Here is a 108,488-nt window from a genome sequence, read left to right on the forward strand (position 1 = left end):
ATGTTGACCAGGGTGATGCCGTGGCCATCGTTGGCGATCAGGTGGTAGGCCGGCATCTGGTAGCGGTGCCAGACCACAGCGTCGGCCACCGCCTGGGCATCTTCCTCGGACGTGCCGCGCTCGATGATCACGTTGCCCGGCAGCACCATGCGCTGGAAGCGCGGGTTGTCGCGCAGCTGCTCCAGGCCATGGCGGATGAACTGGTCGACGTAGCGGTGGTAGTTGGTCAGCAGGATCCACGGCTGCACATGGCGCCAGTCGCTGCCGGTGTAATGCTGGATACGCTTGAGCGAGAAGTCGGTGCGCGCGGCGTCGAACAAGGCCAGCGGCAGATCACTGCTGTCGCCCCAGCCGTACAGACCATCGGCCACCGAGTCGGTGGCTGCGGACAAATCGGTACTGGGGAATACCCTCGCCAGCTCGGCAGCACTGACCCCGGTGCCGGCCAGCTCGTCGCCCTGCTCGACCACGTAGGGATAAGGGATGTTCTGCTGGCTGAAACCAACCTCGACGGTGACCGAGAAGTCCTCCATCAGCGGCCGCAGCTGATCCAGCAGATAGCCACGGAAGGCCTCCGGCTGGGTCACGGTGGCGCGGTAGGTACCCGGCACCTGGACCTTGGCATAGGCGCGCACGGTACTCGGCACCTCGCCCTGGCAATGGTAGGTCAGGCGCAGCTCGGGATAACGGAACAGCGCCCGCTCGGCCTCACCGGGCTGGGCGCGCTCCTTGAGATACTGCTTGAGCGCCAGATTCAATGCACCCGTGGCCTGGCGGTGCAGGTCGGCGAGGCGGTCGACGGCCTCTTCGGCGGTGCGGGCAATGACGAAGTCGGTTTGCGGCATGGCAGTCACGGTGCAGCTTCCTGGCTTGAACAGCCACTATCTTGCGCCCTGCCAGGCTCCGCCCGCCACCCCGCAGGCAGGACCGCAAGAGCCGATCTAGGCTTACTTCATGCCTTCGCCGGGGAACCGCCATGCGCAACTCATCGATACTTCTGCTGCTGGTGCTGACCTTCCAGGCCGCCATCGCCGATGAACTGGACGGCCGCTACCAGGCCACCCTCGACAACCAGCCGGCGGAGCTGATACTGCGCAGCAGCGACGCACAGGTAGAGGGCGAATACATCGAGAACCAGCACCTGCGCTTCAAAGTGACGGGCCACTTCGACGGCCAGGCGCTGCAGGCGCAGATCAGCGACCCGGCCTCGGGCCAGGCACTGGCCAACATGAACGGCAACTACGCCAATGGCATGCTCGCCACCAGCCTGGCTGCGCGCAACCCGCAAACCGGCGAGACGCTGGTGCGCGAAGCCATGTTCCAGCGAGTCGGTCCGCCCCCTGCGCCCGCCGATCCCAACCAGGATGCGGCACTGGTCGGCACCTGGATCTACGAGCAGATGATCAATAGCAACGGCCTCGAATTCGCCTCGATGACCACCGTCACCACTCTGCGCATCCGCGCCGACGGCAGCATCGACCAGTGGCGACGCAGTGTCGCCGGCGGCAGCGAATGGAGCTACGACCGCCCCGGCGAGTTGCAATACAGCGGGCACTGGCGCAGCGACAATGGCCTGCTACTGGTACAGCTGAAAGGCGCACCGGATTACCAGCCCGCGGCGCGCTATCATTTCAGCGCACCCTACCTGGTCACCGAGAGCAACACCGGCAGGATGATCTGGCAACGCCGTTGAATGCGCTACGCCGCACGGCGGCAGCGCGTTGACCCAACATCTCCCCCCGGCCTAGACTGCGCGCCTCCCTGCCCCACCGAATCCGCCGTAATGCCGTCGCTCGCTCACCAGCCCTGCTCCGCCCAGCCCGATCCGCGGCTGCTGGCTCGCACGTGGCCGGCTGACGCGCTGCAGCGCCGCCGTCGCAGCGTACTGTTCGCCTTCACCTTCTCTCCTCCCGACGCCCTGCGCTGAGTCGGCGCTCGCCGGCTTTCCCCGCACTTGCACCCGATGCTGCGCCGTCCGCGCGCGCATCCCCCTTGTATTTGGCCGCGCCCGGACCGCAAACGGGCTGGAGAGAACAATGTCCCCTCGCTATCTGCTCGGCGTGCTGATCTTCGCCGTATCCGTGGTCGGCCTGAGCATGGGTGCCACCCTGCCTCTGGTGGCTCTGCGCCTGCATGAGGCCGGGGCTGGCAGCCTGACCATCGGAGCACTGTCCGCCTTGCCGGCAGCCGGAATGATACTGGCAGCGCTGCTGACCAACCGTCTGAGTCAGCGCTTCAGTGGCCGTCAGCTGTACCTGGCCTGCTTTACCCTGTGCCTGTTCGGCGTCGTCGCCTTGCTGCCAGAGCAACCACCGTTGCCGCTGCTGGCGATTGCTCGCCTGCTGCTCGGCGTTGGCATGGGCGTGCTGGTGATCCTCGGCGAGTCCTGGGTCAACGAGCTGTGCGACGAGCGCAAGCGTGGCCAGATCGTCGCGCTCTACGCGGCCTGCTTTACCGGCTGCCAGCTCGGCGGGCCGGCGATGATCAGCCTGTTCGGCGCGGCCAGCGCCTGGCCGGTGTGGTTGGTGCTGGCGACTAACCTGATCGCGCTCGCCCTGGTCTGGCGCAGCCTGCCGGCCGACCTCGCGGAGGACACCGAAAATGCACCTCGGCGCTTCTCCCTGCTCGGCTTCGTCCGGGTCGCCCCGGCACTGTGTCTGGGCGTGTTGTTCTTCGCCTTCTTCGACGCGGTCGTACTGTCACTCTTCCCGGTGTACGCGAGCGGCCACGGCTACGCAGTGGCTGTGGCCGCGCTGATGGCCAGCGTGATTCTGGCCGGCGACATGCTGTTCCAGGTGCCTCTGGGCTGGCTCTCAGACCGCCTGGACCGTCGCGCCCTGCATCTGGCTTGCGGCATGCTGACTCTCGGCCTGGGCGTGGCGCTGCCCTGGCTGATCGAGCAGCCCGACCTGCTGTGGCCTGCGCTGATGCTGCTCGGCGCGGCGGCCGGGGGCATCTATACCCTGGCCCTGGTACTGATCGGTCACCACTTCCGCGGCCCCGACCTGGTCACGGCCAACGCCTGCGTCGGCATGCTCTGGGGCGTCGGCAGCCTGCTAGGTCCATTGCTCAGTGGTGCGCTGATGGATATCGGCCCGCAGGGTCTGCCACTGGCCATGTGCCTGGCTGCCAGCCTGTTCGTGGTGGCTGCGCTGGGGGCTTTGCCAGCGGCGCGCCGGGCGTTCTCCTAACGGCGAATGGCCAGCCCGCTGCGAATCGTGCATAACAGGAGGGACGGCCGGGGGGACGTCACGCCATGATCAATCAACTGCCACGCTGGGTGGAAATCGGCGGCTTCTGCCTGGCCCTGATCGCCGGCAGCGTCAACGCCATCGCCCTGCTCGGGTTCAACCATCAGGGCGTATCGCATCTCTCCGGCAGCTCCAGCCAGCTCGGCGTCGAGCTGGCCCAGGGCGAACTGGCCGGCGCGCTGCACCTGCTGCTGATCCTGCTGAGCTTCGTGCTCGGCGCCGCCGTCAGCGGCTGCGTGATCGGCAACCAGTCGCTCAAGCTCGGTCGCCGCTACAGTGCCGCACTACTGGCCGAGAGCCTGACGCTGCTGCTGGCCATGCTGATGCTGGAACAGGGCAGCCACCTCGGCCATTACCTGGCCTCGGCAGCCTGCGGCCTGCAGAACGCCATGACCAGCACCTACAGTGGCGCGGTGGTACGCACCACGCACGTCACCGGGTTGTTCACCGATCTGGGCATCATGCTCGGCCTCAAGTTGCGCGGACAGCCGGCGGACCGCCGGCGCATCCTGCTCTACCTGATCCTGATCGCTGGCTTCATCGGCGGCGGCGTATTGGGAGGGCTCGGCTATGCCGGCTGGCACTACCGTGCGCTGCTCGGACCGAGCGTGCTGGCCGCAGTGTTGGCGCTGATCTATCTGGTCTACTGGCGACGCCAGCAGACCGGCTGAATCAGGCCGGCATCGGTACAACGGCCATGGTCACGCTGGCCTTGCTGTACAGGCGCCGCTCACCGCTCTCGTAGCCGAACACCTCGGACTCCACCACAGTGGCCTGACGCCCCGCCTTGAGCACCTCGGCGCGGCACAGCAGGCGCTCGCTGCGCGCCGGGCGCAACAGGTTGACCTTGAACTCCAGGGTCAGCACCGTCTGCCCCTCCGCCACCAGCGTGACGGCGGCGGCTCCAGCGGCATGGTCGGCCAGGGTGGTCTGCACCCCGGCATGGATGAAGCCGTTCTGCTGCAGATGGCGCGGCAGCACCTCCAGCTCGGCCTCGACCCAGCCCGGGCCGCAATCGACCAGGCGAATGCCCAGGTCCTGAATGAAGTTGGCGGCGGCAAAACCGTGTTCGACCAGCTCGCGGTAATGCGGATGGGCCTGCATAGCGATGTCCTTTTCTTGTTATTGGAATATCCCCCGCGGCCGGAAAGACCGCAGGGGCGGGCAGATCACACCAGATGCGGCGTGCTGCGAGCGACCAGTGCCTCGACATCGGCGCCACGCGGCAGCGTGCCGTAGACCCGGCCACGGCCAGTCAGGCGGCTGGCGATGAAGGCATCGCTCACCACGCTGTTGCCGGCCTCGAGCAGCAGCTTGGCCTGCAGGGCCACGGCCACGTCCTCGGTAAGCTGACGGGCGCGGTACTGGATATCGGCGGTGTCGCGGAAGTCAGCCTGCAGTTGCTGGATATGCGCCTTCAGGCGAACATCGCCGTGACCGTCACCCAGTTCGGCAAACAGCGCATCGAGCACACCGGCTTCCTTGGACAAGGCACGCAGCACGTCCAGGCACTGCACATTGCCCGAGCCTTCCCAGATCGAGTTGACCGGCGCCTCACGGTACAGCCGCGGCATGATGGTCTCCTCGACATAGCCGGCACCGCCCATGCACTCACTGGCCTCATAGACCATCTCCGGCGCGCGCTTGCAGATCCAGTACTTGCCGATGGCGGTAACCAGGCGGGCGAACTTGTCTTCCTGCTCGTCGTGCAGGTGGTCGATGGCACGCCCCATGCGCATGCACAGAGCCAGGGCGGCCTCGCTTTCCAGTGCCAGGTCGGCCAGCACGTTCTGCATCAGCGGCTGATCAGCCAGGACCTTGCCGCCAACCTTACGGTGCGCGCAGTGGTGTGCAGCCTGGCTCAGCGCCTGGCGCATCAGGCTGCTGGAGCCGACCATGCAGTCGAAGCGGGTCATCGCTACCATCTCGATGATGGTCGGCACGCCGCGACCTTCCTCGCCGAGCATCCAGGCGAAAGCGCCGCGGTATTCAACCTCGCTGGAGGCGTTGGCCCAGTTACCCAGCTTGTTCTTCAGGCGCTGCACGTAGAACTGGTTGCGCGTGCCATCCGGACGATGGCGCGGCAGCAGGAAGCAGGACAGGCCCTTGTCGGTGTAGGCCAGGGTCAGGAAGGCATCGCACATCGGTGCCGAGCAGAACCACTTGTGGCCGACCAGTTCGTAGGCCTCGCCCGGACCACCCATGCCGACCGGGTAGGCACGGGTAGTGTTGGCACGAACGTCTGTGCCGCCCTGCTTCTCGGTCATCGCCATGCCAATGGTGACGCCGGCCTTCTGCTCCATCGGCACGTTGCGCGGGTCGTACTCGGTGGCAAGGATCTTCGGCAGCCACTGCTCGGCCACGTTCGGCTGCAGACGCAGGGCCGGCACGGCGGCGAAGGTCATGGTCAGCGGGCAGCCGCTGGCGGCCTCGGCCTGGCTGTGCAGGTAGGTAAGGCCGGCGCGGGCGACGTGGGCACCGGTGCGCGGATCGGTCCAGGGCAGCGACGGCAGACCGTGCTCGACAGCCGTGCGCATCAGCTCGTGGTAGGCCGGGTGGAATTCCACCAGGTCGATGCGATTGCCGTAGCGGTCGTGAGTCTTGAACTGCGGTTTGTGCTCGTTGGCCAGGAAGCCGGCCTGCATCAGCGGGCCGCCGGCCAAGGCACCGTAGGTGTTCAGCTTGTCCTCGGCCCAGCCGCCACCATAGCGGCGAACCCACTCCTGCAGCGGCAGGTCGGTGCGATAGAGGTTGGTACCGTCCAGCGACGGCACCTGGTTGAACACTTCGTGGGTTTCGGCGAACTGGTGCAGGGACATTTCAGGACTCCGGGGCGCCGACGGCGCGCAGACAGAAGGTGATCAGGGTTTGGCTGACAGCCGCCAGGTCCACGGCCGGCAGACCGGCATCGCGGGCGGCACGAGCCGGCGGGGAAAGAGGGCCGACCAGGGCCTCGGCGATGGCGCCTACCAGGCAGGCCGCCACCAGGTTGACCTGCGCCACGCGAAACTCGCCGCTGCGCACGCCTTCTTCGAGCAGGTCGACGAACAGCTCGGCATAGGCCTCGCGAAACAACAGGCGCTGCTCGTCCACTTCCGGGTCTACCGGTTCGGCGATCAGTGCAAAGGCCAGACGCCGGCTGTGCCAGGCGCGGGCGGCGAACTGTTCGAGACCGGCGGTCATGCGCTGCACGGCACTGCCAGAACCTTCGAGAATCACGGCCAGCGCCTCGACCTCGATGCGGCTGGCGTTGCTGAATACCTCGGCGGCCAGCTCACCCTTTCCCGCAAAGTGACGGTACAAGCTGCCGGTGGCGATACCGACGTCTTCGGCCAGGGCCTGCATGCTCAGGCTGGCGAAGCCGCCTTCGGCGACCCGCGCATGGGCGCAGGCAAGAATGCGCTCGCGCAGCTCCTGGGCACGGTCGAGACGCGCAGCGGTGATGCGATAGGCCATGAACTGAATCCTGATTCATGAATTCAGATCAGTGAATCATGATTCACTTCTTGAACAAAACGACGATTCGGCCAAATTACGGCCGAATCATTGTCAGCGTCAGGGAATAATCAATTGGGTGCCTGGCACAGTACCCAGTCGTGCAGCAGTGCCTGCAGTTCGAGGAACTTCACCGGCTTGGCCAGGTAGTCGCTCATCCCGGCCGCCAGGCAGCGCTCACGGTCGCCACTGTGGCTATGGGCGGTAATCGCCAGTACTGGCGTGTCAGCGCAGCCGGGCAGATTGCGCAGCGCGCGGCAGGTGGCGAAGCCGTCCATGACCGGCATCTGGCAGTCCAGCAGCACTGCATCGATTGGCTCCCTGCGCAGCACTTCCAAGGCCTCGGCACCGTTGTCGGCGGTACGCACCTGGTAGCCCAGCTTGAGCAGCATGCCGCGAGTCACCAGTTGGTTGATGGCGTTGTCCTCGACGACCATCACCGTGCACTGCTCGGGACGCCGCAACGGGGCGCCCCCGGCACGCCGCAGCGGCGCGGCCACTTCCTGTGGGCGCTGGACCGGCAGATCGAGTTGGATACTGATGGTGAAGGTGCTGCCCTGTCCTGGCTGCGACTGGTGCTGCAGGCTGCCACCGAGCAACTCGACCAGCTGCCGGCAGATCGCCAGACCGATGCCCAGGCCACCATATTGGCGGGTCATGGAGCCGTCCAGCTGGCGGAAGCGCTGATAGAGGCTGCCCTCGGCCGGAGGGACAAAGCCGATGCCGGTGTCCATCACCTCGATGCGCAGTGGCATGCTACCGGCCAGCGGCCCGGCAGCGCCGATGCGTAGGGTGACCTGGCCCTGGTGGGTGAACTTGATCGCGTTTTCCAACAGGTAGCCAACAGCCTGTGCGAGCTTGCCAGCGTCGCCTTCCAGGGTATCGGGAAGGCTGTCCTCCAGTTCGATGACGAACTGCAGGCCACGCTCCGCAGCCTTGCCACCGTACTGGGCACGCAGGCCATCGACCAGGCCGCGCAGACTGAACGGCTGGCGACGCGGGTAGAGCTTGCCGGCCTGCAGCTCGGTGAGTGCGAGGATGTCGTTGACCATACGCATCATGTCCCGCGCCGAGCTGGCGGCAGTACGCTGGTACTGCTCCAACTCGACATCCATCTTCACCGTCTGCATCAGCTCGAGGGAGCCGATCACTCCGTTCATCGGCGTACGCAGCTCGTGGGTGACGGTGGCCAGGAATTCGTCCTTGAAGCGGCTGTTGTCCGCCAGCTCGCGGTTGAGCGCCTCAAGTTCGCGCCCGGCCTCCTGGAGGATGCGCGTGCGCTCTTCCTTCATCGCGTTGATACGGTCGGCCAGGGCCAGGGACAGCAACCCCACTTCCAGCGCCGAGCCGAACTGGCTGGCATACATGGTGGTGAACGTATATGGCAGGAAGCCCAACACCATCAGGGTATTGATCACCCCTCCCGCGAGGAAGGCGGTCCAGGCGATGATGAAATAACGCGCCACGCGCATACCACGCAGCCAGGCCAATGCGCCCGCGCTGAAGACCACCACCGTGAACGCCAGTGCCAGGACGGTGGCCAGGCGCAGCGCGATCGAATAGCTGCTGAACAGCGCGAGCGCCATCACAAGCCCTCCCACGGCCATCAGCACCAGTAGTGCGCGATCAATCCAGGGGCTGTGCTCACGCGTGTGCAGAAAGCTACGGGAGAACTGGCAGCCGAACAGCCCGGCAGAACCGATCAGGAACGGAGTGGCGGCATTGGCCCACCAAGGGTTGTCCGGCCAGAAATACTGTATTCCCGCTCCGTTGACCGACAGTTGATAGAGGCCGAACGAAGCAATGTAGAGGATGTAGTAGAGATAGCTGGTGTCGCGAACGCTGACGAAGATGAACAGGTTGTAGATCAGCATGGCCAGCAGCACGCCATAGATGATGCCCAAGGTGTAGATGCGCACTGGCTGCGCTTCTATAAAGGCATCGGCCGCCCACAGCCCCAGCGGCATCTGCATCGAGCCCTGGCTTTGCACACGCAGATACACCCGCTGGGTCTTGCCGGGAACCAGGTCGAGATTGAACAGGTAGTTGTTCTGCGCGATCTCCCGCCTGGAGAACGGCAGCGCATCCCCGGTGCGGACAGCGAGGCGATAGCCGCCAGCAGCGTCGGGCAGGTAGAGGTCGAGATGGTCCAGCGGAGGATAAGCCACCTCCAGCAACCAGGCCTTCGGCCCTGTGGGTCGGCTGGGGCGATAACGAAGGTCGATCCGCAGCCAGAATACCGAACGTGAGTATCCGGCGTTCAGAACCGGCTTGACGTTGTCCCGGAAGCTGCCGTCCAGAGCTGCCGAAGTGATTTCATCGATGCTGGCATCACCACGCACATCCTCGAACACCTGCATCTTCGAGCCGAGTGTGAGATAGCGGGTGTGCTCGTCGAAATCGACGGCATGCACCAGCCAGCTCCAGCCGAACAGGATCAGGAATATACAAACACGCATGCAGGCCCGCCCGGATCTCATGCGTAGCCGCCCGGAGCCCTCTTCTCCAATTGGGCGGCACACAGAACCCTTCTGATTGGTATACGAAAACTCTATCACAGCGTCTGGGGGAAAAATCCGCCTGCGCGGACAAGATGTCGCGCCTCGACGATTGGGCCACCCGCCGCCAGATGGTAAGCTCGCCGGCCATGAACAGACACAACTCCCGCCCCGTCGTCCTCTGCCTATCCGGCCACGACCCCTCTGGTGGTGCCGGCCTGCAGGCGGACATCGAAGCCCTGCTCGCCCAGGGCTGCCACGCCGCTCCGGCGGTCACCGCACTGACCGTGCAGGATACGGTCGACGTCTCCGACTTCCGCGTGCTCGACCGCGATTGGGTGCTGGCCCAGGCCCGTGCCATCATCGCCGACCTGCCGGTGGCCGCCGTCAAGCTGGGCATGCTCGGCTCGGTGCAGATGGTCGACACCGTGGTCGAGATCATGCAGCTGCTGCCCGGCGTGCCGCTGGTCTGCGACCCGGTGCTACGCGCCGGCGGCGGCGGCTCGCTGGGCAAGGATGACGTCGGCTACGCCATGCGCGAGCGTCTACTGCCGATCGCCGCAGCCGCCACGCCGAATCTGCCGGAAGCACGCATCCTCGCCGAACTGCCCGAGGGCACGGCGGACGAATGCGCAGAGAAGCTTTCCCCCTTCTGCCAAAACCTGCTGATCACCGGCGGCCACGGCGACGAGGCTGAAGTGCACAACCGTCTCTACATCCGCGGTGGCGAACACCACACCTTCACCTGCGCGCGCCTGCCAGGCAGCTACCACGGTTCCGGCTGCACCCTGGCCAGCACCCTGGCCGGCCGCCTGGCGCTGGGCGAAGAAGTGGTCAGCGCCGTACGCTCGGCGCTGGACTACACCTGGCGTACCCTGCGCGACGCCGAGCAGCCTGGTCGCGGCCAGTTCGTGCCTCGCCGCCTGCCGCTGGATTTCTCCCAGTGAAGGATCGTTCTGCCAAGCTGCGCGGCCTGTATGCCATCACCGACAGCCAACTGCTGGCCGACGGTCGCCTGCTGCCCTACGTGGAAGCAGCGCTGAAAGGCGGTGTGCGCCTATTGCAGTACCGCGACAAGTCCAGCGACCAGGCTCGCCGCCTGCGCGAGGCTGAAGCGTTGGCCGAACTGTGCGCGCGCCACGGTGCCAGCCTGATCATCAATGATGACGCCGAGCTGGCCGCTCGCCTGGGTGTCGGCCTGCACCTGGGCCAGGGCGACGGCTCGCTGGCCGCTGCCCGCGCCCTGCTCGGCGCCAAAGCCATCATCGGCGGCACCTGCCATGCCAGCCTGGAGCTGGCCGAGCAGGCTGCTCGCGAAGGCGTCAGCTACATCGCCTTCGGCCGCTTCTTCAATTCACAGACCAAGCCCGGCGCGCCAAGCGCTACGCCCGAACTGCTGGAGCAAGCCCGCGCCCGCTTCGCCCTGCCGATCACTGCCATCGGCGGTGTCAGCCTGGACAACGGCGCCGAGCTGATCGCCCGTGGTGCCGACCTGCTGGCGGTGATCCACGCCTTGTTCTCCGCGCCCTCTGCCATCGAGGTAGAGACCCGCGCCCGCGCTTTCAGCGCACTGTTCGCCACTTCCTGATTTAGAGAGGCCGCCATGTCCCGTTCCGAGATCCTGTTCGCCAACGCTCAGAAACACATCCCTGGTGGCGTCAACTCGCCGGTGCGCGCCTTCCGCAGCGTCGGCGGTACCCCGCTGTTCTTCAAGCATGCCGAAGGCGCCTATGTGATCGATGAGGACGACAAGCGCTACGTCGACTACGTCGGCTCCTGGGGCCCGATGATCCTCGGCCACGCCCACCCGCAGGTACTGGACGCGGTACGCAAGCAGCTGGAACACGGCCTGTCCTACGGCGCGCCGACCGCGCTGGAAGTGGAAATGGCCGAATTGGTCTGTTCCATTGTGCCGTCCATGGAACTGGTGCGCATGGTCAGCTCCGGCACCGAGGCGACCATGAGCGCCATTCGCCTGGCCCGTGGTCACACCGGCCGCGACGCGATCATCAAGTTCGAGGGCTGCTACCACGGCCACTCCGACAGCCTGCTGGTGAAGGCCGGCTCCGGCCTGCTGACCCAGGGCGTACCCAGCTCGGCCGGTGTACCGGCGGACTTCGCCAAGCACACCCTGACCCTGCCCTATAACGACTTGGCTGCCGTCGAGAAGACCCTGGCCGAGGTCGGCAAGACCGTGGCCTGCATCATCGTCGAGCCGGTGGCCGGCAACATGAACTGCGTACCGCCGGCGCCGGGCTTCCTCGAAGGCCTGCGCGAGCAGTGCGACAAGCACGGAGTGGTGCTGATCTTCGACGAAGTAATGACCGGCTTCCGCGTCGCCCTCGGCGGCGCCCAGGCCCATTACGGCGTGGTGCCGGACCTGTCGACCTTCGGCAAGATCGTCGGCGGCGGCATGCCGGTCGGCTGTTTCGGCGGCAAGCGCGCGATCATGGAATGCATCGCCCCGCTCGGCCCGGTCTACCAGGCCGGCACCCTGTCCGGCAACCCGCTGGCCATGGCCGCCGGCCTGACCACCCTCAAACTGATCAGCCGCCCGGGCTTCCACGCCGAGCTGTCCGAGTTCACCAGCCGCATGCTGGCCGGCCTGCAGGAGCGCGCCGATGCCGCCGGCATCCCCTTCGTCACCACCCAGGCGGGCGCCATGTTCGGCCTGTACTTCAGCGGCGCCGACGACATCGTCACCTTCGCTGACGTGATGGCCAGCGACGCGGCACGCTTCAACAAGTTCTTCCACCTGATGCTGGAAGGCGGCGTGTACCTGGCCCCGAGCGCCTTCGAAGCCGGCTTCACTTCGATCGCCCATGGTGACAAGGAGCTGGAAACCACCTTCACCGCCGCCGAGCGGGCCTTCGCCAAGCTCAAGTGATGCAATACAGCACCGCATTCAGCGACGCAGTCCTGGCATTGGCCTGCCTGGCCAGCCTGCTATGGCTGCGCCCGGCCTTCACCGGCCAACCGGTGTTGCGCGCCCTGCTGCTGGGTTTCGGCTTGACCGCCACCGCGGCGCTCTGTGGCGCGGTGCGTTACGGCCTGGACCCGAACTGGATCGACAAACACCGCTCCTTCACCCAGCTCAGCGCCGCCCTGGGGCTGCCGCTGCTAGGTCTGGCGGCGCTCGCCCTGTCTCGCGGCATGGCCTGGAGCCGCTCGATCTGGACGGTATGGCTACTGGCGCTGGTCGGGCTATTCATCGGCGCGCGCTTACTGGGCGTGGATCAGCACTATCGCCTGGCGCTCAGCCTGGTGACGCTGCTGCTGATTCTCTACGCCGGCCTGAACCAATGGCCGCAGCGTCAGCCTGGGCTAGCGGCAATAGGCGTCGTTGCTCTGTTCTTGGTCGCTGGCCTGGCCGTCGGCACCGAAGGCGTCATCGGGCCGTTACGTCGTGTCGACCTGTTCCATGCCCTGTTGACCCCGGCTTATCCCCTGCTGGCTTGGCTGCTGTTGAGGCTGCACAACGCTGCCAGCAAGGAAAACCCGGCAAAGACTTTGTAAGGACGGCCCGGCTTATCACATAATGTGATGGCCGGCGCGTTTCGCCGGCCGGGCATGAAGCCTGTCTGTTTCGCGAGGCGCTTGGATTTCCATGAATCGCACTGGCCGCACCCTGATCCTGGGCTGCCTGTCGCTCGTTGCTCCGCTGCTGGCCAGCGCGGGCGACAATTCCCTGCTGGTGCCCGCCATCGGGCGTTGCTCGCTGAACGCCTCCCCCGAAGAAATGCCCCAGGCATTGGCCGCCTGCCAGGAAATGGCCAACCAGGGCGATACCCAGGCGCAATACGAGCTCGGCGAATTCTTCTACGACGGCCAGCGCACCCAGCGCGACCTGCCGCAAGCCATGCACTGGTTCGAACAATCCTCGCTGCAGGGCAATGCCCAAGCTCAGCTGCGCCTGGGCACCATGTTCTTCCGCGGCGAAGGAGTTCAGGCCAACAACGTGCAGGCCTATATCGTACTGAAGATGGCGGCGGTCAATGGCTCCGACGAGGCCATGGACAGCGCCGACCAGGTGGCCGAACGCATGGGCCGTGAAGAGCTGCAGGCAGCCAGCCAAGTGTTGGGGCAGATTTTCCGCAGTTACTTGCTGGAACTGCAGAACATCGACAACGGCGGACCTTCTGGCTTCAATCCAAGCCCCGCCTCGCCGGTCCCTGGCATCTCCCCACAGGCGCCAGCCTTCGCTCCCAACTGAAACTCACTTCTCCGGCATCGGCACCGGGAAAGGCATCACGTTGCCGCCACCCTTGGCCTCGCTGATCTTCGGCGTGCCCAGGCGCTCTACCTCATCGATGCGCACGATGGAGTGCATCGGCACAAAGCTGCGCACCACGCCCTCGAACTGCGCCTTGAGCTTCTCTTCGCTGGGATCGACGACCACCTGGGTACGCTCGCCGAAGACGAACTCCTCCACTTCCAGGAAGCCCCACAGATCGCTCTGGTAGATCTGCTTGGCGTACATCTCGTACACCTGGCCCTGGTTGAGGAAAATCACCTTGTAGATGGGTTCGCGCTTGCTCATAGGAAGGAGGATAGAGGACGGCTGGAAATCGGGGGCGCGATCTTACAGCGGCCGGACAGCCAACGCTAGGAACGCCGCAGGTCGCCCCCTATAATGCGCGGTCCGATTCAGAACCACCGACCTAAGCAGATGGCCAAGAAGCTTTATATCGAGACCCACGGTTGCCAGATGAACGAGTACGACAGCTCGCGCATGGTCGACCTGCTGGGTGAACACCAGGCTCTTGAAGTCACGGAGAACCCGGCGGAAGCCGACGTGATCCTGCTCAATACCTGCTCGATTCGCGAAAAAGCCCAAGAGAAGGTGTTTTCCAAGCTGGGCGGCTGGCGCGCACTGAAGCAGGAGAACCCCAACCTGGTGATCGGCGTCGGCGGCTGCGTAGCCAGCCAGGAGGGTGCCGCCATCCGCGACCGCGCACCCTACGTCGACGTGGTGTTCGGCCCTCAGACCCTGCACCGCCTGCCCGAGATGATCGACGCCGCGCGCAGCACCAAGCAGGCGCAGATCGACATCAGCTTCCCCGAGATCGAGAAGTTCGACCGCCTGCCCGAGCCACGCGTCGACGGCCCCAGCGCCTTCGTCTCGGTGATGGAAGGCTGCAGCAAGTACTGCACCTTCTGCGTGGTGCCCTACACCCGCGGCGAAGAGGTCAGCCGCCCGCTCGGTGACGTGCTGCTGGAGATCACCCAGCTGGCCGAGAAAGGCGTCAAGGAAGTCACCCTGCTCGGGCAGAACGTCAACGGTTTCCGTGGCGCGACACCAGACGGTGACATCGCCGACTTCGCCGACCTGCTTTATGCGGTGGCGACCATCGACGGTATCGAGCGCATCCGCTACACCACCAGCCACCCGCTGGAGTTCTCCGACGCCATCATCCAGGCCCACGCCGATATCCCGCAGCTGGTGAAGTTCCTCCACCTGCCGGTGCAGTCCGGCTCGGACCGCGTGCTGGCGGCGATGAAGCGCAACCACACGGCGCTGGAATACAAGTCGCGCATCCGCAAGCTGAAGGCGGCGGTGCCAGACATCTGCATCAGCTCGGACTTCATCGTCGGCTTCCCCGGCGAGACCGAGAAGGACTTCGAGCAGACCATGAAGCTGATCGAGGACGTCGGCTTCGACTTCTCCTTCTCCTTCATTTACAGCTCGCGCCCGGGCACTCCCGCAGCGGACCTGGTCGACGACACCCCGGACGAGGTGAAGAAGCAGCGCCTGCTGATTCTCAACAGCCGCCTCAACCAGCAGGGCTTCGAGACCAGTCGACGGATGGTCGGCACCACTCAGCGCATCCTCGTCACCGACTACGCCAAGCGCGACCCGGGCCAACTGCAGGGCCGCACCGAGAACAACCGCGTGGTCAACTTCCGCTGCGACAACCCGAGCCTGATCGGCCAGTTCGTCGACGTGGAAATCTACGAGGCACTGCCCAACTCGCTGCGCGGCACCCTTATCGACTAACGGCTAGCTCTAAACCCGACGCCCGAACTTTCACCCTCGGGCGCGTGGGGTTATCCTTCGACCTCGACCCCCTGCCGAATGGCGGCTACAAGACCACATTGAACGCACCCATAGAACCGCACCGTTTCATCCTCGAACCCTTCGAAGCACGCCGCTTCGCCAACCTCTGCGGGCAATTCGACGAGCACCTGCGCTTGATCGAACAACGCCTGGCCATCGAGATCCGCAATCGCGGCAACCAGTTCGAACTGGTCGGCGCCCCCCAGCACACCCAGTCGGCCGAGAACCTGCTGCGCCGCCTGTATCGCGAGACCAAGAGCGCCGAGCTGTCACCAGACATGGTCCACCTGTATCTGCAGGAGTCCGGCCTCGAAGAGCTCGGCAGCGGCAAGGCAGATTCCGGCATCGCATTGCGCACCAAGAAGGGCGTGATCAAGCCGCGCGGCGCCAACCAGCAGCGCTACGTCAAGGCCATCCTCGACAACGACATCAACTTCGGCATCGGCCCGGCCGGCACCGGCAAGACCTACCTGGCCGTGGCCTGCGCGGTGGACGCGCTGGAGCGCGAGCAGGTACGACGCATCCTTTTGGTGCGTCCCGCGGTCGAGGCCGGCGAGAAGCTCGGCTTCCTCCCCGGCGACCTGGCGCAGAAGATCGACCCCTACCTGCGCCCGCTCTACGACGCACTGTACGAAATGCTCGGCTTCGAGACCGTAGCCAAGCTGATCGAGAAGCAGGTGATCGAGATTGCCCCGCTGGCCTACATGCGCGGCCGCACTCTTAACAACAGCTTCATCATTCTCGACGAGAGTCAGAACACCACCCTCGAGCAGATGAAGATGTTCCTTACCCGTATCGGCTTCGGCTCGACTGCAGTCATCACCGGCGATATCACCCAGGTCGACCTGCCACGCGGCACCAAGTCCGGCCTCAGCCATGTGATGGAAGTGCTGAAGGACGTACCGGGTATCAGCTTTACCCACTTCAAACCCAAGGACGTGGTACGCCACCCGCTGGTGCAACGGATCGTCGAGGCCTACGAGCGCTTCGAAGATCGCCAGTCAGGCAAGGCCTCGGACAATGCTTGAGCTCGACCTGCAGAACGCCTCCAGCGCCACCAACCTGCCCAGCGAAGCGCAGCTGCGCGCCTGGTGCGAGCTGGGCCTGCGCCAGCGCAAGGCCGACTCCGAGCTGACCATCCGGCTGGTCGACGAGATCGAAGGCCGCGAGCTAAATCACACCTGGCGACACAAGGACTACGCCACCAACGTGCTGTCCTTCCCCGCCGAGGTGCCGGAGGGCATCCTCGACATTCCGCTGCTTGGCGATCTGGTGATCTGCGTACCGGTGGTCGAGCGTGAAGCCCGTGAACAGAGCAAGACACCGGAGGCGCACTGGGCGCATCTGGTCATCCACGGCTGCCTGCATCTGCTCGGCTACGACCACCTTGAGGATGAGGAAGCCGAGGAAATGGAAGCACTGGAACGGGAATTGCTGGCCGAACTGGGCCACCCTGATCCATACGCTGCCGACGAATAACTGCCATAGAAGGCCCCGAGAAACACCATGAGCGAAGACCGATCGAGCAACGAGCAGAAGTCCTGGTTCAACAAATTGACCCAGGCTTTTGCTCATGAGCCGAGAAACCGCCAGGAACTGCTGGAAGTCCTGCGCGAAGCGCACCAGAACAAGCTGCTCGACAGCGAAGCCCTGACCATCGTCGAGGGTGCCATCCAGGTCGCCGACCTGCAGGTACGCGACATCATGGTGCCGCGCTCACAGATGGTCAGCATCAAGGCCAGCCAGAGCCCCGCCGAGTTCCTCCCCGCCATCGTGGACTCCGCGCACTCGCGCTACCCGGTGATTGGCGAGAGCCTCGATGAGGTGATAGGCATCCTCCTCGCCAAGGATCTGCTGCCGCTGATCATCAATAGCGACAAACCGTTCAACATCCAGGACCTGCTGCGCCCAGCCACCTTCGTACCAGAGTCCAAGCGCCTCAACGTGCTGCTGCGCGAATTCCGCGCCAACCACAACCACATGGCCGTGGTCATCGACGAGTACGGCGGCGTCGCCGGCCTGGTGACCATCGAAGACGTGCTGGAGCAGATCGTCGGCGACATCGAGGACGAGCATGACGTCGAGGAAGACAGCTACATCAAGCCGCTGCCGTCCGGCGACTTCCTGATCAAGGCACTGACGCCGATCGACAACTTCAACCAGACCTTCGACACCGAATTCCCCGACAGCGAATTCGACACCGTCGGCGGCCTGGTGATGAACGCCTTCGGCCACCTGCCCAAGCGGAACGAAGTGACCGAGATCGGCGAGTACCGCTTCCGCGTACTCAACGCCGACAGCCGCCGGGTGCATCTGCTGCGCCTGACTCCGCTAGAACGCTGATGAACCACCTGCCCCTCTCCCCACGGGAGAGGGGCCAGGGACGAGGGCCCTTCAGGCAACTCCACGCTATAGACTCGAAGGGAAACAGGCTGTCATGCCCCAGACTAAAGTCCGGGCTACGTTCTGGCCAACACCTCTCCTCAGGGGCGAGATGCCCGCCCAGCCCTCCCAAACCGCTCGACTTCCAGCCTCCCCGCCCTTCCAGTACCCTTGCCCGCCAGAATTCCCGATCAAGGACGCATGATGCGCTGGATCACCCAACCCGGCTGGCCGGGCAACCTGCTGGCTCTCGCCGGCGGCGCCTGCACCACCCTGGCCCTGGCCCCCTTCGATATCTGGCCACTGGCCCTACTGGCCATCGCCATCTTTTACCTCGGCCTGCGCGAGCTGAATCCACGGCAGGCCCTGCTGCGCGGCTGGCTCTACGGCCTCGGCCTGTTCCTTTCCGGCACCAGCTGGATCTACGTCAGCATCCACGACTACGGCGCGGCCTCGCCGGCCCTGGCCGGCTTCCTCACCTTCGGCTTCTGTGCCGGCATCGCCCTGTTCTTCGCCTTGCCTGCCTGGCTATGGGCGCGCTGGCTGCGCCGCCACGATGCGCCGATCAGCGATGCTCTAGCCTTCGCCTCTCTGTGGCTAGCCCAGGAAGCCTTCCGCGGCTGGCTCCTCACTGGTTTCCCCTGGCTCTTCTCCGGCTATAGCCAGTTGCGCGGCCCGCTGGCCGGCCTGGCGCCGATCGGTGGCATGTGGCTGCTGTCCCTGACCCTGGCCCTGAGCGCGGCGCTGCTGGTCAACCTGCCGCGCCTGCGCGCCAGCAAGGCGCAACTGGCAGCTGGCCTGGCCTTGCTACTGGCACCCTGGATCATCGGCCTGGCGATCAAGGACCATACCTGGACCGCGAACAAGGGCGCGCCGCTCAAGGTCGCCGCCGTACAGGGTAATGTCGAACAGAACATGAAGTGGGACCCGGCCCAGCTCGATGCCCAGCTGGCGCTGTACCGCGACATGACTCTGGCCAGTCGGCCCGCCGACCTGATCGTCTGGCCGGAGACTGCCGTACCGGTGCTCAAGGAATTCGCCGAGGGTTACCTGAAGGTAATGGGCCGGGTCGCCGTCGACCGCGATGCTGCGCTGATCACCGGGGTGCCGGTGCGCCAGACCAACGAGCGCGGCGAGAAGCGCTACTACAACGCGATCACCGTGACTGGCTGGGGCGAAGGCACCTACCTCAAGCAGAAGCTGGTGCCGTTCGGCGAATACGTGCCGTTGCAGGAAGTGCTGCGCGGGCTGATCGCCTTCTTCGACCTGCCCATGTCCGACTTCGCCCGCGGCCCTTCCGACCAGGGCCCGCTGCAGGCCAAAGGCCTGAAGATCGCACCATTCATCTGCTACGAGGTGGTCTATCCGGAGTTCGCCGCCGACCTGGCAGCACAGAGTGACCTACTGCTGACGGTGAGCAACGATACCTGGTTCGGCACATCGATCGGACCGTTACAGCACCTGCAGATGGCGCAGATGCGCGCCCTGGAGGCCGGCCGCTGGATGATCCGCGCCACCAACAACGGCGTCACCGCGCTGATCGACCCGCAAGGGCGCATCACCGACCAGATTCCACAGTTCGAGCAAGCCATCCTCTACGGCGAAGTACAACCCATGCAGGGCCTGACCCCCTATCTGCAGTGGCGCGCCTGGCCGCTGGTCGCTCTGTGCAGCGGGCTGCTGGGCTGGGCTCTGTGGAGCCGCCGTCGCCAGAGTCGGAGCTGACGACGCAATTGCGCGACCACCTGGGTCGCGCATCGACTCCGCTCGTACAGCTCAGCAGAATGCCCCTTACTCCCCACGATAGATCAGCGGGTAAACCAACAGGCCTGCAGCTTCGTTGAGCAGCCGTGTGTTCTGCCACAGCGCCTTGCCCTCCGGCAGCCAGCCGCCCAACGGACGTTCGTTGGGCACGCCAAGGAAACCCAACGGCGCCGCCACCACCTCCAAGCCAGCACGTTCGAAGCACCAGCGCGAGCGCGGCATGTGCGCCGCCTGAGTCACCAGCACCACGCGACTCACGCCCTGCGCCTTGAGCAGCTCCGCACTGAACTGGGCGTTCTCCCAGGTGGTACGGCTGCGCTCCTCCTGCCAACGGGTCGGCACGGCGAAATCGCGCCGCAGCACTTCGGCCATCATCGCCGCCTCGCTGGGCGGCTGACCGTAGTGCAGGCCACCGCTGATCAGCACCGGTAGACCGGAGGCCCGATGCAATCGCGCCGCGTAGCGCAGGCGTTCGATGGCGGCACCGCTCGGCTGGTCACTGCCCCAGGCCGGATCGGCCTCCTCGCGCCCCGAACCCAGCACGACGATCACCTCAGCCCGCTGCGCCAGCCCGGGCCACTGCCCCTCGGCCAGCGCCGGCTCGCGTTCGAGCAGGCGCGCCGACCACTCCATCACCACCGGCAGGCTGAGCAGCCACAGCCCGCCCAGGCCAGAAGTCAGGCACAGCGCCGCCAGGCGCGGCCGCCCCGCCCAGGCCCACAGCAGCCAGGCCAGGAGGATAAGCAGCATAAGGCCGCCAGGGGGAAGGATCAGTTGTTTGAGGATAAAGCGCAGTTCCATGGGCACCTCCAGTGCCCGCGGAGACTATCGCGGCTGGCCCGCGCGGAACAGCTTGGAGCCACATGAGCCGCAGGGTTGCACACCCTCGCCACGCTGAATCTGCGCCACGGCACCACAAAGGGCGCAGCACAGTTGCTGGCGCTTCTTGAGCACCGCCTTGCCACGCGACACGGGCTTGTTAACCACGCGTGACGGCAGCTTGCCGGCGGGCTTGCTCGCGGTGGCCGGTAGCTGCTCGATCACTGCCAGCTCTTCGGCAGCGGCATGCCAGCCACGTAGCCAGTGGAGATCACGATCCAGATAGGCGCGAATCAGCTCGATTTCGGCAGGCGTCAGGCCGCGCAATTCCAGCTCATCGGGAGGCAGATCGTGCAGGCGGGTCGCGGTATCCGCCTCCTGCAGGGCTAAAGCCAGGCGCTGCAGCAAACGCTCGTAGAGCCCGCCCCCCACCTCCGCACGCCGCGACTCAGCCATTCATCACCTCGACCGGGGTGCTGCTTGAGCGCCCTCAATGCCAAGCTTAGCGCCGGGCGCAGCCAAGGCCGGCCGCAGCGACAAACGGCGGCGCGGCCGGAAGTCGAGGCACAATCAGGGTTTCCCTGAATCGAGGGGGGTCATGTATGCTACGGCGTTTCTCGCAAGCCCTATTTTCCAGCGCCGAAGCCCATGCACGAACAGTATTCGCCCCGTGAAATCGAAGCCGCCGCCCAATCCCACTGGGACGAGCAGAAATCCTTTGTCGTAAGTGAACAGCCGGGCAAGGACACCTTCTATTGCCTGTCCATGTTCCCCTACCCGAGCGGCAAGCTACACATGGGGCACGTGCGCAACTACACCATCGGTGACGTGATCGCCCGCTACCAGCGTATGCAGGGCAAGAACGTGCTGCAGCCGATGGGCTGGGACGCCTTCGGCATGCCGGCCGAGAACGCGGCAATGAAGAACAACGTCGCCCCGGCCAAGTGGACCTACGAGAACATCGCCTACATGAAGTCCCAGCTGCAGAGCCTGGGCCTGGCCGTCGACTGGACTCGCGAAGTCACCACCTGCAAGCCGGACTACTACCGCTGGGAACAGTGGCTGTTCACCCAGCTGTTCACCAAGGGCGTGATCTATCGCAAGAACGGCACGGTCAACTGGGACCCGGTGGACCAGACCGTACTGGCCAACGAGCAGGTCATCGACGGCCGCGGCTGGCGCTCCGGCGCACTGGTCGAGAAGCGCGAAATCCCGATGTACTACTTCCGCATCACTGCCTATGCGGAAGAGCTGCTGTCCAGCCTGGACGAACTGCCGGGCTGGCCCGAGCAGGTCAAGACCATGCAGCGCAACTGGATCGGCAAGAGCTTCGGTGCCGACATCGCCTTCGACTATGACATCGCCAGCATCGGCATCGAAGGCCAGCTGAAGGTCTACTCGACCCGTCCCGACACCCTGATGGGCGCCACCTACGTGGCCGTGGCCGCCGAGCACCCGCTGGCCCAGCGCGCCGCCGAGAACAACGCCGAACTGGCCGCCTTCATCGCCGAGTGCAAGGCCGGCTCCGTGGCCGAGGCCGACATGGCCACCATGGAGAAGAAAGGCGTGGCCACCGGCCAGTTCGTCCTCCATCCGCTGACCGGCGACAAGCTGCCGGTGTTCGTCGCCAACTACGTGCTGTGGGGCTACGGCGAAGGCGCCGTGATGGCCGTGCCGGCCCATGACGAGCGTGACTTCGAATTCGCCAACAAGTACGGCCTGCCGATCAAGCAGGTCTACGCCGGCGAGGGCAAGGAATACGACGCCGCCACCTGGCAAGCCTGGTACGGCGACAAGGACGGCCTGCTCACCATCAATTCCGGCAAATACGACGGCAAGGGCTTCACCGAGTCCTTTGACGCCATCGTCGCCGACCTGGAAGCCAGCGCCCACGGCGCGCGCAAGACCCAGTTCCGCCTGCGCGACTGGGGCATCAGCCGCCAGCGCTACTGGGGCTGCCCGATCCCGATCATCCACTGCCCGACCTGCGGCGACGTGCCGGTGCCGGAAGACCAGCTGCCGGTCGTGCTGCCGGAAGACGTGGTGCCGGACGGCGCCGGTTCGCCGCTGGCCAAGATGCCCGAGTTCTACGCCTGCAGCTGCCCGAAATGCGGTACCGCGGCCAAACGCGAAACCGACACCATGGACACCTTCGTCGAGTCGTCCTGGTACTTCGCCCGTTACGCCAGCCCGAACTACGAAGGCGGCATGGTCGATCCGCAGGCCGCCAACCACTGGCTGCCGGTGGACCAGTACATCGGCGGTATCGAACACGCCATCCTGCACCTGCTGTACGCGCGCTTCTTCCACAAGCTGATGCGCGACGAAGGCCTGGTGTCCTCGAACGAGCCGTTCAAGAACCTGCTGACCCAGGGCATGGTGGTCGCCGAGACCTACTACCGCACCCTGGATAACGGCGGCAAGGACTGGTTCAACCCGGCCGACGTGGAAGTCGAGCGCGACGCCAAGGCCAAGGTCATCGGCGCCAAGCTGAAATCCGACGGCCTGCCGGTGGAAATCGGCGGCACCGAGAAGATGTCCAAGTCGAAGAACAACGGCGTGGACCCGCAGGCCATGATCGACGCCTACGGCGCCGACACCTGCCGCCTATTCATGATGTTCGCCTCGCCGCCCGACATGAGCTGCGAATGGTCCGACGCCGGCATCGAAGGAGCCAACCGCTTCCTGCGCCGCGTCTGGCGCCTGGCCCACGGCCATGTCAGCGCCGGCCTGCCGGGCGCGCTGGATATCGCCTCACTGTCTGACGAGCAGAAGGCCGTGCGCCGCGCCATCCACCTGGCCATCAAGCAGGCCAGCAATGACGTGGGTCAGAACCACAAGTTCAACACCGCCATCGCCCAGGTGATGACCCTGATGAACGTGCTGGAGAAAGCGCCGAGCACCGACGCCCAGAACCGCGCCCTGCTGCAGGAAGGTCTGGAAGCCGTGGCCCTGCTGCTGGCGCCGATCACTCCGCACATCTGCCACGAGCTGTGGCAGCAACTGGGCAAGGCCGGCGCCATCATCGATGCGCAGTGGCCGCAGGTCGACGAATCGGCACTGGTGCAGGACAGCCTGACCCTGGTCATCCAGGTCAACGGCAAGCTGCGCGGCCAGATCGAAGTACCAGCCTCCGCCTCCCGCGAGGAAGTCGAAGCCGCCGCCCGCGCCAACGAGAACGTGCTGCGCTTCACCGAGGGCGTGACCATCCGCAAGGTCATCGTCGTGCCGGGCAAGCTGGTCAACATCGTCGCCAACTGAACCGCTGCCAACTGATTCAGCCGGCGCTCAGGCGCCGGGTCTCTCAAGGGGAAAAAACAATGATGAAACGGAACATGCTGGTCATCGGCCTCGCCGTCCTGCTCAGCGCCTGTGGTTTCCAGCTGCGCGGCACCGGCAGCGCCGATTTCGCCCTCAAGGAAGTCGACCTGCAGGCGCGTAACGCCTATGGCGAGACCGTCAAGCAGCTGAAGCAACTGCTGGAAAGCAGCGGTGTGAAAGTACACAACGGTGCGCCCTATCGCCTGTACCTGGCCAACGAGCAGGAAACCCAGCGCACCGCCAGCTTCACCAGCAACGCTCGCAGCGCCGAGTACCAGCTGACGACCCGCGTCGATTACGAGATCCGCGGCGAGAAGAACCTGCTGCTGCTCAAGGACTGGCTGGCTGTGCAGAGCGTCTATGTACACGACGAGAACAACCTGATCGGCTCCAGCCAGGAATCCGACCAGCTACGCCAGGAAATGCGCCGCGAACTGATTCAGCAAATGTCACTGCGCCTCCAGCAACTGACTCCCGCCCAGCTGGAACAGCTGCAGCAGGAAGCCGAGGCTCGAGCCGCCGCAGAAGCTGAAGCGGCTGCTGCCGCACGCCGCGCCGAGCAGGAATCTGCGCCGCTGCAGTCGCCGATCCAGCTGCCAATCAAGCAGTAAAGCGAGAGGGCCGGGCAACCGGCCCTTTTCACAAGCGACCAAACCACATCCCGATGAAACTCAACAGCACCCAACTCGGCAAGCATCTGCAAGGCGGCCTGGCCCCGATCTATGTGGTCAGCGGTGACGAGCCCCTGCTGTGCCAGGAGGCAGAGGACGCCATCCGTGCCGCCACCCGCCAGCAGGGCTTCAGCGAACGCACGGTGTTCCACGCCGAGACCAGTTTCGATTGGGGCCTGCTCTATGAGGCGGGCGCCAGCCTCTCGCTATTCGCCGAGAAGCGTCTGATCGAGCTGCGCATCGCCAATGGCAAGCCTGGCGACAAGGGCACCGCCGCCATCCTCGAGTACCTGGAGCGGCCGCCGGAAGACACCGTCCTGCTAATCAGCCTGCCCAAGCTCGACGGCAGCACACAGAAGACCAAGTGGGCGAAGGCCCTGATCGAGGGGCCGAACAGCCAGTTCATACAGATATGGCCAATCGAGGTCGGGCAGTTGCCCAGCTGGATTCGTCAACGCCTGTCCCAGGCCGGTCTGGCCGCCAGCCAGGAAGCGGTGGAGCTGATCGCCGCCCGGGTGGAAGGCAACTTGCTGGCTGCAGCGCAAGAGATCGAGAAGCTCAAACTGCTCGCCGAAGGTAACCAGATCGACGCCAGCACCGTGCAGGCGGCGGTGGCCGACAGCGCCCGCTACGACGTATTCGGCCTGATCGATGCCGTACTGGGCGGCGAGGCTTCGCACGCCCTGCGCATGATCGAGGGCCTGCGCGGTGAGGGAGTTGAACCGCTGTTCATTGTCGTCATGCTGGCCCGCGAACTACGCCAGCTGGCCGGCATTGCCCTGCAGTTCAGCCAGGGCATTCCGCTGGAGAAAGCCTTCGCCAGCGCCCGCCCACCGATCTGGGACAAGCGCCGTCCACTGATCGGCAGAGCGGTGCAACGCCATACCGCAGCGCGCTGGAACCAACTGCTGATCGACGCCCAGCGCATCGATGCGCAGGTCAAGGGCCAGGCAGCAGGCGATCCCTGGAGCAGTCTGGCGCGCCTAGCCCTGCTGATGGCCGGCCAACGCCTGCCGATGAGCGAATAGCCGCTACTGGACATTTTTCGTACAGCGGCGCATAGTCCGCGCCGCCCGCACTGCCGCGGGCCAGGTGAGGACCAGACAGATGAGCAAGAAAGCCCCTAAGCGGCCGAACAAGGCCAAATCCATAGTCGCCCAACCCCTGTTCCGCAGCCGCCAGGAACAGCCGAAGAAGGGCAAAGGCAGTTACCGCCGCGAAGCCTCCCACTGGGAGGCTTCTTGCTTTCTGGCCCCGGCAAAACCCGCCGCCTGACTCTCCCCCGCATCACACCGGCATCCCACAAGGGTTTTGAAAGCTGCCGGGCATGATAAGGTCGCGGTCTGTTTGGCAAGACCGAGACACCGCACGATGTTCCACCTCTCCGCCAACGGTCGCCTGAGTTGCCTGCTCGCCGGCGCCGCCCTGCTCCTAGGCGCCTGCGCCGAAACCCCGAACCCCGCTCCTGAACTGATATCCAGCAAGCCTGGTGTTCAACCACAGCTCGTCGAGCCAAGCACCAGCCAAGCTCGGGTCGCCCCACCACCGGCGCCAGCACTGAATTTCGAGGACTGGCGAGACCGCTTCCGCACCAAGGCCCTGAGCTCTGGCATAAAGCCGCCGGTATTCGACCAGGCCTTCGCAGGCGTTGCACCGGACCTGAGCGTGGTCAAGGCCGATGGCGCCCAGCCCGAATTTACCCGGCCGGTGTGGGAATATCTGGACGGCGCCATCTCGCCGCTCCGAGTGCGCAGGGGCCAGGCGTTGCTCGAGCAGCATGCCAGCACCCTGGACACCATCGAGCAGCGCTACGGTGTCGACCGCGAGACGCTGGTCTCCATCTGGGGCATGGAGAGCAGCTTCGGCCAGTTCATGGGAGAACAATCGGTCATTCGCTCGCTGGCCACCCTGGCCTATGAGGGCCGCCGCCCCCAGTTCGCCGAAGACCAGCTACTGGCAGCCCTGCAGATACTGCAAAGCGGCGACATCAGCGCCACCGGCCTGCGCGGGTCCTGGGCCGGCGCCATGGGCCAGACCCAGTTTATTCCCACCACCTACCTGACCCACGCGGTGGACTTCGACGGCGACGGCCGCCGTGACATCTGGAACTCCAGCGCCGATGCCCTCGCCTCGGCCGCCCATTACCTGCAGGCTTCCGGCTGGCAGAAGGGCCGTGCCTGGGGCATCCAGGTGGCGCTACCCAGTGGTTTCGATTACGCGCTGGCCGACAGCGAGATCCGTAAGACCTACGCCCAATGGTACGAGCTCGGGGTGAAGGGCACGCCGACCAATGTCGCCCCGAACGATGCCGGCTACCTGCTGCTGCCGGCCGGCCATCGCGGCCCGGCCTTCCTGGTGTTCCGCAACTTCGGCGCCATCCTCAAGTACAACAACTCCTCATCCTATGCGCTGGCCGTGGGCCTGCTCGGCCAGCGCCTGAATGGCGGCGGGCCGCTGCTGGCCAACTGGCCGAAGGATGAACGGCCGCTGGGCCGCAGCGAGCGCATCGAGTTGCAGGAGGGGCTTACTGCCAAAGGCTACGAGCCAGGTGCGGCAGACGGCATCATCGGTGCCAACACCCGCCGCGCCGTGCGCGCCTTCCAGCAGAGCCTGGGGCTGCCGGCCGACGGCTATCCGACGCCGGCACTGCTGCAACAACTGCGCTGAGCAAAGGACTGCTGCGCGTCGGCCGGGGTTGCTGGAGAGAGGCCGACTCTAGCTCGCGAGCCTTTGCGAAGCTCTGGAATCGATCTACTGCATCGCCCACAGATGCGCCGCCACCAGCGCGCGCCAGGGGGCGAAGGGTAGCAGCCAGTCACGCACGAAACTCTGGCTAAGCTTCTCCTCCACTCCAAGCAGACGCTGTAGCTGGCGCCGCACTGCGGCGTCGCCATGCAGCGAGCCATCCAGTCGAGCGAAACCGCGCAGCAATGCGTAGTCCACCGTCCAGGGGCCGATGCCCTTCAACGCCAGCAGGCGCTCGCCGATGGCCTCCGCCGGCTCGCTCTCCAGCCACTGATCAAGCGGCAGACGCCCCGCCACCACCTCGCGGCTGAGCAACAGCAGTGTCTGCGTTTTGGCACGCGAGAAGCCGGACTGTCCCAGTGAGCCCTCGTCAAGGACCGCGACTGCCGCTGCATCCGGGTAACACAACATCCCGCTGGAATGACGCAGCCCAGCCAGCTGTATCAGCTTGCGCCGCAGGGAGATGGCTACCGGCAGACTGATCTGCTGGCCACTGATGGCCCAGCTCAGCGCTTCGAACGGTGAAGATGACTGCGGTACCCGCAGGCCCCGATTGGCGGCGATCAATCTGGCTAGCAGAGGATGCCCGGCATGGGCGGCCTCGAAAGCCTGCACCGACTGGGTCAGACCCAGCATGCGCTCGGCCAGCACGCGCAACGGGGTTGGGTCGATGTCCGCTTTACCGTCCACTGCAAGCGCCACCCGTGCAAGGCCCGGCGCGAAGCTAACGCTCAACAGCGCTGGATTTCCCATCCAGAGAATGCCCTTGTCCAGTCTATCGTTCACCACTCGCTCGGCCACGGCCTGCTGGTCCCGGCGATGGAAGGCCAACAGATCGGCAGGTCTGTAGTCAGCGGGCAGAGGCAATTCGAGTTCGGTAGGCGGCATCAGGCTCTCGTTAGGGCAATCGAGCTAGGTAATTGCGCGGAGACTACACTGGCGGGACTGTTGTTTTCTCGTTTGCGGTCGATCAATACAGACAACCACTTCATGCGATCGCGGATCGCAGGTCCTCGCCCCAAAGGTGCTTGCCGATGTTCAACAACAAACTGAAGGAAGAACTGGCCCTGCTGCGTCAGGAGCTGGCCAGCATGCGTCAGATCAGGGACTCCATCTACAGTGAGATGCTAGTACTGGAACTCGAGCCGGATGGGCGAGTCCGCCACGCCAACAGCAACTTCCTCGGCGAGATGCTCTATCAGCGCGACGCCCTGATTGGCCGCACGCTGGAGTCGATGCTTCCCGAGTCGTTCCGCAAGGAGGCCAATTACAGCAAGCTGCAACAGGGTATGCGCAACCGCGAGCACTTCAGCGGCGCCTTCCGCATGCTCCGCGGCAACGGCGACGAAGCCTGGCTGCGCTGTATCTGGCAGCCGGTGCTGAATGAGCGAGGCGAGCTGGAGTTCTTCGCCCTCTGCGCCAACGACCTGACCCGCACCATCGCCTCGTCCCGCGAGCACGAGGGGCTGATCGACGCACTGCTGCGCTCCACCGCGGTGATCGAGTTCAATCTCAACGGAGAGGTGCTCACCGCCAACGAGCGCTTCCTCGGCGGAATGGGGTATCGCCTTGATCAGATCGTCGGTAAGCACCACCGCGTGTTCTGCGAGCCCGAGGAGTACAACTCGCCGTCCTACAAGGAGTTCTGGGCTCGCCTCAACCGAGGTGAGTTCGTAGCCGGTCGCTTCAAGCGAGTGGACAGCTACGGACGGCCAGTGTGGCTGGAAGCCTCCTACAACCCGATCCTCGACCCACATGGCAAGCTGTACAAGGTGGTCAAGTTCGCCACCGTGATCACCGACCAGATCAATCAGGAACAGGCCGTGGCCGAAGCGGCGAACATCGCCTACAGCATCTCCCAGCAAACCGATGGCACCGCCGACAAGGGCGCCACCGTGGTACGGCAGACCGTGGAGGTGATGCAACGCATCGCCAACCAGGTGCAGGAGGCCAGCGATGGTATCGAGGCACTGGGCAAGCAGTCCCAGCTGATCAGCACCATCATGCAGACCATTCGCGGCATCGCCGATCAGACCAATCTGCTGGCGCTCAACGCGGCTATCGAGGCGGCACGCGCCGGCGAGCAGGGCCGCGGCTTCGCCGTGGTAGCCGATGAAGTGCGTCAGTTGGCCGGACGTACCAGTCAGGCAACCGAGGAGATCGTCGACGTGGTGCAGAAGAACCAGACCCTGGCCCAGGCGGCGGTTGCCAGTATGTCCAGCAGTCGGCAGAACGCCGAACAGGGGTTGGGCCTGGCTAACGAGGCCGGTGCAGTGATCGTCGAGATTCAGGAAGGCGCCAAGCAGGTGGTCAAGGCGGTGGAACAGTTCGCCAGCCAATTGAAGACCTGACGCAACAGACAGCGAGGCAGGCACGGCGGGCGAGAAAGACACGGGTGTGGCTTGGCGTACTCCCGCCGCAGTGTCTTTGTGACGCCAGGGCGCGTCCGACAAGGGTCGGCAGCCTCGGAAAGCGCATCCGTGGTAGACTGCGTGCCGGCCAAAAGCCCCGCTACCAAAGCCTCCTACCGGAGCCGAGATCTCGATGTCCGACACCGCCCCGTCCAAGCCCGTATCCAGCGGCGAAAAATTCCGCACCCCCCAAGGAATTACCGCGATCAAGGATGGCCAGAAGCGCCGCGCTTCGGCAGAACCCCAGGTCGTCGAGCCCAAGCCGAGCTGGTTGCGGGTCAAGGCACCGAGCGGCAGCCGCTTCGATGCGGTCAAGCGCAATGTCGGCGAGCATCGCCTCAGCACCGTCTGCCAGGAATCCCACTGCCCGAACATGGGCGAATGCTGGTCCAACGGCACCGCCACCATCATGCTGATGGGCTCGGTCTGCACCCGTGCCTGCCGCTTCTGCGCGGTCGACACCGGCAACCCGAATGGCTGGCTGGATCTGGAAGAGCCGCAGAACACCGCCAAGTCGGTGGAGCTGATGGCACTGCGTTACATCGTACTGACCTCGGTGGACCGAGATGATCTTGCCGACGGCGGCGCCGCCCACTACGCGGCCTGCGTACAGGCGATCAAAGCCAACACGCCGCAGGTGGTGGTGGAAGCCCTGACGCCCGACTTCGACGGCGACCACGAGGCTATCGCACGCGTGGTGGACTCCGGCCTGGAGGTCTTCGCGCAGAACGTCGAGACGGTCAAGCGCCTGACCTACGAGGTACGCGACCCCCGCGCCGGTTACGAGAAGACCCTGAAGGTGCTGGCGTACGCCAAGCAGCACCGCCCCTCCGTCATCACCAAGACCAGCCTGATGCTGGGACTGGGTGAGACCGACGAGGAAATCCTGGAAACCATGGATGACCTGCGCGCCATCGGCGTGGACATCCTCACTCTCGGCCAGTACCTGCAACCCACGCGCAACCACCTTAAGGTGCAGCGCTGGGTCAGCCCCGAGGAATTCAACCGTTTCCGTGACATCGGCCTGGAGAAGGGCTTCATGGAAGTCGCCGCCGGCCCGCTGGTGCGCTCCAGCTACCGCGCCGACCGCGTGTTCGAGAAGAACAACCTGGGCCTGGCTGCACCCGTTCCGGTACCGGGCCAGCAGCAGGACAACAGCCTGATTCCGGCGCTCAACCTGAACTGACCCTCAAGCTAGAAACAGAAAAGGCCCTGAGGTGTCCGCCCCTGGGCCTTTTGCTTGGTGTCTATCTCAACCTCAGAGGTAGCCCAGACGCTCGCGCAGGGCGCACTCCAGACGCTGCGCGACCTCACCGAGAGAGGGCGGCGTTTCCAGCAGATCCTTGAGCTGAACCATCTTCAGGCCGGCGTAGCCGCAAGGGTTGATGCGCTGGAATGGCGACATGTCCATGTCGACATTCAGCGCCAGGCCGTGGAACGAGCAGCCATTGCGCACCCGCAGGCCCAACGAGGCGATCTTGTCGCCGGCGACGTAGACGCCCGGGGCGTCAGCCTTGGGCGCCGCAGCGATGCCATAACCGGCCAGCACGTCGACCAGCGCATTCTCCATGGCGGTGACCAGCTCGCGCACGCCCAGCTTCTGGCGCCGCAGATTGAGCATCAGATAGGCCACCAACTGGCCGGGGCCGTGGTAGGTGACCTGGCCACCGCGCTCGACCTGGACCACCGGGATATCACCCGGTGCCAGCAGATGCTCCGGCTTGCCGGCCTGACCCTGGGTGAACACCCGGGGATGCTGCAGCAGCCAGATCTCGTCGGCAGTCTGCTCATCACGCTCGGCGGTGAAGCTGCGCATGGCTTCCAGGGTCGGCAGGTATTCCACCAGCCCCAGGTGACGCACGACGAGTTCTGCCACTAGAGCACCATGTGCACGCGGCCGGTGGCCTTGAGGTCGACGTGGATCGCCTGCAGCTGCTCCACACCGGTGGCGGTGATCAGCACCTGCACGGAGAGGAAGCGACCGTTGCGGCTGTCGCGCACCACCAGAGTGTCGACATCGAAGCCAGGAGCATGGCGCTGGATGATCTCGACCACCAGATCGGAGAAGCCTTCGCCGGCCTCACCGATCACCTTGATCGGATAACGCTCGCAGGGGAATTCGATTTTCGGGGCTTGTACTTCGGTATCTGTCATCGCGGTCGCTCCGGGTCGCTCACCCGTGAAATGCGAACGCCCCGATTCCGGGGCGTCCTTGTGAGTCTTCAGTTCAGCTCCCTATCTGGGGCTCGAACGGCGGTGTTTCAAGACCGCCAGATGACTCTTAGTTGAACAGTCCGTAGAAGAACAGACGGATGCTATCCCACAGGCGACGGAAGAAACCACCCTCCTCCGCCGGCTCCAGGGCGATCAGATCGGCGCTGTGTACCACCTCGTCACCCAGCTTGACCTCGACCTTGCCAATCACATCACCGACCTTGAGCGGGGCGACCAGCTGCGGCTCCAGCACCATGCTGGCCTTGAGCTGTTTCACCTGACCTTTCGGCAGGGTCAGGCTCAGATCCTGGGCCAGGCCGGCCTTGACCTGACGAGTGGTGCCCTTCCAGACCTGAGCCTGGGCCAGCTCCTGGCCAGCCTTGTAGAAGGTCTGGGTTTCGAAGAAGCGGAAACCGTAGGTCAGCAGCTTCTGGGTCTCGGCGGCACGGGTCTTCTCGCTGTCGGTACCAAATACCGAGGTGATCATGCGCGCGCCGTCACGTACGGCAGAGGCCACCAGGCAGAAGCCGGCTTCGGCGGTGTGGCCGGTCTTCAGGCCGTCGACGGTGCTGTCGCGCCACAGCAGCAGGTTGCGGTTGCCCTGTTTGATGTTGTTCCAGTGGAACTCCTTCTGCGAATAGATCGCATAGTGAGCCTGGTCTTCGTTGATGATGGCGCGAGCCAGGATGGCCATGTCGTGGGCGCTGGAGTAGTGCTCCGGGTGCGGCAGGCCGGTGGCGTTCATGAAGTGCGAATTCTTCATGCCGAGCTTCTCGGCAGTCTCGTTCATCATGTCGGCGAAGGCATCTTCGCTGCCGGCGATGTACTCGGCGATGGCGATGCTGGCGTCGTTGCCGGACTGGATGATGATGCCGTGCAGCAGGTCATCGACCTTCACCTGGCTGTTCAGCGGCAGGAACATGGTGGAACCGCCGGAGGCGGCACCGCCGGTACGCCAGGCGTGCTCGCTGACGGTGACCAGGTCCTGCTCGCCGATCTTGCCCTTACGGATTTCCAGGGTGGCGATATAGGCGGTCATCAGCTTGGTCAGGCTGGCCGGCGGCAGGCGCTGGTCGCCGTTGTTCTCCACCAGCACCTTGCCGCTGGCACCGTCCATCAGCACGTAGGATTTGGCAGCCAGTTGCGGCGGCGAAGGGATCGCCGAGTCGGCAGATGCGACGATCGGCGCGCTCAGCAGAGTGGCAAGCAGGGCAAGGCGTTTGGCAAAGCGGGAGATGTTCATCCGTCTCTCTGAATAGCTATTCAACAATGGCGCAGGCGGACTCGGATCCGCCTGCATTCACCGCCGCCCGTAGACAGCGAACGAAAGTGGCTAGTCCGGCTTGACCAGCGCGGGATCGCCGAGGTTGGCCAGGCGCACGCTGTCCTGCAGCTGCAGGGCCTCAGCCTGGGTTTCGACCGGCCCCAGGCGAACCCGGTGCAAGATCTGCTGGTTGCGCACCACCGAGCTGATAAACACCTTGGCAGGCACCGTTTGGCTCAACTTGGCCTTGAGGAGTTCCGCAGCGTCCGGATTGGCGAAGGCGGCCACTTGGAGATACAGGCCAGAGGCTGCGGGCGAAGCGTTTTTTTTTACGTCGATCTGGACCGGCAGCACGGCGGCTGCATGCTGGGCAGGAGGTGGTGTGTACTGCTCGATGGGCTGGCTGGGCGCCACCGCCACCGGGGCGGCGACAGACTGACTACCCTGCCCGGCCATCTTCGGCTGTGCCAATACCATCGGCACGGGGCGCCCCTGGGCAGCCCACCATTCGTGCGGGTCGATACCCTCGACCTTGACCCGCGCGGTGCCGCTCTCGGCATAGCCGAGTTTCTTCGCCGCAGCGAAGGACAGGTCGATAATACGATCAGAATAGAACGGGCCGCGGTCATTGACCCGCAGGATCACGGCCTTGCCGTTGTCCAGGTTGGTCACCCGCACGTAGCTCGGCAGCGGCAGGGTCTTGTGCGCGGCAGTCATGCCGTACAGATCGTAGGCCTCGCCGTTGGCGGTGGCCTGGCCGTGGAACTTGGTGCCGTACCAAGAGGCAGTGCCAGTGGCCAGGTAACGGCGGCTGTCATTGATCGGATAGTAGGTCTTGCCCATCACCGTGTAGGGATTGGCCTTGAAGTTGCCGTAGTGCGGCATCGGCACAGCATCGGGGATACGAGATACATCCACATCCCACCAAGGCGCGCCGTCGCGGTGCGGGCGACTGTAGTCCATCGGCCCGGAGATCGGCTGCGAGCCCGGCTCGACCGGCTGCGGCGCCCGGCTGCTGGAGCAACTGGCCAGCGCCAGGCCAATGGCAGTCGCGGTCAGAGTGCGCAGGACAAGCTTCACGGACGACCCCGCTTGGCGACCAGTTCGCCGGACAATTGGTGGACAGCCATGGCGTACATGGCACTGCGATTGTAGCGGGTGATCACGTAGAAGTTGGGCAAGCCCATCCAGTACTCCTGCCCCTCAGCACCGTCAAAGCGGAAGGCAGTGACCGGGATATCGTCACGCAGCACGTCGGCGCTGGTCCAGCCCAGCGCCCGCAATTCACCGACCTTCTTCACCGGATCGAGCCCCTGGGTCAGACCGCTGTCCGCCTGCTCCCCCTTGACCTGGGCACGACTCACCACCGGCTCGCCGGTCACCCAGCCGTGACGCTTGAAGTAGCTGGCTACGCTGCCGATGGCATCGACCGGGTTGGTCCAGATATCGATGTGACCGTCACCGTCGAAGTCCACGGCATAGGCGCGGAAGCTGCTCGGCATGAACTGCGGCAGCCCCATCGCTCCGGCGTAGGAGCCCTTGAGGGTGAGCGGGTCAACCTGCTGCTCTCGGGTCAGGATGAGGAATTCACGCAGCTGTTGGCAGAAGAATTCGGCACGCGGCGGGTAATCGAAGCACAGGGTTGACAGGGCATCGAGCACGCGCCAGCTGCCGGTATTACCACCGTAGAAGGTCTCTACACCGATGATCGAGACGATCACCTGGGCCGGTACACCGTATTCCTTCTCGGCACGGGCCAGGGCGTCGGCGTGCTTGTTCCAGAAATCCACGCCCTTGCTGATGCGCGCTTCGGTAATGAAGATCGGCCGGTAGTCCTTCCATGGCTTGACCTTCTCGGCCGGGCGGGAAATCGCATCGAGAATCGCCTGCTTGCGCTCCACCTGATCGAACAGCCCGGTCAGCTGCTCGGCGGCGAAACCGTAATCGCGAGTCATCTCGCCGACGAATTCGGCGACCTGGGGTGAGCCCTGGTATTCCCCGGCGGCCTGAACCTGAGCGGCCAAACCGAACACCGCCATGACGGGGACGCCCCAATTACGCATTGCTTGATTCAAATTCTGCACTCTTGTCATGCCTGGGCGATCCACTTGCGGTGCGTCTGGATCGCCATCAAAACCCCAAACCCAGACAGCAGCGTCACCAAGTGGGTTCCGCCGTAACTAATGAAGGGTAGGGGCACCCCCACCACCGGCAACAGGCCACTGACCATGCCGATGTTAACGAATACGTAGACGAAGAAGGTCATGGTCAGACTACCCGCCAGCAACTTGCCGAACAGGGTCTGTGCCTGCGCCGTGATCACCAGGCCACGCGCGATCAGCAACAGGTAGACGAACAGCAGGATACACACCCCGACCATGCCGAACTCTTCGCTCAGCACGGCAATGATAAAGTCCGTATGGCTTTCCGGCAAAAAATCCAGGTGTGACTGAGTACCCAGAAGCCAACCCTTGCCGAAGACTCCGCCGGAACCGATGGCCGCCTTGGACTGGATGATGTTCCAACCGGTGCCCAAAGGATCGCTCTCCGGATCGAGGAAGGTCAGCACCCGCTGCTTTTGGTACTCGCGCAACACAAAGAACCACATACCCACAGCAATCGGTGCCACTGCCGCCGCGGCACCGATGATCCAACGCCATTGCAAGCCAGCCATGAACAGCACGAAGGCCCCAGAGGCGAGAATCAGCAGGCCGGTGCCCAGATCGGGTTGTTTCAAGATGAGTACGAAGGGCACCAGGATCAGCACCAGACTGATGGCAATGTGCTTGAGCTTGGGCGGCAGATTATGCCGGGCCAGATACCAGGCGATGGTCGCCGGCATGATGATCTTCATGAACTCCGACGGCTGGAAGCGGATCACGCCCGGAATGTTGATCCAACGGGTGGCGCCCATGGCCGTGTGGCCCATGACCTCGACCACGGTCAGCAGGCCGACGCCGGCCAGGTAGGCCAGAGGCACCCAGCGCGCCATGAAGCGCGGTTCGAACTGGGCGATGACGATGGCGGCAACCAGGCCGATACCGAACGAAGATCCCTGCTTGATCACCAGATCCCAGTTCTTGCCGCTGGCCGAATAGAGAACGAACATGCTACCGGCGCACAGCACCAGCAGGATCAGCAACAACCAACCGTCTATATGCAGGCGCTGCAACAAGCTGGCGCGGCGTTTGAACACGTCCTCGTCGGAGATGTTGCGGTCGAAATCCTGGCGTTTCATCGCTGCACGCTGACCTCTTGCGTCGCCGGTGCCGGCGGACGGTACTCCGGCTTGAGCTGGCCGTCTTCGCCCAGCAGCCAGGCATCCATTACCTGCTTGGCCACCGGCGCGGCCACGCTGGAGCCACCCTCGCCGTTCTCGATCATCACCGATACCGCGATCTTCGGCGCCTCGGCCGGGGCAAAGGCGACGAACAGGGCGTGATCGCGATGGCGCTCGGCAACCTTGCTGCGGTCGTACTTCTCACCCTGCTTGATCGCCACCACCTGGGCCGTACCGCTCTTGCCGGCGATACGGTACACCGAGGTGGCGCCAACCTTGGCCGCGGTACCGCGCGGGCCGTGCATGACCATTTCCATGCCAATCCGCCCGTAGTCCCAGAATTTCGGATCACGCACGGTAATGTCCGGCGGCGTGGCCACGTGGGGAATCAGATCCTGCTCCATCAGTTCCTGCGGGCTGAGATCCTCGGCGCGCTTGAGCAAGTGCGGACGAATCCACTTGCCACGCGTGGCCATCAGGGTCACAGCCTGAGCCAGTTGCAGCGGCGTGGTCTGCATGTAGCCCTGGCCGATGCCGAGAATCAGCGTTTCCCCCGGATACCAGGCCTGGCGGTAACGGGAACGCTTCCACTCGCGCGAGGGCATCAGGCCCGAGGCCTCCTCGAACATGTCCAGAGACACCCGCTGCCCCAGGCCGAAGCGACTCATGTACTCGTGCATGCGGTCCACGCCCATCTTGTGGGCAAGGTCGTAAAAGTAAGTGTCGTTGGAGCGCATGATCGCGTACTCCATGTTCACCGAGCCGTCGCCCGAGCGGTTCCAGTTACGGTACTTGTGGCTATGACCGGGCAGTTGGTAGTAGCCGGGATCGAACACCCTAGTCTGTGGAGTGATCACACCAGCATCCAGGCCGGCCACCGCTACCATCGGTTTGATGGTCGAACCTGGCGGGTAGAGGCCTCGCAGCACACGGTTGTACAGCGGCCTGTCGATGGAGTCGCGCAGATCGGCATAGGCCTGGAAGCCGATACCGGTGACGAACGGGTTGGGGTCGAAGCTCGGCTGGCTGACCATGGCCAGCACGTCGCCACTGGACGGTTCGATCGCTACCACCGCACCACGCCGCCCGCCCAAGGCTTCTTCTGCGGCCTCCTGCAGACGCACGTCGAGGGTGAGGGTCAGATCCATGCCTGGCGCCGGATCGGTACGTTTGAGCACGCGCAACACACGACCACGGGCGTTGGTCTCGACTTCCTCGTAGCCCACCTGGCCGTGCAGCAGGTCCTCGTAGAAGCGCTCGATGCCGGTCTTGCCGATGTGGTGGGTGCCGGCGTAGTCGGTCGGATCGAGTTCCTTGAGCTCCTTCTCGTTGATCCGCCCAACGTAGCCGACCGAGTGGGCGAAGTGCCCCTTCTGCGGGTAATGCCGCACCAACTGGGCACTCACATCCACACCCGGCAGGCGGAACTGGTTAACCGAGATGCGGGCGATCTGCTCTTCGGAGAGTTCGAACAGCACCGGCACCGGCTCGAACGGTCGACGCCCCTGGCGCATGCGTTTCTCGAACAGCGCGCGGTCGTCCGGCGTCAGCTCCAGCACCTCGACAACCACGTCCAGTACCTGCTGCCAGTCTCCAGCACGCTCGCGGGTGACGGTCAGACTGAAGCTGGGTCGATTGTCCGCGATGATCACCCCGTTGCGGTCGAAGATCAGGCCGCGGGTAGGCGGGATCGGCTGCACATGAATGCGGTTGTTCTCCGCCAGCGTGGTGTGATGGTCGTACTGGATCACCTGCAGGTAATACATCCGCGCGATCAGCACGCAGGTCAGCAGCAGCACCGCGACACCACCCACGATGACCCGACGACGCACCAGGCGGGCGTCCTTCTCGTGGTCCTTCAGGCGGATCGGCTGCGGCATGACGACTACTTATTTGTGGTACGGGTGGCCGGACAGCACGGTCCAGGCCCGGTAGATCTGCTCGCCGACCAGAATGCGCACCAGCGGGTGCGGCAGAGTCAGCGGTGACAGCGACCAGCGCTGCTCGCTGCGCGCGCGCACTTCCGGCGCCAGCCCCTCGGGCCCGCCGACCATCAGGTTGACGTTACGCGCATCCAGACGCCAGCGCTCCAGCTCGGCGGCCAGCTGCTCGGTGCTCCACGGCTTGCCTGTGACCTCCAGGGTCACGATGCGTTCACCGGGCTGCACCTTGCTCAGCATCGCCTCGCCCTCCTGACGGATCAGGCGGGTGACGTCGGCGTTCTTGCCGCGAGTGGTCAGCGGAATCTCCACCAGCTCCAGCGGCAGCTCGGACGGCAGGCGCTTGACGTACTCCTGCCAGCCCTCTTCCACCCAGCGCGGCATGCGCGAGCCAACGGCGATCAGCTTGATACGCACGAGGCAGGCTTACTCAGCCGGATCCTGGTGCTGCGCGCGGCTCTGCTCGGCGCCCTGCCAGAGGCGCTCCAGGTCATAGAACTGGCGGGTGGCAACCTGCATCACGTGGACGACCACGTCGCCCAGGTCGAGCAGGGCCCACTCGCCGCCGTCCAGGCCTTCGTTGCCGATCGGGCGCACGCCCTGTTCCTTGACCTTGTCCAGCACCTCGTTGGCCATCGACTTGACGTGACGGCTGGAGGTACCGCTGGCGATCACCATGAAATCGGTGACGCTGGTCTTGCCGCGTACATCGATGGTGGTGATGTCCTGACCTTTCAGGTCTTCCAGGGCCGCGACGGCGACCTTGACCAGTTCTTCGTTTTGCATCGTTACCTCATGAATCGGTTTTCGCACGATACAGATCGTGCGCATGGATATAGGCCAGCACGGCGTCAGGCACCAGGAAACGCACCGAGCGCTGCTGTGCCAACAACTGGCGAACCAGGGTGGCAGACACCGCCAGGGGCGTCTGCCAGATGAAACTGATCTGCCCTCCCGGCCCCGAGAGGTCGAGCGGGTCAGTCACACTGCGCCCGGCCAGCAGGTCGCGCAGCGCCTCGGGCGGCTCGCTGTCGGCATCCGGCCGCTGCAGCACAAGGATATGGCAATGCACCAGCAGTTCCTGCCAGCGATGCCAGGTCGGTAACCCGCAGAAGGCATCCCAGCCCAGCAGGAGGAACAACTGGTCGTCCGCCGCCAGCTCACCTCGCACCGACTCCAGGGTGTCGTAGGTGAACGACGGCTTGTCACGTTTCAGCTCACGGTCATCGACCGTCAGCAGGGCCTCGCCGGCTACCGCCAGCTCGACCATGGCCAGGCGCTGCTCGGCCGTGGCCTGCGGTGCCTCACGGTGCGGTGGGCGGGCGCTGGGGATCAGCCGTAGCTCGTCCAACGCCATGAATTCGGCCACTTCCAGCGCACCACGCAGATGACCGATGTGCACCGGGTTGAAGGTGCCACCGAGCAGGCCGATACGGCGGGCCATCAGGTGCGGATGTGCCCGTCGCCGAACACAACGTACTTCTCGCTGGTCAGGCCCTCCAGGCCGACCGGGCCGCGCGCGTGCAGCTTGTCGGTGGAGATGCCGATCTCCGCGCCCAGGCCGTACTCGAAGCCGTCGGCGAAACGGGTCGAGGCGTTGACCATCACCGAGGAGGAATCCACCTCGGTGAGGAAGCGCCGCGCATCACTGAAGTTCTCGGTGATGATCGCGTCGGTGTGTTGCGAGCCGTACTGGTTGATGTGCTCAATGGCCGCCCCCAGCGAATCGACGATGCGAATGGCCAGGATCGGCGCGTTGTACTCGGCGTACCAGTCGTCCTCGCTCGCTTCCAGCACGTCACTACCGAGCAGCGCGCGGGTGGCGGCGTCGCCGCGCAGCTCCACGCCCTTGTCGCGGTAGATGGCAGCCAGCGGCGGCAGCACCTTGGCGGCCACGGTGCTGTGCACCAGCAGGGTTTCCATGGCGTTGCACGGCGAGTAGCGCTGGGTCTTGGCGTTGTCGGCGACGCGAATCGCCTTGTCGATATCGGCGGCGATGTCGATGTAGACGTGGCACACACCGTCCAGGTGCTTGATCACCGGCACCTTGGCGTCGCGACTGATGCGCTCGATCAGGCCCTTTCCACCACGCGGCACGATGACGTCGACGAACTCCGGCATGGTGATCAGTGCGCCGACGGCGGCGCGGTCGGTGGTTTCCACCACCTGCACGGCGCTGGCCGGCAGACCGGCTTCGGCCAGGCCGAGCTGGATGCAGCGGGCAATAGCCTGGTTGGAATGAATGGCCTCGGAGCCGCCGCGCAGGATGGTGGCGTTGCCGGACTTCAGGCACAGGCTGGCGGCGTCGATGGTCACGTTCGGACGCGACTCGTAGATGATGCCGATCACGCCCAGCGGCACACGCATCTTGCCGACTTGAATGCCCGACGGCAGGTAGCGCATGCCCTGGATCTCGCCGATCGGGTCCGGCAGGGTGGCGACCTGGCGCAGGCCTTCGATCATGCTGTCGATGACGTTCGGGGTCAGTGCCAGGCGGTCGACCATGGCCGGTTCCAGACCACTGGCGCGCGCAGCGGCCAGGTCCAGCTCGTTGGCGGCGGTCAGCTCGACACGGGCGGCGTCGAGGGCATTGGCGGCGGCCTGCAGCGCATGGTTCTTCTGCGCGGTGCTGGCTCGGGCGAGCACCCGCGAGGCATCGCGCGCGGCGCGGCCCAGGCGGGTCATGTAGTCGAGCACTGACTCGGTCATGGTCGGCGAAAGTCTGACAGTTGGAAAAAGTGGCTGATTATAGCGACCGCGCCCCGTCCCGCCCAGCACTGCCGGGCGGATGGTGCAAGCCATGCAACATCGCGGAACAAGATTCGCCGCCAGCGCGACCCGGCATTGTTAAGATCGCGCCGTTTTCCCCAGCCGGAGCGCCGATGACCAGCCCCCGCCAGCCCCTGCCCGACAGCTTCTTCGACCGCGACGCCCAGCTCGTCGCCCGTGCGCTGCTGGGCAAGATCATCCGCCACAACCACCAGGGCCACTGGCTGGCGGCGCGGATCATCGAGACCGAGGCCTACTACCTGGCCGAGAAGGGCAGCCACGCCTCGCTCGGCTATACCGAGAAACGCCGCGCGCTGTTCCTCGACGGCGGGCACATCTACATGTACTACGCCCGTGGCGGCGACTCGCTGAACTTCAGCGCCCAAGGCCCCGGCAATGCAGTGCTGATCAAGTCGGCCCTGCCCTGGCTGGACGAACACTGCGCCGACGACGCCCTGCAGCGCATGCAGGCCAACAACCCCTCGGCCACCGGCGACCAGCGCCACCCGGAACGCCTGTGCGCCGGCCAGACCCTGCTGTGCAAGGCCCTCGGCCTCAAGGTGCCGGACTGGGACGCGCAGCGCTTCGACCCACAGCGACTGTTCGTCGATGACGTCGGCCAGCACCCTGTAAAGGTCATCCAGACCACCCGCCTGGGCATTCCTCAAGGCCGTGACGAGCATCTGCTCTACCGCTTCGTCGACGCCACTTACGCCCGCCACTGCACACGCAACCCATTGCGCCGTGGGCAGGTCGAAGGTCGCGACTACATTCTGCTGCCCCCCAAGGAGTTGTAAGCATGAGCGAATGGTTCGCGACGCTGTCGCATTGGCTGGAAGCCAACCCGGAATGGCTCGGCCTGGCCATATTCCTGGCTGCCTGCCTGGAGTGCCTGGCAGTGGCCGGCATCCTGATCCCCGGCACGGTACTACTGTTCACCCTCGGGGTACTGGCCGGCAGCGGCGCATTGGGGTTGAGCGAAACCCTGCTGCTTGCCTATGCCGGCGGCCTGCTCGGCGACGCGATTTCCTACGGACTGGGCCGACGCTTTCATCAGGGCATCCGCGGCCTGCCGGTGCTGCGCGATCACCCCGAATGGTTAGGCGGCGCCGAGCACTATTTCAAACGCTATGGCGTGGTCAGCTTGCTGGTCGGCCGCTATATCGGCCCGCTACGGCCCATGCTGCCGCTAGTGGCCGGCATGCTCGACATGCCCTTCATCCGCTTCGTGCTGGTCAGCATGCTGGCCGCCGCCGGCTGGGCCGTGGCCTACATGCTGCCGGGCTGGGCCACTGGCGCGGCGCTGCGCCTGCCACTGCCGGATGGTTTCTGGACTGCCGCAGGCATCATCGCGGCCAGCGTCGGCCTGATGCTGGTGGTGCTGATTTTCAGCAGCCTGCGAGAGCAGCGTTGGACTGTGCCCGTGGCCGCCGTATCCTGCGCCACCCTGCTGCTGGCCCTGCTGATTGGCATCCCTCATCTCGACGCACTGGACCAGGGGCTGATTGCCCTGGTTCAAGAACATCGCAGCACCAACGTCGACAGCCTGGCCATGCTGATCACCGGTCTCGGTGATTTCCGCACCCAGGTAGCAGCTGGCGTATTGGTGACCCTACTCCTATTGTTCTGTCGCCGTATTCACGCAGCGATATTCGTGGCCAGCTGCACCCTGTTCACCGCCCTGGCCACCACTGGACTCAAGCAGCTGTTCGCACGCGCCAGACCGGATGTACTGCAACAACCACTAGAGACATTCAGCCTTCCGAGTGGCCACAGCTCCGCAGCCTTCGCCTTCTTTCTCTCGCTGGGCATTCTGGCGGGCCGAGGCGCATCCGCGCGCACCCGCCTCACCTGGCTGCTGCTGGCCGGGCTGCCCGCTTTGAGCATTGCAGCATCTCGGGTCTACCTCGGGGTGCACTGGCCGACAGACATCCTGGCCGGGTCTTTGCTCGCCGGTAGTGTCTGCGCGGCCAGCCTGGCCTGGCTGCAACGCCGCGAGCCAATGCGCCCGCTTGGCGCGCGGGTATGGTGGCTGGTTCTGCCGGCCACGCTGGCACTGCTCGGCGGAGTGAGCGCTTGGTCTCTGCCAGAGGCAATCCAGCTGTATCGCTACTGAGTGTTTACGCAGGGAATGAGTGCCTGCCCTAGGCAGTCATCTCGCCCTGCATCTGTTCTAGCAGCAACTGGATGAGTTCCAGTCTGCGCAGAGGTTCGCTTAACTGCAGCACTTGCAGCTTCTGTTCGAGCGAGAATGGCAGCAGGTAGGCCAACTGATTGGCCAATGCCAACTGACCACCCACCACACCGCCCATCCCCAGCGACGCGACCATCGGGTGCTCTGCCAGGGCGCCAAGCAGAGCAGCGAGGTCCGCATGCTCGGGAAGCAAGGGCCCATCCTCAGCATCCGCTAGCCAGCCCACCTCGGCCAGGGTCAACTGATCCGGCTGTACCTCGACGCTATCTACGCGAAAGCGCCGGCCACCCTCGACACGAATGCCGAGCAGGCCGTTGGAGCGCTGCTGAAAGTCGCGAATCAGTGCCTCGCAGCCCTGCGCAGAAAAACGACTCGCCGCCTCTCCGACCTCCTGGCCCTCGAGGATGGTGACCACGCCAAAGCCCTCGCCGCGCTTCATGCAGGCGCTGACCATGTCCAGATAGCGCGCCTCGAAGATCTGCAGGTCGAGCATGCAGCTGGGAAACAGCACGGTATTGAGGGGAAACAGCGGGTAGCTCATGGACGGCCCCTCATGCGACCACGGCCACGACCAGCGGTAGCACTACCGCCGTGAGCATCCCCATCAGGCTCATGGCGAGAGCGGCGAATGCGCCGCTCTCCTCGCTCTCCTGCAGCGCCCGCGACGTGCCTACCGCATGCGCCGTGATCCCCAGCGCCATCCCCTGGGCAGCCGGATGGTGCACACCTATGCGGCGCAGCAGCTCCGGCCCACACATGGCACCGAGAACCCCGGTGATCAGCACAAACACCGCGGCCAGAGCCGCCACGCCACCAATTTGCTCGGCCACCAACATGGCGATGGGCGAAGTCACCGACTTGGGCGCCATGGTCATCAACATCATCCGCTCGGCACCAAAGGCCCAGGCCAGAGCCACGCCCAGCGCGGTGGCAAAGATGCCGGCCACGACCAGAGTGATCAACGTCGGCCAGAACAGCTGGCGAATACGCCTGAGATTAAGGAACAACGGTACGGCCAAAGCCACGGTGGTCGGGCCGAGCAGGACGCTGAGCAGGAAGGTGCTGTCACGGTACTCCTCATAGGTCAGCCCGGCACTCAGCAGGATGCAGATCAGTACAGCCATGGACACCAGCACCGGCTGCAGGAACACCCAGCGGGTACGCTCGTACGCGGCCAGCGCCACCTGGTACACCGCCAAGGTGATGCCCACGCCGAATAGCGGATGATGCAATACCGCCGCCAGCGCGGCATTCCAGTCCTGGCTCATAGGCGATCCTCGCGCCGTGACTGGCGATCGATCAGTTTCTGCATCAGCCAGCCCGCGAACAGCAGGGAGATCAGCAGCGACAACCCCAGGGCACCGGCCAGTGCCCAGAAGTCGGCCGCGATCTGCTCGGCATAGGCCATCATGCCCACCGCGGGCGGCACCAGCAGCAACGGCAGGTAGCGCAACAGGCTGGCGGCGGCCTCGGTCATGGGCTCACCCACCTCACCACGCACCAACAGGAAGACGAACAGCAGCAGCATGCCGATGATCGGCCCCGGCAGCATTGGAAGGAAGAGAACATTGAGGGCGGTGCCGAGCAATTGGAACAGCACCAGCCAGGTCAGGCCGCGAAGCAGCATGCAGGAGACTCCGGCTAGGAAAAGGGCGCCATTATAGGCATGCCGATGGGTGCGCCATAAACCGCGACTTTCGGCTTGACCCGCCCACGCGGGCCATGCTGTTCTAGGGCAAGCCTGGTTCACCAAAAACAACAACTGACCTCGCATCCTCAAGGAGGATCTATGCCCTTGGTATCCGTTGCACAGCTGCAAGACTATGTAGGCAAGGAACTCGGACGTTCCGAATGGCTGACCATCGATCAGCAGCGCATCAACCAGTTCGCCGAATGCACCGGCGACCATCAGTTCATCCACGTCGACCCCGTAAAAGCCAAGCACACGCCATTTGGCACCACCATCGCTCACGGTTTCCTCAGCCTATCGTTGATCCCGGTGCTGATGGAGAAGCTCATGCTCGCTCCTGAAGGCCTGAAGATGGCCGTCAACTACGGTCTGGACAGCGTGCGCTTCATCCAGCCGGTCAAGGTGGACTCGCGCGTACGCCTGGCCGCCAAGGTGCTCGACATCACCGAGAAGCGCCCCGGCCAATGGCTATTCAAAGTCGAGGCCACCCTAGAGATCGAGGGTGAGGAAAAGCCTGCCTACATCGCCGAGTCGCTGTCGCTCTGCTTCGTCTGATTGCCCAGCGGTTCGCAACCAACGGGGCGCTCAGGCGCCCCGTTTGCATTCACCGCTGGCATACTCCCGTGCATGCCCCGACCAGGATGTCCGTCATGCCCTATCGCCCCACCGTCCTTTCATTTGCCCTGCTGCTCACCGCGTGCGGTGATGGGGAGCCGCTGCTGCCGGCAGATGCGGTACTGCCCGACGGCGGTCGTTATCGCGGTGACGTGGTCGACGGCCGGCTCCAGGGCGAGGGCCGGGTCGACTACGCCAACGGCGTTTACTACACAGGCCACTTCAAAGACGGTCAGTTCGACGGCCCTGGTGAATGGCACGGTGCCAGCGGCGAAAGCTACAAGGGCAGCTTCCACCTAGGCCTTTTCGACGGCCAGGGAGAGCTGGACTACGGCAATGGCACTCGCTACATCGGCGGTTTCAAACAGGGCCGCATGAACGGCGAGGGTCATCTGCAGCAGGGCCCCATGAGCTATCGCGGCGAATTCCGCGACGACCGCTATCACGGCCTCGGCAGACTGGAGATGCCGGATGGCAGCAGCTACCAGGGCCGTTTCGTACGTGGCGAGCCAGAGGGCGAAGGCCTACGCAGCAACGCCGAGGGCCAATTCAGCGGAACCTTCAAGAAGGGTATGCTGCAGGGCGAAGGCAGCTACAAGGGCACCGACGGCGACAGCTATAACGGCACCTTCCGCGACAATCTCTTTCATGGCAAAGGGCGCTATCAGAGCGGCGACGGCGACGGCGAGGTCTGGAGCGGCCGTTTCGAAGGGGGGGCGCTGAACGGCAAGGGCGAGTTTCGCGGGGCCGACGGCCGACACTACGAAGGTCAGTTCCGCTACTGGCAGTTCCACGGTCAGGGCAAACTGAGCCTGGTCGATGGCAGCGTCTACCAGGGTGAGTTCGTCAATGGCGAATACTCCGGGGAGGGTGCGCTCACCACCCTCGACGGCAGCCGCACCCAAGGCATCTGGCGTGGCGGTGAACTAATCCGTCAGGCGAGCGGCGAGGCCCGCCCGGATCCGCTGGAACTCGGCCTGTTGCGCCAGGGTCAACTGCTGCAGGAGGCGCTGGACGCCCTGCCCGCATCCACTCCGGCGGTGGAGCTGTACAGCCTGACCCTGGCCGGCGATGGCAAGCAGAGCGTGTTCCTTCGTGAGGCCGACTATGTCAGCAAGCTGCTGCGCGAGCGTTTCGGCGCGCGCGGCAACGTCACCCTGACCAACCATCGCGATCACCTGAGTGATCGCCCACTCGCCACCCGCGAGAGCCTGACTCGCGCCGTGCAGGCCCTCGCCGAACGCAGCGGCCCGGAGGATCTGGTGTTCATCTACCTGACCAGCCACGGCTCCAGCAATCACGAGCTGAACATCGACCAGCCGCGCCTGCAGCTGGCCGATCTCCCTGCTGCCGAACTAGCCGCCCTGCTCAAGCCATTGAATGACCGGCACAAGGTGGTGGTGATCTCGGCTTGCTACTCGGGCGGTTTCATCCCGCCACTGAAGAACGACAAAACCCTGGTGATGACCGCCGCGCGCGCCGACCGGGTGTCGTTCGGCTGCTCCGAGGAAAACGACTTCACCTACTTCGGCCGCGCGCTGTTCGCCGAGGCCCTCAACGAAACCGACGACCTCAGCCGCGCCTTCGAGCTGGCCAAGACCAAGGTCGCCGAGCGCGAACAGGCCGAGGAGTTCGAGCCTTCCGAGCCGCAACTGTGGGCACCGCAGGCGGTGCTGGAGCACTGGAAGAAACTACGCAAGCAACAGGCCGAGCAGGCCCTGACCGCGGCGACGAAAGCGCAGTAATCGGCGATCAACTTCCACCCGGATCTGCCGATTCGCTCTAAGCTGACAGCTAATAGTGGAGGAACAAGCATGTACTTGACGCCCCAGCACATCCTGCTCGCCGGAGCCACCGGCCTCACCGGCGAGCACCTGCTCGACCGTCTGCTCAACGAGCCGACCATCAGCCGCGTGCTGGCGCCCAGCCGCAGCCCGCTGGCCGAGCACCCGCACCTGGACAACCCGGTCGGCCAACTGAGCGACCTGTTGCCACAACTGGGCGGGCAGATCGATGCGGCCTTCTGCTGCTTGGGCACCACCATCCGCCAGGCCGGCTCGCAGGACGCCTTCCGCGCCGTCGACCAGGAACTGGTCCTGGCCTTCGCCCGCCGCGCTCGCGAACTGGGCACCCGCCACCTGCTGGTGATCAGTGCCCTGGGCGCCGACCCGCGCTCGACGGTGTTCTACAACCGGGTCAAGGGTGAGACCGAGGAGGCGCTCAAGGCGATGGATTGGCCACAGCTGACCATCGTCCGTCCGTCCCTGCTGCTCGGTCCGCGCCGCGAGTTCCGCCTCGGCGAGCGCCTGGCCGCGCCGCTGCTGCGCTGGATTCCCGGCAAGTACCGCGGCATCGAGGTCGCCGCCCTGGCCCGCGCGCTGTGGCGCCTGGCTCTGGAAGAGAGCGACGGCATCCGTATCGTCGAATCCGACGAACTGCGCCGCCTGGGTCGCTGATGGGCTTCTACGACGACAAGATCCTGCCCCACCTGATCGACTTCGCCTGTGGCATGGGCCACGTGATGAAGACCCGTGCCCAGGTGGTACCCATGGCAGAAGGCCGGGTGTTGGAGATCGGCATCGGCACCGGGCTCAACCTCAGTTTCTACGATGCGCAGAAGGTCAGCGCCATAGTCGGCGTCGACCCGGCCGCGCAAATGCAGACCCTGGCGCGCCAGCGCGCGGCCAACATCGGCATCCCGGTGGAGATGGTCGCCCTCGAGCTGGGGCAGATCCAGGCTGCCGACGCCAGCTTCGACAGCATCGTCTGCACCTTCACCCTGTGCACCATCCCCGATCCGCTGGCCGCGCTGCAGGAGATGCGCCGCGTGCTCAAGCCCGGCGGCAAATTCCTGTTCAGCGAGCACGGCCGCGCACCGGATGCCGGCGTACGCGCCTGGCAGAACCGCATCACCCCGTTGTGGAAACCACTGGCCGGCGGCTGCCATCTCAACCGCGACATCCCCGCCCTGCTCAGCGCCGGCGGCTTCCACATCCGCGAGGTGCAGAGCAGCTACCTGCCCGGCCCGCGACCGATGACCTGGGTGTGGCGCGGTTGGGCCGACTGATCCCTGCAGGTTGACTCGTCCGGGCCGGCCGGCAAGCATGGCGCTTTTGCCCAAGGAAACCGCCATGAGCCTGGAATCGGTCCGCGCCTTCTTCGCCGCCAAGGCCCCCGACATCGCCATCATCGAGCTGGAAACCAGCACCGCCACCGTGGCCCTGGCCGCCGAAGCCCATGGCGTGGAGCCAGGACAGATCGCCAAGACCCTGGCCTTCTGCATCGGCGAGCGCGAGCTGCTGGTGGTGGCGCGCGGCGATGCCCGCCTGGACAACCGCAAGCTCAAGGAAGCCTTCGGCGCCAAGGCCAAGATGCTCGACGCAGAGACGGTGGTGGCGCTGACCGGGCACCCGGTCGGCGGCGTCTGCCCGTTCGGCCTGGCCACTGACCTGGCGGTGTACTGCGACCGCTCGCTGCTCGACTACGAAGAAGTGCTGCCGGCGGCAGGCGCCATCCACAGCGCGGTGCGCATCTGCCCGAAGCGCATGGCCGAGCTGGTGCAAGGCGAGTGGGTAGACGTCTGCCAGGCCGTTGCCTGAAACAGAGCCTGTTCAAAAGCTAGCGAGCTAGAGCCAAACGGTGGCGGAAATGGCTGAGGAAGCGGAGTTTACAGGTGGTAAATGAGCATTCCGAAGCCGCTTCCAACGCCGTTTGGCCGACACGCAGCAGGTTTTGGACAGGCTCTCAGTTACCGCCGCTGACGCCGAGACCTATGCCCAGCTCGGCGGCCACGGCGAAGGGCAGCAAGAGCGTTTCCAGCAGCGCACTGAATGGCAGGTCGAGACCAGCATACTTGGGCGCCTCGGCGCCGAAGCGCTCCACCGGGCAACAACCGCCCTGCAGCGAATACCAGTCCAGACGGGTGCCGGAATAGATAATCGGCGCGCCGGGCTTGGCCGCATCCAAAGTACGTACGCTGGCGCAGCCAGGCAGCAGAACGCAGAGCAGCAGCACGCTGCCGTAGAGATAAGCCTTCATCAGTCGTCGCCGCTGATCAGGTGATGTTCGCCCCAGCGCGGCAGCATGTCCTGGGGGATGCCCAGGCAGTTGAGGATGCGCGCGACGACGAAGTCGACCAGGTCGTCCACCGTCTGCGGCTGGTGATAGAAGCCCGGCGAGGCCGGCAGGATGGTCACGCCGAGGTTGGACAGCTTTAGCATGTTCTCCAGGTGGATGCTGGAGTACGGCGCCTCGCGCGGCACCAGGATCAGCTGGCGGCGCTCCTTGAGCACCACATCGGCGGCGCGCTCGATCAGGTTGTTGCAGGCGCCGGTGGCGATGGCCGACAGGGTGCCGGTGCTGCATGGCACCACTACCATGGCGGCCGGGGCGCCGGAGCCCGAGGCCGGCGGCGCCATCCAGTCTTCCTTGCCATACACGCGGATCTGCCCGGACGCTGCACCGGTGTACTCGGAAAGGAACTGCTGCATGGCCTGCGGCTTGGCCGGCAGGGTGACGTCGGTCTCGGTGGCCATCACCAGCTGCGCCGCCTTAGAAATCAGGAAGTGCACCTCGCGGTCTTCCTGCACCAGGCAGTCGAGCAGGCGCAGGCCGTACTGGGCGCCGGAAGCGCCGGTCATGGCCAATGTGATGCGTTCCGGACCTGCCATAAATTCACTCTCACTGCTGTTGCGCTTGGTTATGCCGCGTTGGAAACCCGCTCAAAATGCTCATTTACGCGCAGTAAACTGCGCTTTTTCGCAGGTTTCCGCCTTGCCTAACCTGCGCTCACGACGCATTGAGAGCGAATTTTCCGTTTTCTATTCTTCCAACGCCTTGGCCAGCTTGCCATGCAGGCCGCCAAAACCGCCGTTGCTCATGATCACCACTTGGGTGCCAGGCGCAGCCACGGCCTTGACGCCGGCGATGATCGTCTCCAGCGAATCGCAAACCTGGGTCGGCACAGTGGAGCCCGCCACGGTGGCGGCCAGATCCCAGCCCAGGTTGGCCGGGGCGTACCAGAACACCTGGTCGGCCTGCACCACGGAATCCGGCAGGCCATCACGGTGGGCGCCGAGCTTCATCGAGTTGGAACGCGGCTCGATCACGGCCACGACCTGCGCATCACCGACGCGCTTGCGCAGGCCGTCGAGGGTGGTAGCGATGGCGGTCGGATGGTGGGCGAAGTCGTCGTAGATGGTCACGCCTTTCACTTCCGCGACCTTCTCCATGCGTCGTTTGACGCTCTTGAAGCTGGACAGGCCGGCGATGCCCAGCTCCGGCACCACGCCGACATGCCGCGCCGCAGCCAGGGTGGCCAAGGCGTTGGCCACGTTGTGCTGACCGGTCAGCTCCCACTCCACGATGCCCTCAACCTTGCCGTCGAACACCACTTCAAAGCGCGATCCGTCCTCGCTGAGCAGGCGTGCCTGCCACTGGCCGCCGGTGCCAGTGGTCTGCACCGGGGTCCAGCAGCCCATCTTGATCACTCGCGCCAAGGCCTCTTCGGCTTGCGGATGAATGATCAGCCCTTCACCAGGAACCGTACGCACCAGATGGTGGAACTGCCGCTCGATGGCCGCCAGGTCCGGGAAGATATCCGCGTGGTCGAACTCCAGGTTGTTGAGGATCGCCGTGCGCGGGCGGTAGTGAACGAACTTGCTGCGCTTGTCGAAGAAGGCGCTGTCGTACTCGTCGGCCTCGACCACGAAGAACGGCGTGCCGCCCAGGCGCGCGGACACGCCAAAGTTCTGCGGCACGCCGCCGATCAGGAAGCCTGGGCTCATGCCGGCATGCTCCAGCACCCAGGCCAGCATGCTGGTGGTGGTGGTCTTGCCGTGGGTGCCGGCTACGCCGAGTACCCAGCGGCCCTGCAGCACATGGTCGGCCAGCCACTGCGGGCCGCTGACATAGGGCAGACCCTGGTTGAGCACATATTCCACCGCGGGGTTGCCGCGGCTCAGGGCGTTGCCGATCACCACCAGGTCGGGGGCCGGCTGCAGGTGTTCGGGCAGGTAGCCCTGCATCAGCTCGATGCCCTGGGCTTCGAGCTGGGTGCTCATGGGCGGGTAGACGCTGGCGTCGGAGCCGGTGACGCGGTGCCCGAGTTCCTTGGCCAGCACCGCCAGGGAGCCCATGAAGGTACCGCAGATACCGAGAATATGAATGTGCATCGATGACCTCGAAACAGGCCGGGAGGCCCCGGCAGAACTGGCCGCAGGGTAGCACAGGGCGGCACCTGACAGGCTGCCGTACCACCCCGCGAAATCTCGACTAGAGTGTCAGGAGTCTCGGAACACCGAGACGGCATGAGGTTCCTCGTCGTCCATGCCCGCAAGCTGTCAGCGACCGGATGTCCGTCTGCGCTTCGATCTCGCTGGGAGAGTTTCCCGGCCCTCGGGGGAACACCATCCGCCATGCCGAGCATGGCTGCCGAGCCCGTCCGGGCTCTCCTCCGTACACATCCTCCTGCTGTCAGCCGCTGTGCTCCATCCCGTTTCAAGCAAGGCCGCAATTCCTACAAGAACCCGAGCCAACGCGAAATGCAGGAGAGGACCATGAAGCAGCAATCGGGAGTCAGCTATACAACGGTCGATCAGACCTACTTCGAGAAACGCGGCCTGCGCCGCTATGCCGGCGTCTGGTCGCTGTGGGCGCTGGGTGTCGGCGCGGTGATCTCCGGCCATTTTTCCGGCTGGAACTTCGGCCTGGCCAATGGCTGGGGCAGCATGCTGATCGCCGCCATCATCATCGCCATCATGTACCTGGGGCTGACCTTCTCCCTGGCGGAGATGTCGCCGGCCCTGCCCCACACCGGCGGCGCCTATTCCTTCGCCCGCAGCGCCATGGGCCCCTGGGGTGGCTTCCTCACCGGCCTGGCGGAGAACGTCGAGTACGTGCTCACCCCGGCGGTGATCGTGTTCTTCATCGGTAGCTACATGGGCAGCATCTTCGGTACGCCCAGCGAGTACCAGCCGCTGTGGTGGATCGGCTTCTACGTGGTGTTCATCTGGCTCAATGTGATCGGCGTGGAGCTCTCGTTCAAGGTCACCCTGGTGGTTACCCTGCTTGCGCTGTCGTGCCTGGTAGTGTTCTGGATCAGCGCCATCCCGCACATCGACTTCAACCGCTTTGCCATGAACGTCGGCCCGGGCGGCGTCGAACTGCCGGAAGGCAACGGCCCATTCCTGCCCAATGGCCTGCTCGGCGTGCTGGCGGCCATGCCCTTCGCGGTCTGGCTGTTCCTCGCCATCGAGCAGCTGCCGCTGGCGGCGGAGGAATCGGTCGACCCGAAGCGCGACATGCCCAAGGGCATCATCCTCGGCATGTTCACCCTGATCCTCTCGGCCTTCATGATCCTCTGGCTGAACCCGGCAGTGACCAGCGTCGGCGCCCACGCCCTGGGCTCGTCCGGCGAACCGCTGCTGGACGGCTTCAAGGCCATCTACGGTGATGACATCGCCAAGCTGCTGGCGCTGGTGGCAGTGCTCGGTCTGATCGCCAGTTTCCACACCATCATCTTCGCCATGGGCCGGCAGATCTACTCGCTGAGCCGCGCCGGCTACTTCCTGCCATGGCTGTCGATCACCCACGGCCAACGCAAGACGCCGTACATGGCCATGCTGATCGGCAGCCTGATGGCGCTGGCGGTGATGATGACCCTGTGGTTCATCTTCGGTGAGGAGAAAGGTGGCGCGGTGATCGGCGGCACCCTGCTCAACATGGCGGTGTTTGGCGCCATGTTCTCCTACTTCATGCAGGCCCTGTCGTTCATCCTGCTGCGCCGCAAGATGCCCGACATCGAGCGCCCCTACCGCAGCCCGCTGGGCGTGCCGGGTGCGGTGCTGACCATGCTGATCGCCGCCGTAACCCTGTACTTCCAGCTCACTGGCGATCCGGCCTACACCCTCGGCGTGTTCTGGGTGGCGGTCTGGTTCGGCATCGGCATCACCTACTTCGCCATCGTCGGCCGCCACCGCCTGATCCTCTCGCCAGAAGAGGAATTCGCCATGGAACAGCGCGAAAAGAACAAAACCAATAACTGATGAGCCCAGGCCGCACCCACGGGCGCGGCCGACCTTTTCCGGAGACCAACGGAATGACTGCCCACCTGACCCTGGCCGGCCTGCGCGAACTCGCCGTGGCCGGCAAGATCGATACCGTATTGGCCTGCATGGTCGACATGCAGGGCCGCCTGATCGGCAAGCGCTTCCAGGTCGAGTTCTTCCTCGACAGCGCCCATGAAGAAACCCACGGCTGCGACTACCTGCTGGCCGACGATATCGACATGGAGCCGGTACCCGGCTACGCCGCCGCCAGCTGGAAGCAGGGCTACGGCGATTTCGTGTTCAAGCCCGACCTCTCCACCATGCGCGTGGTGCCCTGGCTGGAAGGCACCGCCCTGGTGCTGTGCGACGTGCAGGACCATCACCACTACGACCTGCCACACAGCCCGCGCGGCATCCTCAAGCGGCAGATCGCCCGCCTCACTGAGCGCGGCTACAAGGGCATGTTCGCCTCGGAGCTGGAGTTCTATCTGTTCGACCAGAGCTACGAGAGCATCCACGAGCAGCACTACCAGAACCCGAAGACGGCCAACTACTACATCGAGGACTACAGCATCCTGCAGACCATCCGCGAGGAGCCGGTGATGCGGGCGATCCGCAAGCACCTGCAGGCCGCCGGCATCCCGGTGGAGAACTCCAAGGGCGAATGGGGACCCGGCCAGGAGGAGATCAACGTGCGCTACGCCGAGGCGCTGGTGATGGCCGACCGGCACAGCATCATCAAGCACGCCTGCAAGGAGATCGCCCTGCTGCAGGGTAAGGCCGTCACCTTCATGGCCAAGTGGAACTACAACCTGGCCGGCTCCAGCAGCCATATCCACAACTCGCTGTTCAGCCTCGATGGCGAGCAGGCGCTGTTCCATGACCCGGCCGGCGAATACGGCATGTCCAAGCTGATGCGCCAGTGGGTGGCCGGCCAGCTCAAGTACGCCAGCGACATCACCTATTTCCTCGCGCCCTACATCAACTCCTACAAGCGCTTCCAGGCCGGCACCTTTGCCCCCACCCGCTCGGTGTGGAGCTGCGACAACCGCACTGCCGGCTTCCGCCTGTGCGGCGCCGGCAGCAAGGGCATCCGCATCGAGTGCCGCATCGGCGGCGCTGACCTCAACCCCTACCTGGCCTACGCCGCGCTGATCGCCGCCGGCCTCGCCGGCATCGACGAGCAACTCGAACTTCCCGAGCCATTCTCCGGCGATGCCTACCAGGACGACGAACTGCCGGAAGTGGCCAAGACCCTGCGTGGCGCCGCCGACGCCCTCGACCGTTCACAACTGCTGCGCAAGGCCCTGGGCGACGACGTGGTCGAGCACTACCTGCACACCGCGCGCTGGGAGCAGCTGGAGTACGACCGCCGAGTGACCGACTGGGAACTGCGCCGCGGCTTCGAACGCTACTGACAGGGAGAGCAGCATGAACAGCATTCGCCTGATTTCACCGGTGGACGGCAGCCTCTACGCCGAGCGCGCCATCGCCAGCAGCAGCGCCCTGGAGCAGACCCTGGCCGCCGCCACCCAGGCCCAGCGCGCCTGGCGCGAGCTATCTATCGGCCAGCGCACCGTCTATTGCCTGAAGGCGGTGGACGCCATGCTGGCGATGAAGGACGAAATCGTCCCCGAGCTGGCTTGGCAGATGGGCCGCCCGGTGCGCTTCGGCGCTGGCGAGCTGCGCGGCTTCGAGGAGCGCGCCCGCCATATGATCGGCATAGCCGAAAGCGCCCTGGCCGACGTGGTGCCCGAGCCCAAGGAAGGCTTTCGCCGCTATATCCGCCGCGAGCCGCTGGGCACCGTGCTGGTGGTGGCGCCGTGGAACTACCCCTACCTGACCGCGGTGAACGCCATCATCCCGGCGCTGATGGCCGGCAATGCCGTGCTGCTCAAGCACGCCAGCCAGACCCTGCTGGTCGGCGAGCGCTTCGCCCAAGCCTTCGAGCGCGCCGGGCTGCCCGCAGGACTGTTCCACAACCTGGTGCTGGACCACGGCCAGACCGCCACCCTGATCGCCTCCGGCCAGGTGCAGCAGGTCAACTTCACCGGCTCGGTGGAAGGCGGCCGCCTAATGGAGAGCGCCGCCGCCGGCCACTTCATCGGCGTCGGCCTGGAGCTGGGTGGCAAAGACCCGGCCTACGTACGCGCCGATGCCGACCTCGCCCACGCGGTGGAGAACCTGGTCGACGGCAGCTTCTTCAACTCCGGGCAGAGCTGCTGTGGCATCGAGCGCATCTATGTGGATAAAGCCCTCTATCCAGCCTTCGTCGAGGGCTTCGTCGAGCTGACCAAGCAGTACGTGCTGGGCAGCCCGCTGGACGAGGCCACCACCCTGGGACCGCTGGTGCGCAACAGCGCCGCCGAGTTCGTTCGTGGGCAGATCGCCGAAGCCAAAGCCCGCGGCGCCAAGGCGCTGATCGCCCCCTCGCTGTTCGCCGCCGACGCCCCCGGCACTGCCTACATGGCGCCGCAGGTGCTGACCGGGGTGAATCACGAGATGGCGGTGATGCGCGACGAGAGCTTCGGCCCGGTGGTCGGCATCATGCCGGTGGACGGCGACGCCCACGCCATCGCCCTGATGAACGACAGCCCCTACGGCCTCAGCGCGGCAATCTGGACCGAAGACCTGGGCGCCGCCGAGCGCATCGGCCAGCAGCTGGAAACCGGCACGGTGTTCATGAACCGCTGCGACTACCTCGACCCGGCCCTGGCCTGGACCGGGGTCAAGCACACCGGGCGTGGCGCCACGCTGTCGCGCCTGGGCTACGAACACCTGACCCGGCCCAAGTCCTTCCACCTGCGCCAGCAGCTCTGACAGGAGCCCGCCATGAACAAGACCGCCAACTGGAACTACCCGACCTCGGTGCGCTTCGGCGCTGGCCGCATCAAGGAGCTGCCGGAGCTGTGCAAGAGTGTCGGCATGCTGCGCCCGCTGCTGGTCACCGACCGTGGCCTGGGCAGCGCACCGATCACCACCGCCGCCCTCGACTCGCTCAAGGCGGCCGGCCTCGGCGCCGCGCTGTTCAGCGACCTCAAGCCCAACCCGGTGGAGAGCAATCTCGACGCCGGCCTGGCCGCCTACCGCGCCGGCAAGCACGACGGCGTGGTCGCCTTCGGCGGCGGCAGCGGCCTGGATATGGGCAAGCTGATCGCCTTCATGAGTGGCCAGGCCAGGCCCGTGTGGGACTTCGAGGATATCGGCGACTGGTGGACCCGCGCCGACCCGCGCGGCATAGCGCCGGTGATCGCCGTACCGACCACCGCCGGTACCGGCTCGGAAGTCGGCCGTGCCGGCATCCTCACCGACGAGCGCAGCCACACCAAACGCATCATCTTCCACCCGCTGATGATGCCGAAGATCGTCATCAGCGACCCCGAGCTCTCCGTGGGCATGCCGGCCTTCATCACCGCCGGCACCGGCATGGATGCGTTTTCCCACTGCCTGGAGGCCTACTGCGCCCCCGGCTTCCACCCCCTGGCCGAAGGCATCGCCGTAGAGGGCATGCGCCTGGTCAAGGGTGCGCTGGTCAGAGCAGTCAAACAGCCGAACGACCTCGACGCCCGCGCCGACATGCTCGCCGCCGCCGCCATGGGCGCCACCGCCTTCCAGAAAGGGCTTGGCGGCATGCACGCTCTCGCCCACCCGATCGGCGCGCTGTACGACACCCACCACGGCATGACCAACGCCACGCTGATGCCCTATGTGCTGAAGTTCAACCGCGACGTCATCGAGGAGCGCATCACCCGTCTGGCGGCCTATCTGCAGCTGGCCAACCCCGGTTTCGACAGCTTCCTCGAACTGGTCCTGCAGCTGCGTAGCGACACCGGTGTGCCGCACAGCCTGGCCGAGCTGGGCGTCGACGACGGCAAGACCACGCTGATCGCGCAGATGGCAGTGGTCGACCCTTCCGCCGGCGGCAATCCACGGACTCTGACCGAGGCCAACGTGGCCCAACTGTTCAGCGATGCCGTACACGGTCGCCTCTGAGCACTGGACGAAAAACCGCCCGGTAGCTGAAGGACGCGCCGGGCGGCGCTCCCGGCGATGACCGAACAGCTTGTCCACAACTTTGCCCAAGGCTTCTGTGGACAAACTTTTCGTCACAGAAACGGGTTCGGGCTGCACAGAAAACGCCCAGCCCGCTGCAAGCCACGGCGGCCGTATGCCTGCCGCTGGAGCGCACAGCTTATCCACAGCAAAGCCCACAGTTACTGTGCCTAACCTGTGACGTAAGTCACTGATCAAGATCGAAATTCAACCAACCGCAGGCAAGCCGCGCGGGTTCTGCCCAGGCACCAGCTGCCGACAGCTTATCCACAGCATCACCCACAGCCTCTGGGGGTAAGTTGCAGCACTACGTCATTATCCCCAGCGAGATCAAACGCTCGCTTGGATTGCGCTTTCCAGCATCTTTGGGCAGCATCGGGCTGACCGTTGGCACAGCACCTGCAGCTGCCTACTCACCACTCCACAAACGCCGAGGCCCGCCATGCGCATTGTCCAAGCCACCCTGGAGCACCTGGACCTGCTGACCCCGTTGTTCATCAAGTACCGTGAGTTCTATGGCGAGCTGCCCTTCCCGGACTCGTCGCGCAAATTCCTCGAGACGCGCATCAAGCGCAAAGAATCAATCATCTACCTGGCCCTGGCCGACGACGAGGACAAGCTCCTCGGCTACTGCCAGCTGTTCCCCAGCTACTCCTCGCTGTCGCTCAAGCGCGTGTGGATCCTCAACGACATCTATGTCGCCGAAGACGCCCGCCGCATGCTGGTCGCCGACCGTCTGCTACAGACCGCCAAGCAGATGGCCAAGGAAACCAACGCCGTGCGCATGCGCGTCGCCACCAGCATCAGCAACGAAGTGGCGCAGAAGACCTACGAGTCAATCGGCTTCCGCGAAGACACCAAGTTCAAGAACTACACCCTCGAACTGGGCGATTGATCAGGCCGGCGAACGCCTGCGCGCTCGCCGCCCACCCCGAGACAGCTGCATGTGGTCATTCCGCGCCTGGCGCCGCCGGCGCATCCTCTCCCGCTCGCCCTATACCACTCGCCACTGGCATGAGGCCCGCGCGCGCCTGCCGATCCTCGATGGCCTGAGCGAGGCCGAGGAGCAGCGCCTGTTCCAGCGCGCCATCCTGTTCCTGCATCACAAGCGCCTCACCGCCTTGCCCGGCGTCGAGCTGGACGAGAGCGACCGCCTGACCCTGGCCGCCCAGGCCGAGCTGCCGCTGCTACACCTGGCCGAACTCGACTGGTACCAGGGCTTCCACGAGATCGTCCTGTACCCGGACGACTTCGTCAGCCCGCAGCGCCACCGTGACGCCAGCGGCATCGAGCACGAGTGGGACGACGAGCGCAGTGGCGAAGCCTGGCACCAGGGCCCGGTGATCATGGCCTGGCCCGGTGTGCAGAGCGGTGGCGGCTGGGATGCCTACAACCTGGTGATCCACGAGCTGTCGCACAAACTGGACATGCTCAACGGCGACGCCAACGGCCTGCCGCCGCTGCACCGCGACATGCGCATCGGCGACTGGGCCAGCGCCATGCAGGCCGCCTACGACGAGATGAATGCCGCGCTCGACGCCAATCCCGAGGCGCACACCGCCATCGATCCCTACGCGGCGGAAAACCCGGCCGAGTTCTTCGCCGTCACCAGCGAATACTTCTTCAGCGCCCCGGACCTGCTGCAGCAGGCCTTCCCCGCCGTCTACCAGCAGCTCGTCGGCTTCTACCGCCAGGACCCGCTGACGCGCCTGCAACGGCTCCTGGCCGAGCACCCGGACTATCGCGACACGACCAACGGATAAGTACGCAGGCGTAGTAACGCCCCGGGAATGTGCCTATAATCCGCGCACTTTTTTTGGCCCAACCTGGGGTGTCCACCATGAGCTACAGCAAAGTCCCGGCCGGCAAAGACGTGCCGAACGACATCTACGTCGCCATCGAGATTCCGGCCAACCACGCGCCGATCAAATACGAAATCGATCACGACACCGACTGCCTGTTCGTCGACCGCTTCATGGCCACCCCGATGTTCTACCCGGCCAACTACGGTTTCATCCCGCATACCCTGGCCGACGACGGCGACCCCCTCGACGTGCTGGTCGTGACCCCGTATCCGGTTGCCCCGGGCTCGGTCATCCGCTGCCGTCCGGTTGGCGTATTGAACATGACCGACGAAGCCGGTGGTGATGCCAAGCTGATCGCCGTGCCGCACGACAAACTGTCCGTAATCTACAAAGACGTACAGGAATACACCGACCTGCCAGCCCTGCTGCTGGAGCAAATCAAGCACTTCTTCGAGAACTACAAGGATCTCGAGAAGGGCAAGTGGGTCAAGGTCGAAGGCTGGGGCAACGCTGACGAAGCCCGCCAAGCAATTCTGAAGGCGGTAGCGGCTTACCAAAAATAAGCCAGTACCACCCCCTGAAGGCCGGCCACAAGCCGGCCTTTTTATTGCCCAGAGAAATCCAGTAAAATCCATAAATCCTAGATAAATAGGGCATCTGATCCTATTATCGATCCAAGAGCATCCAGCAACGACCAGCAGAATCCTGACCAAAAGTGTGGGTCAGAGTGTGGGTCCAAGGGTGTGGGTCAGATAGAGGTGATGTGTGGGCAAGCTGACGAGCAAGACCGTCGATTCTTTGGTTAAGGCTGCTGTGCCAGGCAAAACCAATGATGGCGATGGGCTCTACTTTCAGGTATCCAAAAGCGGCGGCTTGAGCTGGATCTTCCGATATAAGCTGGACGGCCGAAGTCGCGAAATGGGCCTTGGCCCCTTTCCAGCCGTGACGCTCGGAGGGGCCAGGCAGCTCGCAGCCGATCAAAGAAAAGTCCTTGCAGCAGGCTCAGATCCGCTAGCTACCCGCGATGCGGAGAAAGAGGCAAGGCGAGAGGCTGAGCGCGAAGCCGCTGCCCGCCGCACAACGTTCGAAGATCTCGCACGCGACTACCAAAAAGCCCATGGATCAGGTTGGTCTGATAAGTGGCGCAAAGGGTGGCTGAGCAAGCTCAATCGATACGCCTTTCCAATCATAGGAAAACTCTCTGCAGGCTCGATTCAAACCGAGCAGGTGCTTGCAGTTCTACGCCCCATATGGGGAACGAAAACCCGCACCGCGGACGAAGTTAGAGGGCAGATTGAGCAGATCTTGGATGCAGCTAAAACCCTCCGTTTGAGGGAAGGCGACAATCCAGCCCGGTGGCGTGGTCACCTGGACAATCTACTCAGCAAGGCAGAAAAGAAGAAGGCCCGACAACGCCAGCATCTCCCAGCAATCCAATGGCGCGACTTGCCGAAGTTGATGAGCGAACTCAGCAAGGACCCCAGCCGAGATGCGGCAGCCGCTCGACTTCTGATCCTTTCAGTGGCAAGAACACATATGGTCCAGTTCGCCCAATGGTCCGAGCTCGACCTTGAATCAGAGAAGTGGTCTCTGCCCGCTGACAGGATGAAGATGAGAAAACCGTTCGCGATTCCACTATCAACTCAGGCAACCGAACTACTGAAAGCCCTACCGCGGACCAGTTCTCCATACGTGTTCCCTGGGCAGGGTAGAAGCGGCGTCATGCATGCCAATGCCATTCGCAATCTGCTACATAAGCTGGGGCATGCGGACATAACCGCTCACGGCTTTCGCTCCACCTTCAGGGACTGGGCAAACGAATGCACTCATTACCCGAGAGAAGTATGCGAGCTTGCGCTAGCCCACGATGAACGCAGCCAGACAGAAGCGGCCTATTCGCGCTCCGACCTTCTTGAAAAACGAAGAGCTTTAATGACCGACTGGGCGGATTACTGCCTTAGTTCTAGTCAAAGGGGGGGTAACAGCCCCCTGACCGATAGCGGACTGTCCGGCAGATAGCAATCGTGTGCTAAAGGCAGCTACCGGCCAAAGGTGTCTGCTTCCGGCCGATTCTGTTGAAAAAGTCGGTTTCTGAGAGAGCTGCCTTTCGGTAGCTCAGAAATCGCCCGATTTCGGCGTTGCTACGTAAAATCCAAGACAGCTCCGTCTTCTGAGCGAACCAGATTTCAACGTCGCTAACGCTCTTTCATTAGCAAAAAAACCGACAGGACTTTTTCAACAGAATCGGCCATTAGCGGCCGTTCGTTACCGGCAGCTACCGGCCAATAGCGGACTGTCGGCATCGCTATCACTAGTTACTGAAGATCAGCACAAAGCAACTACCTGATACAGCATTGCAATCACTTGGCCGCAAGCGCCTCGGGCGCTTTCCAGCCACCGCCCAACGCTTTGAATGCCGCGACGCCAGCGAGGGCCGACTCGGTTTGCGCCTGGGCTCGGGCATCTGTAGCACGCAGCAGATTTTCATCGGCCTGCAACACTTCGATCAGGCTGACGACACCCTGCTGGTAAGCCTCGAACGATGCCTGCCGCGCGCGGCTGAGCGAGTCCACGCCCTGCTCCAGCACACGGGCCTGCTGCTCACGCTTGACCAGTGCCGAGAAGGCATTTTCCACGTCCTCGGTAGCGCGCAGCGCGGCGAGGCGGTAGGCCGCCAGTTGCTCGGCTTCCTGCCCTTTGGCCAGGTCGATCTGGGCATCGATACGGCCGAAGTCGAACAGGCGCCAACGCAGCCCCAGCACACCACTCATCTGGCTGGCGCCGCTACTGAACAGGTTGCCATCGGACACCGACGTGGCACTGCCGATCAGCCCACTCAGCGAAAACTTCGGGTAGTACTCGGCAATGGCCGCACCAATGCGGGCGTTCGAAGCAGCCAGGCGGCGCTCAGCGACGATCAGGTCGGGCCGGCGACGCAGCAGGTCGCCAGGCGTACCGCTCGCAGCGATCTGCGGTGTCACCGGAATGGCCTCACTCCCGGCCAGCTCGGCGCGATGCGTGCCAGGTTGCGCACCGAGTAGCACGTCGAGAGCGTTCATCGCAGCATCCAAGCCGGCCTCCAGCACCGGCACCGAGGCGCTTACCTGAGCCAGTGCGCCGCGGGCCTGATGCACCTGCAATTCGGCAGCCAGCCCCTGGCCTTGCAGTAACTCGATGGTGGCCACCAGCTCCTGTTGCGTCTTCACCTGCTGACGCGCCACGGCTATACGGGTTTGCAGGCCGCGAATGCTGATGTAGGTGTCGGCGGTCTGCGCTGCGATGGCGAGTCGCGTAGCAGTGGCTCCCGCTTGCGAGGCTTGGTATTGCGCAAGTGCCGCCTCGCGATCACGACGCAGACCACCGAAGACATCCAGTTCCCAACTGGCGCCGAGGTTGGTTTCGTAGCTGTTGCCATAGCGGTCGAACCCTGGCGTGGAATCGAGTACCTGGCCCAACGGCGTCTCCACCGATTGGTAGGCGCGCGCTGCCTGGCCGTTGACGGAGCCGGACGGCAACAGTGCCGCATTGGCCGCACCCAGGCCGGCGTGGGCTTGGGCGATACGTGCGGTGGCTTGGGCCAGATCCAGGTTCTGCTGCAGGGCGAGCGTTACCAAGCGAGTCAGTTGTGGGTCGCCGAAGCCTGCCCACCAATCGACCAAGTAGGCCGTAGAGCTCACAGGCCGTTGCTCGACCGTGTTCTGTCCCAGGAAGCGCTCGGACAGGGATATCTCCGGACGCTGGTAATCGGGGCCAACCGCGCAGCCTGCCACCAGGCCGGTGCTGATCAGTACAACGAGGAGTCGCTTCGACGGCATGGGATGTTCTTCCAGGGCAAGGGAGGAGACTGCAGAAACTGTGACCATAATACATTTTGGTCACTAATTGTCTATCACCCTGCCGCTCTGTAGGCTATCCCCCATGAACAAGACCCCCTCCCCCAAAGTTGCAGCACGTGGTCCGGTGGATCACGAGGTGCGTGATCAGATCGTGGCAGCGGCGACCGAGCACTTCCGCCTGTATGGCTACGAGAAGACCACGGTTTCCGACTTGGCCAAGGCCATCGGTTTTTCCAAGGCCTATATCTACAAGTTCTTCGAGTCCAAGCAGGCCATCGGCGAGATGATCTGCGCGAACTGCCTGCAGCAGATACAGACCGAGGTGAATGCTGCCATCGATGAGGTGGACAGCCCGCCGGAGAAGCTGCGGCGCATGCTCAAGGCATTGGTGGAAGCTTGCCTGCGGCTGTTCTTCCAGGATCGCAAACTCTACGAAATCGCCGCCTCCGCCGCCTCCGGGCGCTGGCCGGCAACCCTGCTCTACGAAGGCTTCATCGAGCAGACCCTTCGCGAGATCCTGCAGCAGGGCCGGCAGAGCGGCGACTTCGAGCGCAAGACGCCACTGGACGAAACCACCCGCGCGATCCACCTGATCATGCGCCCCTATTTCAACCCGCTGCTGCTCCAGTACGGGCTCGAAACCACCGATGAAGCGCCGGCCCTGCTGTCCAGCCTGGTGTTGCGCAGTCTGTCACCCTGATTAGTGACTATTGACTAAATTGGTCACGCGAATCAAAGTGAGGCTCCCTACGACTTCGCAACGGGTTCCTCATGCGCCGGCGCAACCTCCTTCTGTCCACTCTGGTCGGCGTGATGCCGTTCGTGCTGGTCGCCTGCAGCGACCAGACGCCCCCCGATCCCCGCACTGACGCGCCACTGGTCCGCGTCACCACCATCCAGTCGGCAACCGCTACATCGCGCGCCTTCACCGGCATCGTCGCGGCCAGGGTGCAGAGCGATCTGGGTTTCCGCGTGTCCGGCAAGGTGTTGCAACGCCTGGTCGATACCGGCCAGACCGTCAAGCGTGGCCAGGTTCTGCTGCGTCTCGATCCAGTCGATCTGCAACTCGCTGCCCATGCGCAGCGCGAGGCGGTGGCCGCAGCGCGGGCACAGGCTCAGCAGGCCAGCGATGACGAGGCTCGTTACCGTGCGCTACGCGGGACTGGTGCCGTTTCCGCGTCCGCTTACGACCAGTACAAGGCAGCGGCGGATGCGGCTCGCGCGCAACTGAGTGCAGCCGAGGCCCAAGCCAAGGTTGCCGGTAACGCCACCCGCTACGCCGAACTGCTCGCCGATGCCGACGGCATCGTCATGGAAACCCTGGCCGAGCCAGGCCAGGTAGTCAGCGCCGGCCAGGCCGTGGTACGGCTTGCACATGCCGGTCCACGCGAAGCGCTGGTGCAACTGCCGGAAACCCTGCGCCCGGCAGTCGGCTCCAGTGCTGAGGCCAGGCTCTTCGGTAGGCAAGACATCAGCGTCGCCACCCGGCTGCGCCAGTTGTCGGATGTCGCCGACCGCCAGACCCGCACCTTCGAGGCGCGCTACGTGCTCGAAGGCGAGCTGGCCAACGCGCCGCTGGGCACCACCATCACCGTGCAAATCAGCGAGTCGCAAACCGTTTCACCAAGCGCAGTGCAGGTGCCCATCGCCGCGCTGTACGACGCCGGCAACGGGCCTGGCATCTGGATGATTCGCGGAGAGCCGACGCAGGTTGCATGGACGCCCGTCAGCGTTCAGTCGCTGGACGATGAGAGCGCCCGCATCAGCGGCGCGATCAAGCTAGGCGACCAGATCGTCGCCCTGGGCGCGCACCTGCTGCGCGACGGCCAAGCCGTTCGCCTGGCCGAGCCGGCCACCGTGGCGGCAACCGAGGAAGGCCAGCCATGAGCGAAGGTCGTTTCAACCTCTCCGCACTCGCCGTGCGCGAGCGCTCCGTCACCCTGTTCCTGGTCTGCCTGATCTCCCTGGCGGGGCTGGTCGCCTTCTTCAAGCTCGGGCGGGCCGAAGACCCGGCCTTCACCATCAAGGTCATGACCATCGTCACCGCCTGGCCGGGCGCCACCGCCCAGGAAATGCAGGATCAGGTCGCCGAGAAGATCGAGAAGCGTCTGCAGGAGCTGCGCTGGTACGACCGCAGCGAAACCTATACCCGCCCGGGCCTGGCCTTCACCACCCTGTCGCTGCTCGACACCACACCGCCCTCGGAGGTGCCCGAGGAGTTCTACCAGGCGCGCAAGAAGATCAGTGACGAGGCCAAGACGCTGCCGGCCGGGGTGATCGGCCCGCTGGTCAACGATGAGTATTCGGACGTCACCTTCGCCCTGTTCGCACTCAAAGCCAGGGGCGAGCCGCAGCGCCACCTAGTGCGCGACGCCGAGACCCTGCGTCAGCGCCTGCTGCATGTACCCGGCGTGAAAAAGGTCAACATCATCGGCGAGCAAGCCGAGCGTATCTTCGTCGAGTTCTCCCACGAGCGCCTGGCCACCCTGGGCATCGGCCCTCAGGACGTGTTCGCCGCGCTCAACGGGCAGAACGCCCTGACCCCGGCCGGCTCCGTGGAAACCCGCGGCCCCGACGTGTTCCTGCGTCTGGACGGTGCCTTCGATGAGTTGCAGAAGATCCGCGACACTCCAATCATCGCCCAAGGCCGCACCCTGAAGCTTTCCGATGTCGCCACGGTCAAGCGCGGCTACGAAGACCCGGCCACTTTCCTGATTCGCAACGGCGGCGAACCGTCCCTGTTGCTCGGCATCATCATGCGTGAAGGCTGGAACGGGCTCGACCTGGGCAAGGCCTTGAACGACGAGGTGCAGCAGATCAATGCCGAACTGCCGCTGGGCATGAGCCTGAGCAAGGTCACCGACCAGGCCGTCAACATCAGCGCGTCCGTCGACGAGTTCATGATCAAGTTCTTCGTCGCGCTGCTGGTGGTCATGCTGGTGTGCTTCGTCAGCATGGGCTGGCGCGTCGGCGTGGTGGTCGCGGTGGCGGTGCCGCTGACCCTGGCGATGGTCTTCGTGGTGATGGCCGCCAGCGGCAAGAACTTCGACCGCATCACCCTGGGCTCGCTGATCCTCGCTCTCGGCCTGCTGGTGGACGATGCGATCATCGCCATCGAGATGATGGTGGTGAAGATGGAGGAAGGCTACGACCGCGTGCGAGCCTCCGCCTACGCCTGGAGCCACACAGCGGCGCCGATGCTCTCCGGCACCCTGGTCACTGCCGTCGGCTTCATGCCTAACGGCTTCGCCCGCTCCACGGCCGGCGAATACACCAGCAACATGTTCTGGATCGTCGGCATCGCGCTGATCGCTTCCTGGTTAGTCGCGGTGATCTTCACGCCATACTTCGGCGTCAAGCTGCTGCCCGCGATCAAGAAGGTCGAGGGCGGTCACGACGCCATCTACGACACCCCGCGCTACAACCGATTTCGGCGGATTCTGGGCAGGGTGATCGCCCACAAATGGCTGGTCGCAGGCTCCGTGGTCGGGCTGTTCGTGACGGCCGTACTCGGCATGGCGCTGGTCAAGAAACAGTTCTTTCCCATCTCCGACCGCCCCGAAGTGATGGTCGAAGTACAGATGCCTTATGGCACCTCGATCCTCCAGACCAGCGCTGCTGCGGAAAAAGTCGAAACCTGGCTGGCCCAACAGGCAGAGGCGAAGATCGTCACGGCCTACATCGGCCAGGGCGCACCGCGCTTCTTCATGGCCATGAGCCCGGAACTGCCGGATCCGTCGTTCGCCAAGATCGTCGTGCGTACCGACAACCCGGATGAGCGCGAGGCATTAAAGCATCGCCTGCGCAAGGCGATTGCCGAGGGGCTGGCCAGCGAGGCGCAGGTGCGTGTCAGTCAATTGGTGTTCGGACCCTACTCGCCGTATCCGGTGGCCTACCGGGTCACCGGCCCGGATCCACAGCGTCTGCGCGAAATAGCCGCCGAGGTACAGCAGGTGATGGATGCCAGCCCGCTGATGCGCACGGTCAATACCGACTGGGGCACCCGTGTCCCCACGCTGCACTTCAATCTGCAGCAGGATCGCCTGCAGGCGGTGGGGTTGACCTCCAGTACCGTCGCGCAGCAGCTGCAGTTTTTGCTTAGCGGCGTGCCCGTCACCGCCGTGCGCGAAGACATCCGCACGGTGCAGGTCATGGCCCGCGCTGCCGGCGATATCCGCTTCGACCCGGCGCGGGTGATGGACTTCACCCTGGCCGGTGCCAATGGCCAGCGCATTCCTCTGTCGCAGGTGGGTGAAGTGGAAGTGCGCATGGAAGAGCCGATCATGCGCTGGCGGGATCGTGTGCCGACTATAACCGTGCGTGGCGATATCGCCGAAGGCCTCCAACCGCCAGACGTGTCGGCCGCCATCAGCCAGCAGTTGCAACCTATCATCGACAGGCTGCCGAGCGGCTATCGCATCGAGCAAGCGGGCTCCATCGAAGAGTCGGGCAAAGCCAGCAAGGCCATGCTGCCGCTGTTCCCGATCATGCTGGCCGTCACGCTGGTCATCATCATCCTGCAGGTGCGCTCGATCGCCGCGATGATCATGGTCTTTCTCACCAGCCCGCTGGGGCTGATCGGTGTGGTGCCGACGCTGATCCTATTCCAGCAGCCGTTCGGCATCAACGCGCTGGTCGGGCTGATCGCGCTGTCCGGCATCCTCATGCGCAACACGCTGATCCTGATCGGGCAGATCCGCCAGAACGAGGCGGCGGGGCTCGATCCGTTCCGCGCCGTGGTCGAAGCCACCGTGCAACGTGCTCGGCCGGTGATCCTCACCGCGCTGGCGGCGATCCTGGCGTTCATCCCACTGACCCATTCGGTGTTCTGGGGCACGCTCGCCTACACCCTGATCGGCGGCACCTTCGCCGGCACCGTGCTGACCCTGGTGTTCCTGCCGGCCATGTACGCCATCTGGTTCGGCATCCGCCCTATCCCCCACGAACCACTCGCGCAGGCAAAACCTGCATGAACCGCCCCTTACTTGAGCGAGAGTAACTGCCATGTCCAATTCCCCAGTGGTCGTCATAACCGGCGTGTCATCAGGCATCGGTCGCACGGCGGCCGAACAGTTCGCCCGACGCGGCTGTCGCGTGTTCGGCAGCGTGCGCAACCCGGCCACCGCGCAGGCCATCCCCGGCGTCGAGCTGATTCAGCTGGATATCCGTGACGAAGACTCGATTCGCCACAGTATCGATCATGTGATCGCGGAGGCCGGGCGCATCGACGTACTGGTCAACAATGCCGGTACCACGTTGCTCGGAGCGACGGAGGAAACCGCCATCGACGAGGCCCAGGCGCTGTTCGACACCAATGTCTTCGGCACCCTGCGCGTCACCCAGGCGGTACTGCCACAGATGCGCAAGCAAGGCAGCGGGCGCATCGTCAACGTCAGTTCTGTGCTCGGCTTCCTACCGGCGCCCTACATGGGCCTGTACTCGGCCTCCAAACATGCCGTGGAAGGTTTGTCCGAGACCCTGGATCACGAGGTGCGGCGCTTCGGTATCCGCATCGCGCTGGTCGAACCTTCGTTCACCAAGACCAGCCTCGACCTCAACGCGCCACAGACCGCCCTGCACATCGCCGCCTACGACAGCGAGCGGGCAACCGTCTCCCAGGCCATCCAGATGAACGTGCAGAAGGCACCTTTGCCCGATGCGGTCGCCGCGACCATCGTCGAGGCTGCCCTGGGCGCGTGGAAAATGCGCCATACCCCCAAAGGCGAGGCCACCCTGCTCAGACGCCTGCGTCGCTTCATGCCGGCGGGCCCAGTCGATTCGGGCCTGCGCAAGACCTTCGGCCTCGGCTGATTAATGTCTTCACGTACGAGACCACACCATGCACAGAGAACACAGCACACGCATCGTCGTTACCGGCCTGGGCATCGTCAGCCCTCTGGGCTGTGGCAGCGAGACGGTATGGACACGCCTGCTGGCCGGCCACTCGGGCATCCGTACGTTACCGGTCGAGCTGAGCGAAGGCACCGGCAGCGCGGTTGGCGGGCAGGTGCCCGGCATTGCCGACGATCCAAAGGCCGGTTTCGATCCCGAGCGCTACATCCCCGCCAAGGAGCGCAAGAAGATGGATCGCTTCATCGAGTTCGCCCTGGTCGCTGCCGAGGAAGCCCTGACACAGGCCGGCTGGCGGCCGACGAACGAAGCGCAACGCCAGCGCACCGCGACAATTATTGCGTCAGGAGTCGGCGGCTTCGGCGCCATTGCAGAGGCCGTACGGATCACCGATCAACGCGGCCCACGGCGCCTTTCCCCTTTTACCGCACCATCGTTCCTGGCCAACATGGCGGCCGGCCAGGTCTCCATCCGGCATGGTTTCAAAGGGCCGCTCGGAGCACCGGTGACCGCTTGCGCCGCCGGCGCGCAGGCCATCGGCGACGCAGCCCGACTGATTCGTAGCGGTGAGGCCGATATCGCCTTGTGCGGCGGTACCGAAGCTGCCATCGATCGCGTCACGCTCGGCAGCTTCGCCGCGGCGCGGGCGCTGTCCAGCGGCTACAGTGATCGTCCTCACGAAGCATCACGCCCGTTCGATCGCGACCGCGACGGTTTCGTCATGGCCGAAGGCGCAGGGCTACTGGTGATCGAGTCGCTGGAACATGCCCTGGCAAGAGGCGCACAACCGCTGGCCGAGCTGATCGGCTACGGCACCAGTGCCGATGCCTATCACCTTACCGCCGGCCCTGAAGATGGCGACGGTGCCCGCCGCGCCATGCAACAGGCGTTACGCCAGGCCGGTATCGGCCCCAGTGAAGTGCAACATATCAATGCCCACGCCACCTCAACGCCAGTGGGCGACCGTGGAGAGTTGGCTGCCATCCGCGCGGTGTTCGGCAGTGGATCGGGCGTGGCGATCACCTCGACCAAATCCAGCACGGGACATCTGCTTGGCGCTGCCGGTGGCGTCGAGGCCATCTTCACCGTGCTGGCCCTGCGTGATCAGGTCGTACCGCCGACGCTCAACCTCACCGCTCCCGATGAGACCGCTGAAGGCCTCGATCTGGTCGCTCTGACTGCCCGGCAAATGCCCCTACATTATGCCCTGTCGAATGGCTTCGGCTTTGGCGGCGTCAATGCCAGCCTGTTGTTCCGGCGCTGGAAGGTCTGAATATGGACCAGCCAACCGCCAAGGACTTGCGCCGTGACAAGCGTCGACAAGCCATGCTGCAGGCCGCGAGCGAGGTGTTCATGGTGCTCGGCTTCGACCATGCGAACATGCAGGCCATAGCCGATTCGGCTGGTGTGACCAAGGCAACGCTCTACGCCCATTTTAGCGACAAGGCACAGCTCTACCGCGCAGTGATCGAATATTGGCTGGAGCAACTTCCAGAGCCGAGACTGCCAATCCAGGCCCGAGGCGGACTGCGCGTCTGCCTGGAGAGAGCCGCACATGAGCTGCTGCTACAGAACCAACACACTGCCTCTCACGCCCTTACTCAAATGGTGTTGCGTTCGAACCGGATTGCACATAAACGCTGGCGGCAGCGCTTTCTGCCGTATCAGCGCTACCTGGCAAAGGCCCTGTCCCGCTGGGCTCGCTGCCCAGAGCCCGAGCAAGCAGCTATACAATTCCTTCTGCTGGCGGTTGGCAGCCTAGACTGCAGCAGCCCCCTGGTAGTTAGCAAAGAGCGGCTAGATGCGGCTGTCGAAATGTTCGCTCAAGCCTACACAAAGGCCATTTAGACGTGCCTAAAGCACGGTCGCTATTAGTGCTCAGAGCGAAGACGAACTTCATTTTGTCGCTCTACTTGCGATATCAGCTCAGATTCTGACATTGGTTGGAGCGTCCGCTTATGGCCTATTCCGTTGAAAAACTCACCTCGTAACTGATTGGTGGTCGGTCAGGCACCAGGCTGCTCCGGGCGAGCAGTGATCTTTCGGGATATCGACCTGGGTTTCTGACGGCGAAAGCCCCTGTTTCGATCAAATCGCCAGGCCATTTACCCCTTTTGGCATCTTCGGCATCAGCCACAGGGCCATTCGCCTCAAATTCTGGGCAGTGGCGGCCAGCAAAAACTCATCCTGCGCACCACTCAGGCCACGAAGTCGAAGCCGGTCTAGGCGCAGGATGCGCTTGAGGTGGGCGAACAGCATTTCCACTTTCTTGCGATCCTTGCGCGACTGAAGGTACTCCGGTGTTGTGGCGACCTGGCGTGCGACATCTCGTGCCGCCTCGTTCAGATGGCGAGTGATTTTTCGAGTCGGTGTATTCGGGCAGCAGCGGGTCTTCAGTTCACAGCCCATGCAGTCGTAGATACTGCTGCGATATATCAGCGTGTCAGCCGCTGTGGCCCGTCCGGTAGTGCAGAGCGACTTGCCGTTGGGGCAGCGGTATTCATTAGCTTCGGCGTTCCACTCGAAGTCCCAGCGACTCAGCGTATCGTCCTGACGCTGGCTCTTGTCCCAGACAGGTACATGCGGCTCGATGGCCTTTTCCTCAACCATCCAGCCAAGCATCTCGCCGGTACCGTAGGCAGTGTCGCCAATCAGTCGCTCGGGCTTGAGACCAAAGCGCTCCTCGACCCGATCGACCATGGTTTTGGTCGAGCCCACTTCCTCAATCCGGTTCGCTCGGGTGGCCTCCACGTCCACGATGACGCCAGCTTCGATATCGATTAGATAGTTGGTTGAATAGGCATAGAACGCGGGGCCTCCTGGAGCTGCTGTCCACTGAGACCCTGGATCCGTCAGGGAAATATTCTTCGGGACTTTGCGCTCTGGATCAGCTTCATCAAGCGCATCCAGATACTCGCGGACTGGGCGGCTGATCGAGGTGTGCGACCAGTCTGCCTCGGCACCCGGTACTCCACGCTGCCGGTTGGCATCGGCCTTGATCACACTGGCGTCGACGGCAAAGCCTTCACCACCGACCAGGCGTTCGCTGATGCAGCGAGCCAGTACTTTCTCGAATACGAAACGCAGGGTGTCGTTGTCACGGAAGCGTCCATGACGGTTCTTCGAGAAGGTTGAGTGATCGGGTACTGGATCTTCCAGGCCAAGGCGGCAGAACCACCGGTAAGCCAGGTTCAGATGCACCTCTTCGCAGAGACGGCGCTCCGAGCGAATACCGAAACAGTAACCCACGACCAGCATGCGAATGATCAGGACTGGATCAATCGAGGGCCGGCCTGTGTGGCTGTAATGTGGAGCCAGGTGCTGATGTAGTTCGCTCAGGTCGAGGAACTGATCGATGCCACGCAACAGATGATTGGCTGAGACGTGATCGTCCAGATTGAATGTGTAGAACAGAGGGGCCTGAGCGGCCTGCTGACGTCCCATCATCGTGGAGAACCCCACTGTGCTGATGGAGGTTCAGTGAACCAGCTTCAGCCAGCTCACTCAACCGAGTTTTTCAACGGAATAGGCCGGTAGCTGTCTGTCACGAGCGTCGGCAACCGGCCGATTTTGTTGAAAAACTCCCTCGACGATTTCCTTCGTCAAAAGTGCGTGTCTGAGGCTGAATTCTGAGTCGATGCGCCGATCAAGCTGCTCTCTAGATTTCACGTAGAAGTGCTTGATGCGGACGCTTTTAGGTTACGGGCAAGCTGCTCTGTCACACACCGAGTTTTTCAACAGATTCGGCCGGTTGCTGCCTAACACTAGCCTACTCAATTAGGCTCCTAGGTTTGCTGAATCGCTGAGATTGAAAGACTGCCTGTGCCGGCTTGTCGGATGTGCTCGCTCCACCAAGACATCATTGGGCGTCGACGCTCAAGGTAGTCCGCTCGGTTGTAGGCGCCTCGTACCTCATCTTTGTCGACATGGGCCAGGGCCACCTCAATCAACTCTGCATCCCAGCCATGTTCGTTGAGGATTGTGCTCGCCATGGAGCGCATACCGTGGCTGACCAAACGACCTTCGAGCCCCATCCGTTTCAGCGCCATATTGGCGGTCTGACTGTTGGTGTAGGTGCGCGGGTTCCCTGGTCGATACCACCGAGTACAAACGCCACTACAAGACCGCCCGTGGCTTCTCCGGCAAGAACGTGGAGCTGTTCCTGGGAAACTTCGTCAGCCTGCTGGCTAGGGAGCGAGTGGGCGTAAAAAAGGCGTTCTCCACCCTAAAACAATGGGACTGTTGGCCCGTCATCCGGGAGCACTATGCCGCTAAGGAAATGAGCGAGCGGGACCTCTACAAGCACATCAAGTCATTACTGGAGGAGCGCCACGTCAGGTGGGGGCGAGCGGTCTAGATGGCTATCGAACAGCTACCGGATGGGCGTTGGAAGGTCGATGTCGAGCCCATCAAGGGCAAGCGCTTCCGCAAGACACTCAAGACCAAGGGCGAAGCTCAGCGCTTCGAAGCGACCTGTAGGGCCAGATTTGCGGAGAACCCTGATTGGGCACCCAAACGGAAGGACCTGCGGCGACTTAGCGAGCTGGTGACACTGTGGTTTGATCTGCATGGCCATTCGCTTCACGATGGAGAGCGTCGGCGTACCAAGCTAGGTGCCTTGGCCAAGCGCCTTCGAAACCCGCCAGCTATCAGGCTGGCCCCGCAGACCTATGCCCAGGATCGCCGGGTGAGGTTGGGGCAGGGTACATCGCCCAAGACGCTCAACAATGAGCTTGGGTATCTGCGTGCCGTTTACAACGAACTGCGTGGCCTGAGCGCTATCGATTACGAAAATCCACTGGCCCTGGTGAAGCCGTTGAAGATCCAGGAGAGAGAGTTGTCATGGCTGACGAACGACCAGATTGCCGAGTTGCTAGCCGAGATCCGTAGAGGCTGCGATAACCCGCACGTGGAGATCATCACGCGGATCTGTCTGGCCACCGGTGCGCGTTGGTCCGAGGCCGAGAAGCTGAAGCCGACCGGGTTACGTAATGGGGTGATCACCTTTAGCGGGACCAAGAGTGGCAAGGTCCGATCAGTGCCAATTTCGGCGGAGCTGGAGGCCCAGATCGTTCGACACTGGAAGCAATATGGCCAACCAAACTCTGCCATCACCTCGTTCCGCAGAGCCCTGGCCAGGACGACCATCGAGCTTCCGAAAGGGCAGGCCGCCCATGCTCTCCGGCATACCTTCGCCAGTCACTTTATCCAGAACGGTGGCAACGTCCTGACGCTGCAGAAGATCCTGGGTCATTCGAGTCTGGCCATGACCATGCGCTATGCGCACTTGGCTCCGGATCATCTTGCTGACGCGATAAGGCTAGGTCCGTTGGTCAGTAGGGGGAGAATGAAATCTGAACAGAGTTAGTTGATATCAGTCATGCTGCATATACCTGCGAGATATTCTCTCAGGTCTTGGAGCAGCAAATGACAATCAACGCATATCCCGCTTTCGAGGAAATGTTTCTCGAAACCTATAGCCTGCTCACAATGGACGACCGTAGTGCCCTGGATGCCAGCTTGGTCAATATTCAGCAGTTGAGAGCCCAGAAAACTCCATCCATTCGTCTGCTTACCGATAACGATGAGGCAGAGGCTGCTAGTGCCCTGGATTTACGAATCGACGCTTTAGAACAAAGGCTGTACGTACGTATCCGTCATGCCATGGAGCGTATGTAAGCTAGCTTGGCTCGGCGGTTGGCAATGGGGTTGTAGATTTTTCAGCGAATCCTCTATTCCAGTGAGGCTTCTTTTGGTGGTCCGGTACTCCAGTTTTCCCGGTGGGTACTGCAGTGATTTCACCGCCCTTGGAGAGATATATCTCTACCTGCCCGCTCAATTTGGCGCGTAGGTTTTCGTGTTCAGCGTTCATGTTCGGATCACCAGAAAGCAGGTAGGGTCAATGAACGCTTGATGACGGGATCGGGTGCTGCTCGACCAGATGCTGTTTCAGCGCATCAATGATCAACACGCAGTTATCCAGGCTTTCGTAGATCTGAATCAGCTTAGCGGTGATCGCAGGAGCGATGGTATGTTGGGAAATACCCTGGAGGTCTTCACTGGCCATTGTCAGGCAATAGCCAGTGATATTGAGACCGCAGTGGAAGCGTTCGTCGTCCATCTGGATTTCCTTCCTCCGAACGGAGGGAAGAAGGATTCCACCAGGGTTCGGGTGAGATGAGTCTTCACCATCCTCCTGGGTAACCCATAAGGCAACGGCTTTCGAACTTCTGAGGCTGTTATTGGATGACTGGTCTACTTACCGAGACTTTGAGCGGCATATCAGCGCCAAGAGGACGGCAGCGGAAGCAGCTGCATTGACTGACAGGTTGCCGATATGTGCGGCAGATAATGGGTGTGGTCATGTTAAGTACTCGTGTCGGGGCGAGCTGCATTTTTCTTGCGCTCGCGGGCTTTATGACCGGAAATCAAGACGCGCGTTCGCAGTCCGATTTACCGGTAGGTATTTGTCTCGACAGGAGGTGACGCCAGTAGGGACGATTGAGATCCAGCAGAACAGCTGCATGAACCTTGCCGGGCAAGGATCTGCAGAAGGGAGGGGCGGCTTTTATCAGTGCTGCGCAGATCTGCTTCCGATCTCAAGAAAGCAGAGCGTACGCTCAAGTGGACAATGTCCAGATTTCGCCATGTCCAAGTAGGACTGCATTACCGCATAGATCAGGATGGCTGCTGCCATCTGCGCCTATCACCTTGCGGGCCGGCAGTTTATCACGTTAAGAGGGTGGGCATCGCTAAAGATCGACGAATCTTCGACGCCCAAAGAAAAAACCCTGAATTTCTCTAGGAAAATCAGGGACTTATTTGGTGGGGCCGGGGGCGACCTCGGTCTTCAAAATCCCCAGATCCCATCAAGAGGTTCAAGCCGGCACCAGGGGGAGCCCCGATGTTGCCTGGCTTTCTCACTGCTCAAATTTAGGTCGCTTTCATCTATCGTCAAGGGCACAACAAAAGAATCCACCACTTTGAACTGACTCCGCTGTCAGAGCGACAGCCAAGCGCTGCGTGAAGCTCTTGCCCCGTAGTAAGCGGGAGATGATTTTTAAGGTTATAGAGAGTAAAACCCCGCTAGCGCTAGTGACCTATATGGCGCAGAACCTCGAGGTGTAACAGCCTCAAGTCAGGTCGCTTGGCACCACTGCTATTTGCCAGTCCACTCATGGAATAGTCCCTGACTCCCTAGAAACCTCCAAACTTCATAATGAGGTAACTAGGAGGCGCTAGGAGCAATCTCCGCAAATTGTGCGGTGAAAAGGTACGGCCTTCACCGCAGCATGACGCACAACCTCACGGCCGATTGCGCTATGTGACGACAGGCAGCTTCCGGCCAGAACCAGCCGTTCGTGGCTGGAAGCTAATGGGCAAAATGCTTTCGAGTGTGCTTCTCAGGCAGAGAAATCTCCTCAGCTCGCGCCCGGCGGTAGCCGAAGGAATCGTCTACGGAAATGAGCCGGTGAGATGCCAACCCTCTGGCAGAAAAGGCGCCGGAACGAATTGCTGTCCTCGTACCCAACTCGGTTTGTGATCACCTCGAAACTCAGGCGTGTGGTTTCCAGCAGCTCTTTGGCCTTTTCCAAGCGCAGCGTCTGCAGGTAGGTCAGTGGCGCGTAACCCGTAGCCTCCTTGAAACGACGCTTGAAGTTGCGGAAACCGAAGCCAAATCGTTCGGCTAGCTCGTCGATTGCACAAGACTCGGCGAAGTTGGCCTCCATCCAGTCCTGCACGCGCAGTACTGCTTCATCAGCATGGTCGCGTGGCATCGACCAATTGACATATACGGACTGCTCGCGACGCACGTCGTCGATCAGTAGATAGCTGCTGCACTGTTGCGCCAGTTCGCGTGAGGCAAAGCGTCGAATCAGGTGTAGTAGCAGGTCCATGGCCGCACTAGCGCCAGCACTGCTGATCAGGCGCCCATCCTCGCAAAGGATACGTCGCTCATCGAGACGAACCTGCGGATAGTGGCGGCGTATAAGGCCTGCAAAAGCCCAGTGAGTGGTGGCCTCGACGCCGTCGAGTAGGCCTGCTTCAGCGAGCATGAACGTGGCGGTACACATCGAAGCAATAACCGCTCCTTGTTGGTGCTGGCGACGCAGCCAGGTGCGATAGCGCTTAAAGGCAGGCAGGGCTTCACGCAGGCAGAAAAGAAAACCAGGGATCAGTACCAGATCGGTTCGATCGAGCGTATCTAGGCCAGCTTCCACCGGCATGGCATACCCCAGGGCATTGTTTACCGGCCGCCCATCAAGTGACGCCACACATACGGTGAAGGGGCGCTCAGACGGTTCAGCCAAGCGATTCGCCGCATCCAATACCTCAAGTGCCAGAGCGGCAGAGGCCTGAGAGCTGAACTCGGCTAATAGCAGCGTTACGTGCATGAAAGACCTTTTGCGTAATCAGCATTAAACAAGTCATTTCTGCACCTACCTTAACCCGAACGCTCCACCTAGAGTGCGACACTCTTCGCCGCAACAGGTATTACCCGTATGAACCTATGGTTTCGCCTTCTTCTGATGTTGTTACGCCGCCCATGGCGCAGCCCGGTGCCCGGCCTCAGCACCACGGTGGTTCGGCTTCGCGTATGGCCGCTGGATTTGGACTTCAACAGACATGTCACCAATGGCCGCTACTTCACCCTGGCCGATGTCGGTCGCATGGATTACGTGCTGCGCAGTGGTGCCTTTCGAGTCGCACTTAAGCACCGCGCGCTACCGATTGTTGGCGACGTATGGGGCAAGTTCCGTCGAGAACTAAAGCTGTTTGATCGCTTCGAAATTCACACGCGCATGCTCGGTTGGGACCATAAGTGGAGTTTTGTCGAGCACCGCTTCATCAAAGATCAGCGGGTTATAGCCATCGTGGTCATGCGCGGGCTGTTTCGGGGAGCCAAGGGTACTGTACCGCCTGTAGAGTTCGCCCGTGCGCTCGGCTTAGCAGAGCAGTCTCCGCCCCTGCCCAGATGGTTATCTGAATGGTCGGCCAGCTGCGACGGTCTGAGTTCTACGCTGCGCGAATCGGAGTACCCAGAGCCTCAGCGAAAAGCGGGCTAAGCACTACAGGATGCTCAGCTAGAGGGGCTTGGGGCTCGTTGATGGGCTGTTTCTGGCTCAGCTTGTTTAAAACGCCGGCATCGACCTTGCTGTGAGTCGATGAGCCCAGATCAGCGGGGCACGCAGTCGAAACATTTTATTTAGATCTAGGCCCTAGGCCAAGGTGCGTTGCTTCCTGAGAGCTTGGGTGACCAGGCTTTCCCCACTTACCTAGATAAGCTGCTTGTGTGCAGCCATGTGCATTGGAGCTCTATCTAAAACTTTTTCAGCCAGTGGTGGGCACCGGGCCGATGATCGCTTCCGGCCGATTCTGTTGAAGAGTCCCGTCGCGGTTTTTGCCCATGAAAGAGCGTGAGCGACGTTGAAATCTGGTTCGCTCAGAAAATCAAGCAAGCATGCGAAGAATCAGCTTATGGTTCTCAGGCAGGTCTGCCAGCGGCACCAGGAAGAACAGCCCGATGCCGGCGACTTCTTTACAGGATCATGCGGCGGGTTCGTCAGGCGGGAATTGATCAAGCAGCGCGGTCAGGTCGTCTACCAGACGCTGATGACCTGCTGGATTCAGATCCATATTCGTGAGGATGCAAGGTTGCGACATTGCCATTCGCTGTTCCGCTGTTTCATCCCACACCTCTACCTACACGAGGCGATAGGAACGTAGCGATTTCTAAAGACTCAACTATGTACGGTACCGATCAGTAACGGCGTATAGTTTGTCTCGCTTAGTAAGGGGAGTCGAAATGCCCGCTACTTCTGCACCTCAGCAGAATCACCTGCTAGCAGCCCTCTCCGCTGAAGTGCAGGAGCGCTTGTTCAGTCACTTAGAGCATGTCTCCTTGCCATTGGGCAAGGTGCTCTACGAATCTGGCGATACCATGCGCCATGTCTACTTTCCGACCGACTCGATCATCTCCCTGCTCTATGTGATGGAAAGTGGCGCATCAGCGGAAATATCCGTGGTCGGTAACGAGGGGCTAGTCGGAGTGGCTTTGTTCATGGGTGGCGAAAGTACTCCTAGCCGAGCCATCGTCCAAAGCGGGGGCTCTGGCTATCGACTGCCGGGGCAGCGTCTTAAGGACGAGTTCAATCGACACGGCGAACTGCTGGCGTTAATGCTGCGTTATACCCAGGCGTTAATTACCCAAATGTCACAGACCGCAGTCTGCAACAGACACCACTCGATCGACCAGCAGCTGTGCCGCTGGCTCTTGCTATCACTGGATAGGCTACCAGGCAACCAGTTGACCATGACTCAGGAGCTGATCGCCAATATGCTCGGCGTCCGTCGAGAAGGCGTCACCGAGGCCGCCGGCAAGCTACAGCGCCAGGGCGTGATTGAGTACAGCCGAGGACATATCAACGTGCTCGATCGGCGCAGGCTTGAGCAACTGAGCTGTGAGTGCTACGCCGTGGTGAAGAGAGAAACCGACCGGCTGCTGCCTTATACCTTGCGCAATGCAAATACAGAGCGCAGATGATCCCAACTCACAGCCCCAGTGATAAAGATAAGTAAGGTGTTGTAGCGAACAGAGCCAGGAGACTCTGTCGAGCAAACTGCAGGAACGGGATTGTAACGCACCTTTCCCGCGCCCTAGCCGGCCCTCTGTGCTGCGGGACAACGTCATGTCAGCCGACCCTTCTCCGCCCAATCTGCTGCTCAACCACCTGCCCAGCAAAGAACTTAAACGCGTCCTGATGCACTGCGAATCGGTGAAGCTAGAGTTCGGCAACATCCTGTGCGAGACCACTCAGCCTTTCTGCCATCTGTACTTCCCCCTCAACAGCTTCATCTCTGTGGTAACCACATTGAGACAACACCGCCCCTTGGAGCTCAGCCTGATCGGTAACGAAGGCATGCTGGGCGCAACCCTGGCTCTGGGCATCGATTCTGCCCCCAACCATGCAGTGGTTCAGGGGAGCGGCAGCGCCCTACGCATCAGCGCCATGCAATTAAATAGGGCACTGTGCGAATGTCCTACGCTACGGCGAACCCTGAACCGCTACCTCTACGTGATGCTGACGCAACTATCTCAGAATGCAGCTTGCGGACACTTTCATGAACTTGAACCAAGACTGGCCAAATGGCTACTGATGGCTCATGACCGGGCGCATTCAGATCGCTTTTATCTGACTCATGAATATCTGGCGGACATGCTCGGTGTTCGTCGAAGCGGAGTCACCATTGCCGCCGGTGCTCTACAGCTACGCCAGCTGATTCGATACAGACGCGGACAGATCACCATCCTTGACCGCCCAGGCCTTGAAGCAACCGCCTGCGAATGCTACGCAGCGCTATGCGAAGGCTACACACGCCTGCTTGCAGCTTCGCCCGCAGCTACAACCTAGACTCTTGCGCGACCGCGGCGCATAACTGGTTCTAGGTGGGGGCCAATCCGCAGGAGGGCAGTAAATGGCTCACTGGCTAGAGCGCGGTAAAGAAAATCCCCCTGCCCTTCCTGACATAGCTCGCTCAGTAGAAAAGCCATCTGCGCCTCGTCCTCTACACCCTCGGCAACGACCTGGTATCTGAGACTTGCGCCCACGGCTATCACCGCTCTAGCTATGCGTCCGTTATCTTCGCTGATCGCATGCACACAGGACTGATCAATCTTCACTACATCGATAGGGAACTTCAGCAGGTAGCTCAAGCTGGTGTAGCCAGTACCAAAGTCGTCCATGGCCAGCTGCACGCCGATGCTCTTGAGGTGACGCAAAATTTCCACGCTGATATCGACATCGTGCAGCAACGCAACTTCAGTAAGTTCTAGTTGCAGACAAGTGGGCGACAGACCAGTCTCGGCGAGAACAGCTTGAACACCAGAAACGAAGTCCGGATGGCGCAGCTCCAACGCGCAGACATTTACCGCGATGGATGGCAGGTCCAGCCCTTGGTCCTGCCAATACTTGGCCTGGCGACAGGCTTCACGCAGCACCCAACGGCCAATCGGCACGATCAATCCACACTCTTCGGCGACTGACAAGAAGTGCTCCGGCAGGGTGACGCCCCATTGAGGATGCAGCCAACGCAGCAGAGCCTCGGCACCAGTGACAGCACCTGTCTTCAGGTTGAGCTTGGGCTGATAGTGGAGCATAAACTCGCGTCGCTCCATCGCCTGCAACAGGTTGCGCTCGATAACCTGCCGCTCGACCGCGCGCACGTTCATCTCCCGCTGGAAGAACTGGTAGTTGTTTCGCCCGGCTCTCTTGGCGTGATACATCGCCGTGTCTGCATTCCTCAGCAACTCATCGGCGTTGTCAGCGTCTGCTGGATACACGCTGATACCGATGCTGCAAGTCATGCGTAACTCCTGTTCGTCAATGAGGTGCGGTGTTGATAATGCAGCAATCATCTTGTGTGCAATGACGCTGGCATCCTGCATGTCACGCCCCTCCGTCAACAACACTACGAACTCGTCTCCACCATTGCGGCTCACCGTATCCGAGCTACGCACGCAAGCTAACAAGCGATGAGCCACCGACTGCAACAGTTGATCTCCGGCAGCATGACCTAGAGAGTCGTTGATGCATTTGAAGCGATCCAGGTCGAGGAATATCAGCGCAATGGCATTGCCACTACGCCCAGCCAGAGTGATCGCTTGGGCAATGCGGTCGTTGAGCAGTACCCGATTAGGCAATCCGGTAAGGAAATCATGCTGGGCCAGATAGGCCATACGGGTAGCCATGGCACGCGTCTCAGAGACGTCATGGAACACCACTACTGCCCCGCTGATCTGGCCACGAGGATCGACAATCGGCGCGGAGGAGTCTTCGATCGCCAGGTTGCTGCCATCCCGGCGCACTAACATAGTGCCAACAGTCATGCCCACTGGCTGTTTCTGTTCGAGTACACGCCTTACAGGGTTGACTGCTGCCGTAGCTGTTTCGCCATCGACCATATGCATTACATGATCAATGGGCTGACCACGCGCATCATCGCGCAACCACCCAGTCATGTGCTCCGCAGCCACATTTAGGTAATCGACGTTACCCTGCATATCCGTGCCGATGACAGCATCGCTTATTGAATTGAGGGTCAATTCCGCGCGTGCTCGCTCAAGCCCAAGGTTCGACTCAGCCGCTGTACGCTGAATAATGTGGCGTAGCGACTGAGCTACCAAGTAGCTAGCAAATACGCCCTTCAACAAATAACCCTGGGCACCGACCTCCAACGTCTGCAGTGCCAAAGCTTCATCCTCGGGCATACACAGAGTCATGATTGGCACTCGCGGTGCGACGGCGAATAACCTTTTGAAGGTATCGATACCTTGGCTATCGGGTAGAGCAAGATCGAGGAGAACCGCGTCGATGCCGCTAGTCTGCATACGAGTTAGCGCCGCAGATAACAATCTGACCCGCTCACTATCAAAGGGGCCATCCGCGGCGTCCCCGAGCATTCCCAGCAAGCTACAGCAATCTACGGCATCCGCAGTGACGATCAGAACCCGATAGGTCATGACGTGTCACCTGTTCAGCACTGCGCTAGAGGTGGTACGAAGGAAAACCTCAACTCGCCGGTTCATCTGCCGACCAAATGCCGACTTGTTGTCTGCCACAGGAGAGGCTTCTCCTTTTCCCCGTGTGCTCAAACGATCTGTAGAGATACCTTGCTCCTGCAGGTAGAACATCACCGTATCAGCACGCCTCTGCGAAAGATTGATATTAGCGGCCGCTCTACCGATATTGTCAGTGTGCCCTTCAATCAGCACGTCGCGATCTGGATGTTGCAAGAGGAAGACCACAAGCTTTCCGAGACTGCTAGTGGTATCGGCTCGTAGCTCGGCACGTCCGCTGGCGAACAGCAGATCTCCAAAAATCACCGTCGGGTTCGCCCCAGCTTGTCCGGAAATCAGCTCATTGTGCGACCTACGCTGATCCTCATAGAAGCTCGCCTGAGCATAGGCCCTAGCGATCTCAACCTTGCGGTCGGCCACTATCACCAGATGCTGCCCCAAGTTCTTATCCCCGATAGGTTGCTCAGCCGCTGCTACAGCCCTCTCCGCTTCTTTCATAGCTGACACCGCTCGGCCGGTGAGGCGAGGATCGTCCTGTAACAAGCTCAGCCTATCGCGTACACCTACAGCACCTTGCGGCATACTCGGCTCTGCGACACAACCTGAGATAGCCAGGACGATGGTTGCCGTAATCAACAGATACTCAACGTTCATTGCTGCTCTCCCATGTTGCTATTGAACAACTCGTAACTGGCAGATTGAGCAACGGCAAGCCGCTCTCTGGCCAGGGCCAACTCGGCTTCGGCACTCGCCTGCTCCGCCAGGCGTTCGGCCAGAAGCATCTCTCCCATCGCCACCTCCGAGTGGGCGGCGCTCAACCTCTCGCGAGCCACTTCCAGCTCTGGCGCAGCAAATTCGGCAATCTGCTCTTGCTCGGCATAGCTAATCGCCAGTTGAGCGTTATGCAAAGCTTAACTGGGCGACTGAGCAGGCACGGCACAACCACTTACAAGTAATCCACAAGCAATTGCCAGGCTTAACGTCACCGTAAGGCAATGGCTTTGCCAGGCAACCTGAGCGCCACAGCCTTACGGATTTGGCCTGCCCCATGTACAGCCCGCGAGAAGAAAACTCATGGGTATCCAGGTTCGTGATCACCCACATCCACTACCGATTGAAGGCAGGTGTATTGCCGCTCATTTGAGGGGCTTTCTATCGGGGGCTCAACTTCAGGCGGAGCGGGGCTATGAGGCTCGGGGATCTCGTTGGGTAAAGGTTGGAAGTCAGGGGCGGTCTGAGTCGATTCGGTATCTATGTCCGAAATGTCCGGCTCAATAGATCTGTTCATGATTACCTCCTGTACGGCTCGTGAGCTCGACTAGGGGATGGCTTGAGGAGATACACGATGGCATCCATGTTTGATAAATGTCCGTACGCTGACGCGCATAGCGCTGAATAGCCGCGTATTCGGCCCAAAGTGTCCGATTGGGCCGTACTGGCTTGTCGAGTGATCTAGGCCGTGTCGAGACAGCCGATAGGGAGCTACCGCGCATGCGCCTAATGGAGCAATCCGACTGTCCGATATTGCCCAGTGTCAGCAGCTAGCACCCCGATTACCTAACTCATCTGCAGGACTTATGTGCGCTATCGGACAGACCACGGCAACAGATCTACGCAGACTCGGTGCTGAGCTACGCCATCCCGTTGCCCCATGTGCGCTCTCGCAGGTCGCCGAAAACCGGCGTAGCAGCCAAGGAAACAATGCCTAACATATGGCTCCGCGTTTTCTCTCGACTACGCAGTACTCCACGTAAATTTACCTACGAACCTGTGCTGCGCGCCGAGTTGTTCAGCGCTGAGCAGATGTCCACCCACGGCCACCAGCTAGCCACGCAGCACAAGCTAAGCCCCAGGGCTGCATCCTCTGCGCTACTGGTACGCCTCGATGATAACGAAGCGCTGCTGGTGCATAGCTGTACCTTACTCAGCGAGGTCCCACCAACCACGCGGCGCGCTACCCCAGCGGCCGAATGGTTGCTAGACAACTTTTATCTGATTGAGGAGCAGATCCGCACTGCACGAAAGCACCTACCCCGTGGTTACAGCCGCGAGCTGCCGAGGCTGGCAGAAGGACCATCAAGCGGCCTGCCTCGGGTCTATGACATCGCCCTGGAGACCATCTCACATGGTGACGGTCGCGTTGACAGTGAAAGCCTGCGCCGCTTTGTCGCGTCGTACCAATCCGCAACACCGCTAACCCTCGGGGAGCTATGGGCTATCCCGATCATGTTGCGCTTAGCTCTCATCGAAAACTTGCGCCGCGTGGCTTCAAGGGTGATGGCCAACTGGGACGACCGCAACTTGGCCAACGACTGGGCTGACCGCCTGCACGAAACCGCCGAGCGCGACGCCAAGAGTGTACTGTTGACAGTTGCCGACATGGCTCGCTCGCAACCGCCAATGACCAGCTCATTCGTTGCCGAACTGGCCAGGCGCCTGCAGGGTCAGAGCCCCGCACTTATCTTGCCATTGACCTGGATCGAACAGACGCTTGCCGAAAGCGGTTTGAACATTGAGCGCCTGGTGCAGCTGGACGCCCAACAGCAGGCTGCTGAGCAGGTGTCCATCAGTAACAGCATCAACAGCCTGCGCAAACTATCCGCTATTGACTGGCGCGGCTTTGTCGAAAGCATGAGCCGCGTCGAGCAAGCGCTTCTGGAAGATCCTGCACAGCTCTATTTGGGCATGGACTTCGCCACCCGCGACCATTACCGCCACGTAGTCGAACGCTTAGCCAAGCACTGCGAGCATGCAGAAGAGACCATCGCCCGCACCGCCGTCGACCTAGCCGGTAATGCTGGCACAGGCCCACAAGCACATGTCGGCTTCTATCTATTGGGCCAAGGATTGGGGGATCTAGAACGATGCCTCAACGCCCGTGTACCGCTGGCCGAAACTTGGCAGCGCCTGCTGCGCCGTTCGCCACTGGCCTTTTTTCTCATCCCGGTTCTGACCCTAAGCATACTTCTGGCCTGGCCCTTCCTCGCCGTGGCCCAGGCTAATGGCATGAGTGGCGGCCTATTGGTCCTACTCGGGGTACCAGCTCTATTGATGACCAGTTGCCTAGCCTTAGGGCTGGTGAACTGGTTGGTGACTCTAACCGTGACTCCGCACACTCTTCCGCGCCTGGACTATAGCGATGGCATTCCCGAGCAGGCATGCACTCTGGTGGTGGTGCCCACCCTGATGGGAAGCGTGAGGGATATCGAAGACCTTGTGGAAGACCTGGAGGTACGTTTCCTGGCCAACCGCGATACCAACCTGCACTTCGCTCTGCTCACAGACTTCATGGACGCACCGAGCGAAGTATTGGAACAAGATGCAATCCTGCTTCTACTCGCACGCAAGCAGATCGAGGCACTCAACAACAAGTACCCATCGGCCGGCGCCGAGCGGTTCTATCTCTTGCATCGCCCGCGGCGCTGGAATCCAAGCGAAGGCGTATGGATGGGACATGAGCGAAAACGCGGCAAGCTAGCCGCGCTGAATGCCCTGCTGCGAGGACGGGGTCATGACGAATTTAAGCTGATTGTCGGCGACATCGCCGCCTTGCCGCAGATACGCTACGTTATCAGCCTGGATACTGACACTCAGCTGCCGCGCGATGTTGCCCGGCAACTGGTAGGCGCGCTAGCTCATCCACTTAACCAAGCCACTTTCGACCCCACACGGGGCAAAATCACCAGCGGCTACGCCATCCTTCAACCACGAATCGGCATCAGTTTGCCGAGCACCGCACGTTCGATCTATGCCCAACTGTTCGGCAGCGAGGCTGGGGTCGATCCCTACACACGCGCTGTATCCGACGTGTATCAGGACCTGTTCCAGCAGGGCTCATTCATTGGCAAGGGTATCTACGCGGTGGACGCCTTCGAGCAAGCACTGGAAGGCTGCTTCCCAGACAACTGGATACTCAGCCACGACTTGATCGAGGGCTGCTTTGCGCGCTCCGGCCTGCTCAGCGACGTGCAGCTATACGAGGAGCACCCTGCCCGCTACAGCGCCGACTGCAAACGCAGACATCGCTGGATTCGCGGCGACTGGCAGTTACTACCATGGCTGCTGCCGTGGACGCCGAAACTACAAGGTGGTCTACAGCGCAATCGCCTTGGTGCCCTAGCGCAGTGGAAGATTTTCGACAACCTGCGCCGCAGCCTAGAGCCAGCGGCGTTTCTTGCAATGCTGCTGTGGGGCTGGCTCGGTGTAGATCAAGCACCGCTCTGGACCCTGGCAGTACTCAGCCTCGTGCTAACCCAACCGTTGCTAGGCACATTGCTGGAGCTACTGCGTAAACCCCATGAAATTTCCCTCGGTCAGCACTTACGGGCAACCTCGCACTCGGCAGCATTGCAGTTCGGCCGAGCGCTGTTGGCACTGGTGTGGCTGCCCTTCGAGACCTTACTCAGCTTGGACGCCATTGCCCGCACCCTGTGGCGCATACTGATCACTCGTAGCCACCTGCTGCAATGGAGTCCTTCACGGGAAGTGGAACGCAGCAGCCGCAACGATCTTCTTGACTTGTATCAGTTGATGTGGGTCGCCCCCGCACTAGCTCTGGTTTGTGCTGCAGTGCTTCTGCCCCACCCCATTGTTCTAGCGCTGGCGAGCCCGTTGCTTCTGCTGTGGCTGATCAGCCCAGCCATCGCCTGGTGGCTTAGTCAGCCTAGGCCCCAAGCGAAATTTGAGCCATCCGCCGAGGAACTGCGCTTTCTACACAATCTGGCGCGAAAGACTTGGGCCTTCTTCGACCAATATGTCGGTCCTTTAGACAACTGGTTACCGCCTGACAATATGCAGGAGCAACCGAGCCAGATGGTCGCCCACCGCACCTCTCCCACCAACATGGGAATGGCCCTGCTCTCACATCTAGCCGCCTACGATTTCGGCTATCTCAGCGGCGGCCGCCTGTTGGCACGTCTCGATCACTCTCTGAACAGCATGGCCAGCCTTGAGCGCCATCGCCAGCATTTCTTCAACTGGTACGACACCCAGACTCTCAAGCCTCTTCCACCACACTACGTGTCCACCGTGGACAGCGGCAATCTGGCCGGATCCTTACTAATCCTGCGCGCAGGCCTGCTGGAGCTGGCAGATCAACCTCTAATAAGCCCGCGTCTATTCAACGGTATAATCGATACCTTAACCGCGTTACGCGAGGCGTTGGCTGATGCCAACTTAGACGAGCATGTCCTACATAAGATGCAGGCCGAGCTGGTTAGCGCACAGACATCAGATCGGCTCGACTCGGAAGCCATCTGTAACCACCTGCAGCGGCTCCTCAATCACAGTCAGAGACTATACGAGCACCTACAGCCAGCGCGGGGCAGCGAGTGCGAGCGCTGGCTGCAGGCCTTAGTGGCGCATTGCGAAGATCTGCATGGTGATCTGAGTCAGCTCTACCTGCCGCGCCTTAGCGCCACCGAACAGCCGGGGCCTATGACATGGCGCCAGCTGGCGCAACTGGAAAGCACCCAGTGGCCGGTCGCCGATCAAGCTCATATACGCTTGATGCAGCGTTGTGCCAACGAACGCATAGACTGCGCCAACCGCCTCGCCCAGCAGGCCGGCGATCTGGCACAAATGGACTTCGGCTTTCTTTACGACGCCCAACGCGACCTGCTCTCTATCGGCTACAACGCCGATGAGAATCGCCTGGACGCCGGTTACTACGACTTGCTGGCCTCTGAGGCAAGGCTGACCAGTTTCGTGGCAATCGCCCAAGGCCAATTACCCCAGGAAGGCTGGTTCACCCTGGGACGCCTGCTCACCAGCAGTGCTGGCGTGCCGGTACTGCTGTCCTGGTCCGGCTCGATGTTTGAATACCTGATGCCCATGCTGGTGATGCCCAGCTACGCAGGCACCCTGCTCAATCAGACATGTCGCGCCGCCGTGGCCCGACAGATTGAGCACGGCAACCAGTTGGGCCTGCCCTGGGGGGTATCTGAGTCCGGATACAACACTCAGGATGCCCACTTCAACTACCAGTACCGTGCCTTTGGAGTTCCTGGCTTGGGTCTCAAGCGCGGGCTCGGCGAGGACACTGTGGTCGCGCCCTACGCCTCAATCATGGCGCTGATGGTCGATCCGCAAGCCGCCTGCCGTAACCTGCAGAGGCTGTCTGCTCAAGGGCTAAGAGGCCCGTTCGGTCTATATGAGGCGGTTGACTTCACTACTGCACGTCTGCCCCGCGGACAGAGCGCCGCAGTTGTTCATTCGTTCATGGCCCATCATCAGGGCATGAGTCTGCTGGCGCTGACCCATGTACTGCTGGATCAGCCAATGCAACGGCGCTTCGAGGCCGATCCTCAGTTCCAGGCCACCGCCCTCTTGCTGCAGGAGCGTATTCCAAAAACCGCTGCCCAATACCTGCACGCAACTTACTCACCAACAGCTGATGCTGCCGCGCGTGTTAGCGAGGCGAAGCTGCGAGTATTCACCGATCCCGATCGCCGCCACCCTGCCGTGCAGTTGCTGTCCAACGGACGCTACCACGTCATGATCAGCAGCGCTGGTGGAGGTTACAGCCGCTGTAACGGTACGGCAGTGACGCGCTGGCAAGAGGATAGCAGCCGAGACCACTGGGGCATGTTTTGCTACCTGCGTGATGTCGATAGTGGCGACTTCTGGTCCGCGGCACACCAACCGACGCTGCGTCGCACGGAAAGCTACGAGGCGATATTTACCGAAGCCCGCGCCGAGTTCCGTGTACGCGAGCGCGACTTTGACAGCCATACGGAGATCGTCGTCTCACCCGAGGATGACATTGAACTGCGACGTCTACATCTTACTAATCGTGCCCGCGTAAGACGCAGCCTGGAGCTAACTAGCTACGCCGAAGTAGTCCTTGCTCCGGCCATCGCCGACGCTCTACACCCAGCCTTCAGCAAGCTGTTCGTACAGACCGAGCTGGTACCAGAACTACAGGCCATCCTGTGCTCCCGCCGACCAAGATCGAGCCAGGAGCAAGTGCCATGGATGTGCCATTTGTTGGCAGCCCACGGTACAGATATAGAAGCAATCTCTTACGAAACTGACCGCGCACGCTTTATCGGCCGTGGCCGCAGCGCAGTCTTTCCAGCAGCTCTGGACATCGGCGTAGATAGTCTCTCCGGCACCGCCGGCTCCGTGCTAGACCCGATCGTGGCAATTCGCTGTCGCATTACCCTCGAACCTGGTCAAAGCGCCATTGTCGACCTGGTCAGCGGCATCAGTGATAGCCGCGACGGCTGCCTGCACCTAGTCAATAAGTATCGCGACCGCCATCTGGCCGACCGCGTGTTTGGTCTGGCTTGGACCCACAGCCAGGTTCTGCTACGTCAGCTGAACGCCTCGCAGGCTAACGCCCGCCTATTCGAGCAGATGGCAGCCTCGATCATCTATGCCAACGCCGCAATGCGTGCCAACGCCAGCATTATGATGAGCAATCAGCGCAACCAGTCCGACCTCTGGGGACAGGCGATTTCCGGCGATTTGCCAATTGTCCTAGTGCAGATAGCCGACCCGGCGAACATCGAGTTGGTTCGACAACTGATGCAGGCCCATGCCTACTGGCGACAAAAAGGCTTGGCTCTAGACTTGGTGATCTGGAACGAGGACCAGATCGGTTACCGCCAGCAACTGCAGGACCAGATCATGGCACTGGTCACCTCTGGCAGCGAGGCCAGCCTAATTGATCGCCCAGGCGGTATCTTTGTTCGCCCTGCCCAGCAATTATCCAGCGATGACCGCCTGCTGATGCTCGCCGTGTCGCGCCTGGTGCTTAGCGACCGTGACGGCAGCTTGGCCGAACAGGTTCATCGACGGACCGGCGGACCGGCTCTACCTCGCTTCAATCCAGATCTGATGAGAACCATAAGGCCCCTGCCCGCTGCCGAATCAAACGCTAACACCGATCTGCTACTGGGCAACACCTATGGTGGTTTTAGCACCGATGGCAGTGAGTATGTAATCCACCTAGCACAAGGTACGAGCACTCCGGCGCCCTGGGCCAATGTTCTGGCCAATCCGCAATTCGGCACGGTGGTCAGCGAAAGCGGCAGCGCCTACACATGGAGCGAGAACGCCCATGAATACCGTCTGACACCCTGGCATAACGAGCCGGTCAGTGACGCCAGCGACGAGGCGCTGTACCTGCGCGACGATGACAGCGGCTATTACTGGTCGCCCACTCCTCTACCGTGCCCTGGTCAGGGTAGTTACACCACCCGCCATGGATTCGGTTACAGCATCTTCGAGCACGAAGAGGATGGACTCCACAGCAAGCTGTGGGTGTACGTGGCGCTAGATGCCTCGATCAAGTTCTCACGTCTGCAGGTGCACAATCGCTCAGGGCGCGAGAGGCGCTTATCCGCTACCGGCTATGTGGCATGGGTACTCGGCGACCTTCGCGAGAAGTCGGCTCTGCACATCGTCACCGAACAGGACCCAGTCAGTGGCGTGCTGTTCGCGCGCAACGCCTACTCCATTGACTTTCCCGGGCGAGTGGCGTTTTTTGATGTCGACTCACCAGCGCGCAGTATCAGTGGTGATCGTACTGAGTTCCTCGGGCGTAACGGCAACCTGAATGCCCCGGCCGCGCTGTCCAAGCCGCACATGTCGGGCCGTACAGGTAGTGGGCTCGACCCTTGCGCAGTCATCCAGGTCGCTTTCGTACTAACCGACGGGGACAGCCACGAAATCGTTTTCCGACTCGGAGCAGGCCGCGATGCCAAGGCTGCTGCGCATTTGGCCCAACGCTTTCGTGGCAGCAGCGTGGCCAGCAACGCACTGGATGAAGTACGCGCGCATTGGCGCTCGACCCTCGGAGCGGTCCGGGTCAGCACCCCTGAGCCGGCCATCGATGTGCTGACCAACGGCTGGTTAATGTACCAAGTGATTGCCAGCCGCTTCTGGGCACGCAGCGGCTATTACCAATCCGGCGGAGCCTACGGCTTCCGTGACCAGCTACAGGACAGCATGGCAATGATCCACGCCAACCCGGCTGCTAGCCGCCAGCACCTGCTGCTGTGCGCAGCACATCAGTTTTGTGAGGGTGATGTACAACACTGGTGGCATCCACCGCTGGACCGCGGCGTGCGCACTGGCTGCTCCGATGACTACCTGTGGCTGCCCCTGGCTACCAGCCGCTATGTACGTATCAGCGGTGATCTGGGGGTGCTCGACGAGTTGGTCAGTTATATCGAAGGCAGAGCACTAAACCCCGGTGAAGAGTCCTACTACGACCTACCACAACGCTCGTCCCATAAGGACAATCTATACCAACACTGCGTGCGCGCCATCGAGCACGGCATGGCCCGAGGCATCCACGGCCTGCCGCTGATCGGCTGCGGCGACTGGAACGATGGTATGAACCGTGTCGGCGAAAAGGGCCAAGGAGAGAGCGTATGGCTGGGCTTCTTCCTATATATGGTGATGCAGCAGTTCTCCAGTATCGCTCTTGATCGCGGAGACACAGAGTTTGCCCAACGCTGCACGGATCAGGCAGAAGCATTGCGCCTCAGTCTGGAGGAGCATGGCTGGGACGGCGCATGGTACCGCCGCGCCTACTTCGACGACGGCACACCGCTAGGCTCGGCAAGCAACGGGGAATGCTGCATCGACTCCATTGCCCAGAGTTGGTCGGTGCTCTCTGGCGCTGCAGCGCCGCAGCGCCAACACAGCGCCATGGACTCCCTGGATAAGCACTTGGTGCGTCGCGACCTGGGGATGGTGCAACTGCTCAACCCGCCTTTTGACATGAGTGCACTCGATCCTGGTTACATCAAAGGCTACGTGCCCGGCGTACGTGAAAATGGTGGCCAGTACACCCACGCCGCCGTGTGGGCGAGCATGGCCTTCGCCGGTCTCGGCGATAGCGCACGCGCCTGGGATCTGCTGCACCTAATCAACCCGATCAGCCACGGCAGCAAGGAGGCCATCGAGCAGTACAAGGTAGAACCCTATGTAGTGTCTGCCGATGTCTACGCGGTGGATCCGCACGCAGGGCGAGGTGGCTGGAGCTGGTACACCGGGGCGGCCGGATGGATGTACCGGCTGATCGTCGAATCACTGCTAGGTCTTCAGCGCAGCGCCAACAGTTTGCGCCTTCAACCGGTGCTACCGGCAGGCTGGCCTGGCTTCAGCCTGGACTACCAGTTCGGCGCCACTCTGTACCGTATAGAGGTCGTGCAACAAGAAGGTACAGCCCCGTCGCTATGGCTGGATGGAGTGCGGATCGATGAGGAACAATGTGCCCTAGTGGACGATGGCCGCGAACACCGCATTGAACTTTACTGTCAACCGAATTGAGCGCGCCCCTTTGGTCAAAGCGGGTTTTGCCAGCACTTATCCCAAGTTCATGCAAAAAAGATTTGCCCGCAAGTGAGCATCTCTGCCGGATAGGTTGCGCCGCAGGTAGTGCATCCATGGGTACATGAGCCTGCCATCTACAACCACCTACCTACCAAGACGTTGGACGGTTCTCCGCGCCCCGCAACATCAAGTGGGATCTCTATCAGAGATCGCTCATACAAGCTCAGCGAATAGATTTCCCAGGCTCTGGATTGCTGGCGCATCGCATCAAGTTCAAGAGACGATAGGTATAAAGCTGCTGTCAAGGTAATGACCGCTACCATCACCAGAACTAGCACGACGGTGAGTGTCATCACGCGGGAGCGACTATTCATACAATTGGCTCCTACTAATCCGCGGGCAAAGGCATGCCAGCAGTTGAACAGTTCAGAGCCAGCATTCGTAACGGCATTACTGAACCAAGCACAACACTGGCCTGCACGCCCAAACAGCAGACTGGAAGACGCGATGGGTCACGTTAACCGAAAGATATAGCTCAATTAGTTCGGTTCGATCATCACTCTTCGCTCAGACTGGGAGCCGTGTAAAGGATCAGCATCCAATGGTCTGCTTAGGTCTAGCTAGCTATCCATCAGATCGTCTTGTGGATCGTGAGTAGTCCGCTCTCGTCTCTCACGCGTAATTGCTGGTAGCTCGTCCGGCTCCTCCAGCGGCGGCAGACTGGTGGGGTCATTGCTGCTAGGCAGCGGGGATCCCGGCTCTGGGACTTGAGGCTGATCGATGAGTTCTCGCGCCTGCTCTGATTCGCTTGACTTGGGCATGGTGTCTTCTCCGATGAGGGGCGGGCACGCACTGAGCGCACCTTGGAAAAGATGGTGACAATAAACAGACTCCCGCGTCCGTTCGCTGGCGCGCATAGACCATGCTTCCAAGCAGCGTTGGCTATCGCACAGACTGTCAGACTGAATACAGCCCAAGATGTGAATTCAATACCGGCCTATTTGCCGGCCACTACTGGAGCTAATGATGCAAACGCAAAACCATTTGCCCAAAGCGGGCAATAGCGATAAGTCAGCCCAACGCACTCCCACCCTCGCGCAGTCTGGAGTATCCCGTGATTTTCATAACTTGCTTGCAGACATCGAGGATCTGCTCGAAGAGGCTACTTCACTCACCGGCGAAGAACTGATCGAGGCCCGAGACAGGCTCAATACCCGCATAGCGGAAGCCAGAGCTACAGCCCAGGATGTGAGCGACAGCGTGGTACAACGAGCACGTCAGACAGCCACAGTGGCTAACGAGTATGTTCATGAGCAACCCTGGAGAGCCCTTGGCACTGGTATCGCTATCGCATTTCTGCTCGGCTTCGTGATAGCACGGCGTGCTTAGACTTCTCCGGGGGATGAGTCATGAGCCCCAACGGCAATGCATGCGCGACTCAGCTGTTACTGATCCGCTGCCTTCAGCCAACTCGCCGTTGTAGCGCAGCAAACGCTTTACTCCAAAGCTGCGCTCCCTTGCTAGCTGCCTGTACTTTGAGATGAAAGGCAGGCGGCGTGATGGCAACCCAAAACCACCCAGCAACAGAACCGGAAAGAGCTGCATCATGCATGTGCACGGACACCCCCATGTTGGATGGCAAGTGTTAGAAAGGCCAAAAAATCCAAAGATAAAGTAACCAAAGGATGGCCAGAGCTTCACCAACGGAGCAGAGGGGTTGTAGCCATGTTGTTGCTAGCACCAATCACTAACACTCGCTATATCTACAGATGTTGGCAGTCGTTCAGATCGACCATCGAGCATCTCCTAACCTGAGACCTATCCCAGCACTTATGGGCCGCCAAGAAGCAGCTCATGCCACACTATCAGCACACTGCCTCAGGCTCCCTCCAAGACCTGGTCTTGCGAAAAGCACGCCGTCCCAGCTCACTCGACGAGGTTTGCGTAGCAAGCATCTGCAAATCATTGCCGTAGGTATCACTGATTCGATGAGGGCCGAATTGCTGACCAGTCGGCATGCAGCACGGATACGTTTTCTGCTCTATGGGGTGGCGAGTCACCTCCGGTGTGCTGCTGCAGTTGGCTCTATTACTCGTCGCATCGATTCCACTAGAAGCTTGGCTATTGCTGGCCACACGATGATTATTGGCTGGGGAAGTCTCTTGGACGTACTGTTTGGTTGCATGGTGGGCTCAGCAGTAATCTGGCCCCCCCCTGAAAAATAACGCCGAAGAAAACGTAATGTTGATAGCGAAGACAAACAGCGTGCAAGAAACCGCCATCGCGCGACAATTGCTTAAGGCCTGTGCAGATTTTGCATAGACGTCGATAGTCTTGCGGCAACACACTCATAGCAGCAGGCCTGATCAAATGAGCCCGAGAAAAAGTAGGGCCAGCATGACAATTACCAGTACGCCTAAACTGCCGCTTGGCCAATATCCCCATGTGCGACTGTAGGGCCAGCTAGGAATGGCGCTCATGAGAAGCGCAGAAAGTAGAATCAGAAGAAGGATGCCAAGGTTCATGGTGCGCACCTTGCATTAGCTTTATGAAGGGATCGGTTAGCAGGAGCCTAACGCGATAACCTCTGCTCACACGTCGCCAAGCATGAACGCATGTAGGTAGCGAATCTGTTCGCAAGCGCACGTAAGGATTCCTCACTCTCCGGTACGCGAAAGAACCTACACCTACGAGTACTGGCACATCTTGGTACTCGCCTGACGATTCCCGACGACGCTAAGGAAGATTCACACTTTAGCCGAGAGCATGGTAGGCAGAGAGTGTGGTGGCAGGAATGGGGGACTGCCATCTATGCATACTCAATAAAGCCATGATCAGCACCGCCGCCCTGCTGGGAGGCGGTGCTGATCATGGCATGGGGTCTTTCAGCGGCCTGTACCCACCGACTCAGTAGACGTTAGCTATCCATATCGATGTTGGGGCTCACTGATGCTGAGCAGACTTAGGAATTCTTCGATTTTCCAGCAGAGCCCGGCTCTTCACCTTGGGCAAGTTTCTTCTCTTGTCGCTCGCCCCTAGCAGCAGACTGAGGGCCATTCTGTTTCTGCTGACTCTCGTGGGTCCTGTACTGCTGACTATTGCCTGCGTCTTCTTTCTTGGCTTGTCCGGAGTTCCTTTCAGACGGCTTGGGGCTTCGCGGCTCGTTGGGCTTGTTCATGATGACCTCGGTTGAAGCACGGCACCTGCGATATTGCCGGCACCGGAAGAGGACAATGACAGCTCAGTTTCCAAAGGTCGGTGCGCTAACGCGCTTAAGACACAGGGGTCTCAATTCTCACTGATGACCAGCAGGGAGTCTGCATATCAAGTGAAGTTGAGTCCCAGCGCTTCGTCCTGAATGCGGTCACGGCTACCCAAGTCAATACGTGCTGAGCAGATACCGAGCGACAACCACGGCAGCTCATTCAGATCATCGCTCACGAGTGCACACTTCACTACAGGTGCGACACTAGTACCGCGATGGGCACGCGCATGAGGGCAGCTCTAGGGAACGGAACAAGTCTGTCTAGAGCATCTGCCTAGCTGGCACTCTTGGCTATCGCTCGCGCCCACCCTCACAGGCGGCGTCTTGCACACATTTGCACTGGCAGACTTAAGTGAAGAATAAGCGTAGGTGGTGTAGCGCACCGACATCTGCAGAAATCCTCAGAGATACTTGCCTCATTCATCCGCTTGCCAGCCAATTGGGCCTAATGCAGATAGGAGAAGCTCGAATGAGCAGGACACTTGCAGAGATCATCCAAGGGAACTGGCCACAATTAGCAGGCTATGCCCGTATTGCTTGGGACGAGTTGACGCTTGATGAGCTGATCCGGACTAAAGGCGATGCCCAACAACTGATCGACCTTGTACAGCGTCGCTATGAGATGCCACGTGAGGACGCCCAGAAACAAGTCATGAGCTTCTTCGAGCGACACCGCACTGCCTAGCAGCACTATTCGCCTGAAATCAGACGGAGGGTATCAACATGCTCTTCTCATACTTCGCCGTATCGCGTGCTTCGGGAAACATCATCCACATCACGCTGCGTAGCAGTCCACCAGTTGACACACCCACTGTGCAGTACAGCTACGCATCCGCCGCCAGCATCAATCGTTACCGCATACTGCACAATGCTGGGCAGGATCTTATCAGCCTAAAAAATGTAGCCTAAGATCCGAGCGCTGCATGCCACGCAGACCCAGTGTGGAAGTTTGTGAACAGTTGCAATCGGCCTATTTCGTTGGAGTGAGCTCGCCTCTCAAGCCCCATCAGCACAGCGGAGTGCACTACGATAATGGGACCTCAGCAGCCCGCTCCGCTCTGCACGTTCGGATTGGATAATCGCGCGCTAGCCAATTACCTGCATTGATCGGCGCCTTGAACTTGGGACGCCGTGCGGATCAACCGTCGATTGATGCGGCTCTGATCATTCGCAGGTTGGTCGTGGCGTACCTGTATGAAGAGGCGTACTAGAGCCAGGCTTATCTCCGGGTTGTGACGCCTTGACTTGGAAAACCAATAGCCCTGCCCTAATTGACCGCTCGGCAAGACATCTAGATGCCGACCGGACAGGGTCATTACTGCAATTCAGCCATCCGGCTCTCGACCAGATCCAGGGCTCTACTCAACCCGCAGATGACTCCGCTCTCAGCGCTATTTCCCATCGGTACCGGCGGTACTGTGGCGCCAGCCTCCCGCAGCTGATTCGCGATGGAGCCAAGCTCGCTGACCGCGTCGCAACCTAGTGGCGACAACTCAGCACTATGGATTAGTTGCTTGAGAATGAACTGGAGCCCGTGCTCGGTGTTGCCCATCTGCTCAACTTGGCAGAGCTCTAGAGCCAACCGCAGGCCACTTATGTCACTTCGATAGGGATGACGCATCTGGATGTCCTCGGCTGCTGTGGACGGTAGACACCACAGAGTCACTGTAATTTTCGACTTGCCGTGATTTCTCGTGTTATTTCGTTTCCTCTCTGTGAGCTTGCGATCACTAGCTCGAGATGCAGCACTAGCAGAATACGAGTGACGATGGTTCGTGTACTGCGACTGGCTGCCGAGCCAGCCGTAAACAGTAGGATCTACTCCTTCGTGCCAGGTTCTTACACTTAAAGAACCGAGAGGTAATGAGCCATGAACACCGTACTCGAACAGTTGCTAGCGCTTCGTGATCAGCGCAACGAGGCGCAAGCCGAACTGGAACGTTATCTGCTTGAGCATCACCCCATCGACACCGAAGAAAAGAACCTAGGTGCCGCCATGCGCGCTTGCTCTGTAACAGACATTGATGAGCAAATGCGGCTGTTACCCTTGCGCCCTCTTACTCGCCCAAATGTACCGATTCAAGCTTGCCAATCGCGGTCACTGCGATATGACCAGACGCTAACGTCTACTAATCCAGTTTTGTGGATCCAGACTCAGGGAGGGAATGGGCTGACAGAGCACACCCCTCCTGCTGCCATCAGAAGGCCTCTCCCAGATATCGCAATGGAAACCCTTCGCGAGAGCAGTCGCAGACTTGCCAGGGCGGCTGCCGCATCCTGGACAGAAATCGATGGCTACCTGAGTAGCGACCCCGATCTGAGCGCTGCTGACGCAAAGGAGCGAATGTTCCAGCTGGAGTCAGTAGCAGAGCAGGCCCACAACGACTACTTCGAGAACGTAGATGCTGACGGTGCGTGGGGCTCGAACGAGTGACCTGGCTCTTCGGACACTATATGTATCTGTCACAGAGGTACGTTCTCCTGCGATGTACCAGCACCTCCTTGTCGGAGAAGCTGCGGCCGGAAGCAGACGCTGCTGAGAGGCAGCTATCGGTCATCAGCTCTTACATGCTCCTGCCAGGATGAAGACAGGTAACCTAGTCCATCCAGACCTCTGAGAAATGGCGATGGCTCCATCGAGCGGGTGCCCACGTCTCCGCCCCCGCAAGTTGACAGCCCCATCTAGCGTTGCGCACTATCGTCTTCAGGATTCACGCAACGGACATCCAATGCTCCCGACCTTCGACCACGCGCAGCCATTCCTGGGCTCCCTCGCCCAGGTTTGCGTGTATGTCACCGTTGCCAATAAATCCAAGAAACAGTCGCTCATTTGACCGGGGCGCGCTGTCCCGTCAGATGGGCTGACAGGACACAATGCGCTAGGTCACACCTCCCTCACGCTTGATCCCACACCCTCCCTGACGGCGACTTTACGGTCAGCCACAAGGAGTTATCGCATGTCTGATTTTCGTGGAATCTGGGTGGCATTGGTCACTCCTTTTCGGGCTGGAGAGCTTGATCTCGCTGCTTTGCGGTGTCTGGTGAGCAAGCTGCTGGAGGACGGGGTCTCAGGCTTCGTTGTCTGCGGCTCCACCGGTGAAGCGGCAGCGCTGAGCCAAGATGAACAGCTCGCGGTGCTGGACGCCGTACTGCAGTGGGTACCTGCACAGCAGGTCATCATGGGGTTGTCCAGCAACAACCTGCGCAAGCTGCTCGAATTTCAGCAGGAGATCCAGCGGCGCTCGCTGGCTGGTCTACTGGTACCGGCGCCTTACTACATTCGTCCATCTCAGCAAGGCCTGGAGGCTTTCTTCCAGGCCGTGGCCGACGCCGCAACCGTGCCGTTGGTGCTGTACGACATTCCTTACCGCACCGGCGTGAGGATTGAGCGCGAGACACTGCGACGGATCGTTCGCCACCCGCGTATCAGGGCAATCAAGGACTGTGGCGGAGACCTGGAAACAACTATGACGCTGATCTCCGATGGGAATGTTGCGGTGCTCTCAGGTGAAGATCTGCAGATGTTTAACAGCCAATGTTTGGGCGCCGCCGGAGCCATATCTGCTTCCTCCCACATCCACACTGACCTGCACGTGTTGATGCTACGTCAGCTGGAACAGGGTGAGCTGGCTGCAGCACGCAGCACCTTTTACCGCTTGCTGCCCTGGATACAGGTGGCTTTCGCTGAGCCAAATCCAGCTGTCATCAAGAGCGCATTAGCCTTGCGGGGCTTGATTGCTGATGAGCTTCGCGAACCGATGCAGTCATGCACGGTGGCAACGCAGGAGAAACTGCGCACAATGCTGGCTGTGATCGAGAAATAGGGCCGAAGCGAAGGCGCTCATGACTGTGGGCTATCTGCTGTAGGCCACCTCCTGGTTGATTGCGGCCAACTGCTATTCCTTCTAAAGAACCCCAAAAGAAAAGCCAGGCAGATGCCTGGCTATTTTTGATCAAGCAGAGATTTATTGGAGCCAACCTTCGACGCTCGCAGCTCCGTACTGCTCCTTCCAAGCCTTAAGTACCTTATGGTTGCCGCCCTTGGTCTCCACCACTTCCCCAGTTTCGGGATTCTTGTAGACCTTTACCTGACGCTGCCGGCGCTGACCACGCACTCCAGACACGGAGACCGATGCACTAGCCCTGGCTTGAGGGTCCAGAAGATCGACGATATTCCTCAGGCCCACACCATACTCCGCCATCAGCTTGCGAAGCTTCTCCTCGAACTCGATCTCACGCTTCAACCCATCATCGTTCTTCAGCTCATCGAGCTGCTTAAGTTGAGCGGCGAGTTGAGCTTCAAGAGCTTTGAATTCAGCAAGTTTGGACATGGATCAGCCTTTTGTTAGGAATGACAGACAAACGTACACATAGTTGATAAATGAAACCAACGCAGAAAGCCCTAGCTAGGGTGTGGGGCAAAGTATGGGTCACAACACTAGCAATAAATTAAATTCTTTTAATTCAATAAGTTAAATACAAAGCATGCCGCCCACAAGCCGGCCTTTTTATTGCTCGACTTTTACGTGATCTTCACCGCGCAGCGAAAATGTACCTCTTTCACGAGCAAAGCAGACTCTCGTCACTACGATCAGCGGCCAAATACGCTCAACGTCACAGCGACAACAGGCCACTGTACAACCCGTATGCTGCGCCCCCTGCGCCAATGATCACACAGACGAAGATGACCCTCTCGATGGGTGTGAACAGCGGCTGCCCTTGCTCTCGCTTGGCCTTGGCGAACAGCACCACTCCAGGTGCGTAGAGCAACGCCGACAACAGCAGGTATTTGACTCCACCGGCGTAGAGCAGCCACACCGCATAGCTCACAGCGACACCACTGATGAACATATCCCTTGCGCGCTCGCCAGCAGCCTCTTCGTATGTTTCACCGCGCTGGCTCAATAGCAGGGCATATGCCGCGGACCATAGGTACGGCACCAGAATCATCGACGATGCCAGATAGATAAGGCTCGTATAGGTTCCGGCTGAAAACAGTGTGATCAACAGGAATAGCTGGATCATTCCATTGGTCAGCCACAGTGCATTGACTGGTACGTTCTTGCTGTTCTCCCGGCTCAGGAACGCCGGCATTGTCCTATCCTTGGCTGTCGCATACAGAATCTCGGCACAGAGTAGCGCCCATGACAGCAATGCTCCGAGCAGGGAGATAGCCAGGCCGACACTGATCAGCAAGGCGCCCCAAGGACCGACGATACGTTCCAGCACCACGGCCAGAGAGGGATTCTGCAGTGCCGCCAACTCGGGCTGGCTCATGATGCCGAGCGATAGCAGATTCACCAGGACCAGCAGCGCCAGCACACCGAGAAAACCGAGAACGGTGGCGCGCCCCACATCGGCTCGCCTCTCGGCCCTCGCCGAGTAGACACTTGCCCCCTCAATACCGATGAACACGAATACCGTCACCAGCATCATGTTCCGCACCTGTTCCATCACGCTGCCGAACTTCGGGTTGCCATGTCCCCAAATGTCACGGGTGAAGATGTCGGCTTCGAAGGCGACGGCAGCGATGACGATGAACATGACCAGGGGCACTACTTTCGCCACCGTAGTCAGCTGGTTGATGAACGCCGCCTCCTTGATTCCACGCATCACAAGAAAGTGAACAGACCAGAGCAGGAGCGAAGCGCAGCCGATTGCGATGGGTGTATTACCCTGGCCGAAGACCGGAAAAAAATAGCCCAGCGTGCTGAACAGCAGCACGAAGTAGCCGACGCTCCCCAGCCAGGCACTGATCCAGTAACCCCAGGCCGAAGAGAATCCCATGTAGTCGCCGAAGCCAGCCTTGGCGTATGCATAGACCCCGGAGTTCAATTCCGGCTTGCGGTTGGCGAGTATCTGGAACACGAATGCCAGCGTCAGCATACCTACTGCAGTAATCGACCAACCGATCATTACCGCACCGGCATCGGCCCGCTCAGCCATGTTCTGCGGCAGAGAAAAGATCCCGCCACCGATCATCGAGCCGACGACCAGAGCAATCAGTGCGCTCAAACGAAGCTTCTGCGTCGACTGAGACATTCCACGTTCTCCCGCCAGTACGGGCGCTCACCACGAGGCCGCCACTCAGAGGTTTAAACAAGCATAAAAAGCCTCGCTTCGCCTGTCAGCGAACATGAACAGATTGGAAAATCCGAAAGATATGCCCACCCAACATGAAGGGCCGCACATCCCAGGACGCCGAAGCTTAAGCATCGTCCGCACAAGGCTGCTCGCTGAAGGAGAAGCTCACCTGCAGAGATAGTCTACTCGTACGGGGCTATGTCGAAACGGATCGGTCAGGTCGTCACTGTAGCTGTCGAGCAGCAATCGCTGCTTCGGCAGCAGGTGGGTACGGAAGAACCGACTGAAGCTCGCCAGCTGTTCGCCTTTGGGCGTCAACCGAACACAGCCGTTGTCGATGCGAATGGTGCCCGACTGGAGCTGCTCGGTCAGACGCACATCCACCAGCCGATGCTCCTCCAGGTATTCCTGAGTGAAGACCTCGGCGAAGCGGCTTTGCTGGATTCCATCACCCCGTTGCTGCAACTTCTCGAGAATGTAGAACGACAGTGATCGATCGAGAACGGTTGGTACCGAGATAGCGAGTCCGTATGCGGTCAGCAGCCAGATGAGCACCATCTGCAGCTTTTCGAAGGAGCCGAATGCAGCGAAGACAGGCATGCGCCAGAGGGCGGCAGCAGCAATCGCGACGGCCAACAAGCCATCAAGGAGTGCGCTGTAGAAAACCACGTCGACCTGGAAAAAGGTGACATGGACCCAGTAGATCAGGCAGACAAGAACCAGGAACAACAAGGAGGCGATGAGGAACTTTGTCGTCTTCATGCCGGTTTGAAGACCAGCAATTTATTGCCTAGATAACTCAGTACAGCTTGCATCATCGCCGCCAGAATGAGACCCACGGTGTAGTCCAGATGGAGTCGATCAGTCCAGGCATAGAGCAGAAGTCCGTGCAAGCAGGCGATGGCAGCATATGAGGCGAGAAAACGCATGGCCTGCTGTGCCATTGCCTCCTCCCTGTTCCGGAAAACGAAAAAGCGGCTGCCGATGAATGACGCGGCAATGCCGAACCAGGCGGCGAAAAAATTGGCCAGCCCCGCCGACGACATCTCGAGTACCCGCAGATTGAAGCTCAGGGCCGCGTAATGGACCGCAGAGGCGATCAGGCCGTTGATGACGAATCGCACGACCTCTGCGGTACGGGGCTCCAGGCTCATCGGCCGTCTTCTTCTGTTGACAATGCGACGGTGTGCTCGACGCAGTCGATGAACTGCGCATAGGACGCCTGCGAATGCACACCAGACTTGCTGACACCGGTGAGCATGAGGCTGATCAGCGCAAGCGACCCGGTCTGGAGAAACATCAATGCGAGGATGCCTAGTGCTACCGAGAACCAACCGGGAGTGGCGAAGCCCGACACCTTGAGCACGACCGTTGCCAGCCCCCCGACCAGAGCCAGCATGGCGACCACTGCTGAAGCGATGCCGACACGCACCAGTACATCTTCGGCAAATACCATGACACCGCGAAACCCGTGCAACACCAAGCCTACGAAGTTCATCTTGCTCTGGCCAGCGTAGCGAGGGCCGCGATCGAGCGCACAGGTACGGACCCGCAGCCGCGAACCAAGCACGCAGCTGGCCACATGTATCCAAAGTTCCTGCATCGCCGCGAGCCGCTTGACGGCAGCCGGCTTCAGCGCCATGAAATTGCCAAAGCTGATCTGACGCCCGGTCAGTATCTTGAACAGCCGCTTGTAGACGAAATAAAAGGCCTTGAAGCGTAAGGTCTCGACGCGTGCCTTGCGTTGGGCGACGACCAGATCCACATCCGCGGCTGCCAGCTCCTTCAGCAGCAACGGAATCGATTCAGGCAGGTCCTCTCCATCGGAATCCATGACCACGACCTGCGCCACGCTCATGTTCCCTGCTACGTAGCCGATGCCAATCGCGATGGCACGCTGGTGTCCGACGTTGCGGCGCAGCCGGATGAGCGTGCCGCTCACACCTGCGGCAGTCAGAGCGCTGAGCTCGACTGGCTGGCGCACCGAACCGTCATCCACCACCACCACATAGACACGCTGGCCAAAAATCGCAGACAGCTCCGCGAAAAGGCGGGCAGAGGCCTCGGCATCTTCGAAGACAGGAGTAATTACGACAAGGCTAGGGGAGGTGCTGTGCATGATTCTGGGCGGCAGAGGTCACGATAGAAAGTTAAACAGCAGAGGCCGTCAGCCTGCCATGGCTGACTCACCAATCCAGAAGGACTGATCCAACCAGCATGGTGCCAATAAGGGCGTAGAGCAGTCTATAGACTCGCTGGTACTCAAGCAGGCTCTCGACGCTGAGGTTGCCGCGCACGGCCCTCAAGGAGGCATAGACATGCACCGGGAAGAGCACAGCGGTGAACACCAGCAGCTCCGGTAGCTGGCCGAACAGCGCAAGGGCGATCAGCACCCCATAGGCGGCTGTGAACAGGACCATCCCCGCAACGAAGCTTCGCATCCTGCCGAAGGCGACAGCGTTGGTACGGATGCCATTGAGCCGATCACCCTCGTATCCGCGGGTTTCGTGCATGAGGTGGCCGGCGGCGAAGATCAGTCCGAAGAAACAGCCTATGACCGTGCTGCGAACGTCGACGGCGGCAAAGGTCGCATAACCGAGCAGAAAATGCAGCGTTCCGCCCACGAGATGAAGGACTGAACCCAGGACCGGCCGGCCTTTCATGTGGATCGAGGGCGCCGAATAGAGCGTGCTCAAACCGAGGATCGCAATCGCAAGAAGGAGTGAGACTGGCCCCAGCAAGGAGAACAGAAGCAGAGTCACGCCCAGGAGGACAGCGGCAAGGAATCCGACGGCACCGCGGCTCACCCCCTTCGATGCAAATGTCCGGGTGCCACGGTGCGGATCTCGCAGATCTCCATCGATACCCGCCCAGTCGTTCATGACGAACACATGTGCCACCAGGCACAGGCTGCCGGCACCGAAGATGACAGCCCTGCTCCAGTCGTGAAGCGACACGGCAGCGAGCGCCATGATCGCCCCGATCACCGGAGTTCCTTGCAATACCAACACTTCGTCGAAACGTATGGAGGACAAGAGTCGCAGCAGTTGCCGAGCCGAATAGGAACGCAGATTTGTCGTAGCGCCGTTACTCATGGCCGGCCATGGCCTTCTTCAGAGTTCTGTCCATAGGGCGAAACCGCGGATCGCAGGTGCTCGTTCTCGTAATAGAGCCTCGTCCAGAGGGCATAACCCAGTGGCTCGGACCAATAGTAGCGGCTAACGGTTGCGCTCAGGTCGTTGTGGTAGAGCAGAGGAGGATCACGCATCAATAGTGCGAAATCGTCGGCGGCAAGCCGGCGCAGCAGCAGATCAACAGCCTCTGAGCGCTCAGGAGTAAGGTCACTGCCGCTCTCGAAGTGGCGCAGATGATCGAGGAGTTCGATCCAGACCTCCTGGCCCTCAATCGTGGTCTGCAACCTCTCCCGAGGCAGCTGCAACGGGCAGCCAGCCTCGCTCACATCGTGCAGACGCAGAAGAACGATCGGAGGTGCGAGGCGATAGTAGACCCAGAGAGACTCGTCGGCCTCGCGCCTCTGCAGCGCCTCGCAATGTGCACGAGCCGCAGGCGGATCCACCTTGGCCAGCCACAGGTAAACATGAAGCTGGATACCTATATCAGGCGGATTCGGATCCTTGCCCGGATCGATGCAGAAGAAGCGCTCTCTTGGCTCAAGCCAGGTCTGGTAGAGGCCATCCTGCGTCCGGTACTGCTTCAGCGTAGCCAACGCCGACGCCAGCAGTTCCGGGCGCTCGCTCGGAGCGAGTCGCCACGCGAGAGCCGTATCGTCGGCATCGGGAGTGATTCTGCACTCTGCCACACCCATCGTTGGCAACTCGGTCCTACCGTGGTAACGCACAAGGCCGGTGTCCTCGATCTGCTCCCCCAGAAATCCTCGCGCCCGCTCCACAGAGTCGGTGAGACCGCTCTGTCCTGCCACCGGTGCCAGGAGCTCGATCAGAGCAGCATTGGAGAAGATGTTCAGCTCCCGTCTCTGCACCACGTACTGCGTTCCCCTGGAAAACTCGGTGAGCCAGTAGCCTGCTTGATCCTGACGGTCGGCAAGGATAGCCGACGCGCGGCGTGCCGCCTGAGCAAGAGCGGGGTCGTGGGCGATCATGAACTCACGCGATGCCAGCAGGTGTTGTTGGCCTTCCGAGTGCGCGCGCACCAGCGCACTCACCGCATGCCCCCCTGGAGCCAAGCCCTCGATGGGTAGCGACACTTCCCAGCCACTCGCTTCTGGCTCACCAAGTCCCTGGCTGACGTCGGGGCGGTGGAAGAAGGTGTTGGCGAAGCCGATCACGCGCCCATCTACTATCAGAGAGACGTCCAGCGGGGTGTGCCCACCTACGAGAGCCCAACCAGACACCACAAGGCGCAGACCGGCACCATCATCACGAATTTCGGCCTGATCGATATTGCCGGCAACCGCTCCAAGGTCGGGGGCGACACGCCCAAACTTGAACTCAGAGACGAAGGGGGCGTTATCGATATCCCAAACCGCCTTTTCCCAGCTGGCTTTATCGTTTACCGGACCATTGGCAGCCACCGCCAACCCAAGGGCATTACCTGTGTAGCAGAAAGCGCCCACGGCTTGGATAGCCACCGCTGCGACGCATGCCATGATGAAGAGGGCTCGCCCCATCGCTCGCAGGCGTTGGAAAACTGGAGAAAGCATCCACACCAAGATGGGCATCGCGCCCGTGAGATAGCGCCCTCCCCAGCTCTGCCCCTGCACCCAGTGCGTTGCGCCGTAGAAAAGCACCTGTAGTGCCAGGGCACCACCTACGAGCAGGGTAAGTGCACGCGAATCCCGATCTCGCAGGACGGAATACAGGAACAACGGCACAAACAGCAGGAATGGAGAGAATACGAACAATCCATAGACCGGGCTGAACAGCATCACGCCTGTGCCGAAGAGGACATCTTCGCCTACCTGCGAGGCATGACGGTCAAACCCGGCCATCAGGCCGTAACCACCGAGGATATGCCCCACCACCAGTATGTTGTAGGCCAGCACCAGCCCGACCGGTACAGCACCTGCAATGACGAAAAGTGGAAAACGTGGGCCGGCCCATCGAATGGCATAGAGCGCGAAACCCGCAGCAAGAATCGCATCAGGCTGCCGGTTACAAGCCAGAAGCGCGCAGGCAAGCCCTGCACCTAGTGCACGGCGAAACGTACAGGGTCCAGTGAGTAAGTACAGAAGCACTATCACCAGCAGCCCGCCGAGACCATGCATCCACAATGCTTGGCTGCTGACCACCCAGGCCGTCGTTCCCAACGCGTAGGCGGTTGTCAGCAAGACTGCGGTTGCTGGGGGGCTGCGTCGACGAAGCAGCAGATAAAGAAGCATTGCCGACATTGCCGTCATCAGCGACGCGCTGAGCTTCTCCATGACCCGCGCGACATAGTCGACTCGCTGCGGATGCCAGCCCTTGGCGTCGAGATAGGCTACTGCCGGCAGGTACAACGGTGCGACAACTACAGGCGTCACGATGGGATATAGGGAAACAATGTTGCCCGTGGGCGCCTTGATCATCCAATACGCCAGATTCGATCGGCCTTTCTGAGGCGGAATGGCTCTGCCTTGAGCGGCAATCGATACGACCGGGTCCAGCGTCAGACTGTGGTGCTTCCAGATCGATAGGGGGAGATAGCGCGCCGAATAGGTATCGGCGGCGCCGATAGACCTCAGATTGGCGTTATAGATCAGAAAGAAGCTGAGCCCTAGCAACAAACAAATCAGAAGGTCCCGGCGCCACGAGCCGCCAAGAGAGCTCGGTAATGTATCCGAACTCGAAAAATCTGCCCGCCACTCCCCGGAGGCATCCCTACTCGCCCGCATACGGCTCCAAAGCACTGTCTAAAAGGTGGGTTGCCGCGCCACCTCACCGGTCGACGAAGCATGCATTGTTGTTTTTCGCCCCAAGCACGAGAAGCGCAGTGAAAGTCGCATAGGCAGTCCTCCACACGCCGCGAGTATAGCGGTGAGGCTACAGACGAGTCTCCGCCTTCCCTACGGACGGTCCACCTCGATATGTCAACTCTCTCAAGGCAGACCAGGAGCACCCACGGAAAAGGGCATCGCTCATGGCGAGAGCGCATGCCTCCTGAGCCGTAATCCGGCATGCAGCGACGATCACCCGGCAAGCAAGCCAGTCCCTAGAACTGCTCGGCCGCCAGGCCGAACAGAGGCTCGCTGCCGGCGCGGATGGCGGCCTCCAGACCGAGGATGCGAGGCAGCAGGCGCTGGAAGTAGAAGTCCGCCGTTGCCAGCTTCGCGCCGTAGAA

The 108,488-nt window shown here is 62.0% G+C and carries 97 protein-coding genes and 4 pseudogenes (1 of these 101 only partly in view); 54 read left to right on the plus strand and 47 right to left on the minus strand.

Features of this window, described 5'->3' with window-relative positions; translation table 11 throughout:
* Positions 1-845 carry the 5' portion of an AMP nucleosidase gene (gene amn / locus IB234_RS20220; protein ID WP_192321547.1) on the minus strand. It extends 622 nt beyond the left edge of the window, so only the first 845 of its 1,467 coding nucleotides appear in the window; its start codon is at positions 843-845; the stop codon falls past the left edge of the window.
* Positions 846-976: 131 nt separating this feature from the next.
* On the opposite strand from amn, the gene IB234_RS20225 reads away from it, so the two are divergent.
* From IB234_RS20225 to IB234_RS20240, 4 genes are all read left to right on the plus strand, one after another.
* Complete coding sequence (locus tag IB234_RS20225) at positions 977-1,693, plus strand: hypothetical protein (protein ID WP_192321345.1); 717 nt, start codon at positions 977-979, stop codon at positions 1,691-1,693.
* Positions 1,694-1,783: 90 nt separating this feature from the next.
* On the plus strand, positions 1,784-1,927 hold the full coding sequence (locus IB234_RS20230; RefSeq protein ID WP_192321347.1) for a hypothetical protein: 144 nt from the start codon (positions 1,784-1,786) through the stop codon (positions 1,925-1,927).
* A 109-nt stretch (positions 1,928-2,036) separates the two neighbouring features.
* On the plus strand, positions 2,037-3,191 hold the full coding sequence (locus IB234_RS20235) for an MFS transporter (protein WP_192321349.1): 1,155 nt from the start codon (positions 2,037-2,039) through the stop codon (positions 3,189-3,191).
* 65 nt (positions 3,192-3,256) lie between these two features.
* Positions 3,257-3,922 carry a YoaK family protein gene (locus IB234_RS20240; protein ID WP_192321351.1) on the plus strand — a complete coding sequence of 222 codons (666 nt, stop codon included), beginning with the start codon at positions 3,257-3,259 and terminating at the stop codon, positions 3,920-3,922.
* 1 nt (position 3,923) lies between these two features.
* Here IB234_RS20240 and IB234_RS20245 read toward each other — a convergent pair whose 3' ends face one another.
* From IB234_RS20245 to IB234_RS20260, 4 genes are all read right to left on the minus strand, one after another.
* A complete protein-coding gene (locus IB234_RS20245) occupies positions 3,924-4,355 on the minus strand; it encodes a PaaI family thioesterase (RefSeq protein ID WP_192321353.1) in 432 nt (143 codons plus the stop codon).
* Between the two features lie 65 nt (positions 4,356-4,420).
* On the minus strand, positions 4,421-6,070 hold the full coding sequence (locus IB234_RS20250; protein ID WP_192321355.1) for an acyl-CoA dehydrogenase family protein: 1,650 nt from the start codon (positions 6,068-6,070) through the stop codon (positions 4,421-4,423).
* Position 6,071: 1 nt separating this feature from the next.
* Positions 6,072-6,707 carry a TetR/AcrR family transcriptional regulator gene (locus IB234_RS20255; protein ID WP_192321357.1) on the minus strand — a complete coding sequence of 212 codons (636 nt, stop codon included), beginning with the start codon at positions 6,705-6,707 and terminating at the stop codon, positions 6,072-6,074.
* Positions 6,708-6,817: 110 nt separating this feature from the next.
* Entirely contained in the window at positions 6,818-9,205 is a 2,388-nt protein-coding gene (locus IB234_RS20260) for a hybrid sensor histidine kinase/response regulator (RefSeq protein ID WP_192321359.1), read from the minus strand.
* A gap of 188 nt (positions 9,206-9,393) precedes the next feature.
* Here IB234_RS20260 and IB234_RS20265 point away from each other — a divergent pair, with 188 nt between their 5' ends.
* The 5 genes from IB234_RS20265 (at position 9,394) to IB234_RS20285 (ending at position 13,457) form a co-directional block, all read left to right on the plus strand.
* Positions 9,394-10,191: a hydroxymethylpyrimidine/phosphomethylpyrimidine kinase gene (locus IB234_RS20265; protein ID WP_192321361.1), complete on the plus strand. Its 798-nt coding sequence runs from the start codon at positions 9,394-9,396 to the stop codon at positions 10,189-10,191.
* A complete protein-coding gene (gene thiE, locus IB234_RS20270; protein WP_192321363.1) occupies positions 10,188-10,832 on the plus strand; it encodes a thiamine phosphate synthase in 645 nt (214 codons plus the stop codon). Before IB234_RS20265 ends, thiE begins: the two co-directional genes overlap by 4 nt.
* 15 nt (positions 10,833-10,847) lie before the next feature.
* The gene (gene hemL, locus IB234_RS20275) at positions 10,848-12,131 is read left to right on the plus strand and encodes a glutamate-1-semialdehyde 2,1-aminomutase (RefSeq protein WP_192321365.1); all 1,284 of its coding nucleotides are present in this window, start codon (positions 10,848-10,850) and stop codon (positions 12,129-12,131) included.
* Entirely contained in the window at positions 12,131-12,760 is a 630-nt protein-coding gene (locus IB234_RS20280) for a DUF6962 family protein (protein ID WP_192321367.1), read from the plus strand. Before hemL ends, IB234_RS20280 begins: the two co-directional genes overlap by 1 nt.
* Positions 12,761-12,851: 91 nt before the next feature.
* Positions 12,852-13,457, plus strand: a complete 606-nt coding sequence (locus IB234_RS20285) for a tetratricopeptide repeat protein (protein WP_192321369.1) — start codon at positions 12,852-12,854, stop codon at positions 13,455-13,457.
* A 3-nt stretch (positions 13,458-13,460) separates the two neighbouring features.
* Here IB234_RS20285 and IB234_RS20290 read toward each other — a convergent pair whose 3' ends face one another.
* Positions 13,461-13,784 (minus strand): DUF1820 family protein, encoded by a 324-nt coding sequence (locus IB234_RS20290; protein ID WP_192321371.1) that lies wholly within the window; start codon positions 13,782-13,784, stop codon positions 13,461-13,463.
* A gap of 129 nt (positions 13,785-13,913) precedes the next feature.
* On the opposite strand from IB234_RS20290, the gene miaB reads away from it, so the two are divergent.
* The 5 genes from miaB to lnt all read left to right on the plus strand — a co-directional run bounded on the left by miaB (position 13,914) and on the right by lnt (position 19,409).
* Positions 13,914-15,242, plus strand: a complete 1,329-nt coding sequence (gene miaB, locus IB234_RS20295; protein WP_192321373.1) for a tRNA (N6-isopentenyl adenosine(37)-C2)-methylthiotransferase MiaB — start codon at positions 13,914-13,916, stop codon at positions 15,240-15,242.
* A gap of 98 nt (positions 15,243-15,340) precedes the next feature.
* A complete protein-coding gene (locus IB234_RS20300; protein WP_192321375.1) occupies positions 15,341-16,330 on the plus strand; it encodes a PhoH family protein in 990 nt (329 codons plus the stop codon).
* The gene (gene ybeY / locus IB234_RS20305) at positions 16,323-16,781 is read left to right on the plus strand and encodes an rRNA maturation RNase YbeY (RefSeq protein WP_192321377.1); all 459 of its coding nucleotides are present in this window, start codon (positions 16,323-16,325) and stop codon (positions 16,779-16,781) included. The genes IB234_RS20300 and ybeY overlap by 8 nt, the downstream gene beginning before the upstream one ends.
* Before the next feature lie 27 nt (positions 16,782-16,808).
* On the plus strand, positions 16,809-17,645 hold the full coding sequence (locus IB234_RS20310) for an HlyC/CorC family transporter (protein ID WP_192321379.1): 837 nt from the start codon (positions 16,809-16,811) through the stop codon (positions 17,643-17,645).
* 243 nt (positions 17,646-17,888) lie between these two features.
* Positions 17,889-19,409 (plus strand): apolipoprotein N-acyltransferase, encoded by a 1,521-nt coding sequence (lnt, locus tag IB234_RS20315; protein WP_192321381.1) that lies wholly within the window; start codon positions 17,889-17,891, stop codon positions 19,407-19,409.
* A 66-nt stretch (positions 19,410-19,475) separates the two neighbouring features.
* Here lnt and IB234_RS20320 read toward each other — a convergent pair whose 3' ends face one another.
* Together IB234_RS20320 and IB234_RS20325 are read right to left on the minus strand one after the other, a co-directional pair.
* Positions 19,476-20,249, minus strand: coding sequence for a YdcF family protein (locus IB234_RS20320; protein WP_192321383.1), 774 nt, complete (start codon positions 20,247-20,249; stop codon positions 19,476-19,478).
* Positions 20,250-20,273: 24 nt separating this feature from the next.
* On the minus strand, positions 20,274-20,723 hold the full coding sequence (locus IB234_RS20325; protein ID WP_192321386.1) for a hypothetical protein: 450 nt from the start codon (positions 20,721-20,723) through the stop codon (positions 20,274-20,276).
* Between the two features lie 192 nt (positions 20,724-20,915).
* Here IB234_RS20325 and leuS point away from each other — a divergent pair, with 192 nt between their 5' ends.
* From leuS to IB234_RS20350, 5 genes are all read left to right on the plus strand, one after another.
* Entirely contained in the window at positions 20,916-23,528 is a 2,613-nt protein-coding gene (gene leuS, locus IB234_RS20330; RefSeq protein WP_192321388.1) for a leucine--tRNA ligase, read from the plus strand.
* A gap of 59 nt (positions 23,529-23,587) precedes the next feature.
* On the plus strand, positions 23,588-24,199 hold the full coding sequence (gene lptE / locus IB234_RS20335; protein WP_192321390.1) for an LPS assembly lipoprotein LptE: 612 nt from the start codon (positions 23,588-23,590) through the stop codon (positions 24,197-24,199).
* 53 nt (positions 24,200-24,252) lie between these two features.
* A complete protein-coding gene (gene holA, locus IB234_RS20340) occupies positions 24,253-25,287 on the plus strand; it encodes a DNA polymerase III subunit delta (RefSeq protein WP_192321392.1) in 1,035 nt (344 codons plus the stop codon).
* Between the two features lie 79 nt (positions 25,288-25,366).
* Positions 25,367-25,534: an alternative ribosome rescue factor ArfA gene (arfA, locus tag IB234_RS20345; RefSeq protein WP_192321394.1), complete on the plus strand. Its 168-nt coding sequence runs from the start codon at positions 25,367-25,369 to the stop codon at positions 25,532-25,534.
* Between the two features lie 96 nt (positions 25,535-25,630).
* Entirely contained in the window at positions 25,631-26,926 is a 1,296-nt protein-coding gene (locus IB234_RS20350) for a lytic murein transglycosylase (RefSeq protein ID WP_192321397.1), read from the plus strand.
* Positions 26,927-27,010: 84 nt separating this feature from the next.
* Here IB234_RS20350 and IB234_RS20355 read toward each other — a convergent pair whose 3' ends face one another.
* Positions 27,011-27,892 carry a DNA-3-methyladenine glycosylase family protein gene (locus IB234_RS20355; protein WP_192321399.1) on the minus strand — a complete coding sequence of 294 codons (882 nt, stop codon included), beginning with the start codon at positions 27,890-27,892 and terminating at the stop codon, positions 27,011-27,013.
* 236 nt (positions 27,893-28,128) lie between these two features.
* Here IB234_RS20355 and IB234_RS24475 point away from each other — a divergent pair.
* The 3 genes and pseudogenes from IB234_RS24475 to lipA all read left to right on the plus strand — a co-directional run.
* Positions 28,129-28,815 (plus strand): annotated as a pseudogene (locus tag IB234_RS24475) (PAS domain-containing protein); the annotation flags it as partial.
* A 102-nt stretch (positions 28,816-28,917) separates the two neighbouring features.
* A pseudogene (locus IB234_RS24480) lies at positions 28,918-29,355 on the plus strand (methyl-accepting chemotaxis protein); the annotation flags it as partial.
* Between the two features lie 193 nt (positions 29,356-29,548).
* Positions 29,549-30,601: a lipoyl synthase gene (gene lipA / locus IB234_RS20365; protein ID WP_192321404.1), complete on the plus strand. Its 1,053-nt coding sequence runs from the start codon at positions 29,549-29,551 to the stop codon at positions 30,599-30,601.
* A gap of 72 nt (positions 30,602-30,673) precedes the next feature.
* Here the strand turns inward: lipA and lipB are convergent, their stop codons facing one another.
* From lipB to IB234_RS20420, 11 genes are all read right to left on the minus strand, one after another.
* The gene (gene lipB / locus IB234_RS20370) at positions 30,674-31,291 is read right to left on the minus strand and encodes a lipoyl(octanoyl) transferase LipB (RefSeq protein ID WP_192321406.1); all 618 of its coding nucleotides are present in this window, start codon (positions 31,289-31,291) and stop codon (positions 30,674-30,676) included.
* A complete protein-coding gene (locus IB234_RS20375) occupies positions 31,291-31,569 on the minus strand; it encodes a DUF493 domain-containing protein (protein WP_043308376.1) in 279 nt (92 codons plus the stop codon). Before IB234_RS20375 ends, lipB begins: the two co-directional genes overlap by 1 nt.
* Positions 31,570-31,696: 127 nt before the next feature.
* The gene (locus IB234_RS20380; protein WP_192321408.1) at positions 31,697-32,872 is read right to left on the minus strand and encodes a D-alanyl-D-alanine carboxypeptidase family protein; all 1,176 of its coding nucleotides are present in this window, start codon (positions 32,870-32,872) and stop codon (positions 31,697-31,699) included.
* A gap of 90 nt (positions 32,873-32,962) precedes the next feature.
* On the minus strand, positions 32,963-33,973 hold the full coding sequence (locus IB234_RS20385) for a septal ring lytic transglycosylase RlpA family protein (protein ID WP_412547934.1): 1,011 nt from the start codon (positions 33,971-33,973) through the stop codon (positions 32,963-32,965).
* Complete coding sequence (gene mltB, locus IB234_RS20390; RefSeq protein ID WP_412547935.1) at positions 33,970-34,986, minus strand: lytic murein transglycosylase B; 1,017 nt, start codon at positions 34,984-34,986, stop codon at positions 33,970-33,972. The genes IB234_RS20385 and mltB overlap by 4 nt, the downstream gene beginning before the upstream one ends.
* Entirely contained in the window at positions 34,983-36,131 is a 1,149-nt protein-coding gene (gene rodA / locus IB234_RS20395; protein WP_192321412.1) for a rod shape-determining protein RodA, read from the minus strand. The genes mltB and rodA overlap by 4 nt, the downstream gene beginning before the upstream one ends.
* Complete coding sequence (gene mrdA / locus IB234_RS20400; RefSeq protein WP_192321414.1) at positions 36,128-38,053, minus strand: penicillin-binding protein 2; 1,926 nt, start codon at positions 38,051-38,053, stop codon at positions 36,128-36,130. Before mrdA ends, rodA begins: the two co-directional genes overlap by 4 nt.
* A gap of 9 nt (positions 38,054-38,062) precedes the next feature.
* Positions 38,063-38,530, minus strand: coding sequence for a 23S rRNA (pseudouridine(1915)-N(3))-methyltransferase RlmH (gene rlmH, locus IB234_RS20405; protein ID WP_192321417.1), 468 nt, complete (start codon positions 38,528-38,530; stop codon positions 38,063-38,065).
* 9 nt (positions 38,531-38,539) lie between these two features.
* Positions 38,540-38,899, minus strand: a complete 360-nt coding sequence (gene rsfS, locus IB234_RS20410; protein ID WP_192321419.1) for a ribosome silencing factor — start codon at positions 38,897-38,899, stop codon at positions 38,540-38,542.
* A gap of 7 nt (positions 38,900-38,906) precedes the next feature.
* Complete coding sequence (gene nadD / locus IB234_RS20415) at positions 38,907-39,557, minus strand: nicotinate-nucleotide adenylyltransferase (protein WP_192321421.1); 651 nt, start codon at positions 39,555-39,557, stop codon at positions 38,907-38,909.
* Positions 39,557-40,822: a glutamate-5-semialdehyde dehydrogenase gene (locus tag IB234_RS20420; RefSeq protein ID WP_192321424.1), complete on the minus strand. Its 1,266-nt coding sequence runs from the start codon at positions 40,820-40,822 to the stop codon at positions 39,557-39,559. Before IB234_RS20420 ends, nadD begins: the two co-directional genes overlap by 1 nt.
* Before the next feature lie 173 nt (positions 40,823-40,995).
* Between IB234_RS20420 and IB234_RS20425 the strand changes: the two genes are divergently transcribed.
* The gene (locus tag IB234_RS20425; protein WP_192321426.1) at positions 40,996-41,679 is read left to right on the plus strand and encodes a DNA-3-methyladenine glycosylase; all 684 of its coding nucleotides are present in this window, start codon (positions 40,996-40,998) and stop codon (positions 41,677-41,679) included.
* A gap of 2 nt (positions 41,680-41,681) precedes the next feature.
* Positions 41,682-42,998 carry a bifunctional DedA family/phosphatase PAP2 family protein gene (locus IB234_RS20430; protein ID WP_192321428.1) on the plus strand — a complete coding sequence of 439 codons (1,317 nt, stop codon included), beginning with the start codon at positions 41,682-41,684 and terminating at the stop codon, positions 42,996-42,998.
* Between the two features lie 28 nt (positions 42,999-43,026).
* Here the strand turns inward: IB234_RS20430 and IB234_RS20435 are convergent, their stop codons facing one another.
* Genes IB234_RS20435 through IB234_RS20445 form a run of 3 tightly spaced genes read right to left on the minus strand, consistent with a single transcriptional unit; the run spans position 43,027 to position 44,703 of the window.
* The gene (locus tag IB234_RS20435) at positions 43,027-43,617 is read right to left on the minus strand and encodes an LON peptidase substrate-binding domain-containing protein (RefSeq protein ID WP_192321430.1); all 591 of its coding nucleotides are present in this window, start codon (positions 43,615-43,617) and stop codon (positions 43,027-43,029) included.
* Positions 43,618-43,627: 10 nt separating this feature from the next.
* On the minus strand, positions 43,628-44,344 hold the full coding sequence (locus IB234_RS20440) for an LrgB family protein (RefSeq protein ID WP_192321432.1): 717 nt from the start codon (positions 44,342-44,344) through the stop codon (positions 43,628-43,630).
* On the minus strand, positions 44,341-44,703 hold the full coding sequence (locus tag IB234_RS20445) for a CidA/LrgA family protein (protein WP_192321434.1): 363 nt from the start codon (positions 44,701-44,703) through the stop codon (positions 44,341-44,343). The genes IB234_RS20440 and IB234_RS20445 overlap by 4 nt, the downstream gene beginning before the upstream one ends.
* 162 nt (positions 44,704-44,865) lie before the next feature.
* On the opposite strand from IB234_RS20445, the gene IB234_RS20450 reads away from it, so the two are divergent.
* From IB234_RS20450 to IB234_RS20470, 5 genes are all read left to right on the plus strand, one after another.
* Positions 44,866-45,321 (plus strand): MaoC family dehydratase, encoded by a 456-nt coding sequence (locus IB234_RS20450; RefSeq protein ID WP_192321437.1) that lies wholly within the window; start codon positions 44,866-44,868, stop codon positions 45,319-45,321.
* An 86-nt stretch (positions 45,322-45,407) separates the two neighbouring features.
* A complete protein-coding gene (locus IB234_RS20455; RefSeq protein WP_412547936.1) occupies positions 45,408-47,126 on the plus strand; it encodes a C13 family peptidase in 1,719 nt (572 codons plus the stop codon).
* A gap of 69 nt (positions 47,127-47,195) precedes the next feature.
* Positions 47,196-47,837: an oxidoreductase gene (locus tag IB234_RS20460; RefSeq protein ID WP_192321441.1), complete on the plus strand. Its 642-nt coding sequence runs from the start codon at positions 47,196-47,198 to the stop codon at positions 47,835-47,837.
* The gene (locus IB234_RS20465; RefSeq protein ID WP_192321443.1) at positions 47,837-48,448 is read left to right on the plus strand and encodes a class I SAM-dependent methyltransferase; all 612 of its coding nucleotides are present in this window, start codon (positions 47,837-47,839) and stop codon (positions 48,446-48,448) included. The genes IB234_RS20460 and IB234_RS20465 overlap by 1 nt, the downstream gene beginning before the upstream one ends.
* A gap of 64 nt (positions 48,449-48,512) precedes the next feature.
* Positions 48,513-48,980: a YbaK/EbsC family protein gene (locus tag IB234_RS20470; protein WP_192321446.1), complete on the plus strand. Its 468-nt coding sequence runs from the start codon at positions 48,513-48,515 to the stop codon at positions 48,978-48,980.
* 145 nt (positions 48,981-49,125) lie between these two features.
* On the opposite strand, the gene IB234_RS20475 is transcribed toward IB234_RS20470, so the two are convergent.
* From IB234_RS20475 to mpl, 3 genes are all read right to left on the minus strand, one after another.
* Positions 49,126-49,419 carry a YceK/YidQ family lipoprotein gene (locus tag IB234_RS20475; RefSeq protein ID WP_192321448.1) on the minus strand — a complete coding sequence of 98 codons (294 nt, stop codon included), beginning with the start codon at positions 49,417-49,419 and terminating at the stop codon, positions 49,126-49,128.
* A complete protein-coding gene (gene ubiX, locus IB234_RS20480) occupies positions 49,419-50,051 on the minus strand; it encodes a flavin prenyltransferase UbiX (RefSeq protein ID WP_192321450.1) in 633 nt (210 codons plus the stop codon). The genes IB234_RS20475 and ubiX overlap by 1 nt, the downstream gene beginning before the upstream one ends.
* Before the next feature lie 150 nt (positions 50,052-50,201).
* Complete coding sequence (gene mpl / locus IB234_RS20485) at positions 50,202-51,554, minus strand: UDP-N-acetylmuramate:L-alanyl-gamma-D-glutamyl-meso-diaminopimelate ligase (protein ID WP_192321452.1); 1,353 nt, start codon at positions 51,552-51,554, stop codon at positions 50,202-50,204.
* A 384-nt stretch (positions 51,555-51,938) separates the two neighbouring features.
* On the opposite strand from mpl, the gene IB234_RS20490 reads away from it, so the two are divergent.
* The 8 genes from IB234_RS20490 to IB234_RS20525 all read left to right on the plus strand — a co-directional run bounded on the left by IB234_RS20490 (position 51,939) and on the right by IB234_RS20525 (position 61,306).
* The gene (locus tag IB234_RS20490; RefSeq protein ID WP_192321454.1) at positions 51,939-53,426 is read left to right on the plus strand and encodes an amino acid permease; all 1,488 of its coding nucleotides are present in this window, start codon (positions 51,939-51,941) and stop codon (positions 53,424-53,426) included.
* 53 nt (positions 53,427-53,479) lie between these two features.
* Positions 53,480-54,847 carry a glutamine synthetase family protein gene (locus tag IB234_RS20495; RefSeq protein ID WP_192321456.1) on the plus strand — a complete coding sequence of 456 codons (1,368 nt, stop codon included), beginning with the start codon at positions 53,480-53,482 and terminating at the stop codon, positions 54,845-54,847.
* A 13-nt stretch (positions 54,848-54,860) separates the two neighbouring features.
* Positions 54,861-56,249, plus strand: coding sequence for an aldehyde dehydrogenase family protein (locus IB234_RS20500; protein WP_192321458.1), 1,389 nt, complete (start codon positions 54,861-54,863; stop codon positions 56,247-56,249).
* 12 nt (positions 56,250-56,261) lie between these two features.
* Positions 56,262-57,422, plus strand: a complete 1,161-nt coding sequence (locus IB234_RS20505) for an iron-containing alcohol dehydrogenase (protein WP_192321460.1) — start codon at positions 56,262-56,264, stop codon at positions 57,420-57,422.
* Between the two features lie 502 nt (positions 57,423-57,924).
* Entirely contained in the window at positions 57,925-58,377 is a 453-nt protein-coding gene (locus tag IB234_RS20510) for a GNAT family N-acetyltransferase (protein ID WP_192321463.1), read from the plus strand.
* Between the two features lie 49 nt (positions 58,378-58,426).
* A complete protein-coding gene (locus IB234_RS20515; RefSeq protein WP_192321465.1) occupies positions 58,427-59,245 on the plus strand; it encodes a zinc-dependent peptidase in 819 nt (272 codons plus the stop codon).
* A 77-nt stretch (positions 59,246-59,322) separates the two neighbouring features.
* A complete protein-coding gene (gene ppa / locus IB234_RS20520; protein ID WP_021701809.1) occupies positions 59,323-59,850 on the plus strand; it encodes an inorganic diphosphatase in 528 nt (175 codons plus the stop codon).
* Positions 59,851-60,052: 202 nt separating this feature from the next.
* Positions 60,053-61,306, plus strand: coding sequence for a tyrosine-type recombinase/integrase (locus IB234_RS20525; RefSeq protein WP_192321467.1), 1,254 nt, complete (start codon positions 60,053-60,055; stop codon positions 61,304-61,306).
* A gap of 341 nt (positions 61,307-61,647) precedes the next feature.
* Here IB234_RS20525 and IB234_RS20530 read toward each other — a convergent pair whose 3' ends face one another.
* Positions 61,648-63,102: an efflux transporter outer membrane subunit gene (locus IB234_RS20530; RefSeq protein WP_045217868.1), complete on the minus strand. Its 1,455-nt coding sequence runs from the start codon at positions 63,100-63,102 to the stop codon at positions 61,648-61,650.
* A 103-nt stretch (positions 63,103-63,205) separates the two neighbouring features.
* On the opposite strand from IB234_RS20530, the gene IB234_RS20535 reads away from it, so the two are divergent.
* The 6 genes from IB234_RS20535 (at position 63,206) to IB234_RS20560 (ending at position 70,821) form a co-directional block, all read left to right on the plus strand.
* Positions 63,206-63,823 carry a TetR/AcrR family transcriptional regulator gene (locus IB234_RS20535; protein ID WP_045217869.1) on the plus strand — a complete coding sequence of 206 codons (618 nt, stop codon included), beginning with the start codon at positions 63,206-63,208 and terminating at the stop codon, positions 63,821-63,823.
* 71 nt (positions 63,824-63,894) lie between these two features.
* Positions 63,895-65,010, plus strand: a complete 1,116-nt coding sequence (locus IB234_RS20540; RefSeq protein WP_192321469.1) for an efflux RND transporter periplasmic adaptor subunit — start codon at positions 63,895-63,897, stop codon at positions 65,008-65,010.
* The gene (locus IB234_RS20545; RefSeq protein ID WP_045217871.1) at positions 65,007-68,096 is read left to right on the plus strand and encodes an efflux RND transporter permease subunit; all 3,090 of its coding nucleotides are present in this window, start codon (positions 65,007-65,009) and stop codon (positions 68,094-68,096) included. The genes IB234_RS20540 and IB234_RS20545 overlap by 4 nt, the downstream gene beginning before the upstream one ends.
* 31 nt (positions 68,097-68,127) lie before the next feature.
* A complete protein-coding gene (locus IB234_RS20550; protein ID WP_045217872.1) occupies positions 68,128-68,934 on the plus strand; it encodes an oxidoreductase in 807 nt (268 codons plus the stop codon).
* 28 nt (positions 68,935-68,962) lie between these two features.
* Positions 68,963-70,246 carry a beta-ketoacyl-ACP synthase II gene (gene fabF / locus IB234_RS20555; RefSeq protein WP_192321471.1) on the plus strand — a complete coding sequence of 428 codons (1,284 nt, stop codon included), beginning with the start codon at positions 68,963-68,965 and terminating at the stop codon, positions 70,244-70,246.
* A gap of 2 nt (positions 70,247-70,248) precedes the next feature.
* Positions 70,249-70,821: a TetR/AcrR family transcriptional regulator gene (locus IB234_RS20560; protein WP_045217874.1), complete on the plus strand. Its 573-nt coding sequence runs from the start codon at positions 70,249-70,251 to the stop codon at positions 70,819-70,821.
* A 240-nt stretch (positions 70,822-71,061) separates the two neighbouring features.
* Here IB234_RS20560 and IB234_RS20565 read toward each other — a convergent pair whose 3' ends face one another.
* Both IB234_RS20565 and IB234_RS20570 read right to left on the minus strand, forming a co-directional pair.
* Positions 71,062-72,420 (minus strand): transposase, encoded by a 1,359-nt coding sequence (locus IB234_RS20565; RefSeq protein WP_192321473.1) that lies wholly within the window; start codon positions 72,418-72,420, stop codon positions 71,062-71,064.
* Positions 72,421-72,758: 338 nt separating this feature from the next.
* Positions 72,759-73,058 (minus strand): annotated as a pseudogene (locus IB234_RS20570) (tyrosine-type recombinase/integrase); the annotation flags it as partial.
* Here IB234_RS20570 and IB234_RS24025 point away from each other — a divergent pair.
* The 3 genes and pseudogenes from IB234_RS24025 to IB234_RS20580 all read left to right on the plus strand — a co-directional run.
* Positions 73,058-73,330, plus strand: a pseudogene (locus IB234_RS24025) (hypothetical protein); the annotation flags it as partial. The pseudogenes IB234_RS20570 and IB234_RS24025 overlap by 1 nt on opposite strands.
* Complete coding sequence (locus tag IB234_RS20575) at positions 73,331-74,341, plus strand: tyrosine-type recombinase/integrase (protein WP_192321475.1); 1,011 nt, start codon at positions 73,331-73,333, stop codon at positions 74,339-74,341.
* Between the two features lie 59 nt (positions 74,342-74,400).
* Positions 74,401-74,652, plus strand: coding sequence for a hypothetical protein (locus IB234_RS20580; protein WP_192321478.1), 252 nt, complete (start codon positions 74,401-74,403; stop codon positions 74,650-74,652).
* Position 74,653: 1 nt separating this feature from the next.
* On the opposite strand, the gene IB234_RS24485 is transcribed toward IB234_RS20580, so the two are convergent.
* The 3 genes from IB234_RS24485 to IB234_RS20590 form a co-directional block, all read right to left on the minus strand.
* Positions 74,654-74,845, minus strand: a complete 192-nt coding sequence (locus IB234_RS24485) for a hypothetical protein (protein ID WP_412547937.1) — start codon at positions 74,843-74,845, stop codon at positions 74,654-74,656.
* A gap of 27 nt (positions 74,846-74,872) precedes the next feature.
* Positions 74,873-75,094, minus strand: a complete 222-nt coding sequence (locus IB234_RS20585; RefSeq protein ID WP_192321480.1) for a hypothetical protein — start codon at positions 75,092-75,094, stop codon at positions 74,873-74,875.
* Between the two features lie 1,300 nt (positions 75,095-76,394).
* Positions 76,395-77,369 (minus strand): GlxA family transcriptional regulator, encoded by a 975-nt coding sequence (locus tag IB234_RS20590; protein ID WP_192321483.1) that lies wholly within the window; start codon positions 77,367-77,369, stop codon positions 76,395-76,397.
* 108 nt (positions 77,370-77,477) lie between these two features.
* Here IB234_RS20590 and IB234_RS20595 point away from each other — a divergent pair, with 108 nt between their 5' ends.
* The 3 genes from IB234_RS20595 to IB234_RS20605 all read left to right on the plus strand — a co-directional run bounded on the left by IB234_RS20595 (position 77,478) and on the right by IB234_RS20605 (position 80,387).
* Complete coding sequence (locus IB234_RS20595) at positions 77,478-78,041, plus strand: thioesterase family protein (RefSeq protein WP_192321485.1); 564 nt, start codon at positions 77,478-77,480, stop codon at positions 78,039-78,041.
* 740 nt (positions 78,042-78,781) lie between these two features.
* The gene (locus IB234_RS20600) at positions 78,782-79,519 is read left to right on the plus strand and encodes a Crp/Fnr family transcriptional regulator (RefSeq protein WP_192321487.1); all 738 of its coding nucleotides are present in this window, start codon (positions 78,782-78,784) and stop codon (positions 79,517-79,519) included.
* Positions 79,520-79,664: 145 nt separating this feature from the next.
* Positions 79,665-80,387, plus strand: coding sequence for a Crp/Fnr family transcriptional regulator (locus IB234_RS20605; RefSeq protein WP_192321490.1), 723 nt, complete (start codon positions 79,665-79,667; stop codon positions 80,385-80,387).
* On the opposite strand, the gene IB234_RS20610 is transcribed toward IB234_RS20605, so the two are convergent.
* From IB234_RS20610 to IB234_RS20620, 3 genes are read right to left on the minus strand one after another with little or no spacing between them, the layout of a single operon-like run.
* Positions 80,384-82,495 (minus strand): putative bifunctional diguanylate cyclase/phosphodiesterase, encoded by a 2,112-nt coding sequence (locus IB234_RS20610; RefSeq protein WP_192321492.1) that lies wholly within the window; start codon positions 82,493-82,495, stop codon positions 80,384-80,386. The genes IB234_RS20605 and IB234_RS20610 overlap by 4 nt on opposite strands.
* 6 nt (positions 82,496-82,501) lie before the next feature.
* Complete coding sequence (locus tag IB234_RS20615) at positions 82,502-83,206, minus strand: OmpA family protein (protein WP_192321495.1); 705 nt, start codon at positions 83,204-83,206, stop codon at positions 82,502-82,504.
* Entirely contained in the window at positions 83,203-83,460 is a 258-nt protein-coding gene (locus tag IB234_RS20620; protein WP_192321497.1) for a DUF4398 domain-containing protein, read from the minus strand. Before IB234_RS20620 ends, IB234_RS20615 begins: the two co-directional genes overlap by 4 nt.
* Before the next feature lie 793 nt (positions 83,461-84,253).
* Here IB234_RS20620 and IB234_RS20625 point away from each other — a divergent pair.
* On the plus strand, positions 84,254-92,839 hold the full coding sequence (locus tag IB234_RS20625) for a GH36-type glycosyl hydrolase domain-containing protein (RefSeq protein ID WP_192321499.1): 8,586 nt from the start codon (positions 84,254-84,256) through the stop codon (positions 92,837-92,839).
* A 137-nt stretch (positions 92,840-92,976) separates the two neighbouring features.
* Here IB234_RS20625 and IB234_RS20630 read toward each other — a convergent pair whose 3' ends face one another.
* Entirely contained in the window at positions 92,977-93,216 is a 240-nt protein-coding gene (locus IB234_RS20630; protein ID WP_192321501.1) for a hypothetical protein, read from the minus strand.
* 652 nt (positions 93,217-93,868) lie between these two features.
* Between IB234_RS20630 and IB234_RS20635 the strand changes: the two genes are divergently transcribed.
* Entirely contained in the window at positions 93,869-94,231 is a 363-nt protein-coding gene (locus tag IB234_RS20635; protein WP_192321503.1) for a DUF883 family protein, read from the plus strand.
* A 977-nt stretch (positions 94,232-95,208) separates the two neighbouring features.
* On the opposite strand, the gene IB234_RS20640 is transcribed toward IB234_RS20635, so the two are convergent.
* Entirely contained in the window at positions 95,209-95,367 is a 159-nt protein-coding gene (locus IB234_RS20640; protein ID WP_192321505.1) for a DUF3309 family protein, read from the minus strand.
* 437 nt (positions 95,368-95,804) lie between these two features.
* Positions 95,805-96,020, minus strand: a complete 216-nt coding sequence (locus IB234_RS20645; RefSeq protein WP_192321507.1) for a hypothetical protein — start codon at positions 96,018-96,020, stop codon at positions 95,805-95,807.
* Between the two features lie 556 nt (positions 96,021-96,576).
* Between IB234_RS20645 and IB234_RS20650 the strand changes: the two genes are divergently transcribed.
* Entirely contained in the window at positions 96,577-96,792 is a 216-nt protein-coding gene (locus tag IB234_RS20650) for a CsbD family protein (RefSeq protein WP_192321509.1), read from the plus strand.
* 630 nt (positions 96,793-97,422) lie between these two features.
* Here the strand turns inward: IB234_RS20650 and IB234_RS20655 are convergent.
* The gene (locus tag IB234_RS20655) at positions 97,423-97,728 is read right to left on the minus strand and encodes a hypothetical protein (RefSeq protein WP_192321511.1); all 306 of its coding nucleotides are present in this window, start codon (positions 97,726-97,728) and stop codon (positions 97,423-97,425) included.
* Positions 97,729-97,977: 249 nt separating this feature from the next.
* Here IB234_RS20655 and IB234_RS20660 point away from each other — a divergent pair, with 249 nt between their 5' ends.
* Both IB234_RS20660 and dapA read left to right on the plus strand, forming a co-directional pair.
* The gene (locus IB234_RS20660; protein ID WP_192321513.1) at positions 97,978-98,541 is read left to right on the plus strand and encodes a hypothetical protein; all 564 of its coding nucleotides are present in this window, start codon (positions 97,978-97,980) and stop codon (positions 98,539-98,541) included.
* 523 nt (positions 98,542-99,064) lie between these two features.
* On the plus strand, positions 99,065-99,931 hold the full coding sequence (dapA, locus tag IB234_RS20665) for a 4-hydroxy-tetrahydrodipicolinate synthase (RefSeq protein WP_192321515.1): 867 nt from the start codon (positions 99,065-99,067) through the stop codon (positions 99,929-99,931).
* Positions 99,932-100,072: 141 nt separating this feature from the next.
* Here the strand turns inward: dapA and IB234_RS20670 are convergent, their stop codons facing one another.
* The 8 genes from IB234_RS20670 to IB234_RS20705 form a co-directional block, all read right to left on the minus strand.
* On the minus strand, positions 100,073-100,438 hold the full coding sequence (locus IB234_RS20670) for a histone-like nucleoid-structuring protein, MvaT/MvaU family (protein WP_192321517.1): 366 nt from the start codon (positions 100,436-100,438) through the stop codon (positions 100,073-100,075).
* Between the two features lie 283 nt (positions 100,439-100,721).
* On the minus strand, positions 100,722-102,149 hold the full coding sequence (gene arcD / locus IB234_RS20675; RefSeq protein WP_192321519.1) for an arginine-ornithine antiporter: 1,428 nt from the start codon (positions 102,147-102,149) through the stop codon (positions 100,722-100,724).
* A 207-nt stretch (positions 102,150-102,356) separates the two neighbouring features.
* Entirely contained in the window at positions 102,357-102,953 is a 597-nt protein-coding gene (locus IB234_RS20680; RefSeq protein ID WP_192321521.1) for a hypothetical protein, read from the minus strand.
* Positions 102,950-103,345 carry a GtrA family protein gene (locus tag IB234_RS20685; protein ID WP_192321523.1) on the minus strand — a complete coding sequence of 132 codons (396 nt, stop codon included), beginning with the start codon at positions 103,343-103,345 and terminating at the stop codon, positions 102,950-102,952. Before IB234_RS20685 ends, IB234_RS20680 begins: the two co-directional genes overlap by 4 nt.
* A complete protein-coding gene (locus tag IB234_RS20690) occupies positions 103,342-104,310 on the minus strand; it encodes a glycosyltransferase (RefSeq protein ID WP_192321525.1) in 969 nt (322 codons plus the stop codon). Before IB234_RS20690 ends, IB234_RS20685 begins: the two co-directional genes overlap by 4 nt.
* 67 nt (positions 104,311-104,377) lie before the next feature.
* On the minus strand, positions 104,378-105,286 hold the full coding sequence (locus tag IB234_RS20695) for a UbiA family prenyltransferase (protein ID WP_192321527.1): 909 nt from the start codon (positions 105,284-105,286) through the stop codon (positions 104,378-104,380).
* Positions 105,283-107,931 carry a hypothetical protein gene (locus IB234_RS20700; RefSeq protein WP_192321529.1) on the minus strand — a complete coding sequence of 883 codons (2,649 nt, stop codon included), beginning with the start codon at positions 107,929-107,931 and terminating at the stop codon, positions 105,283-105,285. Before IB234_RS20700 ends, IB234_RS20695 begins: the two co-directional genes overlap by 4 nt.
* Before the next feature lie 428 nt (positions 107,932-108,359).
* On the minus strand, positions 108,360-108,488 hold a 129-nt coding region (locus IB234_RS20705; RefSeq protein ID WP_192317846.1), incomplete at its 5' end, for an acyl-CoA dehydrogenase C-terminal domain-containing protein.

Origin of the sequence: Pseudomonas sp. PDM16 (assembly GCF_014851865.1) — a bacterium.
Taxonomy (GTDB): domain Bacteria; phylum Pseudomonadota; class Gammaproteobacteria; order Pseudomonadales; family Pseudomonadaceae; genus Aquipseudomonas.

What these genes read in the sequence shown, in the direction of transcription:
- IB234_RS20500 (WP_192321458.1), top strand. Translation starts at nt 54,861, where the DNA reads ATGAACAGCATTCGCCTGATTTCACCGGTGGACGGCAGCCTCTACGCC.
- hemL (WP_192321365.1), top strand. Translation starts at nt 10,848, where the DNA reads ATGTCCCGTTCCGAGATCCTGTTCGCCAACGCTCAGAAACACATCCCT.
- IB234_RS20450 (WP_192321437.1), top strand. Translation starts at nt 44,866, where the DNA reads ATGCCCTTGGTATCCGTTGCACAGCTGCAAGACTATGTAGGCAAGGAA.
- IB234_RS20535 (WP_045217869.1), top strand. Translation starts at nt 63,206, where the DNA reads ATGAACAAGACCCCCTCCCCCAAAGTTGCAGCACGTGGTCCGGTGGAT.
- IB234_RS20355 (WP_192321399.1), bottom strand. Translation starts at nt 27,892, where the DNA reads ATGCCGCCTACCGAACTCGAATTGCCTCTGCCCGCTGACTACAGACCT.
- IB234_RS20640 (WP_192321505.1), bottom strand. Translation starts at nt 95,367, where the DNA reads ATGAACCTTGGCATCCTTCTTCTGATTCTACTTTCTGCGCTTCTCATG.
- IB234_RS20235 (WP_192321349.1), top strand. Translation starts at nt 2,037, where the DNA reads ATGTCCCCTCGCTATCTGCTCGGCGTGCTGATCTTCGCCGTATCCGTG.
- IB234_RS20225 (WP_192321345.1), top strand. Translation starts at nt 977, where the DNA reads ATGCGCAACTCATCGATACTTCTGCTGCTGGTGCTGACCTTCCAGGCC.
- IB234_RS20280 (WP_192321367.1), top strand. Translation starts at nt 12,131, where the DNA reads ATGCAATACAGCACCGCATTCAGCGACGCAGTCCTGGCATTGGCCTGC.
- fabF (WP_192321471.1), top strand. Translation starts at nt 68,963, where the DNA reads ATGCACAGAGAACACAGCACACGCATCGTCGTTACCGGCCTGGGCATC.
- IB234_RS20285 (WP_192321369.1), top strand. Translation starts at nt 12,852, where the DNA reads ATGAATCGCACTGGCCGCACCCTGATCCTGGGCTGCCTGTCGCTCGTT.
- IB234_RS20325 (WP_192321386.1), bottom strand. Translation starts at nt 20,723, where the DNA reads ATGGCTGAGTCGCGGCGTGCGGAGGTGGGGGGCGGGCTCTACGAGCGT.
- IB234_RS20505 (WP_192321460.1), top strand. Translation starts at nt 56,262, where the DNA reads ATGAACAAGACCGCCAACTGGAACTACCCGACCTCGGTGCGCTTCGGC.
- IB234_RS24485 (WP_412547937.1), bottom strand. Translation starts at nt 74,845, where the DNA reads ATGAACGCTGAACACGAAAACCTACGCGCCAAATTGAGCGGGCAGGTA.
- IB234_RS20645 (WP_192321507.1), bottom strand. Translation starts at nt 96,020, where the DNA reads ATGAACAAGCCCAACGAGCCGCGAAGCCCCAAGCCGTCTGAAAGGAAC.
- IB234_RS20430 (WP_192321428.1), top strand. Translation starts at nt 41,682, where the DNA reads ATGAGCGAATGGTTCGCGACGCTGTCGCATTGGCTGGAAGCCAACCCG.
- IB234_RS20680 (WP_192321521.1), bottom strand. Translation starts at nt 102,953, where the DNA reads ATGAAGACGACAAAGTTCCTCATCGCCTCCTTGTTGTTCCTGGTTCTT.
- IB234_RS20435 (WP_192321430.1), bottom strand. Translation starts at nt 43,617, where the DNA reads ATGAGCTACCCGCTGTTTCCCCTCAATACCGTGCTGTTTCCCAGCTGC.
- IB234_RS20440 (WP_192321432.1), bottom strand. Translation starts at nt 44,344, where the DNA reads ATGAGCCAGGACTGGAATGCCGCGCTGGCGGCGGTATTGCATCATCCG.
- arfA (WP_192321394.1), top strand. Translation starts at nt 25,367, where the DNA reads ATGAGCAAGAAAGCCCCTAAGCGGCCGAACAAGGCCAAATCCATAGTC.
- IB234_RS20670 (WP_192321517.1), bottom strand. Translation starts at nt 100,438, where the DNA reads ATGTCCAAACTTGCTGAATTCAAAGCTCTTGAAGCTCAACTCGCCGCT.
- IB234_RS20590 (WP_192321483.1), bottom strand. Translation starts at nt 77,369, where the DNA reads ATGCACGTAACGCTGCTATTAGCCGAGTTCAGCTCTCAGGCCTCTGCC.
- IB234_RS20255 (WP_192321357.1), bottom strand. Translation starts at nt 6,707, where the DNA reads ATGGCCTATCGCATCACCGCTGCGCGTCTCGACCGTGCCCAGGAGCTG.
- IB234_RS20655 (WP_192321511.1), bottom strand. Translation starts at nt 97,728, where the DNA reads ATGCGTCATCCCTATCGAAGTGACATAAGTGGCCTGCGGTTGGCTCTA.
- dapA (WP_192321515.1), top strand. Translation starts at nt 99,065, where the DNA reads ATGTCTGATTTTCGTGGAATCTGGGTGGCATTGGTCACTCCTTTTCGG.
- IB234_RS20615 (WP_192321495.1), bottom strand. Translation starts at nt 83,206, where the DNA reads ATGAACGTTGAGTATCTGTTGATTACGGCAACCATCGTCCTGGCTATC.
- IB234_RS20610 (WP_192321492.1), bottom strand. Translation starts at nt 82,495, where the DNA reads ATGACCTATCGGGTTCTGATCGTCACTGCGGATGCCGTAGATTGCTGT.
- IB234_RS20265 (WP_192321361.1), top strand. Translation starts at nt 9,394, where the DNA reads ATGAACAGACACAACTCCCGCCCCGTCGTCCTCTGCCTATCCGGCCAC.
- IB234_RS20565 (WP_192321473.1), bottom strand. Translation starts at nt 72,420, where the DNA reads ATGATGGGACGTCAGCAGGCCGCTCAGGCCCCTCTGTTCTACACATTC.
- IB234_RS20290 (WP_192321371.1), bottom strand. Translation starts at nt 13,784, where the DNA reads ATGAGCAAGCGCGAACCCATCTACAAGGTGATTTTCCTCAACCAGGGC.
- lipA (WP_192321404.1), top strand. Translation starts at nt 29,549, where the DNA reads ATGTCCGACACCGCCCCGTCCAAGCCCGTATCCAGCGGCGAAAAATTC.
- leuS (WP_192321388.1), top strand. Translation starts at nt 20,916, where the DNA reads ATGCACGAACAGTATTCGCCCCGTGAAATCGAAGCCGCCGCCCAATCC.
- nadD (WP_192321421.1), bottom strand. Translation starts at nt 39,557, where the DNA reads ATGGCCCGCCGTATCGGCCTGCTCGGTGGCACCTTCAACCCGGTGCAC.
- IB234_RS20580 (WP_192321478.1), top strand. Translation starts at nt 74,401, where the DNA reads ATGACAATCAACGCATATCCCGCTTTCGAGGAAATGTTTCTCGAAACC.
- IB234_RS20470 (WP_192321446.1), top strand. Translation starts at nt 48,513, where the DNA reads ATGAGCCTGGAATCGGTCCGCGCCTTCTTCGCCGCCAAGGCCCCCGAC.
- IB234_RS20685 (WP_192321523.1), bottom strand. Translation starts at nt 103,345, where the DNA reads ATGAGCCTGGAGCCCCGTACCGCAGAGGTCGTGCGATTCGTCATCAAC.
- ubiX (WP_192321450.1), bottom strand. Translation starts at nt 50,051, where the DNA reads ATGGCAGGTCCGGAACGCATCACATTGGCCATGACCGGCGCTTCCGGC.
- IB234_RS20420 (WP_192321424.1), bottom strand. Translation starts at nt 40,822, where the DNA reads ATGACCGAGTCAGTGCTCGACTACATGACCCGCCTGGGCCGCGCCGCG.
- IB234_RS20460 (WP_192321441.1), top strand. Translation starts at nt 47,196, where the DNA reads ATGTACTTGACGCCCCAGCACATCCTGCTCGCCGGAGCCACCGGCCTC.
- IB234_RS20540 (WP_192321469.1), top strand. Translation starts at nt 63,895, where the DNA reads ATGCGCCGGCGCAACCTCCTTCTGTCCACTCTGGTCGGCGTGATGCCG.
- IB234_RS20630 (WP_192321501.1), bottom strand. Translation starts at nt 93,216, where the DNA reads ATGAATAGTCGCTCCCGCGTGATGACACTCACCGTCGTGCTAGTTCTG.
- IB234_RS20650 (WP_192321509.1), top strand. Translation starts at nt 96,577, where the DNA reads ATGAGCAGGACACTTGCAGAGATCATCCAAGGGAACTGGCCACAATTA.
- IB234_RS20625 (WP_192321499.1), top strand. Translation starts at nt 84,254, where the DNA reads ATGCCTAACATATGGCTCCGCGTTTTCTCTCGACTACGCAGTACTCCA.
- IB234_RS20530 (WP_045217868.1), bottom strand. Translation starts at nt 63,102, where the DNA reads ATGCCGTCGAAGCGACTCCTCGTTGTACTGATCAGCACCGGCCTGGTG.
- IB234_RS20250 (WP_192321355.1), bottom strand. Translation starts at nt 6,070, where the DNA reads ATGTCCCTGCACCAGTTCGCCGAAACCCACGAAGTGTTCAACCAGGTG.
- mpl (WP_192321452.1), bottom strand. Translation starts at nt 51,554, where the DNA reads ATGCACATTCATATTCTCGGTATCTGCGGTACCTTCATGGGCTCCCTG.
- lnt (WP_192321381.1), top strand. Translation starts at nt 17,889, where the DNA reads ATGCGCTGGATCACCCAACCCGGCTGGCCGGGCAACCTGCTGGCTCTC.
- mltB (WP_412547935.1), bottom strand. Translation starts at nt 34,986, where the DNA reads ATGACAAGAGTGCAGAATTTGAATCAAGCAATGCGTAATTGGGGCGTC.
- IB234_RS20320 (WP_192321383.1), bottom strand. Translation starts at nt 20,249, where the DNA reads ATGGAACTGCGCTTTATCCTCAAACAACTGATCCTTCCCCCTGGCGGC.
- IB234_RS20260 (WP_192321359.1), bottom strand. Translation starts at nt 9,205, where the DNA reads ATGCGTGTTTGTATATTCCTGATCCTGTTCGGCTGGAGCTGGCTGGTG.
- IB234_RS20240 (WP_192321351.1), top strand. Translation starts at nt 3,257, where the DNA reads ATGATCAATCAACTGCCACGCTGGGTGGAAATCGGCGGCTTCTGCCTG.
- IB234_RS20310 (WP_192321379.1), top strand. Translation starts at nt 16,809, where the DNA reads ATGAGCGAAGACCGATCGAGCAACGAGCAGAAGTCCTGGTTCAACAAA.
- ybeY (WP_192321377.1), top strand. Translation starts at nt 16,323, where the DNA reads ATGCTTGAGCTCGACCTGCAGAACGCCTCCAGCGCCACCAACCTGCCC.
- IB234_RS20380 (WP_192321408.1), bottom strand. Translation starts at nt 32,872, where the DNA reads ATGAACATCTCCCGCTTTGCCAAACGCCTTGCCCTGCTTGCCACTCTG.
- mrdA (WP_192321414.1), bottom strand. Translation starts at nt 38,053, where the DNA reads ATGCCGCAGCCGATCCGCCTGAAGGACCACGAGAAGGACGCCCGCCTG.
- IB234_RS20375 (WP_043308376.1), bottom strand. Translation starts at nt 31,569, where the DNA reads ATGACAGATACCGAAGTACAAGCCCCGAAAATCGAATTCCCCTGCGAG.
- rodA (WP_192321412.1), bottom strand. Translation starts at nt 36,131, where the DNA reads ATGAAACGCCAGGATTTCGACCGCAACATCTCCGACGAGGACGTGTTC.
- IB234_RS20475 (WP_192321448.1), bottom strand. Translation starts at nt 49,419, where the DNA reads ATGAAGGCTTATCTCTACGGCAGCGTGCTGCTGCTCTGCGTTCTGCTG.
- IB234_RS20490 (WP_192321454.1), top strand. Translation starts at nt 51,939, where the DNA reads ATGAAGCAGCAATCGGGAGTCAGCTATACAACGGTCGATCAGACCTAC.
- IB234_RS20605 (WP_192321490.1), top strand. Translation starts at nt 79,665, where the DNA reads ATGTCAGCCGACCCTTCTCCGCCCAATCTGCTGCTCAACCACCTGCCC.
- arcD (WP_192321519.1), bottom strand. Translation starts at nt 102,149, where the DNA reads ATGTCTCAGTCGACGCAGAAGCTTCGTTTGAGCGCACTGATTGCTCTG.
- IB234_RS20350 (WP_192321397.1), top strand. Translation starts at nt 25,631, where the DNA reads ATGTTCCACCTCTCCGCCAACGGTCGCCTGAGTTGCCTGCTCGCCGGC.
- IB234_RS20635 (WP_192321503.1), top strand. Translation starts at nt 93,869, where the DNA reads ATGCAAACGCAAAACCATTTGCCCAAAGCGGGCAATAGCGATAAGTCA.
- rsfS (WP_192321419.1), bottom strand. Translation starts at nt 38,899, where the DNA reads ATGCAAAACGAAGAACTGGTCAAGGTCGCCGTCGCGGCCCTGGAAGAC.
- miaB (WP_192321373.1), top strand. Translation starts at nt 13,914, where the DNA reads ATGGCCAAGAAGCTTTATATCGAGACCCACGGTTGCCAGATGAACGAG.
- IB234_RS20455 (WP_412547936.1), top strand. Translation starts at nt 45,408, where the DNA reads ATGTCCGTCATGCCCTATCGCCCCACCGTCCTTTCATTTGCCCTGCTG.
- IB234_RS20495 (WP_192321456.1), top strand. Translation starts at nt 53,480, where the DNA reads ATGACTGCCCACCTGACCCTGGCCGGCCTGCGCGAACTCGCCGTGGCC.
- IB234_RS20425 (WP_192321426.1), top strand. Translation starts at nt 40,996, where the DNA reads ATGACCAGCCCCCGCCAGCCCCTGCCCGACAGCTTCTTCGACCGCGAC.
- IB234_RS20245 (WP_192321353.1), bottom strand. Translation starts at nt 4,355, where the DNA reads ATGCAGGCCCATCCGCATTACCGCGAGCTGGTCGAACACGGTTTTGCC.
- ppa (WP_021701809.1), top strand. Translation starts at nt 59,323, where the DNA reads ATGAGCTACAGCAAAGTCCCGGCCGGCAAAGACGTGCCGAACGACATC.
- holA (WP_192321392.1), top strand. Translation starts at nt 24,253, where the DNA reads ATGAAACTCAACAGCACCCAACTCGGCAAGCATCTGCAAGGCGGCCTG.
- IB234_RS20695 (WP_192321527.1), bottom strand. Translation starts at nt 105,286, where the DNA reads ATGAGTAACGGCGCTACGACAAATCTGCGTTCCTATTCGGCTCGGCAA.
- IB234_RS20660 (WP_192321513.1), top strand. Translation starts at nt 97,978, where the DNA reads ATGAACACCGTACTCGAACAGTTGCTAGCGCTTCGTGATCAGCGCAAC.
- IB234_RS20550 (WP_045217872.1), top strand. Translation starts at nt 68,128, where the DNA reads ATGTCCAATTCCCCAGTGGTCGTCATAACCGGCGTGTCATCAGGCATC.
- IB234_RS20445 (WP_192321434.1), bottom strand. Translation starts at nt 44,703, where the DNA reads ATGCTGCTTCGCGGCCTGACCTGGCTGGTGCTGTTCCAATTGCTCGGC.
- IB234_RS20465 (WP_192321443.1), top strand. Translation starts at nt 47,837, where the DNA reads ATGGGCTTCTACGACGACAAGATCCTGCCCCACCTGATCGACTTCGCC.
- IB234_RS20600 (WP_192321487.1), top strand. Translation starts at nt 78,782, where the DNA reads ATGCCCGCTACTTCTGCACCTCAGCAGAATCACCTGCTAGCAGCCCTC.
- IB234_RS20690 (WP_192321525.1), bottom strand. Translation starts at nt 104,310, where the DNA reads ATGCACAGCACCTCCCCTAGCCTTGTCGTAATTACTCCTGTCTTCGAA.
- IB234_RS20510 (WP_192321463.1), top strand. Translation starts at nt 57,925, where the DNA reads ATGCGCATTGTCCAAGCCACCCTGGAGCACCTGGACCTGCTGACCCCG.
- IB234_RS20560 (WP_045217874.1), top strand. Translation starts at nt 70,249, where the DNA reads ATGGACCAGCCAACCGCCAAGGACTTGCGCCGTGACAAGCGTCGACAA.
- IB234_RS20585 (WP_192321480.1), bottom strand. Translation starts at nt 75,094, where the DNA reads ATGGACGACGAACGCTTCCACTGCGGTCTCAATATCACTGGCTATTGC.
- IB234_RS20575 (WP_192321475.1), top strand. Translation starts at nt 73,331, where the DNA reads ATGGCTATCGAACAGCTACCGGATGGGCGTTGGAAGGTCGATGTCGAG.
- IB234_RS20595 (WP_192321485.1), top strand. Translation starts at nt 77,478, where the DNA reads ATGAACCTATGGTTTCGCCTTCTTCTGATGTTGTTACGCCGCCCATGG.
- IB234_RS20230 (WP_192321347.1), top strand. Translation starts at nt 1,784, where the DNA reads ATGCCGTCGCTCGCTCACCAGCCCTGCTCCGCCCAGCCCGATCCGCGG.
- IB234_RS20545 (WP_045217871.1), top strand. Translation starts at nt 65,007, where the DNA reads ATGAGCGAAGGTCGTTTCAACCTCTCCGCACTCGCCGTGCGCGAGCGC.
- lptE (WP_192321390.1), top strand. Translation starts at nt 23,588, where the DNA reads ATGATGAAACGGAACATGCTGGTCATCGGCCTCGCCGTCCTGCTCAGC.
- IB234_RS20515 (WP_192321465.1), top strand. Translation starts at nt 58,427, where the DNA reads ATGTGGTCATTCCGCGCCTGGCGCCGCCGGCGCATCCTCTCCCGCTCG.